The following is a 115,343-nucleotide window of genomic DNA, read 5'->3' as shown; positions in this document are numbered from 1 at the left end:
GTGATGACCGAGAACAGTCCAAAGCTGATCTATGTGTACGACTTCCTGAGCATGTGGACCTTCTTTGTTGAATTGGCCGACATTGTCGAAAAAGAAGATGGTCGCACTTACCCTAATGTGCTCTTCAGTTTTGGAGAACTGCCCGATTCCCCTCCGGAAAAGAATTTTGAATCAGAATCCGAAGTCGATTTTGATGATTCTTTCGAAGATTACGACGATATGGATTTTGACGAGCAGTGGAATTAATTCCTGCTGCCTTTGGAATCATCCCAGTAACATCAACTTTAACAATATTAGTATAACAACCTACATTTCCTGAAATGATTAACCTGTACCCCTCCCAGATCGAAAGCGTCTCTCTACACCGTGTAGGGAACATCAGCAAAGCCGAAGGATTATTCTTATCTGAAGATCCTTACCAGATGGACGACGAGACCAATGGTCTTTTAAAAGAATATTTCTTTAAACCATTCAGGGATAAAGAGGAGAACTATTACCACTTCTCCCACGAAGCTGACCTGGAATACAACCCTGTATTTATGCAGGCTACGGCCATCTTCGAAAACCCGGCCACTGTACACCAGGGTTCTGTGGAGATCGCAAAGCACCTTTTCCAGCAATCCAATCACCCCCACATTAAAAGCGGTGAAGTATACGTAGCCTACATCTCTGACGTCATGATCGACAACCAGAAAACACAGGCCATCGGGATCTTTAAGAGTGAATTGAAGCACGATTTCCTTCAATTCGAGGAAAAAGCTGCCAACCTGGACCTCAAAGTGTTACAAGGTGTGAACCTGAACAAACTGGATAAGGGATGCCTCATCTTTAATGTCAATAAAGAAGAGGGTTACAAAGTATTATCTGTAGACAGCAACCGTTACGACACGAAGTACTGGCTGGAGAACTTCCTGGGGATAACCGCGCTTGCCGACGAGAACTTCTACACCAAGAACTACCTTAAATTCTGCCAGAACTTCGCCAAGGATGTCGTTCTGCCTGCAGAGGATAAGCAGCAGGAAGTACTCTTTATGAACCGTGCCGTGAACCACTTTGCCAAGAATGATAATTTCGAGGAGACCAACTTCCTGAACGAGGTCATGGAAAATCCTGAACTGATCCCTGAATTCAAGCACTACAAGGTTGAAAAAGGACCAAAATACAGTGTCGAAGATGTTTCCACCTTTGATATAGCCAATAAAGCGGTTTCAGACGCCAGGAAGAAGATGAAGAACGTCATAGAACTGGATACCAACATCCAGATCAGGCTGGACTTCATCAACCCGGAATCCGCCGAGAAATTCGTGGAAAAGGGATGGGACGAGGAAAGGCAGATGTACTATTACCTGGTGTACTTCAACAAAGAACAGAAAAGCTAAACTGCTAAGGAAGTTTTATCCGACGCTCCAGGATCTGTTTCATACTTACATCCTGGTAATTCCGCTTAACAAAATCGAGGGCCAGGTGTAATATCTGGCCCATTGTTTTTGTCCTTTTAAACTTCACATCATGAGTCAGTTCATAGATCTCCCGCCCCAGGCGTTCCACGTTTTCCGGTAGGGAGATATCGTCATTCTTACAGATATTGACCAGTTTTTTAATACGTTTCCCGGAACTGATGATCCGCTTTGCCACGATAGAGCGTTCCTCCACCTTGTACTGATCAACGGAATCGACCAGCAACTTCCTGCGGACCAGCTCGACCATAACATTGTTCTCCTTAAAGAACTGGGGGCGATACACCTTTAGTTTTCCTTCAAAACATTGCTGATCAAAATCGATCGCCCTTATACGGTAGACCACGTGGTCAAAATCGTGCACCGGTACTATCACGTAATTATACGACCGCATATCTCCCAGGAGACGTATCATACAGCGTTCATTGAACTTTACAAATTCTTTTGCCAGCTGGGACTTCTCCGATTCTGAACAGGAGGGCAGAATATCCTTGATAAAGACATCCCCGGGGATCCCCGAGATATGTTCCTCTATCAGGGTATCCTTATAGACCAGGAAATTCAGGTTGTACGGGGAAAGCATATGCTCTAATTCTAACCCGTAGATACGGGAAGCATCGGTCTTTTTTACATAGAAATAGGTGAAGTTGTCGTTGAGGATATTCCGGACTCTGATCCGGAAAGGCTTCGAATTCCCGAACGTACAATAGTCGACCGCATCAATATTCAGGTATTGGAAGATACGGTCACTACCATCGGAATGTAACTGGGAATAAACCTTTTTGAGGCTCAGGTCTATCTCCTGCCTTTCCGAATCGGAATAATACACCCTGACCCAAAGCGTATCCTCCCCATCATTGTCATATACCACCACGGAACCCGCAAAGCGCAGCAGGTCTTCGTAGAAAATGGGAATCTCTATCTTCCGGTTGTAATTGTCGAGATAAGCATCGAGTTTTTCATTAACCGGGTAAGCCGGCTTCTTCTTAGACATCATTCTTTCCTCTGACATACCCTTAAAATCTAAAGCATTTAAGTAAATGTAACAAAATATCGTTTTCTTCGTCTTGTATAACAGATACAATCAAAAAATTCATCTTTGGAAACCATCCTGAGCGTAAACCACCTTACTAAAAAATTCGGATACCTCACGGCTGTGGAGGACCTCTCCTTCGAGATCAATAAGGGAAATGTCTATGGCATTCTTGGACCTAACGGCAGTGGAAAATCAACAACCCTGGGCATAGTCCTGAACGTGGTCAATAAAAGCCAGGGATCTTTTTCCTGGTTTGACGGGAAGCTCTCTACCCACGAAGCCTTGAAAAAGGTTGGAGCTATTATTGAACGCCCGAACTTCTACCCTTATATGACCGCGTTACAGAACCTTCGCCTGGTCTGCAAAATCAAAGAGGTTCCGGAAGATAAGATCCAGGAAAAACTGGAACTCGTCGGCCTCTGGGACCGGAGAAACAGTACTTTTAAAACCTATTCCCTGGGTATGAAACAACGGCTGGCCATAGCCTCGGCACTGCTGAACGACCCGGAGATCCTTATCCTGGATGAACCCACCAACGGCCTGGACCCTCAGGGTATCCACCAGATCAGGGAGATCATCAAAAAAGTAGCTTCCATGGGCACTACCATTTTGTTGGCTTCCCACCTGCTGGACGAAGTTGAAAAAGTATGTACCCATGTAGTAATACTGCGCAAAGGAAAAAAGATATATTCAGGCGAAGTGGACGGGATGCTTACAAGTTTCGGGTATTTTGAACTGAAGAGTAACGAACAGGAGAAATTATTTGCCTTCCTGGAGTCCCATGAAAGTTTTGGAACTATAAAAGAGGACAGAGGACTGCTTACCGTTTACCTGGAAGAGGAAATGGATGCTGCTGAATTGAATACCCTGCTCTATAAACAAGGTATTGTCTTGTCGCATCTTGTAAAAAGAAAGGAAAGCCTTGAAGAACAATTCCTCACCATTACCAAAAACTGACCCCACGGATGAAACGATTATTACAGATAGAGTTCATAAAACTTTGGAACAGCCGATCGAGCCGGATACTGATCCTCGCCTATTTTATACTGCTCACTTCTATAGCCCTGGTAGCAGCCATTAAATTCGATATTGGTCCTATACAGTTCCACCTGGCAGAGCAAGGGATCTTTAATTTCCCCTATATCTGGCATTTCAACAGCTTTATCATTGCATTCTTTAAACTGTTCCTGGCCATAGTGATCGTTTCTATGATGGCCAATGAATACAGCAATAAGACCATAAAGCAGAATCTAATAGACGGACTATCCAAAAAGGAATTCATCCTCTCCAAATTCCTGACCGTACTCACTTTTGCCGTGGTTTCCACCCTTTTCGTGTTCGTAGTTTCTTTGATCCTGGGACTGATCTATTCTGATTACAACGAGCTCCCTATTATATTATCTGACCTGGAATTCCTGCTTGCTTATTTCGTTAAACTGGTAGGTTTCTTCTCTTTCTGCCTGTTCCTGGGCATGCTGGTAAAACGCTCTGCTTTTGCCCTGGGATTCCTGATCCTGTGGCAGGTCTTTGAAATGATCAGCTGGGGCTTCCTGCGCTGGAAATTCTTTGATGAACCTACCACGGAAACCATTATGGGATTCTTTCCCCTGAACGCCATGTTCAACCTTATCGAGGAACCTTTCTCCCGCCTGAACGCGGTACAATCGGTTGCCAAACAAGTGGGTGAAACCCTTGTGCTGGACTACCAGGTAAAAGGGTACGAGATCCTGATCGTCCTGGCCTGGACCTTAATCTTTATTTACGGGTCTTATGCGCTTCTGAAAAAGCGGGATCTGTAAGCACGGTGTACCGGTTAATCCAACACCACGTATTTTACAGCTTTTGGTCGCCGGTGGAAGCCTTTATTCTGGGCTTTTCACTAACTTATCAGGCGCAACATTCCCGTGATGCTAAAAAAATTGCTACCCTATATAGTGCTGTTACTGGGATATGCCGTGATCGGGCAGGAATGCCCTACCCCGGTATTGATCGATCCCCTTGCGGGTGCCACGAACGTACCCGTAAACACAACGATCCGGTGGAACCGGGTAAACGGGGTTCCCGGTTATACCATCTCTATTGGCACAACCCCCTCGGGTACAGAAATCCTTAATAACCAGTCTGTCGGGAGTGCTACCTCCTACACCCCTCCCCTTGGACTTCCGGCAAATACCCAGGTCTATGTTACCATCACGCTGTTTTTCTTTGAAGAAGGCGTAGCCGACATCACATGTGCAAGTGAGACGTTCCGGACGGAGGAAGTTACCAGTCCCCCGCCCTGTACCTTGCTCTCGTTTCCCGAGGATGGAGCCACCGGAGTAAATGTCGGGGTGAACCTGCGTTGGTCCTATTCCCCGACTGCAACAGCATACAGGTTACAACTCGGGACAAGCCCGGGCGCTTCGGATGTTCTTGACGTGGATACCGGGAACACCTTATCTTACAACCCTCCTGCCGACCTCCCGGAAAATACCCTGCTTTTTGCCAGGGTCATCGCCCGTAATGAGAATGGATCTGCCACCGCCTGTACGGAAATTAATTTTACCACCGGCGCTATTGCCCAGTTACCCGGGTGCACTTCCCTGGTTAGCCCGCAGGATGGGGAAACCGGAATATCACTGACCCCCTTCCTGGAATGGCAGGCCGTAGCAGGTGCTGATGGGTACCGGGTTACCATAGGCAACTCCCCGTTCACGGCAGAGATCCTTGATGGAGTAAGATTCTTTACAAATTCCTCGGCGATCATTAACCTGGAGGCAAACCGTACTTTTTTCATTACGATCATCCCTTTTAACGAGGCCGGTGAAGCCATTGGCTGTGAGCAGCAGAGTTTCTCTACCATCCTTGGGTGCGGACCTTATTTAGACCCGGCATCCGGTGAACTTGTGACTCTGAACCCCGTACTAAGCCTTCCGGATACCATCTCCTTCTGTGAAAACGAAGCCCCCTGGGTCCTGGAAGCGCCGGACCAGGCCGATGGTTTTCGCTGGTACCAGGAAGGAAGTGATGGACAGTACCGGGTAATTTCCGATACTCGTGAGGTGACCTTATCAGGAACAGGAATGTACCGCTATGAAGCTTATAACCTCAGTAATGATCCTGTGGAACCGGCATCCTGCCCTTCTTTCAAAGAGTTTGAAGTAGTGTCATCCGAATTACCCACTATCACTAACCTTGACCTGCAGGAGGACGGAGAGAATATCCGGATCCGGATCGAAGTCAGTGGCTCAGGAAACTATGAATATTCGCTTGATTCCCCCGATGGGCCTTTCCAGGACAATCCCTTATTCACAGGGGTTACGCCCGGGTCATATACCGTTTATGTGAGGGACAGGAATGGTTGTGGAATCGTCTCTGCCCGGTTAAACGAACCGGAGTTGTCTGAAGGCTTTCCCAGGTTTTTCAGCCCGAACCAGGATGGGATCAACGATTACTGGCAATTTACTCCCGTTCCAGGGCTGGATGCGGTCCCCTTAGAACGGATCGAGATCTATGACCGCTACGGGAAATATCTCTTCCGGGTGCTGCCCGGTTCTCAGGGCTGGGATGGCAGCTACAACGGCCGGGCGCTACCCGGGGGGACATATTGGTATAAGGCCTTAGATATCGAAAAGAAAATATTTACAGGTTATTTTACCCTCAAGCGATAGTAGTTAAAATCTTCGTAAGGGAGAACAGCCCTAATCTCATGCTTTTGTAATTTTGTTTTATGAAATTCAACGTAGTATCCGATTTTAAACCTACCGGGGATCAGCCAAATGCTATTTCTGAACTTACCTCCGGGATCGAGTCCGGAGAAAAATACCAGACCCTCCTGGGAGTAACAGGATCCGGGAAAACATTCACTGTAGCGAACGTGATACAGGAGGTTCAGCGTCCTACCCTGGTCCTGGCACACAATAAAACCCTGGCAGCCCAGCTATACTCTGAATTCAAGCAGTTCTTCCCCGAGAACGCGGTGGAATATTTTGTCTCATACTACGACTATTACCAGCCGGAAGCCTATATCCCGACCTCAGGGTTATATATTGAAAAAGATCTATCGATCAACGAGGATATCGAAAAACTGAGGCTCAGCGCCACCTCCTCCCTGCTCTCGGGACGCAGGGACGTACTGGTCGTTGCCTCGGTGTCCTGCTTATACGGTATCGGTAACCCTGTTGAATTCCAGAAGAACGTGATCTCCATTAAGCGGGACCAGGTACTGTCCAGGACCAAGTTTATGCACCAGTTGGTTCAGAGCCTTTATTCCAGGACTACAGCCGAATTCAAGAACGGTAATTTCAGGGTTAAGGGAGATGTAGTGGATGTCTTCCCCAGTTACGCCGATCACGCCTTCAGGGTACATTTTTTCGGGGATGAGATCGAAGAGATCGAAGCCTTTGATCCCTTTAATAATACAAAGCTGGATTCGTATATATCCCTTAATATATACCCGGCGAACATGTTCGTCACCTCCCCGGATGTGCTTCATAATGCCATCCACCAGATACAGGACGACCTGGTAGCCCAGGTTAATTATTTCCAGGAGGTAGGAAAACCTATCGAGGCAAAACGCCTGGACGAGCGCACTAACTTTGACCTGGAAATGATACGGGAACTGGGATATTGCTCCGGGATCGAGAACTACTCGCGTTATCTGGATGGCAGGGAGCCTGGAACAAGGCCTTTCTGCCTGCTGGACTATTTCCCGGATGATTACCTGATGGTAGTTGACGAAAGCCATGTGACCATCCCACAAGTCCATGCCATGTACGGGGGAGACCGTTCCCGTAAGGAAAACCTGGTGGAATATGGTTTCAGGCTACCGGCTGCCATGGATAACCGCCCGCTAAAATTTGAGGAGTTCGAGGCCTTGCAGAACCAGGTGATCTACGTGAGTGCAACCCCGGCGGATTACGAGCTGCAAAAAAGCCAGGGTGTCTACGTGGAACAGGTGATACGCCCAACCGGTTTGCTAGATCCGGTGATAGAGGTACGCCCCAGTAAGAACCAGATAGACGACCTGGTAGAAGAGATACAGCAGCGCGTTGATAAAGATGAGCGAACCCTGGTTACCACCCTGACCAAACGGATGGCGGAGGAACTGGCAAAATACCTCACCAGGATCAATGTACGCTGCCGATACATTCACAGCGACGTGGACACCCTGGAACGGGTGGAGATCATGCAGGACCTGAGAAAAGGCATATTCGATGTCCTGATCGGGGTCAACCTGCTGAGGGAAGGACTGGACCTGCCGGAAGTTTCCCTGGTCGCTATCGTTGATGCGGATAAGGAGGGATTCTTACGCAGCAACCGCTCACTTACACAGACCGTAGGTAGGGCCGCCAGGCACCTTAACGGGAAGGCGATCATGTATGCGGACAAGATCACCGATAGTATGCAGAAGACCATCGATGAGACCAATTACCGCAGGGAGAAACAGATGGCATACAACAAGGAGCACAACGTAACCCCCATGGCCCTGAATAAAAGCCTGGATAATGTACTTGCCAAGAACTCGGTTTCTACCTTCCATTTTGAGAAGGAAGAGATGCGTGCGGCTGAACCCGACCTGGATTACCTCACCAAGGAGGAGCGGGAAAAACTGATCCGGAATAAAAGAAAGGCTATGGAAAAAGCGGCTAAGGAACTTGACTTTATGGAAGCTGCCAAGCTCAGGGACGAGATAAAAATGCTGCAGGAACAGGAGTGATATTCCTGCCCGCACCCTGTTTTTAACCGAGATTACACTCGCATTAAATTACTGAATATTAACATTTTACACCCAATAAAAACCGTACATTAGGGCTACCTCCGGAAATTTCCCCCGTGTTACTATCTAAAATCAACACGTTATGAGAAATTTTCTTCAATTATTCACTTTTCTTTTCTGTATCGCGGCCATTGCCCAGCAAGTGGTCACCCCTGCAGTATTGCCCGAGAAAACAGTTTCTGATACCTATCATGGAACAGTGGTCAAAGATCCCTACCGGTATGTTGAGAACCTCGAAGATCCGACGGTGCTCAGCTGGATGAGGGACCACTCTAATTATGCCCGCACCCAATTGGATGCAATTCCGGGAAGAAAGTCCTTACTGGATAAATTTTTTGAATTTGACAGCAGGGTTAGCTCTAATGTATCCACCACCCGTATCACTGAAAATGGTCGTTACTTCTATATCAAATTCCGGCCGGAGGATGATAACGGAAAGCTGTATTACCGTGACCGGTACCAGGGCAAGGAGAAACTCCTGTTCGACCCGGAGACTTACAGGCCGGATGCTGATGTAAATTATGTTATCAATAATATTTTTCCGGACAAAAAAGGAGATAAAGTTGCTGTTTTCGTATCCGCGGATGGTTCTGAAAACTCCGATCTCTTTATATTGAGTAAGGATGGTACTCGTTTTCCTGACCTGATCGACCGTTGCGACTACTGGGGATTTTCCTGGATGCCGGATAATGAATCGTTTACCTATCTCCGGTATAATTCATCGGACCTGAAGGATGTAAACCGTCAGATCAACATGAAAACCTTTCTGCATGTTATGGGTAGTGATGTGGATCAGGACAGAATAGCTCTTTCTGCGGATACCCACCCGGCTATGGAGATCGCACCCAAGGAAATTCCTATTTTCTATTATGATGAGCTTACCAGGAGGTATTTTGCGGCCCCCGTCACGGTAGAGAAAAACTACCGGTTATACATGTCAGAAAATAAAACACCCGGATTACCTGAAAATTGGGTGAAAGTGGTGAAGATGGAAGATGAAGTTGTAAATACCAGGACAGATGGTAAATACTTATATGTAAAAAGCTTTAAAAATGCCCCCAATTATAAAATATCAAGGCTTCCACTGGACAATACCAATAGTCCGGCTGAAACCGTAGTTCCCGAATCAAAGAATGAGGTTATCCGCGATTTTGAGGTGACCAGGGAGGGATTATATTATAGTACTACCGAAAATGGAGTAGAATCTAAGGTGTACTTTATTGCCAACGGTCAAACAAAAGCAAAGAGACTTGAGTTGCCATTTACGGCCGGGAGTATTGATCTGAGTAACGTCAGATCTGACCTGGCAGATATTTGGATGGAAATCACGGGCTGGACATCGCCCAGTAAACGATATCGTTACCTGGCAAATACGAATACCTTTGAATATGAGCCTCTCTCTTCGCAGGCTGAATACCCGGAACTGGATCAGATGGAAATAAAAGAAACCACGATCACCTCCCATGACGGGACCAGGGTTCCGTTATCCATCATCTATAAAAAAGGGTTAAATATGAATGGTAAAAATCCTACCCTATTATACGGATACGGATCGTATGGAGCTACCTTTACCCCTGTTTTCAGCCCCATTTTGCTGAATTTCGTGGTTCACGATGGTGTATTTGCCATTGCCCATGTCCGCGGAGGTGGAGAACTAGGTGACAAATGGCATAAGGCCGGTCAGAAGACGACTAAACCCAATACCTGGAAAGATGCGATTGCGGCAGCTGAGTACCTGATCGCGGAAAAGTACAGCAGTAAAGAAACTCTGGGAATCTGGGGTGGTAGTGCCGGGGGTATCCTGGTCGGTCGGGCGATGACAGAAAGACCGGATTTATTCAGTTTTGCAATTCCCGAAGTGGGTGCTATGAATACTGTCCGGATGGAAGCATCTCCGAATGGCCCTGTGAACGCCCCGGAATTTGGCACTGTTGAGGATCCGGATGAATTCAGAGCCCTGTTAGAAATGGATTCTTATCATCATTTAAAGGATGGTGTTTCCTATCCTGCGACCCTGGTGACCGCCGGATTTAATGATCCACGGGTGATCGCGTGGGAACCCGCCAAGTTTGCAGCCCGGTTACAAAAAGTACAAGCTGGAAATAACCCTGTTCTTTTTTATACAGATTTTGAAGCCGGTCATGGAATAGGAGATAGCAAGAGTAAGGTGTTTAATTCATTTGCAGACACCTTTGCTTTTGCCTTATGGCAAGGTAAACATCCGGATTTCCAACCTTCTAAAAAAGTAAAAATGAGATAAAAGAAAAGCGCCCTTTTTACGGGGCGCTCTTCCTAACTAACCAACTAAACAAACCAACCATTATGGAAGCCCGTTAGGAGGACTCCATAAAATCTTTCATCTTATTTACCGATCTGGATCAGGCGCTTTGGTTTTGGAAGTGCCTCTTCCTTTTTTGGTAAAGTGAATTTCAGGATACCATCCTGGTAATCCGCATTGATCTTATCTTCATCCACAGTCTCGGGAAGTGTGAAGGCACGTCTGAAAGAGCGGTATGAAAACTCCCTGCGTGTATAGTTGTCCTCCTTGGTTTCTTCCTCGTTCTTTGTTTCCATGGAGATAGTCAATACGTTGTTATCTACCTCGATGTTAAAATCTTCTTTTTTCTGTCCCGGGATAGCAAGTTCCAGTTCAAAATCCTTTTCGTTCTCCTTGATATTAACAGCAGGAAAACTGTTGTTTACGGTGTCCATGCCCCCAAACCAATCTGGTTTGAACATCTCATTCATCAGAGATGGAAATAAAAGGCTGTTTCTTTGCATTAAACTCATGATATTATTTTTTTTTGATCGTTGCACTTATTTTTTGTTCTCGCCCTATGTAAGGCAAAGGGTGTACCAACAGCAAAAAGGCGACGTTATGTCACCTAAAACCTGAAATCAACCGACATTTTGTCGGGTTTAAACGTAAAAATTAATTGAAATGGGCCTTGAATATGGAAATCAGCACATCCGGGGGTACGATCTTGTCCGGGTACTCGTGCATTACCTGCAGCACCTGGTCTATGGCCGAAGGCGGTAATCCCATACCGAGGCCGATATTGCGCAGCCTGTAGATCTCTGTGGCATGCTGCTCCTGGTCCACATTCATAAGTAATAATAAACGATGGAACTGCAGGATACGTTCTTCATGAGATTTAAGGGTGAGCGATGGTCCCTGTTCCCTGAACAAGGAGTCAAAGGTCTCCCGGTCTATTCCCAGCTGGTTACTCACTCCGAGAAGAAAATTATACTCGGCAACCCTGATCACATCATCTGCTTTGGCAAAGGCGATCATTTCAGTAATTATCCCTAATTTTTCTTGGTAGGTGCTCATGGGTGTAGGTTTATGGAATCCGGGAATATGTTATAATAACTGAAAATCAGCGGTTTTCGTATATAAAGCGCCCTATTTCTCCGGGCTGAACTCCTTACTAGCGGGAATTATCCTAACTTGCAAAAAAAAATCTAGCATGACCAATAATGACATACTGAAAAAGCTGAGGGTTGCCCTGAGTCTGAGAGATGACGAGATCGTTTCAATCCTGGAATTAGTGGATTTCCGTATCTCCAAAAGCGAGATAGGTGCTTTTTGCCGCAGGGAGGATCATCCGAAATACAAGGAGTGTGGAGACCAGGTATTGCGAAATTTCCTGAACGGACTCGTATTATTCCTGCGGGGACCTAGGGAAGACCCCAAAGATCCCAAAAAGGTCCGGGAACAGATCCGGCAGAAAGGAAAAGATACCGCACCAAAGCCTTCGGATGGCTAGCGGCCTAAAGACATAAAAAAAAGGTGGCAATTGAATTGCCACCTTTTTTAGTATATAGGTATTAGGCTTCTTAGGCCAGTACTTCTTTTACTTTATCAGCAGCTTCCTGGAACTGAACCGCTGAATGAACAGCCAGCCCGGAATTGTCTATGATCTCTTTCGCCATTTCGGCATTGGTTCCCTGCAGTCTTACTATGATCGGTACCTTGATGGCGTCTCCCATGTTCTTATATGCATCGACAACACCCTGGGCGACACGGTCACAACGAACAATACCACCGAAGATATTGATCAGGATCGCTTTTACGTTAGGATCTTTCAGGATGATACGGAATGCTTCCTCTACCCTCTTGGCATCTGCAGTTCCTCCCACATCCAGGAAGTTAGCGGGTTCACCCCCCGCCATTTTAATAAGGTCCATCGTCGCCATGGCAAGTCCGGCTCCATTTACCATACATCCCACGTTCCCGTCGAGGTCAACGTAATTCAGTCCTACGGCACGAGCTTCCACCTCAATAGGGTTCTCCTCGCGAAGGTCGCGCATTTCTGCGTACTGCTTCCTGCGGAACAATGCGTTATCGTCTATAGAAACTTTGGCATCCACTGCCATGATCTTGTCATCCGAAGTCTTCAGTACCGGGTTGATCTCGAAAAGGCTGGAATCACTTTGCTCATATGCCTTGTAGAGGGAAGTCACAAACTTGGTCATTTCTTTGAAAGCTGTACCCGACAACCCCAGGTTAAAGGCGATCTTACGCGCCTGGAATGGCATCAGTCCTGTAGCAGGATCGATCTCCTCTGTAAAGATCAGGTGAGGAGTATTCTCAGCTACGGTTTCAATATCCATCCCACCTTCCGTAGAATACATGATCATATTGCGACCAGTTGCCCTGTTCAGCAGAACAGACATGTAGAATTCGCTGGTTTCACTTTCTCCCGGGTAGTAAACATCTTCAGCAACCAGTACCTGGTGCACTTTTTTCCCTTCGGCAGAAGTCTGGGGAGTCACCAGGTTCATCCCGATGATATTTCCTGCTATCTCTTCCACTTCTTTCAGGTTCTTGGCCAGTTTTACCCCGCCTCCTTTACCACGTCCACCCGCATGTACCTGGGCTTTGATCACGTACCACTCGGTACCTGTTTCCTGGGTAAGTTGCTTGGCTGCATCAACAGCCTCCTTAGCGTTATGGGCAACGATACCTCGCTGTATGCGGACACCAAAACTTGCCAAAATCTCTTTTCCCTGATACTCGTGAAGATTCATATGATATATTCTATTTGGTTTGCGTACAAAAATAGGAAACCATGCTTATTTACCCTAATATAATAGCAGAAGGAAGGACTAAATTTTAAAATCATCAAAATCCAGCGCGTCAAAGTTCTTGAAATGGCCGTTCATATCGATGATCTTCTTGGTACGGTTGACCTCTTTCAATACCTTGATGGTAGTATGAAGGTGATCCAGGATATACTGGAGTCGTTCACTTTCCCTGGGCAGTTGCAGCAGTTCGTGTTCCTGTTCAAACGAAAGCCCCATTTTATGAGCCAGCATATAACTGTTGAACTTATCCGGGACGACATGCTGGAAGGGAACGTCCATCAGGGTATATAAGTCTTTGAGGCGGTGTAATACTTCTTCCCTGGTCTTAGGGTCGCCGTCATTGACATTATCCAGGAATTGAACGATACCTCCCGCATACAGTTTACCGTCCATGCGATTGTCAAAGGTCATGATCTTAAATACCTGCCGGGCCACACAAGCTACATCCATCTCACCGCCGTCATAGGTGGTCACCACTTCTACCAACTGTACTTCTGTGCCGTATGAGATGCGCTCATTGATGTACACCGGGATACCGAAAGTGAGGTTTTCCGTCCGGCAATCGTGTATCAGTTGCTTGTATCGTTCTTCAAAAATATGAAGAGGCACAGTCTCCCCGGGAAAGAAAACAGTTTGCAAGGGAAAAAGTGGTAATTTCATAATTCAAATTTTACTAAATCTACGACAGATTTAAATACCAGTCAATCCAACCAATTACGAATTGTTATAAATATAACTTTTTGTTGAATATTTTAGTATTTGGTTGTATTTTTTGGGTTCGATAGCAGAAGTATGCTAGATTTGTCCTAAAGTTAATACCTATGAATCATTCAGACCTGCTGCAGGTAGCCAAGGAATTCGGAGATCCCGTTTATGTCTATGACGCCAATAAGATCAGCAGCCAGTTCAACCGCCTGACCAACGCTTTTAGCGGAGTGCCCAAACTACGACTGAACTATGCTGTAAAGGCACTGTCTAATATATCTATCCTTCGACTGATGCAGAGCATGGGCAGCGGGCTGGATACGGTATCCCTCCAGGAAGTAAGGTTGGGCCTTATGGCGGGCTTTGCACCTGAAGACATCATCTTTACCCCGAACGGGGTTTCCCTGGAGGAAATTGAAGAGGCTTCTGCCCTGGGGGTACAGATCAATATCGACAACCTCTCCATATTGGAACAGTTTGGCAGCAGACACCCTAAGGTACCGGTTTGCATCAGGATCAACCCACACGTCATGGCGGGTGGCAACACCAAGATCTCCGTGGGGCATATCGATTCAAAGTTCGGGATCAGTATTCACCAGATACCACACTTATTGAGGATAGTGGAACTGACGAAAATGAATATTAACGGTATCCACATGCATACCGGCAGTGATATCCTGGATATAGAGGTATTCCTTTATGCTTCAGAAATCCTTTTTGAGACCGCGAAACATTTCCCGGACCTCGAGTTCATTGATTTCGGAAGTGGCTTCAAAGTTCCCTATAAGGCGGGGGACATCCAGACCAATATAGAAGAGTTAGGCGAAAAGCTCGGGAAGCGTTTTAACGATTTCTGTGATGAATACGGGCGCGACCTGACCCTTGCTTTTGAACCCGGGAAGTTCCTGGTATCCGAGGCCGGTTATTTCCTGGCCAAGGTAAACGTGGTCAAGCAGACCACCTCTACTGTTTTTGCCAGTGTGGATTCGGGCTTTAACCACCTCATCCGCCCCATGCTATACGGGGCTACCCACGAGATCATCAATATATCTAACCCGGAAGGAAAAGAACGCTTTTATTCGGTCGTAGGCTATATCTGTGAAACGGACACCTTTGCCAATAACAAGCGTATCAACGAGATCAGCGAAGGAGACATCCTCTGTTTCCGAAATGCCGGGGCGTACTGCTTCACAATGGCCAGTAATTACAACTCCAGGTTCAGGCCCCCTGAAGTACTTTGGTACAATGGCAAAGCCATCCTGATCAGGGAAAGGGAAACCTTCGAGGATCTTACCAGGAACCAACGGGATGTTAAGGATCTCTTCCAGCCTAAAAAGCAAAAAGCTGAGGCTAAATAGCCCTGTATTATTGATAACCCTGCTGAAATAAAGCAGCTGTTTTTTCGTTATTTTTGGTATAGTTCTTGAACTAATTGACTAAAATCGAAAACATGAAAAAGTTAGTACCGGGTTTAATGCTGATGTTCATGGCGCTGCTTTCTGCGGGACTGCAGGCACAGGACGTCTCCTGGATAAGCTGGGATGAAGCTGTTAAACGCTCCCAGACCGATAAAAACCCGAAAAAGATATTTGTAGATGTGTATACCGATTGGTGCGGTTGGTGTAAAAAAATGGATAGGGACACTTTCCAGAATCCTGAAGTAGCCGCATATATGGCGGAGAATTTCTATATGGTAAAACTGGATGCCGAAGGCAAGGAGCCGATCGAGTTCAAGGGAAAGACCTACAAGTACATCCCCCAGGGACGGCGCGGTTACCACGAACTGGCCGCTGCACTGCTGCAGGGAAGGATGAGTTACCCCACCGTGGTATTCCTGGATGAAGAGATGAATATGCTATCGCCGGTACCCGGGTACCAGAAAGCAAAACCGTTCCTGAAGATCGCCATGTATTTTGGCAGTGATATTTTTAAGGAAAAAGACTGGGAGACCTACAGTGGTCAGACCAAATAAAATAGAAACGGCCTTTTAAAAAGGCCGTTTTTTTTATCTGCTGTAGTTAGGAGATTCGTTTGTAATCGTCACATCGTGCGGGTGACTCTCGTTGATCCCGCTGGCTGTGATCTTCACAAAACGTCCTTTGTTCTTAAGGTCATTGATATCCTTGGCCCCGCAGTAACCCATCCCGGCACGCAGTCCGCCGACAAACTGGTGGATACTCTCGTACAGGTCTCCTTTATAGGCTACCCGCCCGACAATTCCTTCCGGCACCAGTTTCTTGATATCGTCTTCCACATCCTGGAAGTAACGATCCTTACTCCCCTCTTTCATCGCTTCCACAGAACCCATTCCGCGGTACGACTTAAATTTTCTTCCTTCGTAAATGATGGTTTCTCCCGGCGACTCCTTGGTTCCCGCAAGCAGGGATCCGAGCATCACGCAGTCAGCCCCCGCAGCAATGGCTTTCGGGATATCTCCGGTGTAACGGATACCTCCATCGGCAATAACGGGTACATCCGTGTCTGCAATCGCAGCAGCCACTTCAAGAACAGCTGAAAACTGAGGGAATCCTACCCCGGCAACTACCCGGGTCGTACAGATAGAGCCTGGACCTATACCTACCTTTACCGCGTCTGCTCCTGCTTCAACCAGGTATTTTGCAGCTTCCCCGGTGGCAATATTCCCAACGACCACGTCCAGGTCGGGAAAATGTTTTTTCACTTCTTTCAGGACATGTACCACACCCTTGGTATGACCATGTGCGGTATCGATAACAATAGCATCCACCCCGGCCTTAACCAGTGCTCCTGCCCTGTCCACAGCATCCCCGGTGACCCCGATAGCGGCAGCCACGCGTAAACGCCCGTACTGGTCTTTATTTGCAATAGGTTTCTGTGTAAGTTTTGTAATATCCCGGAAAGTGATCAGGCCTACCAGCTTATTGTCCTTATCTGTGACCGGCAGTTTTTCGATCTTGTTCTTCTGCAGGATCACTTCGGCCTCCTCCAGGGAGGTGCCTTCGCTCACGGTTACCAGGTTCTGGTGAGTCATCACTTCCGCGATGGGCCTGGAGTTATTTTTTTCAAAACGAAGATCCCTGTTGGTCACTATCCCAATCAGGGTATTCTTCTCGTCCACGATCGGGATTCCCCCGATGCGGTGCTCCTTCATGCTCTCCTTGGCATCCCTTACCACTGCATCTCTGTGCAAGGTTACCGGGTCCATGATCATCCCGCTTTCGGCACGTTTTACCTTCCTTACCTTGAGCGCCTGTTGCTCTATGGTCATATTCTTGTGCAGTACACCGATTCCGCCTTCCCTTGCCATGGCAATAGCCATCTTGGATTCGGTCACCGTGTCCATCGCAGCTGAAACAATAGGAACGTTCAGGCTGATATTGCGGGTGAATCTTGACTGAATACTTACTTCTCTGGGTAGTACGTCTGAAAATGCGGGGACCAGGAGTACGTCGTCATAAGTGAGACCTTCTCCTAAAATTTTGTGCAGGTGAGCTTCCATGGCAATTAAGGATTAATTGCGTGCAAATATACCACATTAAATACAACCTGCATACAGTTTATTGAATTGCTGGACAGTACAATCGTCCTAATAGGGTTAAAAAAAAGATAAAACTGGTCAAACTTAAGAAAGGCCCGCCGGATTTATCGCTTGCATTCGTTGCAAAAAGCTTGTAAATTTAAGAGACACCTTAAATGCAGCGTTATGAGTATCAGATTAGGAAATAGTTGCCAGAATTGTGAGAAATACAGCGAAGGGTTTTGCATGCACCATAAAACCAATGTAGGCACAGCCTACACCTGTGATAGTTTTGAAATGCAGGCTGCCCTGAAAGATGATCCGAATTGTGCGACCTGCGCCCGGTACCTCAACCCGGACTGTGCTAACCCGCAGAAAGCTGCCCCCGGCATGTTATGTAACCACTGGGCACCTCGTGCACAGGCATAAAAAGATTGAAAGCACCTCCTGTTCATAACAGGAGGTGTCCTGTGATAAGATTGCGCCGGGACCAAAAGTGGGCCGAAATATTACATTGCGAGCAGGAGGGTAATTATAGTTTGAATTGTACTCCGGTATAGAAAGTGCGGGGTTCTGCCGGGATGATCCCCGGTCCGGGGTAGCCCGTAGCCCTGCGTGTAAAATAAGTGTTCCCCAGAAGGTTATTAATGCCGGCTTCCAGTTTCCATTTCCGGTAGCTGTAAGACAATGAAAGATCCATAATATCATATGCGGGAATGGAACCTTCTATCCCGCGCTGGTTATCGTTGATGTCCCGGGGTGCGTTAGTGGCATCCGTAAATTGTTCAGACAGATACGAGTACTGCAGGCTTCCAAGGAAATTACCATAACCGAATTGTAAGCCCGTTTTCATATTGATCCTCGGGATAAATTCCACCCGCTTACCTTCTACCCCGGTTTCTTCTGAATTCAGGTATTCTGAATCGGTAAGGGCAAGATTCAGGTAAACGTTAGCCCGGACGCGTTCAGCCCCGGGAGCAAAAGTCTTTTTCAGGTTCCAGTCCAGGAAACTCTCCAGACCATACATAAAAGCAGTACCGATATTTCCCCGGAAACGCACTACCCTCCCGGTCTCCACAACCTCCCCGTTCGCATTGGTCCTGGTTTCATTCTTCAGGATCTCTCCCAGGCGATTATCGTAGAGCAGGCTGAAGACACTTAGGTCAAAGGAAAGCACACTCCTGTAATTACCCCTGAAACCCAGGTCGGCTGTAAATCCATCCTCATCCCGGATATCTTCAGCTACCTGGTAGGAGGGATTGACCACCCTGATATCACTAAAAGTAACGGAACGATAGTTCTGTGAAATATTGGCATACAGTTCGGCACTGTCTCCTAACTTATAAGCAGCACCCACCCCCAGCAACAGGAAATTACGTTCAAAGGTCCGGTTATCGGTCACTTCTTCATTCAGTAAAGGATTGCCTGCCAGGTCCAGAACAATGTTCCTGTAAGCCCCTTCACTCCTGGTCTTAATATATTCCCAGCGAAAACCGGGGGTAATTGAAAAAGCTGGACTCAGGTCGATGATGTTTTCACCGAAGACGGCCAGGTTGGCATTGGGCAGTTCAAAGGCAGATTGCCGCTCGTAATTCGGGTATTCTTCCGTGTAAAATTCGAAGTCCGGATCGGCGGCTGCGCTCCCGGGACCTTGTTGCTGCCGGTTGTCTGTCTGGTAGTACTTGGTCCCCAGTAATAAGACGGAATTCTTCCCTGATAAAGTATAACGAGTCAGGTAACGGAATTCCGCACCCCAGTTCCGAAAATCATCTACAAGTAATTCACGAGGCTCGGAGGGATCATCCGGCTGGGAAACGCGGTTGGTCCGGAAACCCAGGGCAGAGCGATTGGCCTCCAGGTTGAACAATTGCAAGCTGATATCGGAACGCTGGTTCAGACGATGATCCAGTCGCAGCGAAAAGAGTTTCCAGTCCACTGTAAACCAGTTCCGCTCACGGTTACTGAAGAAAGGGTCTTCTTCAAACTGGACATCTGTGAGCCCCCCGGCTTGTTTTGCCAGGTAATCGAGTACGGTTGCTTCAAAAGTCAGGCGGGTATCCTCGCTCAGCTGAAGGTTAAAGGAACCAAAATAATTGCGACTGTTGAATTCCGAGTTGGGCCGAAAGCCGTCACCTTCCTTGTAATTGAAATAGGTGTAATAACTAAAATCATCCACCGTTCCACTTAAACTGTTGAAACTGGTAAGGAGGTTATACGAACCAATGGTCTGCCGACTTGTCCACTCTATTGCTTTGTCAGTTACGGGGCGTTTGAATTTAAAATTCACCAGCCCCCCGAACTGGGGACCATACTGCAGGGATGCCGCACCGCGTACCACCTGGATCTCGCTGAGGGCCTCGGCAGGTGGCGTATAATAGCTTTCAGGATATCCCAGGGCATCAGCACTGATGTCATAACCATTCTGCCGGGTATTGAAGTTGGCAGTACGGTTCGGGTTCAATCCCCTGCCCCCGATATTGAGCTGCAGTCCGGCGTCACCATTTTCGTAAATATTGAGTCCTACCACCTGGCTGTATACCTGCCTGGGATTATTAGCCGCTACATTGGCCACCAGCTGATCCATGAGCACTACCTCGCTTTTCTTTCCGGCGTAAATAGCGGTGCCCTCAACTTTTTTAAGGCTTTTCAAGGCAAAAACCCGCTGCCGCTCCTGTATCAGTACCACTTCGGAAAGTGTCTCGCTCAGGGGTTCAAGGGTAATATTCCGGACCGTGGCGCCTTCAACGGTGACCTCGGTTTCGAATACTTTAAATTCAAAGGCAAAGACCACCATGTTATAGGTTCCCTCCCCAAGGTTGTTAAACACATAATTACCGTTTTGATCCGCCTCGGCCAGGGTATCTGTATTTTCGAGGTACACCTCGGCGCCGGGAACTGGAATCCCGTCTGCCCCGGTAATAATGCCCTGCAGGCTTCCCTGGGAATACCCAAAAAAGCTTAGCAACAGAATGCATATAACACTATAATCCTTTGATCGTATCATGAAACGGTAATATCCAGGTTTTAGGTTTAAATGAGTCCTCGTATTGGGTGAGGTCGGCCCCGGGATCGATGAAGGGCTTGCTCAGTCTCCCGTTCAGTGCAACCCTGCTGTCTACGTATACACCAACATTATTCCATCCCATCTCCTCGTAATGTTCTTCCAGGAAGTGAGCGAATTCCAGTATAAAATCCGGTTGAAAAGACATCTGCTTCTCCTGGAATGGTGTGAGGAATTCTGAGTTATCTACGTAAACCCATTTGCCGCTTTCCTCATCTACTACTTTGAACTGCGCATAACCGGATTTTTCCATCAGCATCACCCGCCAGGAAAACCGATAGCCCTCCTCTGTCCAGAACAGCTCACCGGGATAAAGAAGGTATCTCCAGGGAAAGAGCAACTGAAACCCGAAGAAGAGCAGCAGGAAAGTTGTTCTTAGTTTATGAGCAGGGCCGTACTTATTTACCAAGGTGCGCCCGTTATCAAAGCGTTTCTTGAGAATGCCTGTAAGCCGGGAAATAAACTCCAATATCCGGTGATGGACCGATGCCGGGAAAAAGATAAGGGCAGAAACGATCATGATATAAGGGAACATACCTATGGGGAAAAGCACGCGGGTCAGTACATGGAACACCACCAGGACAATAAATGCAGGTACCCGGGTCCGTTTATTCAGCAGAAGGAAAGGAACGGCCAGGTCAAACAGGGCGCCTGTCCACGAGAATGCGTACTGTACCCACTCCTGCCCCAACAACCCGCCGATCATCGGGATATCAAATTTGGAAGGAAGCCAGATCTTCAAGGGCATGGCCTCGAGCATCCAGTCTGAATTCAGTTTTGCCAGTCCGGCATAGAAATAGACAATTCCCAGCAGGAGCCGTAATGTCAGCACAGGCCAGGAAGGCACTCTCTGGTAAGCCTTGGCAGGGTTCTTCCAGGCGTCGATAGAAAAATACGTGTGTAAGGGCAGGAAGATCATCAGCAGGGATAAGACACTGATGAAATAATAATGATTCAGGTATGTGGTCTTATCCATAAGCTCTATATAGGTGAAGCTCAGGAAAAAGATAATCACGGCCCAGCGGTATTTATAACCCACTGCTATAGCCAGGGCAGAAAGGGCACAGACCAGGAAGAGCAGGTAGGTATAAACCCCCAGGGGCTTTACCCATTCAAAGCCGTAATATGAAAAGTGAAAACCAGGTTCAAGGTAGAGGGATTCGATCCAACCGTGGTACCAGAAACGGATAATAGAAAAAAGCATCATGAGTCCAAACAAAATGCGAAAGACTGCCAGTGGGGCAGCCTCACGCCGTAATTCGAGTTTTGTTCGGATGGATGCGTTCATCGATTAGTCGCCGTCTGCATCTACAAAATCCACACTAATGCTCATGGCAGACACCATATCTACTTTAAACAGGGGTACTACCCGTTGTACTTCATCATAGGCGAGCAGCATTGCTCTGGGAGGATCGTTGTTCTCTATCTCGGACCTGAAGTCACCCAGGGAGGTCACCTCAGTCATAGCCAGGTCTAACTGCTCGTTGATGATCTCATCAAGGGCAGCCCCATCTTTCAGGGAATTGAGATCCTGTAAGTAGGAAGAAAGGCTTTTACCGTAAGCCGACTTCCCGTAGTGCTTCCCGTTAAAGAAATCCTGTACTGCGACCATGGCAGCCAGGAAAAGTTCCTTACCTACGGATGCCCGGTAATATGCTTCCAAAGTCTGGGGGGCTTTTGAACCTGTAAAAACTCCTAAGGGAATCCCCATTTTACCTGCACGCAGATGTTTCTCGTAATAGAAGATAAAATCATTTACCATCCGGTCTGTTGAAGCCGTTGCAGAAGCGCCGTCATTAGCGACAAATGCATCCCGGAATCCTCCTTCCCAACCTTGAATGACATCGGATGTAAGCGTTTGCATATCCTCGAGAACGGCATCAATATAATCAAAATGCGCCTGCTGTTGGTCTCCCTGGTACCTGGCCACGATCTGGGAATCCGATGTAGCTAACCCGTTAATAAGATAATCCAAGGCAGGAAAACCTTTTACATCTCGGTTAGCCGGCAGGGTCAGGTCATAAGATCCCGATGCAAGATGTTGTTCCAGGGTGGTCACATCTGTAGGATAGGTATTCATTCCCAGGCGGTACCCCACCGATTCGGCAGGACCGATCTCGAACATGGCTACGGCCTGCCAGCCTATATAGGCATCCAACCAGGCATCTCGCAGCTTCTGTAGCTGGTCTTCCGATGGGTTAGCTTTAAAATCTACAAACACCGTGTTCATCGCATTGAGCCTGGTATTGAAATCCCGGTAAGAAGGCAGGATAATGTTATCCGCCCAGTTCTCCAGCATTTCGCTGCGTTCAAAACTTACAGGTGTAGGTTTCGGGTCTACCTGCGGATCCCCGGTGGCGTCGGAAGAACACGCCCAGATGGTCAACAGGATAGTCAAACTCAGAATAATTCTTTTCATCGGTCTACGTTTCATAAATTTTTCGATTTGCAAAGATAGGGAAGGGAACACCCAATCAGAAAACCGGGAGTCCCTTTTCCCATCTTCACCTAACTAACTCAAATAATTTCATTCTAGCTACCGGCTTCGGTTACCGTAAAGTCAAAACGGGCAGCTATAGTATCTGCTAAATTCTGCAGGGTCTGGGGCTGTACATTCCATAACCCATTGGCACCGTCGTCCATAAGATCGTCAAGGATCGCACGCACTTCGGTCCTGCTGAAATAGGGCTCCATAGTACCAGGCTTACGGGTAAACTGCAGGCTGTAGATAAAACCATAGGCCTCGGAAAGATCATGGAAAATAGTACCATATGCGGGTTGGGGTTGTTCAAGGAGTAATTTCGCCTGTATCAGATAGTACACAGATCTTATTCCTATAATTTCGGATATCTTTTCACGGATAACTGCTGCCTGCTCATCGCGCACCTCGTAATTACCGGCGACAATAGCGGCCCTTCCTAACTTGAAGGCTTCAAATATCTCGTTGGAAATCCCGGCAAAATCACTGTCTCCCTCTACCCTACCGAGATATTTGTTCAGGAAACTGTCTGCCCCGAGATCATTATTAGGATTGGCGGGATCCGCATTCAGACCGAATACATAACCGTAAGCTTCATCCCATTTGTGCTCCATAGTGGTGTAATTTTTACCCGCTACGGTAATCCCGGCTTCGTTCTCTGATATATTTTCTCCTTCGTCCAGTACGCTGGCCGACAGGTAATTATTAAGAGCCTGGTCTGCCATAACTGCTCCGATGAGTCCTTTTATGACCAACTGGTTGTATTCCAGTCCCTGGCCTGAAACATAACGGGTAGATGTACCGTCTGCTATCTGGCCTGCGCTCCCCGGAGCTGCTGCGCTGTTCCACCTGGGAAAGATCTCGTTGGCCTGTGCGTCTATCCACCCATCAAAATCTGCCCGGATATCAAATTGATCAGCCGTATTGGAAGCAAAGAAATCGGCTGAAGCTGCAGTTTTGGATTTTAAATTCTTATCAGAAAAATTGAGATCAGTATTTTCAAAATTTTCAGTTCCGGCTTCATGGGCATATATAGCCTGGAGTGAGGTAGCTGTTTCTGTGGGATCCATAAGGGCCCCGGAAAGTGCCTCTCCCATAAGGAGTCGGGTAGTCTGCCCGTTATAATCCACGGTAGAAGAACCGTCTCTTTCAAAGGTATAGTTGGCTGGCGCATTTACCTGCTCATCTATCGGGTTATTGTCATCATCATTGGTACAAGAGGTGAGTAGAATTCCACTTAAAAGTAGCGTTGATAAAAGATTTCTCTTCATCTATTTATATTTAGATTGATTTTAAATAATGTTCGAGCTGCAAATATATAGCAGGATGAAAAATCCTCAAACTTTATTTAGAATTAATTTAAATAAAAATATCAGTGGTACTTGGAAAAGAGGTCAGTTGCCTTATTATGAGCAGTTTCGAATGCCATCCACTTCACTCCTGTGTCGGCTTTTGCGGTTGTAAAATAGGAAAGCATCTTCTCGGTTGGCATATTTCCAGTTAACTCATCCTTGGCCATGGGACATCCTCCAAAGCCTTGAATCGCGCCGTCAAACCTACGGCAGCCGGCTCTATAAGCGGAATCGATCTTCTCGTGCCATTTCATGGGATTTGTATGCAGGTGAGCGCCGAACTCGATTTCCGGGTATGCAGGGATCAAATTAGAGAAGAGGTAATCTATATCTTCCGGGCTGGCGCTGCCCACGGTATCCGAAAGGGACAGGATCTTCACCCCCATTTCCGCAAGTTTCCGTGTCCATTCCCCGACTATATCCACATTCCAGGGATCCCCGTAAGGGTTCCCAAAGCCCATGGAAATATAAGTAACTACTTCCTTACCACTTTGACCTGCAATTTCCAGTATCTGTTGCAACACATCTATGGATTGAGCAATCGTCTTATGCGTATTCCTCATCTGGAAATTCTCCGAAATGGAAAAGGGGTATCCCAGGTAATCGATCTCCGGGTGTACGCTTGCATCTTCTGCCCCCCTCACATTCGCGACAATGGCAAGAAGCTTACTTTGGGTACGGGCCAGGTTCAGCCCGGCCAATACCTCTGCAGTATCTGCCATCTGCGGAATCGCCTTGGGTGAGACAAAGCTTCCGAAATCTATGGTATCGAACCCACAATTAAGAAGGGCCTGCAGGTAATGTATCTTCTCCGGGGTGGGGATAAAAGTCTTAATTCCCTGCATGGCATCCCTTGGGCACTCTATGATCTTAACCTTTTCGGGCATATGGCTTTCTTTGCTTTTCCAAAAGTAGTACTAATTCCCTGAAATTAACAGCCACATCCCTATGCCCGTGAAAACCAGTATCTGCAGCCATTTCAGGAAAAGGCCGGTTCCCCGGTGTGATTTCAGGTAGCCCGCAATGCTCCCGGCGAGCAGGGCGAGGGTTCCGAAGATCACAAAGGATACCGCCATAAATATGAAACCCAGGATATAGAACTGGTACACAAGCCCCATCGAATTGCTGAACAGGAAGCCCGGGAAAAAAGCCAGGAAAAATATGGTGACCTTAGGATTCAGGACATTCATAACAAAACCCTGCCGGAATAACCGGGATAATGATTTCCGCGGTACAGCGCCTGAATCCAGCCGGATATCGGATCCCGCCCTGAACACCATCCAGGCGAGGTAAAACAGGTAAAGTGCGCCAAATAATTTAATGACAAAATACAGCTGTTCGTTTTGCCGGATCACCATGGAAACACCAAATGCCAATAACGTGGTGTGTACTAGGCAACCTGAAATAAGTCCGGCGGTAGTCGCCAGGCCAGATTTCCGGCCATGGGCAATGCTCTGGGTAAGTACATATATATTATCGGGCCCCGGTGCGATAGCCAGTGCAGCTGTCGCGAAAACAAAAGCGGTCAGGATCTCGAAGTTCATGGATTAGGCTTTTGCCCGTTCTTTCTGAAGGATGGCTTTATTGATCCGCTTTACCAACGCCGGACCCTCGTATACAAAACCTGTCCATAATTGTACCAGGGACGCACCGGCTTCCAGCTTCTCAAGGGCATCCTGTTCGGAATGTATTCCCCCTACCCCGATAATAGGAAAAGCTCCATTGCTGCGGGTGTGCAGGAAGCGGATCACCTCGGCACTCCTGTCTCCCAATGGTTCCCCGCTGAGGCCACCCTTTTCCGAACGGAGTTCTTCCGCAGATCGCAGTTTACTACGATCCAGGGTGGTATTGGTCGCGATCACCCCTTGTATCCCGGTCTCCTCCACAATGGCTATGATATCCAGCAACTGTGAGTCGGTCAGGTCCGGGGCAATTTTAAGGAGGATGGGTTTTTCTTTGCTTTGCACGGCAACTGAGAGCTTCGTATTCTCTTCCCGTAATCCTTTCAACAAAGCGGTCAGTGGTGCTTTATCCTGTAACTCTCGTAACCCCGGTGTATTGGGAGAGCTGACATTGACCGCAAAGTAATCCACCTTGGTGAACAACTCACGGAAACAGATAAGGTAATCCTCCATGGCACGCTCATTGGGTGTCACTTTGTTTTTCCCGATATTCCCTCCTACAAGGATACGGGGATCCGGACTGAGTCGTTCTGCAGCCGCCTTCACTCCCCCGTTATTGAATCCCATACGGTTGATCAGGGCGTGATCAGCTTTTAACCGGAATAACCGTTTTTTAGGGTTACCCTGCTGCGGCTTCGGTGTGAGGGTTCCTATCTCCACAAATCCGAACCCAAAATCACCTAATTCTTTATATAAGAGCGCATCTTTGTCAAATCCCGCGGCCAGGCCTACCGGGTTCTTGAACTGCAGACCGAAAACTTCCCTGTGCAGTAACGGATCCTTCACCTCGTACATGGCCCTGAAGAGAGAACCAAATCCAAGACTGGAAAGTAATTTTATTAATCGAAAGGTAAAATGGTGAATGGATTCCGGGTCGAACAGGAAAAAAATAGGCCGGATGATGGTTTTATACATGGCGGACTGTCAGGTTTGAGCAAAAATACAAACTTAGACCTATTCCATAAGTATTCCCTAAATAAAATGAGTGCTGCAACCCGCTACTCTGATCGCAACATTGGTCTGCGTTTTACTTCTTCACAAAGTTCTATATACCGCATATACTGCCGGTCATTAAATAGGGCCAGTAATTTCCGGTCAATATTCCTGGACGCAGTGAGCAGTTCTTCTTTGAGCAGGGCGAATTTCTCTGACATCTGCAGCAGCTGGGAAGGGGTATCCTGCGGATGGGTATCAAACAACTCCCTGACGTTATCCCGGTGTTCTTTCTGGATCAGTAGGAATTCCCCAGACCATTCTTCCAGTTTCTGTTGTTGTTCCTGGTTGAGCTGGAATACCTGTATGATCACTTCATTATCCTTCCCTCCTACTCCCAGGGTACACTCCTGTTGCTGACCAAAGGAACTCTGTAAACTCAGCAGGATCACCACTGCGGGGACTAAATATTTAAAACATTGGAAATTCATCGTCTCTGAAAGATGGAAAAGGCTGTTTGCTGCAGCAAGATAAGGATGAATTTCTATTTAAGCGCTAAAATAAAAGGCTGCCCGGGAGAGGACAGCCTTTGTTTATTATACTAAGCAGCTTTTATTTGACGGTATAGCTTACCCTCGCAAACAGGAATCTTCCTCCGATCCCAAACTGCTGTGCACGACGGGACCAGTCGAACCTTCCTGAACTCCGGTTCCCAAAATCCGGGTCTGCCCTGTCCGGGTAGATATCAAAAACGTTATTCGCCCCAATGGTGAGGGTCAGTGCCGGCGATGCCTTGTAGCCCACAGATACATCGGTGACCACTTTGGTGCCGAACACCTGCTGGTTTTCCACGATGGTAGTGGCTTCTGTGACCTCCCCGAAATAAACGTTCCTGAGGAAGAAAACAAAAGCATCCGAGCTCAGGCTGTTACTCAGGTTTATTTTGGTCCTGGGAACAGCTTCTTCCAGGTAAACCCGGCTGTCTTCAGGAAAATAGGTATCTACCAGCCCGGCATTCCTGAGTACATCCGAAGCATTGATATCGCCTACTTTCTTTGTTTTGGAAAATGTACCTGCCAGATCGGATCGCAATCGCCATCCATCCCAGAGGGTCGCATTATGGGTAAGCACCACATCTAACCCTTTAGATTCTGTGTCAATGGCATTGGCAAAGAAAGAGGCCGCGGTTGCGTTGGCCTGTCTTAACAGGTTATCCAATTCGGTCCCGGTTCCCGGTCCCTGGAACTGGCCGGTATAGACAACGCGGTCATTGATCCTTACAAAGTAACCATCCACAGTGATAGATAGGTTGGCCTCAGGAATATTCCCGGTCAGACCAAGGCTGATACTCCTGGAAGTTTCCTCTTTCAATTCAGGAATTCCAAGCAAGTTCGCCGCCCGGCTGTCGTTCGCGAAAGTTCCGACTTCCTGGGGATTACCCAGGTTATCAAAGATGGTCGAGGTGGAATTAAAGTTGATCTGGTGCAGGGATGGTGCCCGGAAGCCGGTATTTACCGCCCCCCGTATATTAAAGTTATCCGTCACCTTGTAGCGCGAAGCCAGTTTAAAATTGATGGTAGAACCAAAGTCACTGTAATTTTCGAACCTGGTGGCAAAACTCATCAGGAAATCATCAGAGAAATCGGCCTCGATATCAAAATAACCTGCAATACTACTTCTTCCTCGTGCCAGCTCGTTATTAGGGCTGAAGCCGGGGAAGACCTGCGAACCGCCCGGCCTGGAATTCCCGAAGAAATCCTGTGCAGGGGTCTGGGAGGCGAGACGTACTACCTGCCCGTTAGCAGTGTACTGGGCGTAGGAAGCTTCTTCACCTGCGACGATCTCGTATTGCTCAAAACGGTATTCTCCTCCAAAGGCAATATTCACCCCGTTCAGCATGTCGTCAAAGAACTGGGTAATATCCAGGTTGGTGGTATTTTGTAAAAATGAGAAGCCACCCGCATCGAAAGTGGTGGGCGAAGCATTCTGAAGGGAAGCATTAAACGTATTCCCGATTGTATAGAGGAATGCATTCTTTCCATAAGTATTACTGAAATCCACGCCCCAGTCTCCGATACTTCCCCTGATCCCGACGGAAAGTGACTGGTCCTTGATATTAGAATTGATCTCCGGCAGGAAACCATTAGGGTATGCCGGTGTATAGGTCCTGCTCTGGTTAGGCAGGCGATAGAAGCCTGCAGAGTTACCGGTTCTTGAACTTATCCCTCCAAATGCGTAGATGGCGGTTCCCGCATCATCCAGGGGAAGCAGTAAATTAGTGAAGAGTCGGCCTCCCCTGAGGGAAGACTGTCCGACCCTCATATTGTAATCACTTCGTTCCTGCCCTCTTGCTGATAGTTCGGCCGAGGTATTATCTGCGGAAAGTATAGGCTGTAGTTCGGCCTTGGTCGATGCTCCGTTCAGGTTTATCCCGGCCTGGTTTGCGTATTGTATGACATCGTTTACATCATCGTCCAAAAGCAGGGAAGTATCATATCCATCGGCACGGGCGAAACGTTCAACGGTATTATAGAGGTTAAAGATATCGCCTTCCCATTCTGCCATACGACTGTAATCATCCCGGACATCAAAATCCCCCGAGAAGGTAACAAAGCCACCATTATCGCCTAAGGGCAAGCCGTAACTTGCGGCAATGTTCGTGGTTTCCCCGTCTACTCCACCCGTCTGGTCGTTTGCATTCTTGGTAAAATTAGCTCCCGTAGTTGCGGTCACCTGCAACTCGTTCACTTCTTTGTTGAGTACTATATTGATGACACCTGCGATGGCATCAGAACCGTACTGGGCTGCAGCACCGTCTCTCAGGACTTCTATCCGTTGAATGGCCACCGCGGGGATGGCGTTAAGGTCTGTACCCACACTACCTCTACCGAATGTACCGTTGACATTGATCAGTGAAGAGGTATGTCTCCTTTTTCCATTGATCAGTACCAGTACCTGGTCCGGGCCAAGCCCACGCAGGGAGGCCGGGTCTATATGGTCTGTTCCATCCGATATGGTTTGGGTATTAGAGGTAAACGATGGAGCTACGTAATTCAGGATCTGGTTCAGGTTCACCTGCGGAGCCACATCACTCAGTTGTTTTACATCGATCACATCTACCGGCACCGTACTTTCTGTAGCTGTACGGTTCGGGTTCCGTGAACCGACAATCACTACCTCGGATAGTGCTACACCGGAGGTTAGGGAAATGGTCATGGTTGTGCCGGTCACTCTTACACGTTTAGTTTCATAACCGATATAGGAAACAACGATAGTCTCTCCTACGGCTACTTCGTCCAGCGTAAAGTTACCATCAAAATCGGTGGTGGTTCCGATGGTTGTGCCTTGTTTGACCACCGAAGCCCCGGGCAGGGGTGCCCCTTCTTCATCGACAACTGTCCCCGTCACCTGGGCCTGTACAAAGGCTCCCAAAAGCAACAGGAATACAGTAAGGAAAGTAATTTTTGCCTTCATAATAGTTTGTTTTTTAGGTTGTTAGTTATAAGTAAGGTAGTAAATATCAGGATATAGCCCCCGAAATTGTATGAATTTTCTTTAAATTTTCCCGGTTTGACCGGCGCTTCCAATTATTTACCTTTACCCAAAAACTAAGCAAATGGAGCATATACTAGAGCGTTTCCTGACCTACGCCAGGATGGATACCGAGAGCGATCCCGAATCTGATACTACCCCCAGCACGGCAAAACAATGGGACCTGGCTAATTACCTGGCTGAAGAACTTGAGCGCATTGGTATGCAGGATGTTACCATCGATGAGAACGCTTATATCATGGCCACTTTACCGGCCACCACGGACAAGGAAGTACCGGTGATCGGTTTTATCTCCCATTTTGATACCAGCCCGGATTTTACAGGGGCAGGAGTCAACCCGAGGGTGATCCGAAATTATGATGGAAAGGACATCGTCCTGAACGAGGAAAAAAATATTGTTCTTTCCCCCTCGTATTTTGAGGAAATGCGACAGTATAAAGGACAGACCCTGGTGGTGACGGATGGCACTACTTTACTGGGCGCTGATGATAAGGCGGGTATTACCGAGATCGTCTCGGCTATGGAGTACCTGTTACAGCACCCGGAAATTGAACATGGCAAGGTCAGGGTAGGTTTTACCCCCGATGAGGAGATTGGCCGGGGAGCACATAAATTTGACGTTAAAGCATTTGGTGCGGAATGGGCTTACACCATGGACGGCAGTACCATCGGGGAACTGGAATACGAAAATTTCAATGCAGCTGGGGTAAAGATCAGTGTAAAAGGAAAAAGCGTGCACCCGGGTTATGCGAAAGGCAAAATGGTCAATGCAAGCCGGATCCTTAATGAACTGATCAGCTGCCTGCCTGAATACGAGACCCCGGAATTTACCTCGGGCAGGGAAGGATTTTATCACCTAACCAGCATTAACGGAGATATTGAACACGCATCTGCCCAGATGATCATCAGGGATCACGACAGCACCCTGTTTAAAAAACGAAAGAAATTACTGCGGAGGATCACGGCTGAACTCAATCATAAATACAACAATGCCATTGAGCTGGAGATCAAGGACCAGTACTACAATATGAGGGAAAAGATCGAGCCTGTATATCACATCGTGGAAACCGCGAAGGAAGCGATGGAATCCCTGGGAATTACTCCCATAATCAAACCGATCCGGGGAGGTACAGACGGATCCCAGTTGAGTTATATGGGATTACCCTGCCCTAATATTTTTGCAGGCGGTCATAACTTTCACGGCAAGTACGAATATGTTCCCCTGGAAAGCATGCAGAAAGCTGTTGAAGTTATCGTGAAAATTTGCGAACTTACTGCAAAGAAAGCCTGAGCGATGGATCATTCTGAAAAAGTAGAAGCTTATTACGAAAAAGAGCAGCCTTTTAAAGAGGCTATAGGAATACTGCGCGAACTGGCCATCAAATCGGGAGCCGGTGAAACCCTGAAATGGGGTTCTCCTGTCTATACCGTACAGGGAAAGAATATTTTCGGGATCATGGCATTTAAGGAGCATTTTGGTATCTGGTTCTTTAACGGCGTTTACCTCAAGGACTCCCTTGGGGTGCTGCAGACCGGGCAGGAAAAAACCAAGGCAATGCGACACTGGAAATTCCGCAGTGCTGAGGACATTGATCAAAATGCAGTACTGGCTTACATGAAGGAAGCCGTTAAAAACCAGGAGAAAGGATTGGAATGGAAGCCTGAGCGAACTGAACATACCATAATCCCGGCATTACTTAAGGATGCCCTGGAAAGTGATCCCGTATTAAAGGAAAGCTTCGGGAAGCTGAGCCCTTACAAACAGCGTGAATTCTGCGAACATATCGAGACTGCTAAGCAGGAGAAGACCAAGCAAAGAAGACTGGAAAAAAGCCTTCCTATGATACGAAAAGGAGTAGGATTGCATGATAAGTACAGGTCCTGAAATAAAAAACACCGCCGGTTGGCGGTGTTTTTCTTTAACCTGAAGGTATCAGGACTTCTTCTCTTTTTCTTTGGGAGGATTCAGTTTTTTACTCATCTCCATGGAGATAGCAGAGCGATCATACTTCAGCCGTCCTGCCATGGTCTCGATGATGCATGAAAAATCATTATCATTGAGCTCCACGATCTTGCCGTGCATACCACTCTTCGTAATTATCTTATCTCCTTTTTTCAATGCTTCCACAAATCTCTTTTCGTCTTTCTGACGTTTCATCTGCGGGCGGATCATAAAGAAATATGCCACCACGAAGATCAAGATCATAGGAAGAAACTGTCCTATATCACCCATTTTCTCTTTTTAATTGGTTTAATTATTCGTGTAATTATTTGATCGGACCCTGGGCCGCGTTTGCATTTTTAGGGTTGACGAAGGCTTTGATACGCAGTATCTCTGATCCCTGTGCAGTGTTAGCTGTAACCGTGATGGTCTTAGTAACCTGGTTCATCCCTGATCCGTTAAACTTCACCAGCATCGATCCTGACTCACCAGGAGCAATAGGAGTGTTTTTAGGATACTCAGGAACTGTACATCCACAGCTACTTTTAGCATCGGTAATGATCAGTGGGGCATTCCCTGTATTGGTAAAGGTGAAGGTAGTCTCCTGGGGAGTTCCCATTTCGATAGTACCAAAATCGTGTTCCTGCTTATCAAAGCTCATCACCGGAAGGTTCTTCCCGGCTTCATCTCTTTGGGCAGCAACTTCAGCCTTATCAGAATTCACTTTACTGGAGGCATCCTCTTTACAGGAAACCATGACCATTACAGAAGCTATGGCCAAGCTTAGAAATACTTTTTTCATCACAACTCGGTTTAAATTTAGGGCCAAAATTACACAATATTTTTACAACAACCCACGACCAATTTTCTTTAGTTTCCCCTCGGTTTTATATTCTTTCACCAGTTTGTCCAGTATTCCATTGATGAAAATACTGCTTTTAGGGGTCGAATATTCTTTGGCGATCTCCAGGTATTCGTTGATGGTAACGCGTTCCGGTATAGACGGGAAATTAAGAAGTTCAGAGATGGCCATCTTCAGAAGTACGGCATCGATATCGGCGATCCGGTCCTTGTCCCAATTCGGGGTCTTGCCTTCTATTTCCTTTACCAGGGAAGCATTGTTGAGCAGGGTCTTGACCAGTAATTTTTTAGCAAAATCCATATCTTCCTGGTCCTTCATCAGCTTGGGCAGGAAATAAGAGTCAAAATGATCTGGTTTTGCTTTCTTGATCAGTTTCAGGAGTGAAGTATTCACCAGGGGAAGGTCGTCTACCCACGTAAGCTGGTCGTCTTCAAAATATTCATAGATCTGGTCGTTAGGCGCAATCACTTCTTTAAAGAGCTCTGCCACCAGTTCCTTATCTGATTCAAAATCGCTGGAGGGTGCAGCCATGTAGTCTTTATAATAGGAGCTCTCCTCGATCTTTTTGAGAAGGATTCGCACGTATTCTTCGTGGTAGTACCAGTTCTTAAGCTTCCGCTTTTTCAGTTCCTCCTCCAGCATCTCGTTCCCGGCGATCCGGACCAGCAGCCTGTTCTTTACAAACTTTTCCCTGTCCGGAACATTTTCCGCCTCGTCCTGCAGGTATTTATTGGAAGAACGCTCTACCCTTTCCGCAGCCATGGTATGCAGCTCTTTCAGCAGGCTCAGCATCAGGAGATATAAGGTGTAGGTATTTTTAATACTCAGGGCCAAAAATTTCTCCTGTTTGTCCAGGGATTCTTCCTTGGACTGGGTGATAGCGTAAATGCATTGCATAACCTTAACCCTTATGTGCCTCCTTGTTAACATTTAAAAGAACTTTAGCCGGTGAATTACAATTTATTGAGGGGCAAAAATAAGAATATAGCTCGAATAATTGACCATGAAACCAAGTATCTTATTAGTTTTATAACATCGGGTTTGATCCCGAAGCCATATCTTTGCCATCGTGCTTTAACACAACCCATCCACTAGCTAAAAGCTTACATGAAGGAGCTCAAACATTTAAATAAATATTTCAGGAAATACTGGTTTAAACTATTAATGGGGGTGATCATCACCATCATTGCCCGGGTCTTCCAGTTAGTGATGCCTTCTTATGTTAATAAATCCATCCAGGTAGTCGAAGACTACGTGGCTAACGAGGTCGGGGAAGAGGCCGCCAGGTCCATGCTGCTGGAATATATCCTGATCATAGTGGGAGCTGCCTTACTGTCCGGGTTTTTCACCTTCCTTATGCGGCAGACTATCATCAATGTCTCCCGGTATATCGAATACGATCTTAAGAATGAAGTGTTTGATCACTACCAGTTACTGAGCCTGAATTTCTACAAACAAAACCGTACCGGCGACCTGATGAACCGTATCAGTGAGGATGTAGGGCAGGTCAGGCAATATGCGGGGCCGGCGATCATGTACGGCATCCAGACCCTGACCCTTTTTGTCTGCCTCATACCCCTAATGTTTATCAAGGCACCAACCATAGCTTTTTATGCCCTGGTACCCCTGCCCATACTTTCTGTGCTGATTTACTGGATCAGCCGCATTATCCATCTCAGAAGTACTAAGGTGCAGCAGTTCCTGTCTACCCTTTCTACCTTTGCCCAGGAATCATTCTCGGGGGTTGCAGTAATAAAGGCCTACAGTCTTGAATCACAAGTGAACGAGGAAGCGGCCACGCTTGCCGAAGACGGCAAAACTAAAAGTATGGACCTTGCTAAGGTCCAGGCCTGGTTCTTCCCGCTGATGATCCTGTTGATAGGTATCAGTAACATCTTCGTGATCTACGTAGGTGGGATGCAGTACATAAACGGGGAGATAGAATCGGTGGGTACCATTGCCGAGTTCATCCTGTATGTGAACATGCTCACCTGGCCTGTCGCAATCGTCGGGTGGCTAACCTCTATTGTTCAACGAGCAGAAGCATCACAGAAACGGATCAACGAATTTTTGCATGAGCAGCCCAGTATTCAGAATCATTCGCACGAACCGGACGAGATCCATGGGAAGATCACTTTTAAAAACGTGACCTTCACATATGAAGACACCAACATTACGGCCCTGAAAGACATCTCATTTACGGTAAACCCCGGGGAGACCGTAGCAATACTGGGGAAAACGGGATCGGGAAAATCGACTATCCTTGACCTTGTCGCCAGGCTGTACGATGTAAGTTCCGGGGAGATATTGCTGGATGACCGGCCAATTACCTCGCTGAACCTGGAAGCACTTCGCTCCTCCCTCGGTGCTGTCCCACAGGATGCTTTCCTTTTTTCAGACAGTATCCGGAATAATATCAAGTTCGGGAAAGAAGATGCTACCGAAGAAGAAATTATCAAAGTAGCAAAGATGGCCGTGGTCCACGATAATATCATGGGCTTCACCCATGGATACGATACGGTCCTGGGGGAAAGAGGTATCACGCTCAGTGGTGGACAGAAACAACGGGTTTCTATTGCTCGCGCCCTCTTGAAAGACCCGAAGATCTATCTTTTCGACGATTGCCTTTCCGCGGTGGATACTGAAACAGAAGAAGAGATCCTGAACAACCTGAAAAGAGCTTCTAAGGACAGAACAACGCTGATCGTCAGTCACCGGGTGTCTTCGGCTAAGAACGCGGACCAGATCATCGTGCTGGAAGACGGACGCATCCTGCAGCAGGGAAAACACCATGGTTTATTAGCGGTAGACGGCTATTACAAGGAGCTTTACAACAGCCAGCTATCGGAGAAAGAAAACTAGAATTTTGTTGCTGAATTAGCTTTTTTTTTACATTTTTGGGAATCCCCTTTATAGCAAATACTAACTAGATAACCGATGTAATGAGCGAAAAAGAATTAATGGAACAGGAAGAAATTTATTCTAAAGTTTTAAGAGCTGGAAGGCGCACTTATTTTTTCGATGTACGCAGCACAAAGGCAGGAGATTATTACCTGACAATTACCGAAAGTAAAAAGTTCACACATGATGACGGATCGTTTCACTACAAGAAACACAAGATCTACCTGTATAAAGAAGACTTTGCTTCCTTCCGTGAGATCATGGAGGAAATGATGGATTATATCATCGATGAAAAAGGAACAGAGGTTATCTCGGAAAGACACCAGAAAGATTTCAAGAAAGAGGAGCTGGATGATAAAGCAGAGGCTAAAACCACTGAGAAATTCACCGACATCGATTTTGACGACATTTAAATCACACCTATACCATTTACAACGGCCCTCATCCACAGGGTCGTTTTTGTTTAACACCTTTAGTAATCAGTATTCTCATGCTTAAAAAAACATTTTTATGGGTCGCCCTGGCGGTGATGCCCCTGGTCCAGGGTCAAGAGGACCTCAGCCTTTCCTATTACCTGCCGGAAGGCACAACTTATAATTCCGAAATTCCAACCCCTAAGGAGATCATAGGGCATGAAGTTGGAGAATGGCATGTCACCCACGATAAGCTGGTGCAGTACTACCAGGCACTGGCAAAGAGCAGCGACCGAATCCAGCTGGAAAGCCGGGGATCAACCTACGAAGGTCGTCCCATTCTCCTGCTCACCATCAGTTCCCCTGCCAACCTGGCTAAAATAGAAGAGATCCGCAGGGAACACCTGGCGGCTACAGAAGCAGGTGGAGCCGAAAAGGGCACTGACCGTCCTATCGTAGTTTACCAGGGTTTCTCCGTTCATGGAAATGAACCCAGTGGTGCCAATGCTGCCCTGGCATATGCCTACCACCTGGCGGCCGCAGAGGGGCAGGACATAGAAAATAAATTGGAAAATATGGTGATACTCCTTGACCCTTCCTTTAACCCGGACGGGTTGCAGCGATTCGCGTACTGGGCCAATGCCAACAGGAGCATGAACCTGAACCCCGATAATAATGAACGAGAATATCACGAAGTATGGCCGGGAGGAAGAACTAACCACTACTGGTTTGACCTGAACAGGGACTGGCTTCCGGTACAATTGCCGGAGAGTAAAGCGAGGCTTGCCACTTTTCACAAATGGCTGCCTAACATACTCACAGACCACCACGAGATGGGCACCAATTCTACCTTCTTCTTCCAGCCTGGGGAACCGGACAGGGTTCACCCCCTTACCCCGGAGATGAACCAGCAACTCACCGCTGAGATCGGGTCGTACCACGCTAAAGCACTGGATGGGATCGGGTCCCTTTATTATACCGAGGAAAATTACGACGATTACTACTATGGAAAAGGTTCAACCTTTCCGGATGTAAACGGAAGTATCGGAATCCTTTTTGAACAGGGTAGTTCCAGGGGTCATATACAGGAAAGTGAGAACGGTGTTCTTACATTTCCGTTCACGATCAGGAACCAGTTTACCACCGCGGTATCGACTATCGAAGCTGCTGAGAAAATGAGGGAAAAGATCCTGAAATACCAGCAGGATTTCTATAACAACGTGCGAAATGAAGCCGGCAAGGACCGGATGAAAGGTTTTGTATTTGGCAGTCCTGAAAACCAGGCAGCCACCTGGGAACTGGCCAAGATCCTGGAACAGCATAAGATCAAGATCCACCCCCTCGAGAAAGACCTCAAGGTTGGAGGAGAATCATTTACAGCGGGAAAAGCATATATAGCACCGTCTAACCAGAAAAATTACAGGCTGCTGAAGGCTATGTTTGAAAAAAGAACGACCTTCAAAGACAGTCTTTTTTACGACATTTCTGCCTGGACCTTCCCCCTCGCCTTTAACGTTGACTACGCCTCCCTGGGATCCCTGGACGCAGCGGGCCAGCCTGTAGAGCAACTACAGCCGCTCAGTGGAAGTGTGGATAAGAAGAGTAATTATGCCTACCTGTTTGAATGGCACGAGTATTTTACCCCTAAAGCCCTGAACCGTATCGTTAACAAGGGGCTCCGGGCCAAAGTAGCGAAAGGGCCTTTCACCCTGGAAGGCAGGAAATATGACTATGGCACTATCATGGTCCCGGTGGCTAACCAGGATATGGATCCACAGGCCATCCATGATTTCCTTACAGAGGTTGCCATGGACAGTTACCTGCAGATCCACGGTGTGAGCACCGGTTATACACAGGGAATTGACCTGGGAAGTAATGAATTTGACCCTGTGAAAAAGCAGAAAGTAGCTTTGATCGTTGGCTCTGGTATTCGTTCCTATGATGCAGGAGAGATCTGGCATTTATTCGATACCCGCTATGATATGCAGATCACCAAGATCGGTACAGAATACCTGCAGCGAGTGGATCTGAGTGATTACACGGATATTATTATTCCAAGTGTGTACAGCACCTCCGTCCTGGATTCTGCAGCGGCAAAGAAACTGGACCAATGGGTGAGATCCGGCGGTACGCTGATCGGTTACAGTAATACAGCCAACTGGTTCAAGAAACACAAGATGATGAAGCTGGAAATGAAAAAGGACACTCTTGTCGCCAAGAATGTTCCCTTTGACCGCAGAAATGATTTCAGGGGAGCACAGGAGACCAGTGGTACTATATTTGAAGCCCGCTTAGACCGTTCGCACCCGGTGAATTTCGGCTATGCCGATGAACTCTTGCCGGTATTCAGGAACACGAATATTTACCTAGAGCCCGACAAGGACAGTTACAACAACCCGATCCGCTACACCGATAACCCACTCCTGAGCGGGTATGTATCTGAAGAGAATATGGAGCTGTTAAAGAACAGTGTACCTTTTAAAGTAGAACGAAAAGGAAAGGGACGTATCATGGTATTTACCGATAACACCAATTTCAGGGCGTTCTGGTACGGCACCAACAAATTGCTGATGAATGCTGTGTTCTTTGGACCGAGCATGTAATATGCGATTGTTCAGCGAAATTTTACGTACAGCTGGTTAAAAAGGAAATGCAGCAACAAAGCTCCCGGAATAAAACCCGGGAATGGTCCCCGGGGCAAGAAGATGAGCAGCAATATGTAGATAAGCGGGTAGATCAGTAAAGCAAATAAAAACCTGGTAGTACTGAGAAATTCAGGTTCGGATACCCGGGGCTTTACAACAAATTTCCAGAGTAGCACGACCGGCAGATTGAGGAGGATAAAGATTCCGTCCCACAATCTGCCGGTTATTTTTTTTGTTATTCCCACATTCTGCTCTGTAATCTTACCCCACATGATTTCCCTCACCATCCTGTTTGTGGCTACCGGGTCCGTGTAATCTACTGGCATACTATCAAGAACACTACTCACTTCTGAATAAAATTGTTCCGGGATATGCGTGGTTAATTCCCTGAGACGGGAAGAGACCTTGTCCCTGACGGCAAATACGGATGAACGTTCATCATCCGGCTTGTAAAAAGAACGGGTCGGGATGGGTTGATCAAAATAAAAAGCTACCCGATCAGGAAACCCTTCACCCCGGACAAAATTTATCCCAACCGGGACTACATAGATCTCCTTCCCGGGAATGGCCTCCAGTGCGCCAAAAAGTATCCGTGTAAACCCCTTGCTCAATGGTCTTACCCGGCGTTGCAGGTTGTGGTTCGCCTCCGGGAACATCACTATGCTTTTATCGTTTGCCAGTAACCGGGTACATTGCGAGAAAACTGCTTCATTCCTGCCCAGGGTATCCCTGCCGTCTCGCAGGCGATAGATAGGAATCATATGCAGGAAGCGGAAGAAGGATTCAAGCAGCCCTCCCGTGAAGACATCAGCCCGGGTTAAGAAAAACGGACTTTCATAAGCAAAGGCGGCGATAAGAAGGGGGTCGAGCAGGGCATTCTGGTGATTAGGTAAGATAAGCATGGGCTTATCCGTTGGCAGCTCCTTTAATCCGTGCATCCCGACCTCTTGGTAATAACAGGAAAACCCGAAGCGGATCAGTTTCTTAAGTAAGGCATATGAGAATTCTCTCATCCCGGAATATTTTTGGTTAGAGGTCGGGAACTCCAGTAGCCTGAAATGGCCAGCCCGGATACCAGGTGCCAAATCCCCCAGACCGCGGTAAGTAAGGCCATTGTTCCCAACTGCTCAAAGAACGTAAAGATCAGTAAAAGTCCCAAGCCGGAGTTCTGAATACCTGTCTCAATGGCGAGAGTCCTCCGGTCCTGCCCATCCAGTTTCATCAGGGTTGCAATAGTATAGCCCGCCGAAAGGGCCAGGGCGTTATGCAGCAGTACGATCCAGAATACACTTTGTAACCGGGAGACCAGTAGTTGACTATTGTCATACAGGGCCAGCAGGATGAGCAGGAGAAAGAACAAAAGGCTGGTCCATTTCAGTTTTTTGGCCAGGACATTCGCCAGGCGCGGATAATAATGACGGGTAAGCATTCCCAGTACCAGGGGAATAGCCAGTAGCAGGAGTACTAATTTCACCATCTCTGCCGGAGCCACCGCCACCTGTTCCAGTATCTCCTCCGTAGGTCCGTATAAACTACCCCAGAATTGTAGGTTAAAAGGTGTCATCATAACCGCCAGGAGGGTTGCCAGGGCGGTAAGACTAACAAACAGTGCGTTATTTCCTCCTGCAAGGTAAGTCATGAAATTTGATACATTTCCTCCGGGACAGGCCGCCACCAAAAACATGCCCAGGGCGATCCCCGGTTCGGGTCTTATCAGAAGTACCAGGATAAATGTAAGGGCCGGAAGTAACAGGAATTGTGATAAGAGACCGGTGAAAATTGGACGGGGAGCGATCCAGAGTCGCTTAAAATCGGACAGGCTGATCTCCAGCGCGATGCCGTACATGACAAAGGCCAGGGCTATATTCAGTATCCACAGGTTCTCCGGGCTGAAATTGATCTGTAAGGTGTCCAGTTGCTGTTCCAAGAAGTACGGCTCAGATAATGATTATAACCGTGGCAAGATAAGCTTTTGGTTACAGTGAAACCAGCGCCCGGGAATTTCAGTAGTCGATCTTTAGTTTCTGGACCATACCCTCGGGCATCTGACCGGAATATGCCCCGTAGGCGTCCACCAACAGTCCTTTTTCCCCGGACTTTGTTTCGATCACGTAAAGCACTGTATTATCAGCGGGATTGGTCATACCTTCAAAACGATAGTGCTTAACAACCTCCAGTTCATTGGCCGGGTGAACAGTCTTACGTTTTTTGTTCTCCAGGCCATCGTCACAAAGGTTAAAATCCTCTGTATATCCTTCTTTCTGCAGTGCAGAGATGGCGATAGATAGTGATGTATATGTTTTGTCCATAATTTCTTTTTCAATTAAGTTTAAAATACTCATTGTTCATGCAAAATGCAAATCCTGCACTTATGACATAAGATTTGAACTCCCGATCTTAATGATTATATTCCCGTTATAAAAATACGGATGGGGAAGCTGCATTCCTGACCCCATTAATTAAAATTTGAACCTGGTTCATAAAACCCATAAACTCTCAGATCATGGCAAGAACTCCCAGCAATATGCTCGCACTTGGCACTGTAGCGCCAGAATTCAGCCTGATGGATACCGTAAGCGATAAGACCCGTAACCTGCATTCCGTTAAAGGCGATAAAGGGACAGTGATCATGTTTATCTGCAACCATTGCCCTTTCGTTAAACACGTTAATCCTGAAATTGCTAAACTGGGCAGGGAATACCAGTCCAAAGGGATAGGGTTTGCCGCTATCTCCAGCAACGACGTGGAGAATTACCCACAAGACGCCCCCGACCTGATGAAAGTTACCGCAAGGGAAGAAGGATACACCTTTCCTTACCTTTACGATGAAACCCAGGAGACAGCTAAAGCATATGACGCGGCCTGTACCCCGGATTTCTATCTCTTCGACGCGGAATTGAAACTGGTCTACCGCGGCCAACTGGACGATTCCAGGCCGGGTAACGACATCCCCCTCAGCGGGAAGGATCTCAGGAATGCCCTGGACAAGCTGCTTTCAGGCGAGGCAATAGACCAGGAGCAGAAGCCCAGTATCGGCTGCAACATCAAATGGAAATCCTGAGCCTATAATTCCGGGATCCAACCTTCCCTTTCTGCCAGCCGTTCAATATGGGCATAGTGGTGTTTGCCGTGCCAGGCGTAATGACCGGTATTCACTTCCAGTGTAATACGCCTGTCCCCTACCGGGTGGATAAATTCTCTCTTAAAATCATCCGCAGACATTGCCCTGAGTAAATTCACCAGTTTTGAATGTACTACCTGCAGGTGGTCAAGGGATAGTTCTATGGATGCTGATCTTACATCGGGCAGTTCTGCCCAGGCCTTTTCATCATAGGCTTTGATCACAGGACTGTCTTCTGTCAGGGCCCATTTATAGCGAGTATAGCTGTGATGGTGACTGTCTGCCAGGTGGTGGACCACCTGTCTTACCGTCCATCCCCCGGGCCGGTAGGGCGTGTCAAGCTGCGACTTGGTACAATTTCGTACCAGGTCAGCCAGGTCTACCGGTAAGGCTTCCAGCTCTGCGATCCAGTCTGCCAGGATCATACCCGTGATGTTCTCCGGTTTAACAAAATGGCCTATGGGGTAGCGTAGTGTTTCGAGCTCATGTCCGTCCATTATATGAAAATTATTTACCGAAGCTGCACAAGGGCATAACTTCGCTGTTTCTAACCCACCAAGATTAACCAGAAAAACAGATGCCTGCTATAAATTTAATAGATATTTAACCTGCGGGATATGATTAACTCTATAAAGTCTATTAATTTTATAGGATATTAACCAGATAAACATGTAACAGATGGCAACTATACGTTTAGGGGATAAAGCCCCGGATTTTACGGCACAGAGTTCTGAAGGGCAGCTTAATTTTTATGAATACCTGGGAGACAGCTGGGGAATACTGTTCTCACACCCGGCGGATTTCACCCCGGTATGCACCACGGAACTGGGCACCGCAGCAAAGTTCAAGGATGAGTTTGATAAACGCAATGTAAAGATGATCGCACTCAGTGTTGACGGAATCACTTCTCACCAGGAATGGATCAAAGACATTAACGACACTCAGAAGACTACGGTCAATTTTCCTATCATTGCGGATGAGGACAAGAAGGTTTCAGACCTTTATGATATGATCCATCCGAATGCAGACGACACCCAGACCGTAAGATCGGTCTATATTGTCGCCCCGGACAAAACGGTTAAACTGATACTTACCTACCCCGCATCTACCGGAAGAAATTTTCACGAGCTGCTGCGGGTGATCGATTCGCTGCAACTGACCGCCTATCACAAGGTGGCTACTCCTGCCAACTGGAAGCATGGTGAAAAAGTAGTAGTAAGCCCGTCTATCCCTACAGATGAAGCCAAAGAAATGTTCAGCGGTGGAGTGGAGGAAATCAGGCCATACCTGAGACTGACCCCGGATCCTACAGCATAAGAAGAAGAGCGCCAGTTGGCGCTCTTTTCAATTTACTTCTACTTCCGTAATTCCGGTACCATGGTATAGATATAGTCGCCGTGAACCCCGGTGAAATACTTGGTAGCCATCGCCTGCATTTCCTCCCTCAGTTCATCGGTGTTCCATTTGGCCATGAATAACTCGTTATTCTTTTCAAACATTTTATCCAGGTCATCCATGGAATCCACGTAAAAGGCCTCCACCATTTCTCTACGGTCTGCGCCCCAGGCGTGCATTACAGGGTAATACCCCTTTACAAGATCATTCTTCTTAAAGACATTATTCACGTAGTCTGTATGAGCTTTATTGAATTCGTCGTAAGAGCCATCCTGTGGAAATTTGAGTTGACTACGGCGCACCAGTAGTATCTTTTCTCCCGGGCTGGTCAGCGGCTTTACGTTATCCATTGGCGCGTAGATCTCATCAGAATGAAAGTCCGAATAATAGGAATTACGATCATCGAAAAAAGCTTTTCTTGCCTGTTCATCCGGCCAGCCCTCCTTTACCAGTTCCCCGTCACGTGCTCCGGATTTATCGATAGCTTCCCAGCTTGGGTAAACCGTAACAGATATTAATTCCCTGTTATCTGGGGTAAAACGGTGCAGATAGACCCCTGAGCCTATGATGTGTTCGTTCTTGGCGGTAACTTTATCAAAGTATTCCTTTTCCATGGCCTTCCACTTATCCATATCAAAATCCTCCTTATCCATGTTCCAGTGGAGAGTAGTGACAGTTATATAGGCCGGTTTTTGTGCGCTTTCTTCCTGGGCATACAGTTGCATGTCGGGCATAAGCATAAGCCCGAGGCAGGAAATTAAAAATAGGTAGACTTTTTTCATCATATCACATTTTTGGTTACTAGCAATTCAAATTCCGGGGGATTTTGATGCAGGTCCGATATATGATGCGTACAGAGGGAATCCGACAATAAAGGTAACTGCCGGGGGAGGTATTAGAAAGATAAGGAAATTTTTTAACCAGTGCATATTTAAATTACGCCTAATCAGCATAATAACTTCAACCAGTATACTGTACCACAAATAATGAACAGTTATTGAAATTAAACAGCCAAAGTTGTTCAGATCCCTGATAGAACGTCTTGATAAGATACCGGATCCACGGAGCCCCGGCCGGGTAGTGCTAATTTTTTTACAATAAGAATCCCTAAAATGCCTTTTTTCAATTATTTACCGTATCTTCGCCAGATTATATATCAATATTTTTAATTATCTATTATGAGTAAAGGAACAGTAAAATTCTTCAATGACACCAAAGGATATGGTTTCATCAAGGAGGATGGTTCAGAAGAAGAGCACTTTGTACACATTTCCGGCTTAATTGACGAAGTACGTGAAGGTGATGTTGTAGAATTTGAACTACAACAAGGCAAAAAAGGAATGAACGCCGTAAATGTGACAGTAATCGACTAGGCACTAACGTTATTTTTTTTTATAGAATCCCGGCCAGTTGGCCGGGATTTTTTTTTACAAGCCCAATTAATAAAAATACAGAACTGCCGGTAGGGTTTCAGGTTCCCTGGTTGTTCTTTAATAAGAAATAGTTCCCCCGCTGTAAAACACAAACTATGTCTGTATTCTTAGAACTGCTTTGCCTGCTGGTATTACTAAACATCCTGATGCTGGGCTACAGTCTTTTCCGCTCCAAATAAAAAAACCCCCGGTCCGACAGGTCCAGGGGTTCAATGGGTTCGCTACCCCGCAGGGGCGAAATTTTGGATTATCCCACTTTCATTAATTCTACGTCAAAAACGAGGGTAGCATCCGGCGGAATCACTCCACCTGCGCCTGCACTTCCATAGGCCAGTTCTGAAGGGATCACAAAACGAGCTTTATCACCCACTTTTAATAGGGATATACCTTCGTCCCAACCCCGGATCACCTGCCCGATTCCCAGCTTAAAATCGATGGGCTGCTTTCTCTTGTATGAAGAGTCAAATACTCGGCCATCGGTCAGGGCGCCTTCGTAGTGCACAGATACAGTCTTCCCTTTCTCAGCCTGGGGACCATCTCCTTTCTGGATGATTTTATATCGCAGGCCACTGTCTGTCTTTTCAAAACCTGCTGCGATCTTATCCAGTTCAGCTTCTGCTTTAGCTTTCTCTGCCTGGCGTCTTTCTTCTCCTGAGCTTTCAAATTTGCGGAAAGCTTCCAGGGCATCCCACTCTGATGCTTTCTGCCCCTCGCGGATGATCTCTACTTCTTCAATCTTATCCCCCTGTGCAATGGCATCAACAACATCCTGGCCTTCAACTACCTTACCAAATACTGTATGCTTGTTGTCTAACCATGGAGTAGCACCATGAGTAATGAAGAACTGGCTTCCGTTAGTGCCCGGCCCGGCATTTGCCATAGACAATACTCCGGGTCCGTCGTGAACGAGTTCCGGATGGAATTCATCGTCAAACTTATAACCCGGGTCACCGGTCCCTGTTCCCTGGGGGCAGCCCCCCTGTATCATAAAATCAGGTATTACCCTGTGAAATTTTAATCCATCGTAATAAGGTTCCCCTTCGCCCTTAGCTTTATTAGGCATTTTACCTTCTGCCAGGGCAACAAAATTTCCTGCTGTCCCAGGTGTTTTTTCATAAGTCAGCTCCACCAGGATATTACCCTTGGCGGTTTTGAACTTCGCATATATTCCGTCCTGCATGTTATTTGAATTTTAAGGCGCAAAGATAATCAATTACCACCGTTCAGACACTGGCTTATTTCCCATTATCCATAGCAGTAGATTCATCTCCGTAGTTATCATAGAGGTAAATGAGGCTGGCCATGGCTGCTGCTCCCAATTCCAGTTCTCTTTTATTGACATGCTCAAAAGTATCGTTCTCAGCATGATGATGGTCAAAGTAGCGCTGCGAATCAGGCATTAATCCAGCCAGGATAACACCTTCACCCCTTAAGGGACCTATATCCGCACCGCCACCTCCACTTACGAACTGGTGAAGCAGGTACGGTTCCAACAATGGTTTCCAGCTCTCTACGGTTTTCATAAAGCCCTGGGGAGCATCAAAATTAAAACCCCGTGGGCTGAAGCCGCCGGCATCGCTCTCGAGGGCAAAAACATGTTTTTCCTTCTTTTTCGCTGCCTGGGCGGCGTATTCCGTGCCTCCCCTAAGACCGTTCTCTTCATTCATAAACAATACTACCCTTAGGGTCTTTTTAGGTTTATAACCCGTTTCTTTGAACAAGCGGAGAACTTCCATACTTTGAACGCAACCTGCGCCGTCATCGTGAGACCCGTCGCCTAGGTCCCATGAATCCAGGTGACCACCAACGACCATGATCTTTTCTGGTTCTTCAGTTCCACGAACCTCCCCGATCACGTTATAGGACTGAACATCTTCTAATTGCTTGCAATTCTGTTTCAGGTAGAATTTGATGTCCGGCTGAAGTTTAAGGGTGGTGCTGAGGAACTCGGCCCCATTCGTACTGATCGCTGCAGCAGGGATCCTTTCGGATACGGGCAGATCTCCGTAGCTCATAGAACCAGTATGCGGAAGGTCGTCCAGCCTCAGGTTCATCGACCTTACTATTACCGCTGCTGCCCCGAATTTTGCAGCTTCCATGGCCCCGCTGTAGCGCTGGTCCACACAACCGCCATATGCCTTAAAAGTGTTGATCTGGGTGGCTTCCATGGGTCGGTTAAAGAATACGATCTTCCCTTCTATATTCTTTCTTCCAAGTTGTTCCAGTTCCTCTATCCCTTTAACTTCTACTACGCCTGCCTTTATCCCTCCAAGAGGCGTGGCAACAGATCCGCCAAGGGCACAGACCGGTACATTATTGGTAAGACCCGGCTTTGTCTCTATAAAGGCATACTCGGGAGTACCACGAACCCATTTGGGAACCATCACCGGTTGAAGCCATACGCGGTCCAGTCCTAATTTTTCCAGTTCTTGCTTAGTATATTTCACTGCTTGCTCTGCCTGTACTGAGCCTGACAATCTTCCCCCGATCTGGTTAGATAAGTGATTCAACCAGTCGTAAGCTTTGCCCTCGGTCAGGGCGGCATCATATAAAGATCTGATTTGTTGTTCGTCCTTGGTCTGTGCCTGGGCAAATGTCGCCAGAAGCAGCAATACAAGTAGTTTTTTCATTCTTTTTCGTTTTCCAGTTGCTGTTTGTATTCAGCAATATTAGCCCTTATTTTCTCATCGAGTTCGGGCTCTACGATATCTTTGTATTTATTTAACGCTTCCCACAGTATTGACGCCACGATGACCCTGGCTGCATTCTTATTATCAGCAGGAACAACGAACCAGGGAGCGTGGTCATGGGTAGTACGCCTGATGGCATCCTGGTAACAGTCCATATACAGATCCCATAATTTCCGCTCTTCCAGATCTCCGGGGGAAAATTTCCAATGCTTGTGCTTCAGGCGTAACCGCCTAAGGAGACGCTGCCGTTGTTCTTCCTTGGAAATATGCAGGAAGAATTTGAACACAAGGGTACCGTTCTCTGCGAGATGTCTTTCAAAATCGTTTATCTGGTCAAAACGTCTGTCCCAGAATGCCTCGTCAATATCGGCCACACTCTCTACCCCGGGTAAATTCTCACCCAGGATATATTCAGGGTGCACCCGGGTCACCAGGACATTCTCATAATGGGTTCGATTGAATACCCCGAATTTCCCTCGTGCCGGTAAGGCGATATAGTGCCTCCACAGGTAATCGTGATCGCGTTCTAGTTCGGTAGGGACCTTAAAACTATGTACGACCACCCCCCTTGCATTAAAATCCTTAAAAACTTCACGGACCAGGCTGTCTTTTCCTGCAGTATCCATACCCTGGAGGCAGATCAGTACGGCGTATTTTCCGTGGGCATACATCGTATTCTGGAAGTCGCCCAGTTTTTTACGCACCCGTTGAAGTTCTTCTTTTAAGTCTTTTTTGTCCAGTTCAAAGTCCTGGTAGGTGCGGTTTTCTTTTAAAACCACATCGGAACTGGCCCTGTAATCTTCTGGTTGGATTGATTTCATACAAGAAAAATAACATTTTTTCGGGATGCACCTGCCTCAAGGCATAAAAATCACTAAACAGGACATCGAATCAGTATGTTTTTGTTTGTTTATCCCTACAAACTTCCTTTTTGACGATTAATTGAGGCCGCAAGCTCGTCCCAAGCTATCTTTAATCTTCCCAAATCCTACATATTCAAACACTTACGCCATGAAAAGAGGCCTTCCCCTACTACTGATCTGCCTGTGGGCAGTGCTGTCATCTTTCGGAAATAAGAAAGATTGTGCCTATGCCGGCTCCAATATTTCATTTATACAATCCCAGACCGAAAAGGCTATCGCTGCGACAGAGCTCAAAATGGCGCGATATTTTGCCTATAAAGCTATCAACGGCATAGAGAATTCAAGGAAACAAATGGAATCCTGTGGCTGTAAAGAAGCCAGGGATATTCTCCTGGAAAGCCTGGAACTTCTGAAACGGGCTGTCAAGGCAGACAACATGAGAGGCGGTAAGATCCTTTTATTCCAGTCCCTGGAACTTACCCTGGAAACCAAGGAAGCCATCAACCAGCACGACCTGTTCCATATCAGCCCTTATGCTGACGAACTGATCAAATTGGATCCGACAGTTGCAATAAGTGATCCCTCAATAAAGGATACTGTAGCCATGCAGGAACGCATAGACCGATCCTTACAGGGTTATAAAGAATCCCTTGAGCTGGTGGTAGAGACGGTGAATTGTGAAGAAGCCTTTGCTTTTGCAGAAAAGATCTATAAGCATTCGGAGCAGCAATTGCTCAGGAAAGACCTGACCGAGGCGCAACAGTATTACCATTATCGCACCCAGCTGATAACCTCGCGGGCCATGACTCGCCTGCTGGATTGTGCTAATTAATTACAACCGGTTATTTACTGGCAAAGAGTTTCACATCCTCTTCGGACACAGTATCTCCACCGAGAATGATGAGTCGTTCCACAACGTTCCTGAGTTCACGGATATTCCCGGTCCAGTTATAGCCTTTAAGAAGTTCTACCGCTTTAGCGCTGAACTTTTTGGGACTGCTGCCGTGTTCCTCGGCAATCTTGGAAGCGAAGTGTTCAATAAGTAACGGTATATCCTCCCTCCGGTCGTTCAGTGCCGGTACTCTAACCAGGATAACGGCGAGCCTGTGGTAGAGATCCTCCCGGAAATTACCTTCCGCGATCTCTTTCTGGAGATCCTTATTGGTGGCCGCCACTACACGCACATCCACCTTGATATCCTTATCCGTACCTACCCGTGAAATCTTGTTTTCCTGCAGGGCCCGTAACACTTTAGCCTGGGCAGACAGGCTCATATCTCCCACTTCATCCAGGAAGATCGTACCCTTGTTCGCGGCTTCAAATTTCCCCGCACGGTCTTTTACAGCAGATGTAAAAGCCCCTTTCACATGCCCGAAAAGTTCACTCTCTATTAGTTCTGAGGGGATGGCTGCGCAATTCACTTCGATAAACGGAGCATCACTACGATCACTTTTCTGGTGAATCCAGTGTGCGACAAGCTCTTTTCCCGTACCATTCTCCCCGGTGATAAGCACCCTTGCATCTGTGGGTGCCACTTTATCTATTATCTCCTTGATGGCATCGATCTCCTTGCTCTTGCCTACCATCTCGTAATTCTTGCTGACCTTCTTCTTCAGTATCTTGTTCTCCACAACCAGTTCCTTACGATCCAGGGCATTGCGCACAGTCGTCAGAAGCCTGTTCAGATCCGGTGGCTTGGAAATGTAATCAAAGGCGCCCAGGCGCATGGTATTGACAGCGGTATCCAGGTCACCATGACCGGAGATCATGATAAAGGGCACCTCGGGCTTTAGTTTTCGTGCTTCCTGTAACACTTCCACTCCATCCATCCGCGGCATTTTGATATCACAGAGGACCAGGTCGTAATCATTCTTCTTTACGAGGTCCAGGCCTGCAGCTCCGTGCTCAGCCTCTTCAACCTGGTAAGCCTCATTTTCCTCTGAAAGTATCTTCACCAGAACCCTCCGGATGGCGGATTCATCTTCTATAACCAGTATTTTTGACATTGCAATTGTTTTTTAAAATAATGAGACCTTAAATCCAGTCCTAAAATAGATATTTCCCTGGTCATTCAGTACGTATACATTCTTCCTCCGGTCGTCGCGGAGTACACCATCCTGGGTCACCGTGTATCCTGCCATTGCAAAAAGGGAAATATGCTTATCTATGTTATACTGGTAACCCAAAGCTGCAACCAAAGCGGATAATGAGATGGAGGCTGCCCGGGAATTATCATCAAAAATAAGGTCATCCTGTATGTTCACAAAATAGCCATCCAAAAACAGTGCCGTTTCCAGGGTATGGCGTTTATCCAGGTGGTATTTCAATTGGGATTTTGGTACCCCTAGGGCAAATGACCAATCCGGGTGAAAGCGCCTGTAGTAACTGACAAGTGGCAGAGGGAATGGCAGGCCGGTCGTTGCATTATAACTGAGTCCCAGTACCAGCCTGTAAGGTTTCTCAGCATCTTTCTTCTCCTTCCAGAACGTGGCAGTAGCATTCATTTTCAGGTCCCTTCCCTGTATCCCTCCAACCAGGTTCGATGCCAGCCGGGGACTGAGGATGGCCACGAATCTCCAATCTTCGTTCCATTTAAAAATATACCCCAGGTTCAGGTCGATCACGTGCAGTTTTTCTATCTGCTTTTCATCAAAGGGCAATTCCCTGTCACTTCCTACCACGACCTGGTTATATTCAGCCCCGGTGACCAGGTACTGGTCTTCGGTTACTTTAAAAGGAACATTCACCAGGAAGCGGTACCGGGCTACCCTTATGTCGGAATCATCTTTTGGCAAGATGGTATATTCTGCCCTGAAGAGGTCTGTACTTTGTGACCAGGCCGAACAGCAAACAAAAATCAAAAACAGACTCAGTAGGCTCCTGCTCATATCAAGACCCCTCCCCTTCCTTATTATTTCTTACACTACTGTGGCGAAAGGGCTGTTGCTGAAATATATGTACATCGCGCTGCGGGAAAGGTATGGTAACGTTGTTTTCACGGAATTTAGCATCGATCTTATAGCGTATCTGGCTTTTGATCCGCGGTGCACCAAAACTATCCGAAGTAAAATAGTTGATTGAAAAGAGCAGGGCTGAATCCCCGAAATCATTAAAGAGTACAAAAGGTTTGGGATTTTGTAATACCCCTTTCTGATCGGCCACGGATTGAAGCAGGAGATCGGTGACCAGATCCACATCACTTCCATAAGCAACTCCAACCGACACAGATTCACGGGTTGTTTTATGGTTCTGGGTATAATTATAGATAATATCGCTCAGGAACTTATGGTTAGGGATGATCAGCACCTTGTCATCCCGGGTAAGAGCCCTTGTGGAACGTAGTTTGATTTCGAAGACCTTCCCTACTTTACCATCCACCTCTACAATATCGCCCACATGGAGTGATTTATCTGAAATGATAAATATTCCGGCAATAATATCCTGGAAGAGTTCTTGCAATGCAAGCCCCAACCCGACAAAAAGGGCGGCTGAAGCTGTTAGCAACAAGGTTACATTGATCCCAGCTGCACTCATCGTCGCAAGGATCACTGCCACATAGACGATATAATTTATGAATTTAAAGACGCTGATGAATTTCATCTTGTCTTCCCCCTCCATTTTCCTGGTAAGTATCCTGCGTAACCACTTCAGGAGGAAAGATGTCACGATGAAAGCCAGGGTCAGGAGCAAGAGCAGTCCTATAGTAATATGTATAGAACCTTCTCCTTCCCCAAGGTGTAACCCGAGGTTGAGGAATTCCTTGATCGTAGACCAGACATCCTCTTTGATGATCTCCTTTACTTTTGAAGTCTCTGAATCCTGTAGAACCATCAGTATCTTAGCCATTTAATTAATTCCTTGTACGAAGGTTTCTTGCCGTACATGAGTATGCCCACCCGGTATATCTTGGCAGCCAGCCACACTATGCCCATAAAGGTACCAAAAAGCAGTACCAGGGACGTCAGGACCTGCCAAAAAGGTACGCCACCCTCCCCAATACCTCCCGGTAAACGCATCATCATGACGATGGGAGAGGTCAGGGGAAATAAGGAAAACCCGACGGCTATAGGTCCATGGGGGTTATTAAAGACAGAAAAGAATCCCACATAGATAGCCAGCATCAGCGGTAGTATTATGGGGAAAATGAACTGTTGCGTATCTGTTTCGTTATCCACTGCGGCACCGATAGCGGCATATATCGAACTATAGATTAGATATCCCAGCAGGAAATAAAGCACGAAGAAGGAGATCAGCATAAGCCAGGGGATCTGGAAAAGTTCTTCGGCATAGCGTTGCAGGGTAGCATTATCGGCAGCCGGATTTGGTGCCAGGCTGCTCATCCCGCCACCGGCCATTGACGCGGAATTATTAAGTCCAGAGGGATCTATATCCAGGAAGACGACCAATGCAGACATCAGTAACGCAGCGGAAATGATCCAGATAGCAAACTGAGTTATCCCTGCCAGTGAATTTCCGATGATCTTCCCGAGCATGAGCTGAAAAGGTTTCACCGAAGAAATGATAACCTCGATGACCCGGCTCGTCTTTTCTTCGATGACGCTTCGCATGACGAAGCCCCCGTAGATAATGATGAACATCATGATCATGTAACCAAAGCCGCCCCCGATGATCGCTTTTATTTCATTTATTCCCTTTACGTTGACTTTCCCGGTGAAGGTCGCGGTACGGATCTCGTACTGGTCCCGGATATCGGCGTATTGGGCACTGGAGACGCCCATTGATTCCAGCTTTTCTTCCCGGATACGTTCCTGGAAAACATCCTCGATGATGTCGACAACCGAAGAACTGGGCGTATCCCGGGTATAGAAAGAGGAATTTTCAGCAGCGGTGAGAAGGGAAGAACTTTCTGGTATATGCAGAAGGCCGTAAAACCCCATATTACTTGTACTGTCCATAGCTTTCTCCAGGCTGAGCCCCTTAAAAGTGACGTAAGAAGTACTGGGGGTGATCGTAAAATCATTCTGAAAATAACTGCTTTCGTTCAGGATGGCAATCACACGTTTGTCACTGTCATTCACTTTGGTCAGGTATGCGATCAGCACCACCATTCCCACCATCAGTATGGGAGAAAGGAAGGTCATGATCACAAACGATTTGTTCCTGACCTTGGCCAGGTATTCCCTGCGGATGATAAGACCCAGTTTACTCATCTAGATTCTTTCTTTGAATAGTTTGGATAAAAATATCGTTGGCCGACGGAATGGTCTCCAGGAAATTATTGATACTGGCCCTGGCTGCGATATGGGCCAGGAAATCCCGGGTATCATCGGAAGGTAATTGCACCCGGAAGTTAAGCTGCCTATCCTGGGGGTCGTAAGTAGTATCGGAGATCTGGAAAGTAAGGGCCAGCTCTTTCAACAAGTCGTCCCCGTTTTCAGTTTCCAGTCCAACTTTAAAGATATTGTTCTTATACGCCCTTTTGATCTCCGACAACTTGCCATCCAGGATCTTTTCGGAATTGTGCAGTAAGGCGATATACTCGCACAGCTCTTCCACGGATTCCATCCTGTGTGTTGAAAATATGATAGAGGTACCCTGTTCCCTGAGTTTCAGGATCTCGTCTTTTATAATGTTGGCGTTTATGGGATCAAAACCACTGAATGGCTCATCAAATATCAGGAGTTTGGGCTGATGCAGGACCGTGACTATAAACTGTATCTTCTGGGCCATCCCCTTAGAGAGCTCCTGTATTTTTTTATTCCACCAGTCACCGATGTCGAGGCGGTCAAACCAGAATTTGAGTTTCTGTTTAGCCTCGGCTTTACCCATTCCTTTCAGCTGGGCCAGGTAGAGCGCCTGCTCCCCTACTTTCATGCTTTTATATAGCCCGCGTTCTTCCGGCAGGTAACCTATCATGGCAATATGCTTAGGCTGCAAAGGCTCGCCATCAAAATATACGCTGCCCGAGTCCGGGTAAGTGATCTGGTTGATAATACGGATGAGGGTGGTCTTACCGGCGCCATTGGGACCCAGTAAGCCGTAGATGCTGTTTTTTGGTATTTCTAAGGAAACCTTATTGAGGGCAGTATGGGATCCGAACTGTTTGGAAACCTGCTCTGCAGCCAGGATAATACTCATGAAAGCAATTTTCCCAAAGATATAGATTTGCTCCAAAAAAGGTTGTGGATTAACACATTGTTTTAAAACAGCTGTGGGAAGTCAATATTCAACTCAAATATCACGCAAACAGCATGTTACAGTCATTTCAGTTCTGTTTGGGACAGCCCTGAAAAACAAAACCCACCCTTAATTGGATTAAGGATGGGAAAAAAATTGCTATGAAAAAGAAAATTAATATTGGTCTCCCAATATTATTTCAAATATACATTTTTTATTTTAATAGGATCAAAATCTTAGGAGAACATGTCTTTCACCTTCTCAAAGAAGGATTTGTCCGATGCCTCCGGGTTTGGCTCAAAATTTTCATGCTGCTGCATCTTTTCAAAGAAGTCTCGCTGTTCCTTATTCAGATCCTTGGGCGTCCATACATTCACATGAACCAACAGGTCCCCGGCACCATAGCCGTTGATGCTGCTGATCCCTTTACCGCGCAGTCTTAAGATCTTACCGGATTGTATACCGGCTTCGAGCTTAATACGAACTTTCCCGCCAACAGTATCGATCTCTTTAGACGTACCGAGTACCGCATCAGGAAAACTGATATAGAGATCATAATGCAGGTTATCCCCTTCCCTCTTGAGGGTAGGATGTTCCTCGGTCTCTATGGCAACCAGTAGATCTCCGGGGAATCCGTTCCCGGGAGCTTCGTTCCCTTTACCACTGACCTTTAACTGCATGCCTTCTTCAACTCCTGCTGGTATTTTTATGGATACAGTTTCTTCTTTCATCTCCAGCCCCTGTGCATCGGCACCTGCAGGCCTGTGATCTATCACTTGCCCGCTGCCACCGCAACTGGAACAGCTTGTCGCCGTCTGCATTCTTCCCAGGATGGTATTGGTGATCTTCGTCACCTGTCCGGCCCCGTTACAGGTCGGGCATGTTTTATAAGTGACCCCGGCAGCCTGCATTTTTCGCTTCACTTTTACTTTCTTCTCAACGCCGTTAGCTACTTCTTCCAAAGTGAGCTTAACGCGGATACGCAGGTTGCTTCCTTTGACACGTCGCTGACCTCCCCCGCCAAATCCACCGAAACCTCCGAAGCCTCCACCGAAGGCGCTTCCGAAGATATCACCGAACTGGCTGAAGATATCGTCCATGTTCATTCCGCCACCGCCGAAACCACCGCCTTCAAATGCAGCATGGCCATATTGGTCATATCGGGCTCTCTTGTCAGGGTCGCTCAATACCTCGTAAGCTTCGGCAGCCTTCTTGAACATCTCTTCTGCCTTACTGTCTCCCGGGTTTTTATCCGGGTGGTATTGAATGGCCTTCTTTCGATAAGCCTTTTTAATTTCCGCTGCACTGGCACCTTTATCGATACCTAGTATTTCATAATAATCCTGCTTCATCAGATGCTTTCAAATTTTCGTAATTCCTTTATACGAGTTTGGCTTCTACCAAACCGGATCTACTGACCGACCACCACTTTGGGATGACGTATGATACGATCTCCCAACCGGTAACCTTTCTCTACAACGTCAAGTACTTTTCCCTTCATTTTCTTATCGGGTGCCGGTACCTGGGTGATAGCATCGTGAACCTCGGGGTCAAATCCATCTCCCTGTTTAACCTCGATCTCCTCAAGGCCTTTAGATTTCAATGTTTCACGGAGTTTATTATCTATCAGCTCAACTCCTTTGAACAATTCTTTATCCTCAGATTTAGAGATCTCTTTCAAGGCACGGTCCAGATCATCCATAACCGGCAATAAAGAGGATATCACCTCCTGCCCAGCGGTCTTGAACAGCTCCATCCGCTCGCGGGAAGTACGTTTCTTATAATTCTCAAATTCTGCGAAAAGCCTTAAGAACTTATCCTTTTCCCTGGCTAAGTCTTCTTTTAGTCGCTCTTCCGAAGAAATATTCTCTTCCTGCTTCTCATCTTCCTGCCGGGCTTCATTTTGCTGCCCCTGCTCTTCCTTATTCAGTTGCTCCTCAGAAAGAGTTTCTTCCATTTGCTGCGTCTTATCTTTCTTACTCATCTAGTAATTCCGTTTTTTTAACCTTTTAGGGATGGCAAAAGTACTGCCAATTCTTTTAAAATGTCAAAATGTCATAAAAAAACAGCCGTTCATTACGGCTGCTGTGAGAATACTTTAAAAAACTTTTTAGCGGCTTGCTCGTTGTTCCTCCAGTCGAGCGGTGGAGATCGTTCTCTCCCCTCCTTGCTTTAAGAGGTCTGCCAGGGCATTCTGGATATTGCAGAATTCAAAAGTGTATCCTTTTTCCTCGATCTTTTTACTGCTGGCCCTCTGGCTGGAGAAAAGGATATACGCCATCTCCCCCAGGATGGTCCTCATCACCACCTGAGGAATATTTGGCAGCCATAATGGCTTATCCAGAGTTTTAGCAATTTCACGGGTCATACGGCAATTAGTAACCGGGTTAGGAGCCACGGCATTGTATATGCCGCTGTGCGAATTCTTAACGAGAAAAAGAAAGATGGAAGCGAGATCACGAATATGGATCCAACTCTGCCATTGTTCTCCACTGCCCAAGGCAGCCCCTACGTAATTCTCTACAGGTTTCACCATTTGAGGTAATGCACCACCGTCCTTTGCCAAAACCAGTCCTATTCGCACCTTGGACAGTTTAATATCGTATTTTTTAAGCGCATCAGCTTCCCGCTCCCAGGCTACAACCACCTCTCCGAGGAAGCTCTTATCGTATTGTTTTTCTGATTCTGAATAGTAATTGGTCAGGGAATCGGGGTAATAGCCAACTGCCGATGCAGAAACGATAGACCTGATCTTACTTCGTTCTACCTGGGCAAGCCCGATATCAAGGGTTTTAAGACTATTCACCCGGCTGTTCATAATGGCCTTTTTATGTTCCTTGGTCCAGCGCTGGGCTATACTGGTACCAGCCAGGTTAATTATGGCATCCACCCCTTTAAAGCAGTTGGTATCTATCTCGCGTTTTGAAGGATCCCAATAGAAACCCTGGTACCCTTTTTCCGTCTCCAGTTTATCTCTGGACGTTGTCAGGTAATTCACCTCGATATTCTCCTGCCGGCATAGCTGCACAATGTGCGAACCAACCAGGCCCGTTGCTCCTGTGATCAATATCTTCATCCCCGCAAAGATACCGGATTAGAAGGCCTTACCCTAAAGGTTTAAAACGCCTTTAACAGTAGAAGCAAGCGTTTTATCGGGTTTATGAGAATATTAAGATTTTGTAGCCCGTAACATTTCCCTTTTCCCGGGCGGGCCGGGTAACCGTTCTACCTTCAACCCCACTTCCTGCATTGCTCTCCTCACACTACCTTTAGCAGAGTAGGTGACCAGTATCCCCCCGGGTTTCATCGCCCGGGCGACTCTTTCAAAACAATCGACTTCCCACAATTCGGGCTGCACCCTGGCACCAAAAGCATCATAATACACCAGGTCATATAGTTCCTCATCGGCCAGGTCTTCAAATCTCATCTTCTTCTTCAGCAGGCAAAAATCTGCAGTAATATCCACTTCTTCCTCCCAGGCTGCATTATGCATGGATTCATAAAAAGATTGGAGGTCTGGGTCCTGTAGTTGTTCCACGTAATTCAGCTGGGACCATTCCTGTTTCTCTACCGGGAAAGCTTCTAACCCGGTATAGTGTATACGGCGCTGTACTGCCATGGTTTCCTTAAGGGTGATGAGCGCATTGAGTCCTGTGCCAAATCCCATTTCCAGGATACGGAGCTCACTGCCAGGGTGATGGGACAAGCCCATCGCTATAAAAACATGGTATGCCTCCTGTATCGCTCCATGGGTCGAATGATATTGTTCATTCCAATCCGTGATCTGGATGGTTTTGGACCCATCCCCGGTGGTAATTATGCTTCTTTTCATCCTGTAATCAAGAAATAACGCTATTTTACTGAATTCACCAGGCAACAAAACCCGCTGTTTACCAAACTATTAGCACACAGTTTGTTAATATTATCACGAATTATCATTATTTTATAAGATAGTGCAAAGCTGGCGATTTTAAATGTAAAAACGCCGGTCAACTTCTTATAAATGTGTAATTTTATTGCTCCAATTTAACAAATACAAGATGGAAAGTACAGTGAAAGATATCATCATAGAAAAGGCCAAAAGCTCCAAGATTGAGCAGGTCGATTTCAATAACCTGCCTTTCGGCAGTGTTTTTACAGACCATATGATGGTCTGTGATTACAAGGACGGTGCATGGCAGACTCCTAAGATCATTCCTTACCAGCCACTTACCCTGGAACCCTCCGCAAGGGTCTTCCATTATGGGCAGGCAGTTTTTGAAGGCATGAAAGCTTATAAGGATGACGATGGCAAAGTCTGGTTATTCCGCCCTGATGAGAACTTTCACCGGATCAACAAATCGAGCGCCCGTATGGCCATGCCGGAGTTCCCGGAAGACTATTTCTTTGACGGTCTTAACACGCTGTTGAAGATGGAGAACGACTGGATCAAGCCTGGCTTAGGTAACTCCCTTTATATTCGTCCTTTTGCCATTGCCACACAGGCGGGGATCATCGCTTCTCCTTCCCAGGAATTCAAGTTCCTCATCATCTGTTCCCCTGCACAGGCGTACTATGGCGGTGAAGTTCGCGTCAAGATCGCAGAAAAGTTCAGCCGTGCTGCTGACGGAGGGTTTGGTTTTGCCAAGGCCGCCGGTAACTATGCAGGACAATTCTATCCTACCAATCTTGCTAAAGAAGAAGGGTTCCAGCAGATCGTATGGACGGATGCCAAAAGCCACGAATTCATAGAAGAGGCGGGCACCATGAACATTTTTGTACGGATGGGGGATAAACTCCTTACCTGCCCTACCGGGGATCGCATCCTGGACGGGGTTACCCGGAAGAGTGTCATCGCCCTCGCCGAGGAACAGGGAATTGAAGTAGACATCCGCCCGATCAGGGTATCCGAATTACTGGAGGGTCACAAGAACGGCGAGCTGAAAGAAATGTTCGGAAGTGGAACAGCTGCTGTGATCAATCCTATCCTCGGATTCGGTTACAAAGGAGAACGCTACGAGTTACCCGTGATGACTGATTCCTACGCCACCAGGATCAAACAGCAACTGATCAATATTCAATACAATATAGCTGAAGACAAATTCGGCTGGAGGTACGAAGTTAAATAAACCAGCTACCTATTATAGATTCAGAAAGTGCCCTCCGGGGCACTTTTTTTATGATTCCAGGATAGCTTTTATGTCTGGTTTAAAATATGAAGGGCCCTTGAGCACCTTCCCATCTTCCCTGTAGAGGGGCTTCCCGTTTTCACCCAGTTTACTCATATTACTACGTTGTATCTCTTCAAAGACCTCTTCTATCTTGTGCTGCATTCCATGCTCCAGGATGGTACCGCAAAGAATATAAAGCATATCCCCCAGGGCATCGGCAACTTCGACCAGGTCATCTTTTTCAGCCGCTTCAAGGTATTCCCTGTTCTCCTCATCCATTAGGTTAAACCGCAACAGGTTCTTGCTTTGCCCCAGGTTGGCCTTAGGTTCTTTGGATATCCCCAGTCCAAAAGATTCGTGGAATAAAGAGACGGCGTGAAGTTTGCTTTTCATAGGTTGGTATTTTAGAGTAATTTTGCCTAAAAATAAACATATGTTCAGTACAGGGCAATGGATTTTTGCTGCAGTTTTCGTTGTGGTCTTCACCATTTTCATCATTCTTTCCTATAAAAAGGACCGCAATCTTCATCGAAAGAATTACAAAGGCGTTATCTGGGTAGGCATAGTGTTTATCACATTTATAATATTACTGTTCATTATCAAGCAATTACTCAGGTAATAAGTTAACAAGCTGTTAAACCCGTAAAAATGTTCGGAAGTGACATCCGGGTAGGAATTTTTCATCGTATAACATAAGAAATAGCGTAGTTTTGCGTTATACTGTTAAATTTACCCGATAAATGGTTACCTTTTTTGCGATATTTTCCTGTTTAGTAGTTTTCAATGTCGCCTTACTGGTACACAGTAGCCTTTATGCCAGGACTAGATCCCCCAGGCCTGCTAAAAGCACAGATCGTCCGGAAATTAAGATCTACCCCCTGGATCTGTTAGCTTCCAGCTATAAGAAAGCGATTTAACTGTAGATCAATCTGGCATGAAACCAATTTTGCTTGTTTTCTTAGGAGGCGGAATTGGCAGTGTCTTGCGTTACCTTATCAGCAAATCCCTTAACCCTTACTTTACTAATTTTTACCTCGGTACTTTTCTGGTCAACGTGCTAGGATGTCTCGTCATTGGAGCGGTCCTCGGTTACGCACTGAAGTCAGATTACCTGAACCCACATCTAACCCTCTTACTCGTCGCCGGTTTCTGTGGCGGCTTTACCACTTTTTCTTCTTTTGGCTTTGAGCAATATGAATTACTGCGCAGTGGTGCTTTCCTTCATTTTTCGTTATACATTATTGCCAGCCTTGCGACAGGACTTGCCGCCGTGGCTGCCGGTTTCTGGATCGTAAGACAAATCTGAGACCGGTTTAAGAAATACCACCGGATTCTCTGACCTTCTTTCGTTGAACAATTCCGTATAAGCCCTATAAACAGGCGTTTAAGACCTTTTACATCCTAAAATTTCTTCCTTGTTAAGTGATGCATGCTCTTCTCCCTGACTACATTCGAGATATTGATAATTTAACTCATTCTATTTGCACTACCCTGTAATTTAATAGGGTTATAACTTTCAATATCATAAAAATGAACAACAGACCCCCTTAATTTTAGGGGGTCTGAATTTTTATACGATATATTTGACGCGTTAACAAAATTTAACACTCCTCAGTTCTTCTTTAAAAGAGACTATGGGAAGAAAGAAAATTACCGGCCAGGCCGGACAAATGAAAACCATTAAAATCAAGCAAATGAAAAAAGTGGAAGCCATTATCAGAAAGTCAAAATTCGACGAGGTTAAAAAGGCATTGCACGCGATCGAGGTCAACTTCTTCAGTTACTGGGATGTTACCGGGGTCGGCAATGAAAAACAAGGGCACGTCTACCGGGGTATTTCATACAGTACCTCCGATATACAACGCCGGTACCTGGTAGTCGTGGTATCAGACGATTTTCTTGATGTCACCGTCAAAACCTTGTTAGAGACCGCTTATACAGGCAATGTAGGAGACGGTAAGATCTTCGTTTCCGAAGTACTCGAAGCATACAGGATCAGAACCAAAGAGAACGGCCAGGCCGGAATCAACTAAATGAATTACAAATAGTAACAAACAATTTTATTATGGAAGCAGGATTATTTACAGCTAACAACGTTTGGATGATGGTATGCACAGCCTTGGTATTCTTTATGCATACCGGCTTCGCCTTTCTGGAGATCGGCCTGACCCGTCAGAAGAACACCATTAATATTCTATTCAAGAACATCTTTATTATAACGGTAGGACTTCTACTCTACTACCTGGTCGGATTTAACCTCATGTACCCGGGGGAATTTAACGGCTTTCTCGGGGGAATCGTACCTGGGATCGCTCCTCCGGAAGGTGGCATGACCCCAGACTACGCTGACGGGGGGTACACCTGGTGGACGGATTTCCTTTTCCAGGGAATGTTCGCAGCAACAGCGGCGACCATTGTTTCCGGAGCCGTTGCAGAACGGATCAAGATAGGCCCGTTCATGGTCTTCACCGTGATCTATGTCGGTCTGGTATACCCAATAGTCGGATCATGGCAATGGGGCGGCGGATTCTTATCCACCCTTGGTGGTGACGAGGCTGGTTTCTACGATTTTGCGGGATCTACCCTGGTACATTCTGTAGGGGGATGGGCAGCACTTATTGCCATCACTCTGCTCGGTGCGAGGATCGGGAAATTCGGGGATGACGGAAAACCAAGGGCGATCCCGGGGCACAGTATCCCTATGGCCACCGCCGGGGTACTGGTACTCTGGTTAGGATGGTTCGGGTTCAACGGGGGATCCGTATTGTCTGCAGACCCGGAACTTACTTCCCTCGTACTGGTCACCACCAGCCTGGCAGCGGCCGCGGGCGGAGTCGGCGCAATTGTCACCTCCTTTATTACCACGAAAAACCTGGACCTTACAATGTTCCTTAACGGGATACTGGGCGGACTTGTAGGGATCACCGCCGGTGCAGACCTGATGTCACCCAATGAAGCAGTGATCATTGGACTTATCGCGGGAATAATCATCGTACTGGGGGTATCCTTTATAGACCGGATCAAACTTGATGACCCTGTAGGTGCCGTAACTGTTCACCTGATCTGCGGTATCTGGGGCACCCTGGCAGTCGGAATCTTCGGAGCCAAGGCCGGGATAGACCAGTTCATCTACCAGCTCACCGGGGTTGGGGCAGTGGCAGTCTTCTGTTGCCTTACCTCCTTCATCATAGTTTTCGCCCTGAAGAAGAGTGTTGGCATCAGGGTCAGTAAAGACGAAGAAATGGAAGGGCTGGACCTTCACGAGCACGGGATGGATGCTTATGATTTCAGCAATGGACAGCAATAACAACTAATAAAAGAAAACGGAGCGTTTGGCAGAACGCTCCGTTAAACAATCGAATCCAATAAAATTTCAACAACAAAAAATCCTCGGAAAAGGAACTAAATCATTGAATTATGAAAACGATCTTAAATACAAAGTACGTAAAAAAATTACTGTTTTCTCTATTCCTCAGCGGGATGACCCTCGGGTTTGCCCAGGAGGCTGAAACAGCGGAAAGTACTCCTAAATTTAAACTGAGTGGCTCTATTGACGCCTATTACAGGGCTAACCTTAACAGCGCCAATTCGGGCGCCAATTATTCGGCTCCCGGCAGTTCTTTTGCCAACCTTCCGGGCTTTGCCCTGGGGATGGCCAATGTCATCGCGAGTTACGAGGGAGAAAAGGTCGGATTTGTAGGAGACCTGGTTTTCGGCCCAAGGGGTACCGATGCCATATTTGCTTCCCCGATGTACTCCCTGACAGGGAACATAGTTAACCAACTATATGTTTACTGGAATGTGAGCGACCATGTGACCCTGACCTTCGGTAACTTTAATACCTTCCTGGGTTACGAGGTCATCTCCCCGGTAGCCAATTTTAATTACAGCACCTCTTACCTGTTTTCCTATGGCCCGTTCAGCCACACCGGATTAAAGGCTGATTTTGACCTGGGAAGCGACTGGTCCCTGATGCTGGCGGTTATGAACCCCACAGACCTGACCGAATTTAATCCAAACGGCAAATATGCCTATGGTGCACAATTGGGCTACAGCGGGCAATTCCTGAATTTCCTTGCTGATGACGGGGCTTTCGAGATCGATTATACCGGCGGGTTTGACCTGAGCGAGAGCTTTTACCTGGGGATCAATGCAGCCTATTTTGACGGCGCAGACGATACCGGATTTGCAGGTGTCGCATTATATCCACAATACCAGACCTCGGAAAATTTCACTATTGGACTCCGGGGCGAATATTTCGCAGAAACTGAGAACTTCGGCGCTATTGGTACGGGGGTTGCAGACAGCAGTGTCCTGGCACTGACCCTTACGGGAAGCGCTACTATCGGCGACCTCATCATTAAACCGGAACTAAGACTGGACAGCGCTTCTGACGACGCTTTCCTGGATTCGGACGGCCAGCCCATGGATAACCTGGCATCCTTCGTGGTTGCAGCAGTCTATGGATTTTAAGATTTTGCTTTAGTTTGGTTTTGGTTTGTAAAGGTCTGGGTACTCAATAGCCCGGGCCTTTACTTTTCTGGCCTAAAATCCCTGATCCCGGCCCGGATCGCCTTGTCCAGGTGGTTTACCTTCGGGACAATGGGGCAGGAATATTTCTTGTTGTAGACACAGTACGGATTATACGCCTTGTTAAAATCGATGAGCAAACTGTCTCCTTCCGGGATATCGAGGTCAAGGTATCGTCCACCGCTATAGGTCTCTTCCCCATTGGTCAGATCCGTAAAAGGGAGAAATAAGTAGGACGTATCCGCTTCATCTCCGGGCCCGGCTTCCTGGTAAACCTCTAATTGGTAAGGTTCCCCGTCCAATTCAAAATAGGCAATCCCGTAGACGACTTCTAACGCCAGGCGGTCCGTAGTAGTGGGCATGGAAAAAGGCATGGCGTCGGGTGTTCGCTCCAGGCGGGCGAATACCCTGAAATTCGTATCCGGTTCATAAAAATCAAGTGCTTCAAAGTCTGCGCGGTAACGATCCGGTAGCGGTGATGTCTCCGGATCCCGGAACTGTTGGTTCATCTCCTGTTGAAACAGTAAAATTTCCTCCTCCGGGCTGTCAGCCGTTTCCCGGGTAACCGCGGGAGCCTCATGATATTTTTTTCCCTCTTTACAGGCGGAGGCACCCAGGAGGATACACAGGAATACAAAAACTGCTTTCTTCATGCTCGTAATTTTGGCTAAATTACAATAACCACCGCGGAGCAGCAAGGTGAAGAATAATGCAAATTGAATACCTTTAATAATTTAAAGAGCAACAATGAAAATACGTCTACTGCCTATCTTCCCTTTAATACTGATCCTGTTATTAGGCCCGGCAGCCTGCCGGGAAGCTGTTGCGGAACCGGCTGAAGGAACATTCCCGAAAATCGACCCGGATAACTACAACGTTGCCTTCCTGGTGATGGATGGGACTTATAATACCGAACTCACCGCTCCCTTCGATATATTTCAACATACCAAGTACCGGGAAGGGATCAGGCCCATGAATACTTTCCTGCTCGCCAATACCCGTAACCCCATAACTACTTTTGAAGGAATTCGACTCTTACCGGATTTTGATTACACCAAGGATGAGCTGCCCAGGATAGACATCCTGGTGATTCCCAGTGCGGAACATCACCTGGACTCTGACCTGAAAGACACTGTAATGCTGAATTTTGTTAGGCAGGTCGATAAAGAAGCGCAGTATATAACCTCGCACTGTGATGGTGCCTTTGTTCTCGCCGCGGCCGGGCTGCTGGACGATAAAGTGTCTACCACTTTCCCTTCGGATATAGACACCTACAGGGAAAAATTTCCCCAATTAGATGTAAGAGACAGTGTTTTATTTGTACATGACGGGAAATATATCACTTCCGCGGGTGGGGCCCGGAGTTTTGATGCCGCCCTGTACCTCTGCGAGAGGCTCTACGGTCCCGAGATCGCCCGCTCGCTTGCCGGGGGCCTGGTGATCGACTGGAACCTGAAAAAGGTACCCCACCTTATTCTTCAATGATCTCGTAACGGGCGTCCTTAAAGTATTCAGCAATGATACGGTTGAATTCCGGCGTGATCCTGAGCAAGGCTGTATGCTCTAAATTGTAAAGCACCTCTTTCTCACGGTAACCGGTCTTCAGCAGCTCTTCCAGGTAAAACAAGGCGGTCCCGTAATCATCCAGTTTCGCACTCTGGGAAATCACAGCAAGGTAATACTGCGGATCACCGGGTTCAGTGATCGTCTTCAGCATCTGCAATAAGAGTAAAGCCTCTTCATCTACATTTTCCTCCCTGCTTACGATCATGATATAATCTTCGATATACGCATTGATGTAACCCCGTAGTCTTGCCGCCATGTCCCTGGATTGATCGGAATCTTTCTGTTCCAGCTTATCCAGGGTCTCCATCTGGAATTTCCACCAGCCTAGGTTATTATAGTTGTAGGTGGCAATATCTTCTTCGAGGTAAAATTCATAATCTTCCCGCCTTAAGGTCTCCTGGAAGAAGGTGTTCTTCTCTTCCCTGCGCTGGGCACGGTACCGGGAATCCTTCTTCAGGCGCCTGGTCTCATCTTTAAGCGAATCCATTTCTATCAGTTTACCATACGCCTGTGTCAGGTCCTCCATTTGGCTGTAGGCATTCAGTAATTGGTTCTGTTGCAATTGCTGTCTTATCTCGATAAGCTGGTAGTCATAGCTCTGGCGCAGGAAAGATTCATCCCGCGGAATTATACCGTCTTCCATTGCCTGGACGGTCAACAGTTGGAAAGCTTTTTCCAGGTAAGGCTTTGGGGGCCATTCATTACCCCCGTCAAAGACATACAAGTGGTTAGGGAATTTCTTCCGGTCCAGTTCATCCATGGTCTTCCGGAGTGCCGGGTAATTAAAATCCCGTTTGCCAACGATTCCTATGAAATAAAATGGTTTTTTGTCATTGAGTACCTCCAAGGTGGGCAAAGCCGCTCCACATACTATTGTTCCGGCAAGTTTAGGCAGGAATACCGGAACCAGGGAAGCCAGCTGACCCCCTGTGCCAAATCCCCCGGTATACATCCTTTTGGGGTTTACGGGTAAAATGCCGGTCAATTGATCAATCATGCGGTTGGTGAGCAGTATATTCCGGGCGATAGCAATGCTGTCGTGCACGTTGTTAGATGCTGCGAGGATAAACCCCTCCTTTTCCGCTGCTTCCTGGAACATCCCGATGGCCTGCCTTCCCCTTCCTTCTTTTTCGAAGATGAACAGTACGGGCCATTGTTTCTCCATGGTGAAATCCCTTGGCAGGAAAACAGCCATAGACTCTGTACCTTCTGAGCCAACAGGAATAGAATCCGTAATGACCCCTTTCTTAATACTGGCGGTTTGACCCATACCGGGCTGAATGGACAAAAAAGCTAAAAGGAAGGTGAATAGTATGGTTTGCTTCATAAAATGCATTCATCAAAAATCCGGCCAAAATCCCGGACAGATATGCTGACCCGGGAAATTGCCGGGCTTTGCTATCCAATTTCTATAGAAAAGTACATAATAATTCAATAGCACTACAGTTCTGCGGGAAATTAAGGCAGCTGAACTTTCCAAAAATTTGCGCCGGTTTCGTTAACGAGCTTTTTTCAGGATGGGAGCTTGGGAAACGACATCCGATAAGATGATATGTGTCCGGGTTTCGCCGTACTGGATCAGTTTGTCGATAAATTTTTCAAGGTGAAACTGGTCTTTCAATACCACCTCCATGATAATATTTTCATTGCCGGTTATGCGGTAGCAATTGATGACCTCTTCCATAGATTTCACCATGTCCAGGAAAGGTTTCAGTTTTCCCATAAAGGCCCTCAGGGTAATGATCGCTTTTAATTGGTAACCCGCATGAATATGGGAGATCTTAGCCCGGTACCCTTCAACAATCCCAAGGTCTTCCATCTTCTTGATGCGTTCGGCTACGGCCGGGGGTGTCAGCCCTACTTTACGCCCGATACTGGCGAAAGATTCGCGCGAGTTCTCCTGCAAACATTGCAGTATTCCCCAGTTCAGGTCATCAATTCGTATATTCAAAACTTTTAGGTATAAAAAATCTTTAATTATATGTCTAAAATACAAATTCTCTTTTGATTGAAAAGATAATATTGCGATTTTGATGGTAATTTTAATATGCTAATTGCTCTGAAAAAAATGTCTTACAACAATTTACGATCCGTACCGGTTTACCGGAAAGCGCTGGAACTCTGCATTATGAGCAGGGAGCTGGCTTCTTATGTCTCGAATAAAGATCTTCTCCACCTATACCAGTCTAACAGTTTAAGGGATATTATGGCCGATGCGATCCTGACCGATGCCATCCTGATCCCACAGCAGATCGCCAGGGCAGAATCTTCCAATTCTCTTGCAGTGCGCAGGAAAAGCGCCCGCTTTATCAACATAATGACCCGCAATATACTTTCCTATTGCAACGGCCTGGAAAAGGACGGGGTGAAAGAAAAAGAATACCTGAACCTGTTACGGAAGGAGATCCGGAGTTTCCGGCGTTCCTTTAAAAAATGGAGAAAGTCTATTGGCCCTGCAGGCTCCAGCGGATCCTGGGGTTTCAATGACTACCTGTATTAAAAAATAGTATTATACCTGGAAAACAAAACCCAGCCGGTCTGTAATGAACAGTGGCTGGGTTTCTTATTTTTAAGCCCTGGATAATGAGCCGGAACTACATGTTCCTCCTGTACTGCCCCCCTACATTGAACAAGGCTTTGGTGATCTGGCCCAGGGAACAGAATTTGGTCGCTTCCATCAGCTGTTCAAAGATGTTCTCGTTGCGGACAGCTGTATCCTGTAACAGTCGTAACTGTTCTTCCGCAGAATCTTCGTACATCTTGTGAAGCTGTTCCTTGGTACTGATCTGCACCTTCTTTTCTTCTTCGGTCGCCCGGATCACCTCGGCGGGAAGGACTGTCGGAGACCCTTTGGAACTCAGGAAAGTATTTACGCCGATGATAGGGTATTCCCCTGAATGTTTCAGGGTTTCATAATGCAGGCTTTCCTCCTGGATCTTGGTTCTCTGGTACATGGTTTCCATGGCCCCGAGGACCCCTCCCCTCTCCGTTATACGGTCAAATTCTGCCAGCACTGCCTCTTCTACCAGGTCTGTCAGGGTCTCTATGATGAAAGATCCCTGTAATGGGTTTTCATTTTTGGCCAGTCCCAGCTCCTTGTTGATGATCAATTGGATAGCCATCGCCCTCCGCACAGATTCTTCTGTTGGGGTCGTGATAGCCTCATCATAGGCATTGGTGTGCAGGGAATTGCAGTTATCATAAATGGCATACAGGGCCTGTAGGGTGGTCCTGATATCATTAAAATCGATCTCCTGGGCATGGAGGCTTCTTCCCGAGGTCTGGATATGGTATTTTAACATCTGGGCACGGGGATCCGCCCCGTAGATATCGCGCATGGCCTTTGCCCAGATCCGCCTTGCCACACGGCCGATGACGGCGTATTCCGGGTCAATACCGTTGGAAAAGAAGAATGACAGGTTAGGCCCGAATTTATTGATGTCCATTCCCCTGCTTAGGTAATACTCTACGTAGGTGAGCCCGTTAGACAGGGTAAAGGCCAGCTGGGTGATCGGGTTGGCACCTGCTTCTGCGATATGGTATCCGGAAATGGAAACCGAATAGAAATTACGGACCTTATTCTGGATAAAGTATTCCTGCACATCCCCCATCAGGCGGATAGCAAACTCTGTTGAAAAGATACAAGTGTTCTGGGCCTGGTCTTCCTTGAGGATGTCAGCCTGTACGGTTCCCCTGACCTGTTGCAGGGTCTTCTCTTTCAGATCATTGTACACCTCGGCCGGCAGCACCTGGTCCCCGGTTACCCCGAGTAACATGAGTCCCAGACCGTTATGTTCTTCAGGGATCTTACCGTGGTATTTTGGTCTCAGGGATTCCCTTCCTTTATAGATCTCGGTGATCTTAGCCTCGACTTTTTCCTCCAGTCCTTTTTCCCTGATATATTTCTCACAATTCTGGTCGATGGCTGCATTCAGGAAGAATCCGAGCACCATCGGGGCGGGCCCGTTAATGGTCATACTCACCGAGGTCATCGGGTCGCTCAGGTCAAAGCCCGAATATAATTTCTTCGCATCGTCCAGGCAACAGATAGACACCCCAGCATTCCCGATCTTCCCGTAGATATCAGGCCTGTGGGCCGGGTCATTCCCATAGAGGGTAACCGAGTCAAAGGCTGTTGACAGTCGCTTGGCCGGCATATCCATACTCACATAGTGGAAACGCCGGTTGGTACGTTCCGGTCCCCCTTCCCCGGCAAACATCCGGGTAGGGTCTTCACCAGTGCGCTTAAAGGGATACAGCCCGGCAGTGTAAGGAAATTGCCCCGGGACATTTTCCTGCAGTGTCCATTTAAGGATATCACCCCATGCCTTATAGCCCGGGAGTGCCACTTTCGGGATCTGCAGCTGTGAAAGCGAAGTGGTATGGGTTTCTATCCTGATCTCTTTCCCCCTTACTTTGAATTTATATTCCGGGGCTTTGTATTTCTGTTGCAGGTCTTCCCAGCCACGGATACTTTCCCAGTGATGGGGATCCAGCTCTTTAAACGTCTTCTTAAATTCCTTTTCGAGCAGGTCTGCCAGTTCTTCCTTGTTCTTTGCAACATCCCCCTCATTCTGAATACCATGTTCACCCAAGGTGTAAGCATTATTGGTTGCTCCCTGCAAAGTGGTGTAGATGGCATATAATTTCTGGGCGACATCAGACTGGGAAACCGCTTTTTCATCGTAAGCCCTGATCCCTTCGGACACTTCGGAAAGGTATCGGGTACGTGCAGGCGGGATCACGAACATCTTTTCCGCCATTTCGTGTTCAGCCCTGAATTTAGAATCGAGTTCTGCCCCGGTTTTATCTTTTACCGCCGCGATGATGGCCTGATAGAGGCGGTTCATCCCCGGGTCGTTGAACTGGGAAGCAACAGTTCCGTAAATAGGAAGGTCTTCCTGGTCCACATCCCAGAGGTTGTGGTTGCGCATATACTGTTTCTTGACATCGCGTAGGGCATCCTGTGCTCCCCGCTTATCAAATTTGTTGATAGCAACCAGGTCTGCAAAATCGAGCATATCAATTTTCTCAAGCTGGGTGGCCGCACCAAATTCGGGCGTCATCACGTAGAGGGAAAGATCACTGTGTTCCACGATCTCCGTATCGGACTGCCCTATCCCGGATGTTTCCAGGATGATCAGGTCAAAATCGGCCGCCTTCAGCACATCAATGGCTTCCTGTATATGTTTGGACAGGGCCAGGTTAGACTGCCGGGTGGCCAACGAACGCATATACACCCGCTCGTCACTGATGGCATTCATACGGATCCGGTCTCCCAGTAATGCCCCGCCTGTCTTTCTTTTGGAGGGGTCAACCGATATGATGCCCAGGGTCTTCCCTGGAAAATCTGCAAGGAAACGGCGTACCAGTTCATCGACAAGGCTGGATTTTCCTGCACCCCCTGTACCTGTAATTCCTAGCACCGGGATGGTCTTATCCCCTGTCTTCACTTTCGCAAATTCTTTTTCAAAATCAGCCGGGCGGTTTTCAGCGAGACTGATCAACCGGGCCAGGGTCCCCGGTTCTTTTTCTTTAAGTAGCTCCGGGAGAGACGCTTCTCCATTAAGCTCCAGGGGTGGAGTAGCATAGTCACTCTGCTGCACCAGGTCGTTGATCATTCCCTGCAGGCCCATGGTTCGGCCGTCATCGGGAGAATAGATACGGGTGATCCCGTACTCCATCAATTCTTCGATCTCCTTGGGCAGGATAACTCCGCCACCACCACCGAAGATCTTGATGTGTCCTGCACCCTTTTCCTTGAGCAGGTCGTGCATATATTTGAAATACTCGTTATGTCCACCCTGGTAAGAGGTCATCGCGATAGCATGGGCGTCTTCCTGTATGGCGCAATCGACCACTTCGGCCACCGATCGGTCATGGCCCAGGTGGATCACTTCCACACCGGTAGATTGGATGATCCTGCGCATGATATTGATAGCGGCATCGTGCCCGTCAAACAGTGACGCAGCAGTAACGATTCTTACTTTATTCTTGGGGGTATAAACCTTGGGTTGTTCCATCTCTAATGAATAGGCATTTTAAGACCTGCAATTTACGGAAAACGCAAAAATTATAATGATATCTTTAGAATATTATAAAAATGAAGTTTTACCCGGGCTACGCAGCCTAAAGTTCTAATTTTATTGAGATTAAAGACCAGACTTTGAAAGCCACACTACTCATCAACTGCCCGGACCAGTCCGGCATCATCAGTTCTGTCACCAGCCTTGTACATAAAGAGGGAGGAAATATCACATACCTGGACCAGCACGTAGATATGCAGGCCGGCGTTTTCTTTATGCGACTGGAAACGGATTTTAACGGCAGGGATAATTTTAACCGGGATGAGTTTGAATCCAGGGTTGCCTCGGAGCTTGCTCATCCATATAATATGGCCTGGAATATACACTGGACGGGAAGCAAACCCAGGATGGCACTCTTTGTCTCCAAATACAACCACTGTCTCTATGACCTGCTGAGCAGGTACCACGCAGGGGAGCTGGCGGTAGAACTACCTTTTATACTGAGTAACCACCCGGACCTGCAGACCATAGCCGATCAGTTCTCTGTACCTTTCTTCCACGTTCCCGTCCAAAAGGGTAAAAAAGAAAAGGCTGAAGAAGAGCAATTAAGATTATTAAAAGAACATAAGGTGGATTTTATCGTACTGGCCCGGTACATGCAGATCGTCTCCCCCAGGCTTATCGATGAGTACCCGCACAGGATCATCAACATCCACCATTCTTTCCTTCCTGCCTTTGCAGGCGCTAAGCCCTATCACGCCGCATTTGAAAGAGGCGTTAAGATCATAGGGGCTACCAGTCACTACGTCACCGAAGAACTGGATGCCGGGCCTATCATTGCCCAGGACGTGATCCCCGTCACCCATGCGCACACCGTAAGTGATTTCATCACAAAAGGAAGAGACCTGGAAAAACTGGTCCTCTCCAGGGCGGTTCAGCTACATGTCGCCCGTAAAACCATGGTTTACAATAACAAAACCGTTATCTTCTCATAGGTGGAAGCCCCGGCTGGCAGTGCTACGATTTTTTTTGCTATTTTAAACCTTGCTAACACATTTCCTATGCTCCGTAAATTGGTAATGATCTGTTTTTTGGTAATCCTTTCTTCTTGCGCTGAACTGCAAGGCGTGGTGAACCAGTTACCCGGGGGTGGATTGAGCGATGAACAGATAGCGGCCGGATTACAGCAGGCCTTGCAACAGGGCATAGACCAACAGGTCAGCAAACTGGCACTGGAAGATGGGTTTTATAAGAACGAACTGGTAAAGATCCTTTTGCCAGAAGAATTGCAGAAGGTTGACAGAACTTTAAGGGATATCGGCCTGGGACACCTGGCGGATGAAGGATTAGTATTATTAAACCGGGCAGCTGAAGATGCGGTAAGCGAGGCAACCCCCGTCTTTATAGAAGCCGTAAAAGGAATCACCTTCCAGGATGCAAGGAATATCCTGCTGGGCGATGATAGGGCTGCCACCCAGTACCTGACGACTGCAACCAATGATGCCCTGTACACTAAATTTGAGCCAGTGATCAATTCTTCCCTGAAGAAAGTAAGGGCGGATGAAGTCTGGGAGCGGTTGATCACAAGATATAATTCATTGCCATTGACGCAGGATGTGAACCCCGACCTGACCGACTATGTAACGAAGGAGGCATTGAACGGGGTATACACCATGATCGCTGTTGAGGAAAAAGAAATCAGGAATAAAATATCAGCAAGGACCACCGAATTATTAAGAAAAGTCTTTGCCTTGCAGGACAAGAGTTAAACCTATGATCAGAATCGCTGTTTTGGGGCCCATCCCCAGGGATACCATTTATACACATAACCAGGAAATCATCAATAAATACGGTTGTGTATCACATCCCGTCATCGCTTTATCCAAGCTTTTGGGAGAAGACGGTGAGGTGATCCCGGTCTCCCACGTTCACAAAAAGGATCACCGGGCGATCTCGGAACTGTTTGCGCCCTATAAGAACATAAGGCAGGATCATATCTCGTCGGTTGATGATAAGGGAACGGTAATAGAACTTCGCTTCCTTGACCAGAATAACCGCGTAGAGAAGCAGACCGCCTGTATGAAACCGATCAGACCCGAAGACATCAAAGGGCTGGAGCAGGTGGATGTATTCGTTTTTGTGCCCATTACCGATTTCGAGATCTCCCTCAGCACCTTAAGGGCCATACAGGAAAATTACAAGGGCCTGATCGTCTTTGACGCTCATGGCCCGACCACAACCATGGGGATGACGGGCGACCGGTACCGGAAATTCTGGGTAGATATGGATGAGTGGCTGCCTTATATCGATATCCTAAAAATGAACCTCGAGGAATCCCAGGCCTGCTGGTTTAAGAATGAATACGATGCAAAGGAGATGAGCAGCTATGACGAAGAAAAAACGGATCACCTGGACGATATGGCCGAGCACGTTCTTGAGGGAGGTGTAAAATACTTTTATGTGACCCTGGATGCCAGGGGTTGCGTGGTGTACTTCAGGGAAAATGGAAAGACCAGGAAAGAATTCATCAAATCGATCTACATGGAAAACGTGGTTGACACTACCGGTTGCGGGGATTCTTTTGCGGGCGGACTCGCCTACGGCTTTTCCAAGTACAATGACCCCTTTAAAGCGGCACAGTATGCGAATGCACTCGGGGCTCTCCGTACCCAGGGAAAGTCCTTTGATGTCTTTAAGGACAAAGAAGGAACAGACCGGCTCATCAGTGAGCATTATTCCTGATCTATACTGCTTCCTGCCTTCATCCGGATATAGTCCGAAATAAAGACAGAAGTCCAGTTATGTATTTTATTTCCAACAGGTTACAATAATTCAAAAATATTTGCGTTCTAGCAATATCAGCATAAACAACCTGCTTATATAGTGTTGAACTAGCTGGTACCGGCTTTGGGAAAAACCGGGAACCATAATTATTTGAGTTAGTATTTTTGAGTTAGTTAGTTTGAAAAAACCGGTAGGAGTACCGGTTTTTTTAATGGGATAATTTCACCGAAATATCCTATTCATCAGTTCCTGACTTCTTTTGCCTGTACAGGCCATCAAAGATCACCGCGGTTACCTCTTCATTTTGTAATAGTTCCCAGAGCTGGCGTACACTGCCATCGGGGTTAGCTGTCCAGCTGATCCGGTTCACGTACAGCTTCCCGTCCTGCCGTCGGAATGGCGCAGAGGAGAGTATCATCCCGTTCTGAACCGGGTTCCCGCTGAGATCAAGGTGGTTCCCGGAATTATCAACCCATAACTGTTTCCATTGTCCTTTTGCCTTGTCGTAGTAATTCAGACTGGTACCCGTAAAAGTGCCATTAGCACTCTGCCACTCTTCGCGCAACGCACAGCCATCTTCTACCCTGGTAATGGTATTGGTCCCTGCCAAAGTACCATCCTTATTAGTCACCTCCCAGCTTCCTATCCAGAAATCAAAAGCCTGGTAGACTGCAGAACAGCATGGACAATCCTTTTCCTGTGCCTTTAGAGGCAAAATGAAGATGAGAACTAAAAACCATGGTATGAACCGGGTCATTAGGATAGCAGTTTAGATCCTTAAAAATTGCGGGATTTGTATAAAGATAGGGTTTCTCTGAATTATCGAAATGTAAATTTTTTGTCAATTCATTGAAAGCTAAGTGGTCCATACGTTAAAAAATAGACAAATCACCGATAAATTAGTTGAATCCTATAATTGTGTAACATCCAAATGGTACTTACAGACGTATCTTTGTATAAGAAGAAAAAAATTAAGAATCTATGGAAAATAAATATTGCAGGGTTGGAACGATCACACCGAACGTCAATGGCCGCCAGGCGGTCTCCCTTTTAGAGTATCAATACCAGAATTTAATGGATAAGGCCAACCAGTTGAAAGAACTCAATGACCAGTTGGGTGATTTCTTTGAGGCTAAGGCTATGCAGATCAAAAAGATTTTGGAAACCCTGGTACCGTAATATTACAATATATGGAACCTATCTTATAGGAGCTCCTTGGCCATCTGGTCGCGGAGCTCTTTTGCTTTTGCAGCGGCTGCTTCCGCGAAATCGGTTCCCTCAGAAGCATAAATGATCGCCCTGGTCGAATTCACCAGTAAGCCCACTTCCTCGGTCATTCCATACTTACACACCTCCTGCAGACTTCCTCCCTGGGCTCCTACCCCGGGCACCAGAAGAAAACTCCCGGGAACTATTTTCCTGATATCCTGTAAGTATTCGGCCTTCGTTGCCCCTACCACGTACATCAGTCTTTCTGAATGCTCATAGGCACTTGCAGTTTCGAGGACCCTTTCATACAAGGCTTTCCCCTCATAAGCTGTTGTCTGGAAATCAAAAGCCCCCTGGTTTGAAGTCAGTGCCAGCAGTATGGCATGTTTTCCAGGGAACTGCAGGAACGGTTCAACCGAATCGCGCCCCATATAAGGTGCCACGGTCACAGAATCGAAGTTCAGCTGCTCAAAAAAAGCCTTTGCATAACGCGTAGCTGTATTCCCGATATCCCCTCTCTTGGCATCCGCGATAGTAAAGATATCCGGGTGATGTTCATTAAGGTATTCTATGGTCTTCTCAAGGGCCTTCCAACCGGCAAGGCCATAAGCTTCGTAGAACGCGATATTAGGCTTATAGGCCACACAATATTCATGGGTGGCATCTATGATTGCCTTATTAAAACTGAATAGCGGATCCTCTTCCTGTTTCAGGTGCCCGGGGATCTTGTCCAGGTCTGTGTCCAGTCCTATACAAAGGAACGATCGTTTTTTACGGATCTGTTCGGTCAGTTCTCGGTTGGTCATAGATTTAAAAGATCTCGGAAGCTTCTTTAAGTTTTTCGGTGTTTTCTACGAAACGGAGTTCATCGATCAGTTTCTGTATATCCCCGTTGATGATATTCTGAAGATCATACAAGGTTAAGCCTATCCTGTGGTCGGTTACCCTTCCCTGGGGATAGTTGTAGGTCCGGATCTTTGCAGACCTGTCCCCGCTGCTTACCTGCGAATTACGTTTCGCAGCATCCTCTTCCTGTTTCTTGGCCAGTTCCATATCATACAGCCGGGAACGCAGTACTTTAAAAGCTTTATCCTTGTTCTTGTGCTGGGATTTTTCATCCTGGCACTGGGCCACAAGACCTGTAGGAACGTGGGTCAGACGAACAGCAGAATACGTAGTGTTCACCGATTGTCCCCCGGGTCCGGACGAACAGAAATAATCTATACGCACATCTTTGGGATCTATCTGCACATCAAACTCCTCGGCTTCCGGTAAGACCATCACCGTGGCGGCGCTGGTGTGCACCCGTCCCTGGGTTTCGGTCTGGGGTACCCGTTGCACCCGGTGGACGCCTGCTTCGAATTTCAGGGTACCGTAAACCTCTTCCCCGGTTATCTCGAAATGTATTTCTTTATAGCCACCGCTGGTGCCCTCGCTCAGGTCGATGATATTGGTCTTCCATCCACGCGATTCGCAGTATTTTGCGTACATGCGGTAGAGGTCGCCGGCAAAGATACTGGCTTCATCTCCCCCGGTCCCGGCACGGATCTCCATCACGACATCCTTAGCATCTTCCGGGTCTTTCGGGATCAACAGTAATTTTATTTCCTCTTCAAGGCCGGGCAGGGCTTCCTTGGCCTCCTCCATCTGCATCTTCGCCATTTCCACCATCTCGGGGTCAGAGCCGTCTTTGATGATCTCTTCGGCTTCCTTGATATTATTGGTAAGTTCTATGTAACTGTCCCGTTTCTCAACAAGGATCTTAAGGTCCTTATATTCTTTGGTCAGCGAGACATAACGTTTCTGGTCCGATATCACATCGGGCTGGATTATAAGGTCTGAAACCTCATCAAAACGCTGTTTTACTATATTGAGTTTTTCTAGCATCTACTGTTCTGCATTATGCTGCGAATTTACGATTTTAACACGGATTATGGATGTTTCGCAGAAATGAAATTTATTGCTGGCGAGACAGCATCCCGGTACTGTAAAAGGCCCGGCCTTCTTCATCCAGGAAGATGGCCTCGGTTCCCGGCAGCTCATTGACAAGCTCCAGTCCTTTAATCGGTCCAAGTACAAATAGGGCGGTGGAAAGGGCATCCGCAAAAGCAGCATCCTTATGGAAAACGGTGACCTTGGCAAGACCACGGACCGGTTGCCCGTTACGCGGATCGATGATGTCTTTCAGCTTCTCCCCGTTTACCCAGAGGTAACGCTCCTGGGTGCCGGTAATTGCCACGGACGATTCCACCAGGGGGATCCAGTTTTTCAGGCTTCCATTGGCAAGGGGATCCTCTATCCCGATCAGCCATTTTTCTCCTGTAGCCCGGGTACCCCAGGTAGTGATATCCCCTGCGGCATTGATCATCCCTGCCGGGACACCTTTTTCTTTAAGCAGGGCTTTTGCCCTGTCCGCTGCATAGCCTTTGCCAATGGCACCAAACCCGATCTTCATCTCCGGTAGGGGTAAGAAAACCGAGTAAGTATCCGGGTCAAGAACGATCTTCCTGAAACCCGTATTGGAAACAGCTTCCCCTATCTCGTAGGCAGCCGGGAGGTAATTCTGTGACTGGTTAAAATCCCAGACCTTATTCATCGAGGCATGGGTAATATCAAAGGCACCCTGGGTGAGTTCGGCCAGGGACTGGCAGTACAGGATCAGCTCAAATAACTCCTTATCCACGACAACCGGCTGAATGCCGGCATTGCTGTTTATAAGGGTTGTCTGTGAATCCTCTTTCCAGGAAGAAATCAGGGCTTCTATCCTGCTGATCTCGTCCACAGCCTCCTCTATATTGATCAGGGCAATAGATTCATCTTCGGCCAGGACGGTGATCTCGAAATTGCTGCCCATCAGGCTGACGTTCCGTGTCAGTGACAACAGTTCTTCCTGCTGGCCATAGGCCTGCAATCCGGGTAGGATGAATAAGAAGAATAATAAAATCCGGGGCACGGGGACGATTTTAGACCGGATAATTTTCCGGCATGAAGGACAAATATAAAATAAAGTGGATTACTTATTCAAAAACCCGTAAGATATTGCCTTCCAGGGAGGTTCTGAAAATTTTAAGCGGGTTGTTGGTGATGGAATTGAGGGGATTTCCCTGCTGGTCAAATTCGGACCCATGGGTAAAACAGTGAAATATACCGCCATTCTCCGGAAGGAAACGTACCTGGTCTGTTTGCTGATGGCTGCAGATCTGGCTGGCCGCAATAAAATTGCCCTGCAGGTTTTTGACCACTACCACTTCGTTCTTCAGGATAAAGTCGCCATTGTTCTGCAGGCCTGCACCTTCCTGGGAGTTGAGATCAATAGTGAAGTCGATCCCGCTTGGCACTCCGGTTCCGTCCTCGTCCTTGGAGCATCCCTGCACACATGGGAAAATAAGGGCAAAGGCTGCTCCTGCACCCAGTGATCTCAGAAATTCTTTACGTTCCATAGCAATTGTTTATAAAGTAAAAGCCCCTTCTTATTGCAGAACGGGGCTATTTCCAAAATCGTACACCGTTGAACGAAAAGCTACTCGTAGGTAAAATTGCCGTATTCGCTGCGGATACTGAGTTTTTTGACCGGGGAGCTTTCAACCCGACCGATGACCTGGGCAGCCACCCCAAACTTTTGGGAGATAACCATCAGTTCATCAGCAACTTGGGGGTTTACGTATAATTCCATCCGGTGGCCACAGTTGAATACCTGGTACATCTCTTTCCAATCCGTTCCGGATTGTTCCTGTATCAGCTTAAACAGCGGTGGTACCGGGAACATATTGTCTTTTACGATATGCAGGTTATCTATAAAATGCAGGATCTTGGTCTGGGCACCACCGCTGCAATGGATCATCCCGTGGATATCGCGCTGGTCAAAGCGGTCCAGTATATTTTTGATGATGGGTGCATAGGTACGGGTGGGCGATAGCACCAGTTTCCCGGCGTCCAGCGGAGAACCCTCCACTTTATCGGTCAGTCCGACCTTCCCGGAGTAGACCAGGTCTTCCGGGACAGCGGGGTCGTAGCTTTCCGGGTATTTTTCGGCCAGGGATTTTGTAAATACATCGTGGCGGGCAGAAGTAAGCCCGTTACTGCCCATCCCCCCGTTATATTCAGATTCGTAGCTCGCCTGCCCGTAGGATTCCAGCCCGATAATAACATCTCCGGCTTTAATATTCGCATTATCGATCACCCGGCTGCGCGGCATGCGGGCGGTGACGGTTGAGTCCACAATAATGGTACGCACCAGGTCACCCACATCGGCGGTCTCGCCCCCGGTGAGGTGTATCTTTACCCCGTGTTCCTCCAGTTCAGCGACCAGTTCCTCGGTCCCCTGGATGATCGCGGAGATCACTTCGCCCGGTACCAGGTGTTTGTTCCGCCCTATAGTGGAAGACATCATGATGTTATCGGTAGCCCCAACACAGAGCAGGTCGTCCAGGTTCATCACCAGGGCATCCTGTGCTATCCCTTTCCAGACAGAGAGGTCGCCGGTCTCTTTCCAGTACATATAGGCCAGGGAGGATTTGGTCCCGGCCCCATCGGCATGCATCACCAGGCAGTGCCCGGGATCACCGGTAAGGTGGTCGGCCACGATCTTGCAGAAAGCTTTAGGGAATAATCCTTTATCAATGTTTTTGATGGCATTGTGCACATCTTCCTTGGAGGCAGATACCCCGCGTTGGTTATAGCGTTGACTGGCAGACGAGTCCATGTAGCATAGTTTTTGGCAAAAATAGCCCAAATGAAAGAAGCTGTGCAACAAAGGAGGAATTAATTCCAACTTCCCGGTGCACAGCTCCTTTATTACTTAAATTAATTTAATGCCAGTCCGGCATATAAGCTTCTGAAAATAATAATCCTTCATCGTTCTGACCATCAAGATTTACTCTTAAAACAGATGGTATAGCATTATTGGTATTATTAGACCGGCTAAATATGATGGAGCCCTCTGATGGCGAAAAGCGACCGTCGTAATCGTTCTGGCCGGTTGCCACTCCTGTCTCCACTTGTGTAACTATAGCTGTGGAGGTATAATAAATAAAGATTCTACTTGAGAATAAGCGGTAAACGGAATTCTCAGCACCCGAGGTATCAAGGTTGTAGAGGATCTTATCCCCGTTGGCCGAGATATCTATACTGCCAGCTCCTCCCGTCACATTTTCCAGCACTACAGTTTCTTCTGAACCCGTAGACAAACGGTAGGTGAAGATCCGCACATTGTAACCACTCAGGTCGTTCGTCTTCAGAAGCAGCAAGTCCTGGTCCAGTTCAGCTACATCCACCTCGGAGATCAGGGAGCCATCCGGGGTCTGGTAAACCATGACACTACCTCCCCCATCAGGATTTACGCGGTACAACTTATCAAAGTTTGGATAATAAATAGCACCCCCGTTAGCCGCCCAGCTGAAATCGACCGCGCTTTGCCGAAATCCTGCGACTGGTATTGTACTGGTCAGTTGTCTGACATTACTTCCGTCGGGATCCATTGTAAAAAGGTGAGTTTCTGCTCCAACGGTGCGCAGAAATGCCACTTTGTCCGTATCATTATTCTTCCTTGGCCGATAGCTGTTACTTTGAAGGCTGCTTATCCGGATCACATTCTGGTCGCCTTCCGTACCATCTCCCCCTGAAAAAATTACATTTTTCCCATCTATGTTACGTACAAATAGGTAACTATTGGCACTTGTACCTTGTACTCTGAAGCTACTGATCTCACTCTGTACGGGTGTTGTGACGTCATCCGTAGCCGTCACCTGCCAAAAATAAACCTTACCAATTGCAAGGTCTTTCACAGTTATTGTTGTATCCTGTACTCTTTCAAATATGGTTATTTCATTAGTTTCACCATTTCTTAATTGGAGAGTATACAAGATATCATCATCATCATTCTTTGAGGAAGACCATATAAATGTCACATCTGGTTTTACCCCCTCTGCTTCATCGATCGGAGCTAATAGTACAGGTGATTTTGGTGAAAGATTCCTGGCTTTAAGAGAATCCAGTTCAAATACCACCTGCGATATCTTTCCTTCCAGAATATTTGCAGGTTCAAAAGCAGTTTCGTATTCGTCCAATTCTGCTTGCACCGAATAATCACCTATTTGAATATCCGATATTGTAAATTCACCTTGATTGTCGGTAAACACTGTAGTAGACACGGGATTGGTTGTGATCTTAACATTACCCAGGGGCATGTTATCTCCATTTATAACCACTTTCCCTTTTAGCGTACCAAAAGCATTCTCACCTAGTGTTTCTTCATCACAGGATGTGAAGAATGCAAACACCGAAAGAATGACCCCTGCTATTTTTAAAGATCTATTCATAATCCTTTATATTTTCTAAGATTTTCAATTTTTCCGGCTTCCAAAGCTGTAGTGGAGGCCTAAGCCAAAATTATAATAGTAATCATCCCGTTTACCATTTATTACTTCATCTATTGCATCAGATAAAGTGATATTGTTCTCTGCAAAAAGCGCTAGATCCATACGCGGACCAACTTTTACTTTGACCCCTAAACCATATTGAAATTTTATAGCCGTGGTATTCTCTGCAAGTGAAGGTTCGGTAGTGTGCAGGTCAAAGATGCCCCCTACACCCCCATATACATATGGCGAAATATGATCATACGGTAAGAATGTATAATCAAGGTTCAGTTCTCCGCTCATATACTCCTTAGAAAATCTGTTCCCTCCTTCAAAATATAAATAGCTACCACTCAGTACCAAGCTCCAATGAGGTTTAAATCGATATTGATAGCCTACAATACCACCACCTGCGAATTTCTTATTACCAAAATCGCCATTGAATAAGGTAGCGATCCCGGAAACCTGAAAAGTATTGGTTAAAAGCTCTGAACGCTGCTTACGACCATACAACAATGTAGATTCCTCGTCCTGCCGCACTTTTTGGTAAGCAGCTACTAATTTACTATCGTCTTCCTCGCCTCCGGCAGTTTTCCAAAGCCCATCTTCAACACCCTCAACAATTAAAGAGTGAACAGCGGTTTCAATCGCGTCTTTCATAGCTAATTGTACCGGCTCATTTTTTGTAAACCCTGTTTCTACCTCAAGGAGGCGTTGAAAACTTACATAACGAAAAAGACTCGCATCGACAGCCTGAGAGAGTACAGTTTTGGAAACATACACTGTTTTCAGGATTTTCCCATTAGAGGTAGAAACTGCCCTGAGGTATATGGTTAAACGATCTTGCCGGTACTGCGCTGCACCACCTACTCCAAAATACCGAGCTCCTGCCCCCCCTGTGAGAATATTGGAATCATAGGAAACCACCCCGCCTTCTAAGAGGACTCCTGCAAACAATAGTGGAGGCAGAATGGTAGAAGCCTGAGGATCATTGCGGCTGAACTCCTCGCGAGTAGATCGTATTATATTTCTTTCGTTCAATAAATGAGACAGGTTTTCCCGTTCGATGGGTGTGAACCATTTTGAATCCTCAAGGGCTTTAATCAGCATGGTAGTGGCTCCCTGCGAGACTGCAGTGCTGAATGTACTTCCATTCTCTACAGATTTATATTGACCGGTCTGATCCTTAAAATTATAAACCCCTACAATGACCGGTTTCTCAGGTAATGGCAAGGAATCCAGAACTTTAGTTTTAGGAGTAATTTCCCCTATTCGCGCCGGGGTAGTGGTCACCGGCTGGTTAAAATAGGCACCACATGACAAAAAGGAAACGGTAACGCTTCCTAGCAGGAGCATTGCAATAAATTTTTTCATAAAGTTCTAGTTGGGGACGATGATCTGGGTTTGCTCACCGGTATTGGTGTCCAGTATATTGATTACGAGACCTTCTCCGGTTTCAAATATTTCTAGCAACAAACTGCCTACATTAAAAACTCCTTCCTGCAGGCCTTCTCCGAACTCAGCGTTAAAAACATCACGAGTTAATTGGCCCAATAATTGGCGATTCAGACTTCGCTGAAAGTCCTCTAATTCACTCCTTTCTTGCCTCCCGGAGGATGCATCTTCAAAGGAATTCTGGGCATTAGCGGAACTCAACAGCCATTGATAATTGAAGGTATTTCCTCCAAAATTAGGATTTACCGGGGTGTATACCAATTGCTGGCAAAAGATTGAAGAACTAAATAAAAAGAGCAATAAAATTATGAATTTCTTCATAGGTCAGTATCGTTTTTGTTGGTTTTCATATCTTTCTAGCTGCGCAAAATACCTTCTCACTCGGGCCACCGAATTTTCGGCAAGTTGCTGTAAGTAATCACTCCTCGGGTTTACGACGAATTTTGCTATTAGTTGTTCTTCTACAAGAATTTTTATCTGAGTGTTTCCACCGATTGCCAATTCTTCGTCTACCCTTACTATTTTAGGGCCATTTATATTATTAGCAGTATAAAGGGAATAAAACATTTTATAGAAATCCCGGCCTGGTTTGGTCTTGGTATTTTCCAACACCATACCCCGGAGCATAGCAGCTTCCGGATTCTCTTTTTTAACAACAGTTTCGAGATCACGAACCACCATGGGAACCATATTGTCTTCCCCCTCCCGGCCATTAATAACTACCCGATCTTTGGCAATCACTCTCTCATCTTCCAAGATTAATAACAGGATAATGATGCGCTGGTCTTCTTCCACATTGATGGATTGCTGCGCCAGGATCTTTTGTTCCTCGGGTTCTAATATAAAATACCCTTCGGAATTCATTTTTGCTTCGGATTGTGCTTCGGAAGCTTTTTTAAAAACGGTAAGTTGGTATTTAAGGCTTTTACTGAATTCTGCTTTATTGAGTACTGTGGCAGTAACATCAATTAACTCGCCCCGGGATTCTATCACAGCTTTGGCCTCTACTTCTTCATTCAAAGCTTCTTGGGCCAGGAGTGAAGAGCAACATAAGACTATGAACAGAAATTGGGGATATAATAGCCTCATAAATATTGTTTAATTGAAATTTCTAATGATCAGACCTGTTACCCCACCGTTCATCTGGATACTCATCTGGTCCGAGAGTGAATTTCTTCCATGTATAATCAAATTATTTTTTTCGCCGTTCTGAACTACGGATCGCCTGATTGTTGCATTATCGTTCTTCCGTGCATATTCCAGTAAAAAATTATTATCACCATTTTGAAGAACATTGTAATTGATAGTGCCCGCCGTAAGATCAAGGTTGATACGATTATACATACCATTCTGAATAAGTTCAACCTGGCTGTTTTGAGCATTTATCATAGTATAACTTTCATTACCAGCCCCTACCTGGATAATTTCCACGCTATTGACTTCCTGTTGCTGTGGCAGTTCCAATACGCTTCTTAACCTTTCCGAACTGTAAATTGCCTGAGTAGCCGCATGGTTGGCGCCATTGATCTGCCCGTAAGAATAAATTGGATAGAGCGTAACACAGCAAAATATAATTTTAAAAATGTATTTCATCGTGGTCATATTATGGGCCCTGAGGCAAGACTAGGCCTATAAGCTTAGTTTATTGCAAATTAGGCTATTTATAATGCAATTCTCTGACATATTCTAGGTATTCGTTATGGACATACAAAACACCGTTCACAAACAAATAAAGTACTGTGTAAAATTTTGTTATAAAACATCTATTGGCAGGCCGTAAGACCCGCCAATAGTGCTTTCATCTTTTTTTAATTACCTTGAGTTACAATAATATTTTGATCTAACCCAGATTGAGTCACCCAGCTATCATGTGAGTCCCCTGTCTGGTTAACCGTTGCATCATGCAATCCATCTCCGCTTTGGAAAATATAGCTTTCCTGATAAGAACCAAATTGATTGACCGTCGCATTATCAGTAGCCAAGGAGTTCTGATCCACGCAACTGTGCTGGTCCAATCCATCCTGATTTACCGTAGCTGTTGCGTCAATCCCTGATTGAGTAACTTCAGAAGTACTAATATCCGAAACACGTTGAGTTACAGTTGCTGTGTTCAAGTCGCCATCCTGAGTTATTGTACTGATATTACTATCATCAAATTGATCAACATAAGCAGTATTTCCATCCCCGGATTGATCTATGTCGCTGTTGTTAGTAGTACCTTCTTGATAGACGTCAGCTAAATTGCCATCTCCCGATTGCCCTATGGTACTAGTATTATTGATACCGGGCTGATAATCTTGGTTAACTATGGCTGTATTATTATCGCCGGACTGGGTAATCCAGCTGTCGTTACTCCACCAACCCTGATAAACATCTGCACTATTACCATCTCCGGATTGAGTTACATAACTATTATTTTGCCAATCATACTGATAAACTTCAGTAAGATTCCCATTGCCCGATTGAAGTACATCACTGTGATTATCCCAACTGACTTCCGGTGCGTAAGGGGTTACATTGGCAACATTCTGATCTACAATTGCTATGTTTCCATCACCGCTTTGGGTAATATAACTGGTCATATCTGTAAATCCCTGGCCTACCGTGGCCGAGTTGCCATTCCCGGTTACATCGACCATGGAAAAGTTATCAGCTGTGTTTTGGGTTACAGACACGTCATTATTATCACCGTTGGTAATATCAATGTCACTTTCAAGGTTGGTACCCGACTGATCTACCATGATTGGAAGGTTATCCGTACCGGTTACATCCAGGTTGCTCAGGTTATTCAGTCCCGCCTGGCTTACAGTTGCGGAATTCCCGCTACCGTTCATAGTCGCATTACTCGTATTTTGAGCACTTGTAAAGCCCACTGCGAATAACGCCATTAATGATATATATATATTTTTCATTTTCGTTTGTTTTATGAAAACCAGGATCTAATTTTAAATTAGATCCCATTTTTTCCAAGGATTAGTTAGATTGTGTAACAATAATGGACTGGCCATACCCACCTTGTGATACCGAACTGAATTGATTATTTCCAGTCTGAGTGACCGTAGCAGAATGTCCTCCATCATCAAATTGGTTTACTAAACTAATATGAGAATTCCCATTTTGATTCACGTCGGCAAAATTCCCATTACCGTTTTGATGCAGGTCGCTATAATTATTATCTCCTCCCTGCCATACGTAAGCAGATGAATTAGTTCCCACTGACCACAAATGGCTATAATGATCATTTCCAGTCTGCGTTACACTACCATAATTACTGGAACCAAATGAGTCAACCCAGCTTTCATTCTGGACACCATCTTGGTATACATCAATGTGGTTATTATCACCCCCCTGGGTTAAATATGAATCATGATCATCATTCATTTGTGTTACATGACTAATATTTGTATCACCACTTTGGTTAACTACGCTGTTCTGATTCGTTCCAAATTGTTGCACATGTGTAATACCATTAATTCCATGTACATCTACATCCGAAACATGACCACTACCATCTTGGTAAACGATAGTTAAATTACCATCACCATCAACATAGATATCACTGATATTAAGAGAACCCATTTGATCAATATCTACCGTATTTCCGGATGCAAGATCAATCAATAAAGTACTTAAATTGTTTGACCCAGTTTGGTCAACGGTAGCCGAATTAGGACCACCGGTCATGGTCGCGTTACTAGTGTTGGACTGCCCCATGGCAACAACTCCGATTAGTAGCGCCGCAGCGCTTAACATCACTTTTTTCATAATAGATATAGTTTAAAGGTTAATATACTTAACTAAAAAGCGGGGGAGCTTTGGATGGGTTGGGTCCCGGATCCCGGGCATTATCGAACGACGACATATAACTAGCAGACCTATCGGTCATATAGGACACTATAGCCAAAGTAGCAGGGTCCGGAGGGTTGGGTGAACTCCGGGCATAAGTAGGACTGTTCTATAAAAAGAAGATTGCGTGGGGCGCAAAAATTGATTAATAATTAATGCCAATAATTGTACGGCGCTTTTTTATTAACGATGCTGAAGTTGAGAAAAAAATTGTAACAGCGTAGATTTTTTATCAATATTTTGATAAATGGTCAGGTTTGACCGATAAAATACACTAATGTTAAATTTTTTAATATCGCTGTGGTATTTTTAATAATTTACGGTGCCAATGCATAATCGTCAATAACTTTATTGATTTTTAGAATTTCTCGTAAAATAAAAAGCCCCTACAGGAGGGGCTTGAGTGTTATTTTCTATGTAGCATTAACCCTACACTAACGCGTAAACAATAACTCACGGTACTTCGCCAGTGACCATGATTTATCCTCTATGATGCGCTCCAGGCGATCCGAGTGGTACCTGATATCGTCAAAATACCCACGAACCGTATTGCAGTAAGCATCTGCCTTCTTATGGATATCTTCCATGGTATTGGCACGCCTCCTGGCATCGGTCATGGCATCGGTGTGCTTCTTCAGCTCCGCAATATGCTCACCGATCTTTTCGATGATCTCCAGCTGCCCCTCGGAGACCTTCTTATGGGCCGCCCCGTAGATCTCTTTCAATCCGGTCACGTTGCGGATCAGTTTGTTCTGATATTCCACGGCAGAAGGGATGATGTTGTTATACACCAACTCGGTGAACACCCTGCCTTCTATCTGGATCTGGAAGATATAGGTCTCCAGTTCTACCTCGTGCCTGGCACGAACCTCGGTCTCGCTCATCACCCCGATCTCGTCAAAGAGGTCCAGGGTTTCCTTGCGGGTCAGTACCTCCAGGGCAGCAGGAGTGGTCTTGTTATTGCTCAGCTTGCGGCGCTCGGCTTCCTTTTCCCACTCGTCACTGTAACCGTCTCCATCAAAACGGATCCGTTTGGACGATTTGATGTATTCACGGAGTACATTAAAGATGGCTTCATCCTTCTTCAGTTTTTTCTTCTTGATCAGAGAATCCACTTCCTTCTTGAACAGGCGTAATTGCTTGGCCATGATCATATTAAGGATGGTCATCGGCTTGGCACAGCTGCTCTTGGAACCAACCCCCCGCATCTCGAACTTATTCCCTGTAAAGGCAAAAGGTGAGGTACGGTTCCGATCCGTATTATCCAACAATACATCCGGGATCTTCCCTACCACGTTCAGTTTCAGTTCTGTCTTTTCCTCAGGGGATAGCTTGCCTTGCGATACACCTTCCAGTTCATCTAACACTGCACTTAGTTGTGTCCCTATAAATATAGAAAGGATTGCCGGGGGTGCTTCATTGGCGCCGAGGCGATGGTCATTACTTGCAGAAGCAATGGATGACCTCAGCAATTCCTCGTAGGAGTCGACCGCCTTAATGGTATTGACAAAGAAGGTCAAAAACTGCAGGTTCTTCATAGGGGTGGTACCCGGGCTGAGCAGGTTGGTCCCGGTATCCGTAGCCAGGGACCAGTTGTTATGCTTCCCGGAACCATTGATTCCGGCGAAAGGTTTTTCATGGAACAACACTTTGAAATTGTGCCGGTCTGCAACTTTATCCATCACATCCATTAATAAAAGGTTGTGATCCACAGCCAGGTTGGCCTCCTCGAACACCGGGGCCAGCTCAAACTGGTTCGGCGCTACTTCGTTATGCCTTGTCTTTACCGGGATTCCCAGTTTCATACATTCCAGCTCCAGGGATTTCATGAATTCCAGCGCCCGCTTCGGGATCACTCCAAAGTAATGATCATCCAGCTGCTGTCCTTTGGCCGCCAGGTGTCCTACCAGCGTACGGCCGGTAAGTAACAGGTCGGGTCGTGAATTGGCCAGGGCTTTGTCAACCAGGAAATATTCCTGCTCCCAACCCAGGGTAGCGGTTACCTTGCTGACGTTCTTATCAAAATATTTAGCGACTGCAGTAGCAGCTTCATCCACAGCACTCAGCGCTCTTAATAAAGGTGCCTTATTATCGAGGGCTTCCCCGGTATAAGCGACAAATATGGTGGGTATACAAAGGGTATCCCCGTACAGGAAGGCAGGAGAAGTAGGATCCCAGGCGGTATACCCCCTGGCCTCGAAAGTGTTCCTGATCCCCCCGGAAGGGAAACTGGAAGCATCCGGTTCCTGTTGTACCAGCTGGCCCCCACCGAATTTTTCAAGTGCTCTCCCGTCGTAATCCATATCAAAGAAAGCGTCGTGCTTCTCTGCGGTGGCGCCGGTCAAAGGCTGGAACCAGTGGGTATAATGTGTAGCTCCCATACTGATCGCCCAGGATTTCATTCCTTCGGCTACCTGGTCGGCCATTTTACGGTCTATCTTATTCCCGGAGTTCATTGCTCCTTTTACACTTTCAAACGCCTCCTTGGTAAGGAACTGGCGCATACGGCTTTCGTTAAAGACGTGTGACCCGAAAAATTCGGATCGGCGTCCTTCGTGCCGATCTGCGATCTTTTCCCGGTTATAACTTTCCTGTATGGCTTCGTATCTGATTTTAGACATTTAGTTTAGTTTAAAGATTTTGATTCCAGCTAAATTAAGCATTTCCAATTTTAAAGGGGCAAAATTTAATTATTCATAATACACCCCCTCAAAAAGGGGGGTGTTGATAATTATGTCGATGTTTTTGATATTTACCCCTATAATTTGCAAAGGTGTACAAATAAAAAATATATTTTTGACCCATCATGAAATTTAATTGATGGTATTATGAGCAAAGCAAAACTAGAGTACATTTGGCTGGACGGGTACACGCCCACCCAAGAGTTACGAAGCAAGACAAAAGTGATTGACGGATTTGACGGCAAACTGGAAAGCTGCCCGATGTGGTCCTTTGACGGAAGTTCTACCCTGCAAGCAGAAGGAGGTTCTTCAGACTGCCTGCTGAAACCGGTTGCGATCTACCCGGATCCTGAAAAGAACAACGGGTGGCTGGTAATGACCGAGGTACTGAACGCAGACGGAACTCCGCATGCTTCTAACCACCGTGCAAAGATCGATGATGATGATAATGATTTCTGGTTCGGCTTTGAACAGGAATACTTTTTAATGGATACCGAAACCGATCTACCCCTTGGATTTCCAAGAGGTGGGTTTCCAGGACCTCAGGGGCAGTACTACTGTTCTGTAGGAGGCCGTTATACCTGGGGGCGCGACTTTGTAGAGGAGCACCTGGATATTTGCCTGGAAGCGGGATTGAACATTGAAGGGATCAACCAGGAGGTTGCCCCGGGACAATGGGAATTCCAGAATTTCGCCAAAGGAGGAAAGAAAGCCGGTGATGAACTGTGGGTAGCCCGCTACCTGCTGAACAGGCTTACAGAAAAATACGGTTACTATATAGAACTGCACCCGAAACCTGTAAAAGGTGACTGGAACGGAAGTGGAATGCATGCCAACTTCTCTAACTCGACCCTGCGTACCGCGGGCAGTAAAGATGTTTACGAAGCGATCTGCGAGGCATTCCGACCTACTGCAAAAGACCATATCAAGGTTTATGGTGCACATAATGATCAGCGACTGACCGGTGCGCACGAGACGCAGTCGATCAACGAGTTCTCTTACGGGGTCTCTGACCGTGGTGCATCTATCCGAATTCCGATTGCCACCGTGGAAAGCGGTTGGAAAGGATGGCTGGAAGACAGGAGGCCTGCTTCTAACGCCAATCCGTACGAAGTTGCAGGACGAATCATTAAGACTGTAAAATCGGCCAAAGTAGAGGCTGTTGCCAATTAATTGCAACAAACTATCATAGCTTAAAGAAACCCCGGACCTTCCGGGGTTTTTTTATTGGAATGAGATATAGAGGAAGATGATATAGCCGAGGATGAGGAAGATCCCGTCTCGCCAACCCAGGCGCAGTCCACGGGGTAAGAATACCAGCGGAAGGACCAAGAAGGAGAACCCAAGCATCCAGAATATATCGGATTTCAGCAGTTGTTCATCCAGTACCGTGACCGGGGTGATGACGGAGGTAATGCCCATGACTGCAAGCAAGTTGAAGATGTTGGAACCGAGCAGGTTTCCCAGCGAAATGGATTTCTCTTTTTTAAGCACCGCTACCACGGATGCTGCCAGCTCCGGGATACTCGTTCCCACTGAAACGATAGAGATCCCTATAAGTCGCTCACTGACCCCGAGGGAGGAAGCGACTCCCACGGCTCCATTGATAAGTAATTCAGACCCGGCCCAGAGCGCAGTTCCCCCTATTCCCAGTAACCACACTGTTTTATATAAAGGTAATGGAACATCATCCTCGAGCAGGTTACCCGCAACGGCTACCTTCTGGAACCTCAGCAGGTAAATAAGGAACACGAACAAAGCAACCAGCATTATTATACCCTCTCCCCTGGTCAGTTCCTTGTCAAAATAGATAAAGCCAAAGAACATCAGCGAGGCCAGCATCACCATGGGCCAATCCACGGTATAAAAACTTTTCCTGACCTCGATATTTCCAAGGGTGATTGTAATAGCCAGTACGAGGCCGAGGTTAGCAATATTGGATCCTACCACATTTCCCAGTGCAAGGTCAGGGAAACCATTGAGTGCCGCTTTTACACTGACGATCAGTTCCGGTGCCGAGGTGGCAAAAGAGACTACGGTCATCCCGATCACGATCCTTGGTATGTCCAATTTAAGCGAGAGCGCTACTGCCGCCTTTAACAACCAGTTCCCCCCAAGGATAAGGATCAGCAGTCCGGCAAGAATAAAAAAGAAGTTCAGCATAGCGCAAGGTTACCCATTATTATTTATGGGAAGAATGATTTACCTCAGATCCCGGTTATGGAAAAATATTAGGACGAAGGATTCAAAACTAACTAATATACAGAATGCATTATTATCCTCTTAATAATATGAAAGAGCATACGAAAAGAAGATCGAATTATCTTACGCTTATAGAAAGAAAAAGACATGTCTAGCTACAATACCCGTCCTTTTCCCTGGATTTCTTTGAGGGAAGTAGGCTATTCCTTATCTTTCTCATTCCAAACGAATTATAACAATCGACCATGATCACCCTGGCCAAATTGGTATTGACCTTATTAATGGTATTAATTATTACCTTCACTTAGGAAAACCAAAATAAGTGTCCCGTTCTCTTCTGCCTGGCGGCGGAAAGATTACGGCAGCTGGATTTTAAAACCTGGTGAAGGCCGATGAAAAAGAAAATCTTCAGAATATTAGCGCGGATCAATAAGGCTGTTCTACCCTCTTACAGCCGGAAGCAGTTTGATCTGTCAAAGGCAACCAAGTTACAGATGATGATCATTGGCTGGAGGTATTATGTGACCAGGAATTCGCTGGACTAATACTCCATCAGGGAGGTCACTTTAAACCCGTTTAGTTTTTCTTCACCTTTTAGCGCTTTGATCTCCAGCAGGAATACACATTGCACTACTTCCCCGCCCAGTTTCTCCACCATATCACAAACAGCCCTTGCCGTACCCCCGGTTGCCAGCACATCGTCATGGATCAGCACCCGGTCTCCTTTACTGATGCTGTCTGTATGCATCTCCAGGGTATCATCCCCGTATTCCAGGGAGTAACTGGCGGTAATGGTATCATGCGGAAGTTTCCCGTTCTTCCTGACGGGAATAAAACCAGCCTGGAGCCTAGCAGCCAGCATAGGAGCAAAGAAGAATCCCCGGCTTTCCATTCCAACCACATAATCTATTTTCTGACTGTCCAGCAGCTGCAGCATCGCCTCGTTAGCTTTTTGTAATGCTTCAGGATTTTTCAGCAAGGGGGTAATATCCTTGAAGACAACGCCTTGTTTAGGAAAATCATTGACATCGCGTACAAATTTCTTAAAATCCATTTTTTTGAGCTGCTGTTATTTTGCCCTAAAAGTAAAAAGAAATATATTTGCAGCCCGAAATGATTGAAAGATCGGATCGGGAAACATCAAAACGGCCTCGTGGCGCAACTGAATAGCGCATCTGATTACGGCTCAGAAGGTTCCAGGTTTGAATCCTGGCGAGGTCACGAATAAATAGTTCAATAAGAAAAAACGCCAAGCTTGCTTGAGCGTTTTTTTGTTTGAACTGTTTTCAAAGCGGAGCTTTGCAGGATGTGCGTCAGCAAATCCTGGCGAGGTCACTACAAGCAGAAAGTCCATCACGCAAGTGATGGATTTTTTGTTTTACGGAACATTGAAAGCTTTGCTTTCAGAATGTGGAGTAAAACGAAAAGACATGGCGTCAGCCATGGACTTTCTATTTGCAAAGGGGGGCGTAAAGGATCACCGAAGGTAATCCGGGGGTTATGGCTCAAAGCCTGCCTACGGCCCGTCCGACCGGCACGGGCGGGCAGGTAAATTCGAGGTTTGAAGTTCGAACTCGAAGTTCGCGGATAACCGTTTACAGTTCACTGGCCAACCTTGTCACCGTATCCGCGCATCACCCGCCCGAACGTGCCGTCCGGTACCTGCCCGTACTGCGTACATGCAGGCGGGCGGGCGGGCCGCATCACGGCATCACCGTTTCACCGCATAACCGCATCACCACATAACGGTAAACTCTATTTTACATCCAGTAACACCCGGTTGGAAATATATTCCCAGATGGTAGGATGGTAATACAGACCGTCTTCATTAGTTGCCAGCTCTGAACCAAAGGTTCCGTCGCCATTCAGCATATCCTCTATTGCTCTTTTATATAAGGGCAATCCTTTAACTAATTGCAGGTAGGGATAAGTGTAGTAATTATCACGGTCCGTAATGTCTATGGTGTCCTGGTACAGGATGCCACCGGTATCGATACCTTCATCGATCTTATGAACCGTAACCCCACAATGGGCCAGGTCCTTGCGAACCAAGGCCCAATAGGCTCCATGCCATCCCCGGTAACCAGGTGTGATCCCCGCATGGATATTGATAAAATCTGCTTCCGTGGCCTTCAGGGTTTTCCCGGAAATGATCCTGGTATTAACTACTCCCACCACTTTCGGATTTTGCTTTCGTAATTCCTCCAGGCATTCTTCTGAATTCACAGAGGCCACCCTGAGGATCTTATCTTCAGGAATCGGGGAACTGTCCAGCTTTCCCAGCTCTTTAATTTCTTTAAAACGTTCTCTGGATGACCAGCGCAGAAACGGAACTACAAATATCCGGTTCAGCACTTGCCCGATCACTTTAACCCACCCGATGTTCCGGATTCTTCTCTTAAGAAACACTTTGGGACTGATGGGTTTTTCGATAATCACCTTGTCAATTACAATTCCATGCGAAGTCAGGTAATTGTAAACCATCACGGGGTAATCCCCTTCTCCAACCATCATGATCACTTTCTTTTCCATATAGCCAGATTCGGTCGACAAACAATTAGGCACTCGTAGGTTTTGCCCCGAAAATAGTATGACCGACTTTAGCTTATGTGCGCTATTCCAAAAGCTTTTTGCTGTTCCTTAGCAGGAAAACCCTTTCTGATCATCCCTCACAAGGAATATGGGGCGACAAAACAAAAGGTAAATTCATTAAATAATCGTTAAATAATAGCAATGCTTATAAAAATGATAGCATTACTATTATATTTGCACGGTTTACTATGAAAAGTCTCCCATTACATATAGAAATAGATCCGGCTTTCTATTGCAAGAACCCCGACTCCACCGAGCTGGGGCGCAAGATCATCACGTATAGTATTGACATGATCGATAAGCTGGGTTTCGAAGCCTTCACCTTCCGGAAGCTCGCCAAAAGCATCGGCTCTACGGAAAGCTCTATCTATCGCTATTTTGAGAATAAGCATGCATTACTCGCTTACCTCTTCTGCTGGTACTGGAGCTGGAAAGAGTATCAATTGGTTTTTGCCACGAATAACCTCGAAGATCCAGGCACAAAACTTAAGGAAGCTATCCGTATCTTAACTGAGGAGGTAACAGAAGACAGCTCTGTTTCCTATATTAACGAGGTGACTTTACATCGTATCATTATAGCCGAATCAGCCAAGGTCTACCTCACCAAGGCAGTGGATACTGAAAATGAAAAAGGGTATTTCCGAGTCTACAAACGAGTCGTTAGCAGAGTGGGATCATTTGCACTGGAACTTAATCCGGATTACGAATTTCCCCATATGCTCGTATCGACAATCATTGAAGGCTCCCATGCCCAACGTTTTTTTTCAGATCATTTACCAAGCCTCACAGATACTGAAACCGGGAAACAGAATATTGTACGGTTTTATACTGAAATGACCTTTAAAACTATTGCTCGTTGAGATCAAATCAATCTAAAACCGATTAACAGAAAGGCTGATGAAAAGCAAACTTATTACTCCCTGGATCCGTTTTGTAAGCTTATTGAAGCTAGACAGAAAGGATCTTCGCCAATTATTCCTGTATGCCATTCTTGCGGGAGTTGTCGCCTTGTCCCTGCCCCTGGGTATACAGGCGATCATTAACCTGATCCAGGGCGCCCAGGTCTCCACCTCCTGGATTGTACTGGTAGTCCTGGTGACCATGGCTGTGGCATTCCAGGGGATCCTGCAACTGATGCAGCTCCGGATCCTGGAAAATATACAGCAGAAGATCTTTATCCGTTCCTCTTTCGAATTTGCATACCGATTTCCAAAGATCAAACCGGCAGAACTCAGGAAGTATTACCCCCCGGAGTTGGCGAACCGCTTCTTTGATACCCTGACGGTGCAGAAAGGACTTTCTAAAATACTGATCGATTTCCCAGCAGCCCTGCTGCAGATCCTGTTCGGTCTGTTGCTGCTCTCATTCTACCACCCCTTCTTTATTCTCTACGGCCTGCTGCTGATCGGCCTGGTCTACCTGCTATTCCAGTTCACCGCCCGCAAAGGGTTGGAGACAAGCCTTGAAGAGTCAAGAAGTAAATACCGGGTTGCCCACTGGATACAGGAAGTGGCGAGATCACTGATGAGTTTTAAACTCTCCGGAACCTCTTCCCTTGCGATGAACCGCAACGATAAGTTAACCGTAGATTACCTGGATTCACGGGAAGGACATTTTCGTATCCTGCTGCTTCAGTTTGCACAGTTTATCGGTTTCAAAGTACTGGTAACAGCCGGGTTACTGTTGATCGGCGGTTTACTGGTTTTAAATCAACAGATGAATATCGGGCAGTTTGTCGCCTCAGAGATCATCATCCTGCTCGTGATCAATTCGGTAGAAAAAGTGATCACCGGCCTGGATACCTTTTACGATGTTCTTACCTCCCTGGAAAAGATCGGGGAAGTTGTCGATAAAGACCTGGAGCCCCAGGAAGGAGAAGACCCTTTTGAGCGAGAGGAGATTTTACACCTGGAATTGGATGAATTGAGGTACAGCAGCCCGGAAGGACAAGACATCCTGAGAGGGATCTCCTTTGAGATCAATGCCGGGGATCGTATACTTCTCCAGGGGGTATCGGGTTCGGGGAAAACTACTTTACTGAAGATATTATCGGGTGTCCTGGAGTACACCAGCGGGGCTTTCTATGTCAATGACCGCTCCTACAAAGGTGTATGGCCCAACAAATACAGGGCTAAATTGGGGCAGGTCCTTCCTGACCAGAGTCCCTTTGAAGGAACCATCCTGGAAAATATCACCTTTGGACGGGAAGATATTTCTAATGAAGATGTTCACCACGTGCTAAAACAGCTGGAATTACTCGATTTTGTACGGGAGCAACCCAAAGGCCTAAAAACAAAACTATACCCGGAAGGGCAATATATTCCTTATTCGGTAGCTATCCGGATCGTTCTTGCCCGGGCCATTGTTCACAAACCCCGGTTCCTGGTTCTTAAGGACCCATTGGAACTGGTAGAAGCAGGGATCGCTTCAAGGATAATCCAGTACCTCTCGGCCCCGGAAAGGCCCTGGGCATTGATAGTTGTAAGTCGGAACCCGGAATGGGAAAAGACATGTACACGCCTGATAGAGTTGAATGAAGGTAAAATTGTGACAAAATCCGGAGACCATGCTTAACATTTCATATAACAAGCTCAACCAGAAAGTAAACCTTGATCAATTTAAGTCATATAACAAGGTTTTTCACGACAGGCACTATGCGGTACTGAACAAATTTATCGCTGCTTTTGCCCTGATCGCATTTATCGTGCTTTTCCTCCCATGGACCCAGAATGTTGCAGGCAGGGGATACCTTACCACCCTGACTCCGGACCTGAGACCACAAACTATCCAGTCCCCTATCCCGGGCCGTATTGAAAAATGGTTTGTCCGTGAAGGTGATTATGTAAGTAAAGGGGACACTATCCTGTTCATCTCGGAGATCTATACGGAATACCAAGATCCTAAACTCGTGGAGCGAACTGCCCAGCAACGGGAAGCCAAACAACGCTCTGTAGGTTCTTACCAGGAGAAGATCATGGCGTTGGATCAACAGGTAAACGCCTTGCTGAAAGAACGGGAATTGAAACTCTCCCAGGCCAGGAACTACCTGCTGCAGTCCAAGCTAAAGGTTAAGAGTGACAGTATTGACCTGGAGGCTGCCAGAACCAACCTGACCATCGCGGAAAGGCAGTTCAACCGCACCCAAACCCTGCAACAGGAGGGCTATAAGGCGGTGACCGATGTGGAAGAAAAGCGACTCAAACTACAGGAAACCCAGGCAAAACTGATCTCACAGGAAAACAAATTACTGTCCAGTAAAAATGAAGTGCTGAATGCAGAAATGGAGATCGCCAGGATCGATGCGGAATATACCGATAAGATCTCAAAAGCCAGGAGTGAGAAGTTCACTGCGGCTTCAAGTCAATTTGAGGCCGAGGCCGAAGTTAGTAAACTGGAGAACCAGGAAAGTAATTACAGGATCCGCAGCTCACAGTATTACATTACCGCCCCTAATAACGGCTATATTAATAAAGCGATTAAATCAGGGTTGGGGGAAACCATACAATCCGGGGAAAAACTGGTGCAGATCATGCCAACCGGCTACGAGCTGGCGGTAGAGACCTATATCGAGCCTATAGACATTCCCCTCATACAGATCGGTGAACCGGTGCGCGTGCAGTTTGACGGCTGGCCTTCGATCTTTTTCAGCGGTTGGCCCAATGCATCCTATGGTACTTTTGGAGGGAAGGTAGTAGCTATTGAAACCTTTATCAGCGAGAATGGGAAATTCCGCGTACTTATTGCCCCTGATCCTGAAGACAGGCCATGGCCCGAAAAGGTCAGGGTCGGTTCAGGAGCTTATACTATAGCACTTCTCGAGGATGTCCCGATCTGGTACGAGATCTGGAGGCAGTTAAACGGATTTCCTCCTAATTACTACATCATGGACGGAAGCAAAGGATCAGAAACTCCGGTAAAGGGTAAATCATGAAACAGTTCTATTTATTACAAATAATCCTGATCCTGCTTTGCTTTAATGCCGGTATGGTATACAGCCAATCCCCGGGCACTATCTCAACGAACGTCCTCTCCTTTGAGGAATTTATCGGGCAGGTTAAAAGGCACCACCCGCTGATCAGGCAGGCAGATCTGCAGCTGGGTTTCGGGGAGGCAGAATTATTAAAAGCTCGTGGTAGTTTTGATCCCAAGGTAGAAGTAGATTACGATCGGAAAGATTTCAAAGGCACGGAATACTATGATGAGCTGAACGCCACATTTAAGATCCCGACCTGGTACGGACTGGAATTTAAAGCAAATTTCGAGGAAAATACCGGGGAATTCCTCGATCCTTCACTGACGGTTCCGGATGGCGGACTCTACAGTGCCGGGGTGAGCCTATCCCTGGCTAAAGGCCTGTTGATGAATGACAGGATGGCTACCCTGAAGAAAGCAAAATTATTCCGTGAGCAAACCAAAGCAGAGCGGGAACTACTTATCAACCAGATCCTGTATGAAGCCAGCCAGGCTTACCTGGGATGGCTGGAAGCCTATAACGAGCAGGAAATCTACCGTAGTTTTCTGGAAAATGCAGAGGTGCGGTTTCGCGGGATCAAACGTAGTGTGGAAACCGGGGAAAAGGCCCCGATCGACTCGATCGAAGCTAAAATAACCCTCCAAGACAGGTTTCTGAACCTCGAAGCAGCAGGCCTTAAGACCACTAAAGCTTCGCTGGAACTCAGTAATTACCTTTGGCTGGAAGATGTTCCCCTGGAGTTGAAAGAAACAGTGGTTCCAATGAGTCCTAACCCCGGGAATATGGCTGCAATTCTGAGAACAGATTCATTGTGGATTGCAGGCACGCCTATAGAAGAACATCCTAAATTACGCTCACTGGACCTGAAACTTGAAAGTCTCCGGGTAGACCGGGCGCTGAAGAGGAATCAACTGCTGCCCCAGCTGGATGTAGAGTATAATTTTATCACTGAGGATGCATCAACCATTAACAGCCTGGACCCGGATAATTATAAGGCCGGACTTACCTTCAATCTTCCTTTGTTTCTACGTAAAGAACGGGGGGCTTTAAAATTGGCGAATTTAAAACTGAGGGAAACCAATTTTGAAAGAGCATCTGCCACAGTCAGCCTGCAGAATAAAATAGAGGCTGCCAACCGGGAGATCATATCCCTGGGCACCCAAAACGAGTTAGTGGCAGCCATGGTAAACAATTACCGCGAACTGCTTCGTGCCGAAGAACGAAAGTTTTACCTCGGTGAAAGTTCACTATTCCTGGTGAACAGTCGGGAGCAGAAACTGATAGATGCCCAGTTAAAAGCCAATATGCTTACTGTAAAAGCACTGGAAGCCCAGGCAGGTTTGCTGAACGCGATTGGGAGGTCACCGATATCACCAATGGGAGACTAATCGGATTACAAATAAGCTGAGTACGTGCCTGTAAGTTTGAAATTACAGGCTCAGGGCTTATAGACGCGGATGTAATCGACCACGAATTGCTGGGGAAAAATGCTGTCGTCGATCTCCGGTCCGCCAAAATTACCTCCCACCGCTACATTCAGCAATAAATAAAAAGGCTGGTCAAAAGGCCATACTTCCTGAGAGCGCTCCCCGGGACTGAAGGTGTAAACCGATTTTCCATCCACGAAGAACTCGATCTTTTCCGGGCTCCAGTCTGCCACGTATACATGAAAACCCTCCTCTATTCCATCGATCTTCGTTTTACGGGTATGAATGGTATTCCCGTGGCTGTCCTGGGTATGTAAGGAAGTAAAGATAATCCCGGGTTCTTTACCGACATATTCCAGAATATCTATTTCTCCGCTAAGAGGCCATCCTACCTCGTCTATGTTAGCGCCGAGCATCCAGAAGGCAGGCCAAACTCCTTTCCCTGTCGGGATCTTTGCCCTGGCTTCTACCCTGCCATACTTAAATTCGAACTTGTCCTTTGTGGTGATCCGTGTGGAGGTATAAATACTGTCTTCTTTACGAACGGTTATATAAAGTTTCCCGTCACGAAGCTCATGGTTATTCGTGGTATATATCTGGGGCTCGTTATTTCCCCAACCACAGAGCTCAGGACAACCATCCCCAAGCTGGTAACTCCATTTGGAAGCGTCCAGTGTCTCACCGTTAAAATCTTCCTCCCAGACCAGTCCGGATTTTTCTCCGCTGTTACAGGCCGCTATGAAAAATAAGAGAAGGATATACCTCATAAATTATTCGTAAGTAAATCCGATTTCCATCGTTGCATTTGAACTCCCACCAATAAACACCTTGAATTCTCCCGGTTCTGCTTCCCAACGATCATTGGCCGTATAGTAACTGATAAGTTCCCGGTCTATTTTGAAATTCACAGTCTTTGATTCACCCGGCTGGAGGCTGACCAGCTCAAATCCTTTAAGTTCTCTCACAGGCCTGGTCACACTTCCGAAAAGATCGCGGATATACATCTGCGCCACTTCCGTACCCGCATACGACCCGGTATTTTTCAGGGTGAATGAAACTGTAATGGATCCGTCCCCGGAGAACGAGCTTTCACTTAATCTCAGGTTGCTGTATTCAAAATCCGTATAACTCAGACCATAGCCGAATTCATACAGGGGGTCATTGCTTTCGTCAATATAATGAGACCAGAATACCAGGTCAGGGGCCGGGATAGTTGGTCTCCCGGTATTTTTAAAATTGTAATAAATAGGAACCTGGCCTACACTACGCGGAAACGTCATGGGCAGTTTACCACTCGGATTGTAATCCCCGTACAGCACCTGGGCGATGGCATTCCCGCTTTGAGTACCTAAATGCCATACCTCGAGGATAGTGGGCACATTTTCCGCTGCCCAGTTGATGGTAAGGGGTCTGCCATTCATTAACAACAGAACAATATTCTTATTGACCTTGTACACTGCTTCGAGTAATTCCTGCTGCAGACCCGGTAGATCCAGGCTGGCACGGCTCCGTCCTTCCCCGGATTGGAACCCGTGTTCCCCTAAGACCATTAATACTACGTCCTTACCTTTAGCAGCCTCGACGGCTTCTTCTATCCCGGACCGGTCAGTTGTATTTATCTTGGTTTCCATGATAAAGCTGGCTTCCTCTGTAATGAGATCTACACCTTTTGCGTATGTGATCTCGTTACCCTTATAGGAATTTAATCCTTCCAGTACGGAAACCGCGGTGTTGGCATCTGCTGCTAACCGCCAGCTGCCCAGTGGGCTGTCCTTATCATCCGCTAAAGCTCCGATCACTGCTATCTTCATCCCATTCTTTTTCAGGGGCAGCAGATCGGTTTCATTCTTTAAGAGCACGATCGATTTCTTAGCCATATCCAGTACCAGATCCTGGTTTCCCTGGCTCCCGATCACGGTTTTCTCTCTCTCGGGATCACAGTAGCGATAAGGGTCGTCCATCAATCCCAGTTCATATTTTACCCGGAGGATCCGCCTGACCGAATCGTCAATCAGGGCTTCGTCCACTTTACCCTCTTTTACCAGGTCTTCAAGATGTTTTACGTAGAGATAAGACTCCATGTCCATATCCGAACCTGCATTGGCCGCAAGCATTGCAGCCTGTTTTCCGTCCCTGGCATACCCATGACTGATCATTTCACTCAACGAACCCCAATCGGATACAACGAACCCTTGGTAATTCCAGGCCTGTTTCAGCACATCCCGCTGTAGGAACCTGTTACCTGTCGCAGGAATCCCGTTCAACTCGTTAAACGAATTCATAAATGTCTTAACATCGGCCTCTATAGCGGCTTTAAATGGTGGGAAGATTATATTGTGCAACGTAGAAGTACCAACATCCACGGTGTTGTAATCCCGGCCGGCTTCTGAAAAACCATAGCCTGCAAAATGCTTTGCACAGGCAGCTACGGTATTCACTTCAGAAAGATCATCCCCCTGGAACCCCTTGACCCGGGCATATCCTATCTTCGCGCCCAGGAAAGGATCTTCCCCGGCACCTTCCATCACCCTTCCCCAGCGGGCATCCCTCGAGATATCCACCATAGGGGCAAAAGTCCAGTTAATACCACTTGCAGCAGCCTCTTGCGCTGCCACCCCTGCTGATTTCCGGATCGCTTCCAGATCCCAACTCGCAGCTTCTGCAAGGGGAATAGGACTGATGGTCTTATATCCATGAATAACATCGAACGCTATGATCAACGGGATACCAAGCCGACTCTCCTCTACAGCGATCTTCTGAACCTTCCGAACCTCCTCCGTACCTTGCACATTGAGCATTGAGCCCACAAGTCCTGAGCGCAGATGCTCGTATTTCTTCGCCGCATCTCCTTCATCAGGAGTTGGGCCGGTTACATCCCAGAAACCATTATACTGGTTCATTTGTCCGACCTTTTCCACCAGGGTCATCAGGCCCAGGAGAGAATCTACTTTTCTCTCTATTTCATCTTTATTTACCTGGTTTGGGCTTTGCTGGCCATACGTAAGAAAGCTCCCTGCCAGAAGACACAGGACGCAATAACTGACTAATTTTTTCATTTTGAGGTGTTTAAGCTTCGAATCTCTAAAATAATCATTCAATACTAATAACTCCTTGGATCAGACCTTCAGAAACAAGAAAGTGCATAAAATAAAAAAGGCCGGTACGGGGGCCGACCTTTTTTCGAATAAATAACCAAATCAAATATACTATTGATAAACCCTGATATAATCCACTTCCATGGTTGAGGAAGTAAAAGCAGGATCGATGGCACCACCAAAATTACCTCCCATAGCCACGTTCATAATAAAGAAGAAATCTTTATTAAAAGGCAGGGATCCGTTATTCTCTAGCGTACCATATACAGTTCCGTCTACACTGAACTTAATTTCAGAAGCGTCCCACTCTACCCCGTATACATGAAACTCATCTGAAGCTGTTGGGACAGTGGTTGTCACCGTGCGGGCATTTCCCGCAAAATTAGCGGGATCATGTGTAGAACCATGGATGGTATTCTGCTGGTTCCCCACATGTTCCATAATATCTATCTCCCCGGCCGCAGGCCAGGTATTCGTCTCGAAATCTGCACCCAGCATCCAAAGGGCTGGCCAGGTGCCTCCGCCGGATGGTAATTTGGCACTGATCTCTATCCTCCCATACTGGAACTCCTGTTTCTGGTAAGAGAGCAGGCGTGCAGACGTATAATCACTTCCCATATAGCTTTCAGTCTGCGCAGTGATCTTTAGCACCCCGTTCTCTACAATTACATTTTCCGGGCGATCTGTGTAATACTGGGATTCGCCGTTGCCCCATCCATTGTCTCCAGTTCCTATATCATAGCTCCAGTTATCAGGGTTCGGTGCACCATCCACATCGAATTCATCAGCGAAGACCAGTGTATCAAAAGGAGGTTCTGGCCCGCCGTTCCCAGCATTGGGATCAAAGTCTTCCGGAACAAAGGTGTGGTACCAGTATAATGGATCGTCCCCGTTAAAAGGCATACTGGTTCCCCGTACGCTCAGTCGGTTCTCTGACAATTCAATGATCTCGTATTGCCCGGGAATTACCGCGAAATAACTCAAAAAGCTGTCCCCGATATCCAGGGTACGCGTTCCGTCCCCATTGTCTATGATCACAAAACTATTGGCAAAGGAAGCCTGGTCAGTGATGTCCCTACATTCATCTACAAACTGCTGTGGACTGGCATCCGGAAAAAAACGATTCACTTCGGTCCAGTTAATAAAGGTCAGGTTATCTGTTCCGGCCTCCAGGCTGTACGAATAATTGTCGTTCTCATCATAACTGAAGACCAATACATCGTCATACAGACATGGATTCAACTGGTCGGGTCCGGCGCTAAAGAACTCCGGGAAGTTATTGGTCAGCGGTCCTACCCCGAAATGCCCTGCCTCGCTCTTATTCCATACCCATCTTTTTGTTCCATCCCCGGCGATCATCTGTAAAGTGGCTTCGTCGATGAACAACCGCACATCCAGGTCTACCCTGATCGTTGTACTGGAAGATATTCCCCCTGTACCGTAGGCTACCACTGTAATTGGTTGAGTATACTGTCCCGACCTGGTATAACGGAAGGTGGCACTGTCTCCCGGGTTCAGGATTACCGGGTCTCCTCCCGGCGTAAAGAACACCTGGAAGGTGATCACGTTCTCTGCGCTGGGCGTTATAGTGACCACGCCGGACTGGTCCTGGGCCACCGCAGCATCGACAGAGAGATTGGCCGGGGCCACCATAGGCTGTAGCCCGGGTATATCTTCCTGGCAGGAGAACAGTATAAAACATATTCCCATTAACCAGCTGTATTTCTTGATCATCGCTATCATAGCTTTACTTTTTATTGTTGTGTGATATCATCCATGTAAAAAGTACCGGCTGTTGTGCCCGGGCCGTCTACAAAGATGACCATAGTCGCGTACTGGCCGGTGGGAACAAACGGTTCCCCTACTCCCTGGGTTCCATCGATAAAACTTTTCACAGCATCGTTAGCGAAATCAAAGGTCAGTACTTCCCAACCGGTTCCACCGTGGGTAGCGGTAACTTCATTCTCGCGCTCACCATTTACCCCGCCTTCAAATTTGAGCAGCACAGGGACAGGGGTATTAGCCCAAAATAGAACACTGATGGTTTTGTTACTACCACTGAAATCAACCGGAGAATCCAGGTTAAATGCACCACCTTCCCAGTTCACACCGGCATTGGTAATAGCACCCACCTTAGAGGCTACAGCATTTGCACCTGACAGGTCAGGATTATCTACAACCTCGTAACTGGCTCCATTGAAAGTTCCGAAATCATAGCTAACCAAGGCATTGTCAAAACTGATCGGTAAGGCCAGTGGTTCAGACGGAATGATCTGGGTGATATCATCCATGTAGAAGGTTCCGGCTGTTGTTCCGGGTCCGTCAACAAAGATCACCATAGTAGCGTATTGTCCTGTGGGAACAAAAGGTTCACCCACCCCCTGGGTTCCATCGATAAAACTTTTCACAGCATCCGAGGCGAAATTGAATCGCAGTACTTCCCAACCGGTACCTCCGTGGGTGGCGGTGACTTCGTTCTGGCGTTCTCCATTTACACCGCCTTCAAATTTCAGGAGTACGGGTACGGGAACATTTGACCAGAAGTTGATAGTGATCATCTTGTCCTCCCCACTGAAATCTACTGGATTACCAAGATTAAAGGCTCCCCCTTCCCAGTTTACACCGGCATTCATTATAGCTCCTACTTTAGAGGCTACGGTATTGGTTCCGGAAAGATCCGGGTTATCGACCACCTCATATGAGGCGCCGTTAAATGTGCCAAAGGCATAATCTACAGCTGGATTATCAAAAGAGATCGGTAGTTCCAGTGCTTCTGCATCCGCACCCTCCTGGAGGATGTCATCCATATAGAAGGTACCAGCAGTAGTCCCGGGACCATCTATAAAAATAACCATTGTTGCATACTGGCCGGTTGGCACAAATGGCTCTCCAACTCCTTGCGAACCATCGATAAAACTTTTAACAGCATCGGTTGCAAAATTAAATGTCAGGATTTCCCAGCCTGTACCGCCGTGACTAGCAGTAACCTCGTTCTGGCGTTCATCGTTTACCCCTCCTTCGAACTTCAGGAGAACAGGAAGCGGCACATCAGACCAGAATTTCATACTGATGGTCTTATTATCACCACTGAAATCAACGGGAGTTCCCAGGTTAAATGCTCCGCCTTCCCAGTTTACCCCGGCATTGGTTACGGCGCCTACCTTGGAAGCCTCGGCGTTTGCCCCGGATAGATCAGGGTTATCCACGACTTCGAAAGAAGCTCCATTAAAAGTTCCAAAGGCGTAATTAACTGCAGGATCATCAAAAGTGATCGGCAGGGAAACCGGATCATCGGCACCGGTGATCTCTACTTCCTCTGTAACTTCTATTGTTGTTGCACTGGCACCACGAGCTACGACACGTACCGGGTAGATACCTGCTGCTGCATATACGTGTGTGGCAGTTTCACCGGCCATGATGGTAGTCGGTTCCTCATTTTCCACATCACCATAGTAGATATCAAAGACTGTTGCGTTATCTGCGGCTGGAGCCACACTGATCTCGAACGGATTAGTTTCCGAGACAGAAATATTGGGCTGCAGGTTAGAAGGGGCAGTAAAAGTGATAGTCACTATCCTGCTCAATTCACTGGTCAGACCACTTGGCCCTACCGCTACGATCCTGAGGGTGAATTCTCCCTCCCCGTAAACGTGGGTGACAGTTTCTCCGGGAGCTACATCCTCCGGGGTCTCGTTCTCAACATCCCCCCAGTAAATTCTGAAGGCCGATGCCCCCGCCGCAGTAGGGGTCACGGTGACTGTACCGGAGTCGTCCTGGGCCACGTTAAAACTGGCTTCGACGTTGGTAGGTGCAGATACATCCTGTAAAGCATAGGATACCTCTTCTTGTGTACATGCATTAAAGAGGTTTACAACCAGGAATAATGCGATTAATTGCTTTATACTTTTCATCTGTTCAAAATTTATTTTCTGTTAATACCCGGGGTTTTGTTCCCAACGATTTCCTGCTAATTCTATCTCTATGGACGGGATGGGGAAGAGCTCGTGCTTCCCGGCGGTAAACCCGTCTATTTCCTGCGCTGCTCTGCCGGTACGGACCAGGTCAAAGAAGCGATGTCCTTCCCCTACCAATTCTACCCTGCGCTCGTTGTAAATAGCGGTGGTAAGATCACCTGCAGAAGGAGTTATACTCGGTAAACCGGCCCTGTTCCGTACCCTGTTCAGGTACTCCTGGGCCTTGGCCTCGTTGATGCCGCCCCTGTTATAAGCTTCCGCTGCCATTAAGAGCACGTCAGCGAAGCGGATGGCCCTGTAATTATTAGGGTTTGTCAGGTTGGCATCTCCTGTATTCAGATCGCCTTGCCTGGCAATGTATTTCCTGTTGTAATAACCGGTGTGTTCATAGCCCTCAACATAAGATACCTCGGGGTTCGCAGCAGCCCAGGCCTCGATATCCAGGATAGCAACATCCCTGCGCTGGTCTCCGTCCTCAAAGGCGTCGTACACTTCCTGTACCGGAACATTAAAGCTGAAGCCTGACTCAAATACAGGACCCGAATAATTACGTATCCCGTTAAAGCCAACAGCTACGTTTCCTTCACTGCACTGGAGGCAGCCAAATCCTGCACCCTCTATATCTGTATACTGTACTTCGAACACAGATTCTATATTATTTTCATTGTCGTTCTCGAACATGGTGGAATAGTCCTCGATCAGGTCATAAGGACCGTTATTGATCAGGTCTTCCAGTACGGTAGCTGCTTCGGTGAATTTATCCTGGTAGAGATATACTTTCCCAAGTAAAGCCTGTGCGGCACCCTTGGTGACCCGGCCGGTTTCCTCCTGTACATAAGGCAGGTTAGCGGCAGCAAACTGGAGGTCTGCCTCGATCTGTGCGTATACTTCAGATTTCGGGGTTCTCTCTATTACATCCTGGTCCCCGAAAAGGATACGCTCGTCCACAGCCAACGGAACATCCCCGAACCATTTTACCAGTTCAAAATAATAGTATGCTCTCAGGAAAGTTGCCTGGGCCAACACTTCTTCTTTCCCGGGGAAATCGGTCTTATCCTTAAATTCGAGTATATAATTAGCCCGGTTCACCCCCGCGTACATCCAACTCCAGATATCTCTCAGCTGGGCATTCACCGGGGTATGCGTCATATCATCAATTTCCTGTATCCCGGGGACATCTGTTGCAGATTCACCCCCGGCCAGGGTGTTATCCGATGCAATTTCGCCGAGCATTACATTGATATAGGTAGACTGTAACAGATCATATGCTGCTATCAGGGCACTCTGGTAATCCTCTTCGGAATTAAAGAAGCTTTCAGAGTCCTCGTCAAAAGAATCTACATCGACAAAATCATCACTGCAGGAGAATGGCAACATGGCCATGATGCAGAAGAACATCGTATTTCTAAAGAAAGTATTTCGGATCTTCATAGCATTAAAATTTAAGATTTACACCCATCAGATAGGTTCTTGGAACAGGATAAAAGCCTTGATCAATACCGGCCCCGATCGGAGCACCGGAAGAGGCACTTGGATCATACCCTTTATATTCGGTCAAGGTAAAAACATTGCTTGCAGAGAGGTAAAAACGCAATTTGCGGATTCCCATATCCTCAACGATCTTCCGGGGCATGGTGTAACCAACCTGTACATTCTGAAGACGTACGAAGGATCCATCCTCCACGAAGAAATCTGAGAACAAGGTGTTAGAGGTGGCTCCCGTGGTCATCCTCGGATAACTATTAGTGCTTCCCTCTCCTGTCCAACGGTTGAGAGTATAAACAGACCTGTTTACCCGAGGCTGGTTTCTCTCGTAATTACGGACAATTTCGTTACCAACCGAGGCAAAGGCATAAGCTGTGAAATCAATGGCCTTGTAATTAAGTGAAAGATTAAGACCCATGGTGGCATCAGGAATAGGATTCCCGATATCGGTCCTGTCCCTAGAATCGATCACACCATCCCCATTGATATCTACGAACCTCAGATCACCGGGTGCCGCATTCGCCTGGGTGGCATGAGCATCAACCTCGGCCTGGTTCTGGAAGATTCCGTCAGTCTGCAATCCGTAAAAATACCCCAGGGGTTTACCGTCTTCCATCCTGGCGGGCGGATCCTGGCCTACCCCGAAGGATCCCCCGGGAATAAACCCGACACCATTGTTTACAGAGATCACCTCGTTCTCCAGGAAGGTCATGTTATAATTGATGTTATAGTAGAAATCCTTCGAAGCATCACTGTTATACCCGATTGCAAATTCAAATCCTTTATTCTCTACAGTACCTGCATTGACCGTAGGAGATCCTGATCCCGGTGCAGCCGCTCCCAGTATCCCCGAGACAGGAGGGGAAACCAGCAGGTCCTCTGTACGTTTTTTAAAATAATCTGCAGTTATATCCACCCGGTTATTAAAGAGCTTCATATCTACCCCTATATCCAGGGTTTTTTGCTCTTCCCACTGTATCTCAGGGTTAGAGATAGCTCCCACGGCCTGGCCGAACAATAGCTCTCCCCCTAGTACATAAGCCCCTTCTCCGGAAAGCACTGAACGGAAAGCATTGCCCCCTATACGGTCGTTACCTACAATACCGTAACTTCCTCTTAATTTCAGGAATGTAAGCACATCACTATCCTGAAGGAATTGCTCCTCAGAAATAATATATCCTACTGAACCCGAAGGGAAGTACCCAAACCTGTTCCGCGGACCGAAATTGGTGGAACCGTCACGGCGGATAATTCCAGATAGCAGATATTTGCCCTTGTAGTTATACTGTAAGCGGGTAAAATATGAGAGTAAACGCGAATCAAATTTTCCAGCGGTATTGATGAAATTATCTACCACATCCGAGGCATTGGTCAGGAAGGCTTGCTGGAAATCATTATTAGGAATATCAAAACCGGTACTTCCTGAAAACAGACCCGTGGTCTTGAAGACCGACATCCCCAGGGTTGCTTTGATATTGTGATCGTCAGACAGGGTTTTCTCGTAATTGATGAAGTTATCCCAGGTAAAATCCCGGAACAGGTTTTTTCCTTCAACCACGAAATTCCGATCAATATTGAATACTTTACCCGAACCGTAGAATACCTCGGGGGCAAAGAACCTGCTATACACTTCGGCATAGTTGAACTGGAAGTTACTTTCTACGGTAAAATCGTTGAAAAACGTATAGCTTCCGCCGATCTTACCACTGATCCTGTCTACGTCGTTTTCATTATAAGTGTTACTGATCTGTGCCAGCGGATTGATCACTTCGTTCCCAAGCCCTTCTGCCAGGGTAAAATTACCATCTCTGTCCCTGATACCGAAAGTAGGGGCGTTGTTCAGGGAATTGAACAAAACAGAGCCGAGTGCGTTTTCAGGAAGTGTCTTCCGGTTGGTCCCGGTATAAAGAAGATTGGTTGTCAGTTTAAAATCCTTAAAGAGTTCCGTATTGAAGTTAATACGGGTGGTCCACCTCCTGAAATTCGATTTGGGTCCGCCGACGATCCCATTCTGGGTCAGGAAGGAGCTTCCGAACGAATACGTAGATTTCTCACTCCCGCCGTTAATGGTCAGGTTGTGATTGATGATAGGTGCTTTCTGGAAAACCTCATCCTGCCAGTCGGTACCTTCCCCCAAACGAGATACATTAGGAAAAGGAGCAGCATCACCCCCGGCCGTAAACGCCTCGTTGAGGATCAGGGCATATTCCGTCGCATTCAGTACCGGGATCTTCCTGGAAGTTTCCTGGAAACCTGCGTAGGCATCGTAATTAAATTGAAGATCACTATTGCGCTTCCCGGTCTTGGTCGTGATCAGGACTACCCCGTTGGCAGCTCGCACCCCGTAAATACCAGCTGTAGCATCCTTTAGTATATTAATACTTTCTATGTCCCCTGGATTGATCACACTGAGATCTTCGATCACGTTCCCGTCCACCAGGATAAGAGGCCTGTTGTCCCCATTTGTGGAGATACCGCGGATACGGATATTAGACCCGGCACCGGGTGATCCGGATTCAGAAGTCACCTGCACCCCGGCTACCTGGCCCTGCAGGGCCTGTTCTACCCGGGTTGGGTTCAGTTCTTCAATAGTTTCTGAACCTACTACCGAAACCGCACCTGTGATCTCCTTCTTGGTCTGGGTTCCGTAACCGACAACGACTACCTCATCTAATGCACTTACGTCATCCTGCAAGATCACCGTAATTGGGTCTGTTCCTTGTACTGTAACTTCCCTGGTCAGAAACCCTATGGAAGAGAAAACCAGTACATCCCCCGTGCTGATATTCTGCACGGTGAAGTTACCGTCAAAGTCTGTAGTAGTTCCCCTGCTGGTGTTCTTGATGATAACATTGACACCCGGTAAGGGTTCATTTAAGGTAGCATCCCGTACTACGCCACTGAGTGCGAATTCCTGGCCCCAGGAGATCGAAGTGGCAAAAACCAACAGCAATAGGTAAATGTGCTTCATGTGTTGTAGTATTTGAAATCTCAATCTACAAAAAAGAAGAACCTACATGTTATATCGCACCACTACAAAAAACATACATTATCAATAAAACTGAACCATAAATGACAAATAAGCAATAAAACCCCCAAAATATTACTATCTCATCATTTTTACCAAGCTAATTTAAATGAGCTATTTGCCTCATTTAAGCAGAATGTTGTGGTGATGTTGTGGTGAAGAAACAGCATGTAGAGTTTTTTCAGACGGATAGAATGTAGTCTGACAGACTGTTTTCGCGAGCTAAGTCAATTTTCTTGCGAAGACGGTAACGTTTTACCTCTACGCTTCTTACCGAAATGTTGAGGAGGGGAGCTATTTCTTTGGAGGATAAATTCAGTCGTAAATAAGCACAAAGACGGAGATCCTTAGAGGTCAGCTGGGGGTGCAGGTCTTTCATGCGTTTCAGGAAGTCCTTATCCGCATTATTGAATGCCTCTTCAAAGATTTTCCAATCGTCTTCATTATTAATATTCCTGTCTATAGTACGAATAACAGACTTGATCCGGGGATCTTTCCCGACAGTTTCTAACTGGGACTTAAGCTGACCAAGAAATTCGTTCTTCTTGATAAGGTTCATAGTAGAAGCGGCCAGCTCCCTGTTCTTGCTCTCAATTTCCTGTTTTAACTGTTCATTCTTCAGCTGGACGATCTTTCTCTTCGCTTTTATTTTTTTGCTCTTCTCCCTTTTCGCATTTTCCTCCAATATCCTGGCCTGTTGTTTCTTATAATATGTGCGGTAAACCTTGTGCACCAGGAAACCGAGTAATACCAATAAGAGTACGTACACTACTATTGCAAAATTAGAGAGATAAAATGGCCTCTGGACCCTGAATTCAAATACCGCAGCCTCCTCTGTAACGCCGGCGCCCACCCTGGCTTTTACCTCGAAGGTATATTTCCCGTAAGGCAGATTATTAAATGTAACCTCAGGATCCGCCGACCAGTTACTCCATTCATCATAAAGCCCCAATAACCGGTACTGGTACTGTACTTCGGTATATTTCTCAAATTCGGGCACTGTAAATTCTATCCTGAGATTGTTATCGGTAAAAGGAAAGGCTAACCCGGATTTAAGGGGTTGTTTCTTTAATGAATTATCATAGAACTCATTTTCAATGGTTGTGATAAAGACTTCGTATGTTACAGATTTTATCTTTTTGAGGTCCAGGGTTACATAACCATTAGAGGACCCTATCAGGTAACGATCTGCTCCTATAGGTGAAATACATTCAAAACCAAGAACACCGAGAGCTCTCCTGAAATCCGCTGGTACGGGAATCCTGGTCAGCTGCGGACGATTATCGAATTTTCCCGGACCTACATAGCTGATGGTATTCCGGGAGAAACTCCACAGCCTGTTATTCTGTGGATCACTAATGAGAATACCTATCGGGGGCTCATCGTCGGCATACATTAAATCGGTCAGCAAGGTATCCGGCTCCAGGGCATCCGAAATTGCATTATAACGGAAAACCCCGTTATTGGAGGCGTACAAAACCTGGTTGTTAAAGCGCACCAGGCTGGCACCAACCCCTCTGGGAGGTTCCCTTGCTATCTCCTCCAATACGGTCAACTCATCATCAATATTCAGCTTATAAAGCCCCTTGTATTCGTGATTCACCAGGATCTTTGAGCTGTCGAGAAATTCAAAGAACCGGCTCGAAATCTCGAATCCTTTAAGTTTATTTCGGAGCACCCACTCTGTCCCCTGTTTTTCGAGTATGCTTAGGCCGTTGTAATTACCCTGAAGTAATTTCCCGGGATGGCCAGAGATCTTTTTAATATCCCATGTACCCGGCAAACCAGAGATCAGCTTGGCTTTATTTCCATCTACAATAAAGCTACCCGAATTATGCCCACAGAACAACTGCTCATCAAAGACTCGAAGACACCAGACCTGCCCCGTAGTCCCTTCTACTAATTCAAAGGGCATCTCGGATTCCACAGGTTTCCTGAACAATCCTTGGTTCGTACCAAGGTATAAGTGTTCCTCAAAGACCTGTGCGGCATAAACCACCCCGAGTCTCCCTATCTTATCACTGAATTCGCTGAACGGGGAATGAAGGTTCAGGATGCTTATCCCGTTATCCAATCCCAGCCACAGGTTTTGATCCCGGTCTTCGTAGATGGAAAGCACCGTATTATTATTAAGGCCTTTTTCTTTGTCGATATGCGCCATCACATTGCCCTCCGGATCTAAATGGTATATCCCGGAGGATATTGTTCCGAGGATCACACTTCCATCCCTGAGCTGGGCGCTGCTGTAGATTTCAATTCCCTTTAATTGGGGACCATTCGCACTTCTCCATTCTTTTATGTCGTTACCCTCAAATTCATAAAATTGTCCATGGGTCGTGATAAGGACAGGAGTATCATCGAACGAGACCAATCCCGCTATGCCTGATTCCCCGATCGCGGATGAATCCGTAACCGGTACTGCCTGGCCCTTGTCCAGTTTAAAAAGACCTTTGCCGGACCTGTGGAAGAAGACACTGTCCCCGAATAAAAATAACTGGGCTCGTTTAGAACCGGAATCTATTATCTCGATCGTATTATCCCGGGTGTCCATAATATAGATCCGCTCCAGGGACTGGAAAAGCAGGTAATTTTCTATCGCCACAATCTTCCAGAACTGCTCGTCCTCTATCAAGGGCTCCGGGCTGTAATCTACCAGGGATTGATACTGAAGTGTACCGGCCTCATCCGCTTCCCAATACCCGAATTCCATATAAAAACCGGTATAGATCCTGGTTCCGACTGCCTCAACCGAGCGCATTATGGAACCATTCGGAGTGGGATACAGCTGCCAGTCAGAGCCGTTGAATTCCAGCAACCCGCTATTATTAGCGACATACACGAACCCGTTATCAGCCTGGGTGATTCCCCAGTTCTGGTTCTCGGCCCCGTAAATTCCGGGGGTAAAATTCTGTATAGGGGGTAATAATTGTGCCTGGACGGCGCTGCAGGATAGAAAAAG

At 46.8% G+C, this 115,343-nt stretch carries 101 protein-coding genes and 1 tRNA gene (2 of these 102 cut by a window edge); 38 read left to right on the top strand and 64 right to left on the bottom strand.

Annotation, left to right across the window (positions count from 1 at the left end; translation table 11 throughout):
- Window positions 1-246, top strand: partial view of an IS1096 element passenger TnpR family protein gene (locus CLV82_RS13215; protein WP_133644822.1) — the final stretch only. It extends 249 nt beyond the left edge of the window; the window shows 246 of its 495 coding nt (coding positions 250-495); the start codon falls outside the window, past its left edge; it ends in the stop codon at window positions 244-246.
- A gap of 74 nt (window positions 247-320) precedes the next feature.
- On the top strand, window positions 321-1,379 hold the full coding sequence (locus CLV82_RS13210) for a nucleoid-associated protein (protein WP_133644821.1): 1,059 nt from the start codon (window positions 321-323) through the stop codon (window positions 1,377-1,379).
- Between the two features lie 4 nt (window positions 1,380-1,383).
- Here the strand turns inward: CLV82_RS13210 and CLV82_RS13205 are convergent, their stop codons facing one another.
- Window positions 1,384-2,469 carry a hypothetical protein gene (locus CLV82_RS13205; protein ID WP_133644820.1) on the bottom strand — a complete coding sequence of 362 codons (1,086 nt, stop codon included), beginning with the start codon at window positions 2,467-2,469 and terminating at the stop codon, window positions 1,384-1,386.
- Between the two features lie 87 nt (window positions 2,470-2,556).
- On the opposite strand from CLV82_RS13205, the gene CLV82_RS13200 reads away from it, so the two are divergent.
- From CLV82_RS13200 to CLV82_RS13180, 5 genes are all read left to right on the top strand, one after another.
- The gene (locus CLV82_RS13200) at window positions 2,557-3,450 is read left to right on the top strand and encodes an ABC transporter ATP-binding protein (protein ID WP_133644819.1); all 894 of its coding nucleotides are present in this window, start codon (window positions 2,557-2,559) and stop codon (window positions 3,448-3,450) included.
- A gap of 8 nt (window positions 3,451-3,458) precedes the next feature.
- Window positions 3,459-4,292 carry an ABC transporter permease gene (locus CLV82_RS13195; RefSeq protein ID WP_133644818.1) on the top strand — a complete coding sequence of 278 codons (834 nt, stop codon included), beginning with the start codon at window positions 3,459-3,461 and terminating at the stop codon, window positions 4,290-4,292.
- A 108-nt stretch (window positions 4,293-4,400) separates the two neighbouring features.
- Window positions 4,401-6,143, top strand: coding sequence for a T9SS type B sorting domain-containing protein (locus tag CLV82_RS13190; protein ID WP_133644817.1), 1,743 nt, complete (start codon window positions 4,401-4,403; stop codon window positions 6,141-6,143).
- A gap of 59 nt (window positions 6,144-6,202) precedes the next feature.
- The gene (gene uvrB, locus CLV82_RS13185) at window positions 6,203-8,191 is read left to right on the top strand and encodes an excinuclease ABC subunit UvrB (RefSeq protein WP_133644816.1); all 1,989 of its coding nucleotides are present in this window, start codon (window positions 6,203-6,205) and stop codon (window positions 8,189-8,191) included.
- Between the two features lie 142 nt (window positions 8,192-8,333).
- Window positions 8,334-10,511, top strand: a complete 2,178-nt coding sequence (locus CLV82_RS13180) for a prolyl oligopeptidase family serine peptidase (RefSeq protein ID WP_133644815.1) — start codon at window positions 8,334-8,336, stop codon at window positions 10,509-10,511.
- Between the two features lie 101 nt (window positions 10,512-10,612).
- On the opposite strand, the gene CLV82_RS13175 is transcribed toward CLV82_RS13180, so the two are convergent.
- Window positions 10,613-11,041, bottom strand: coding sequence for an Hsp20/alpha crystallin family protein (locus CLV82_RS13175; RefSeq protein WP_133644814.1), 429 nt, complete (start codon window positions 11,039-11,041; stop codon window positions 10,613-10,615).
- Between the two features lie 142 nt (window positions 11,042-11,183).
- A complete protein-coding gene (locus tag CLV82_RS13170; protein ID WP_133644813.1) occupies window positions 11,184-11,585 on the bottom strand; it encodes a TerB family tellurite resistance protein in 402 nt (133 codons plus the stop codon).
- A gap of 136 nt (window positions 11,586-11,721) precedes the next feature.
- Between CLV82_RS13170 and CLV82_RS13165 the strand changes: the two genes are divergently transcribed.
- Window positions 11,722-12,021 (top strand): DUF1456 family protein, encoded by a 300-nt coding sequence (locus CLV82_RS13165; RefSeq protein WP_133644812.1) that lies wholly within the window; start codon window positions 11,722-11,724, stop codon window positions 12,019-12,021.
- A gap of 70 nt (window positions 12,022-12,091) precedes the next feature.
- On the opposite strand, the gene sucC is transcribed toward CLV82_RS13165, so the two are convergent.
- Both sucC and CLV82_RS13155 read right to left on the bottom strand, forming a co-directional pair.
- Complete coding sequence (gene sucC, locus CLV82_RS13160) at window positions 12,092-13,285, bottom strand: ADP-forming succinate--CoA ligase subunit beta (RefSeq protein ID WP_133644811.1); 1,194 nt, start codon at window positions 13,283-13,285, stop codon at window positions 12,092-12,094.
- Window positions 13,286-13,363: 78 nt separating this feature from the next.
- Window positions 13,364-14,002, bottom strand: a complete 639-nt coding sequence (locus CLV82_RS13155; protein ID WP_133644810.1) for an LON peptidase substrate-binding domain-containing protein — start codon at window positions 14,000-14,002, stop codon at window positions 13,364-13,366.
- Between the two features lie 161 nt (window positions 14,003-14,163).
- Between CLV82_RS13155 and lysA the strand changes: the two genes are divergently transcribed.
- Window positions 14,164-15,405, top strand: coding sequence for a diaminopimelate decarboxylase (gene lysA / locus CLV82_RS13150; protein ID WP_133644809.1), 1,242 nt, complete (start codon window positions 14,164-14,166; stop codon window positions 15,403-15,405).
- 116 nt (window positions 15,406-15,521) lie between these two features.
- Window positions 15,522-16,019, top strand: a complete 498-nt coding sequence (locus CLV82_RS13145) for a thioredoxin family protein (protein WP_373075693.1) — start codon at window positions 15,522-15,524, stop codon at window positions 16,017-16,019.
- Window positions 16,020-16,052: 33 nt separating this feature from the next.
- Here the strand turns inward: CLV82_RS13145 and guaB are convergent, their stop codons facing one another.
- On the bottom strand, window positions 16,053-17,525 hold the full coding sequence (gene guaB, locus CLV82_RS13140) for an IMP dehydrogenase (RefSeq protein ID WP_133644807.1): 1,473 nt from the start codon (window positions 17,523-17,525) through the stop codon (window positions 16,053-16,055).
- A gap of 204 nt (window positions 17,526-17,729) precedes the next feature.
- Between guaB and CLV82_RS13135 the strand changes: the two genes are divergently transcribed.
- A complete protein-coding gene (locus tag CLV82_RS13135) occupies window positions 17,730-17,972 on the top strand; it encodes a hypothetical protein (protein WP_133644806.1) in 243 nt (80 codons plus the stop codon).
- 103 nt (window positions 17,973-18,075) lie between these two features.
- On the opposite strand, the gene CLV82_RS13130 is transcribed toward CLV82_RS13135, so the two are convergent.
- The 9 genes from CLV82_RS13130 to CLV82_RS13090 all read right to left on the bottom strand — a co-directional run bounded on the left by CLV82_RS13130 (window position 18,076) and on the right by CLV82_RS13090 (window position 30,524).
- Window positions 18,076-20,547 carry a TonB-dependent receptor gene (locus CLV82_RS13130; RefSeq protein WP_133644805.1) on the bottom strand — a complete coding sequence of 824 codons (2,472 nt, stop codon included), beginning with the start codon at window positions 20,545-20,547 and terminating at the stop codon, window positions 18,076-18,078.
- The gene (locus tag CLV82_RS13125) at window positions 20,525-21,892 is read right to left on the bottom strand and encodes an HTTM domain-containing protein (protein WP_133644804.1); all 1,368 of its coding nucleotides are present in this window, start codon (window positions 21,890-21,892) and stop codon (window positions 20,525-20,527) included. Before CLV82_RS13125 ends, CLV82_RS13130 begins: the two co-directional genes overlap by 23 nt.
- A 3-nt stretch (window positions 21,893-21,895) precedes the next feature.
- Window positions 21,896-23,023, bottom strand: a complete 1,128-nt coding sequence (locus CLV82_RS13120) for an imelysin family protein (protein WP_133644803.1) — start codon at window positions 23,021-23,023, stop codon at window positions 21,896-21,898.
- A 113-nt stretch (window positions 23,024-23,136) separates the two neighbouring features.
- A complete protein-coding gene (locus CLV82_RS13115; RefSeq protein ID WP_133644802.1) occupies window positions 23,137-24,354 on the bottom strand; it encodes a DUF4856 domain-containing protein in 1,218 nt (405 codons plus the stop codon).
- A 101-nt stretch (window positions 24,355-24,455) separates the two neighbouring features.
- Window positions 24,456-25,322 carry a hydroxymethylglutaryl-CoA lyase gene (locus tag CLV82_RS13110; protein ID WP_133644801.1) on the bottom strand — a complete coding sequence of 289 codons (867 nt, stop codon included), beginning with the start codon at window positions 25,320-25,322 and terminating at the stop codon, window positions 24,456-24,458.
- Between the two features lie 30 nt (window positions 25,323-25,352).
- Window positions 25,353-25,979: a LysE family translocator gene (locus tag CLV82_RS13105; protein WP_133644800.1), complete on the bottom strand. Its 627-nt coding sequence runs from the start codon at window positions 25,977-25,979 to the stop codon at window positions 25,353-25,355.
- Between the two features lie 3 nt (window positions 25,980-25,982).
- On the bottom strand, window positions 25,983-27,032 hold the full coding sequence (locus CLV82_RS13100; RefSeq protein WP_133644799.1) for a quinone-dependent dihydroorotate dehydrogenase: 1,050 nt from the start codon (window positions 27,030-27,032) through the stop codon (window positions 25,983-25,985).
- Between the two features lie 83 nt (window positions 27,033-27,115).
- The gene (locus CLV82_RS13095; RefSeq protein ID WP_133644798.1) at window positions 27,116-27,541 is read right to left on the bottom strand and encodes a hypothetical protein; all 426 of its coding nucleotides are present in this window, start codon (window positions 27,539-27,541) and stop codon (window positions 27,116-27,118) included.
- A 121-nt stretch (window positions 27,542-27,662) separates the two neighbouring features.
- On the bottom strand, window positions 27,663-30,524 hold the full coding sequence (locus CLV82_RS13090; RefSeq protein ID WP_133644797.1) for a TonB-dependent receptor: 2,862 nt from the start codon (window positions 30,522-30,524) through the stop codon (window positions 27,663-27,665).
- Window positions 30,525-30,666: 142 nt separating this feature from the next.
- On the opposite strand from CLV82_RS13090, the gene pepT reads away from it, so the two are divergent.
- Together pepT and CLV82_RS13080 are read left to right on the top strand one after the other, a co-directional pair.
- A complete protein-coding gene (pepT, locus tag CLV82_RS13085) occupies window positions 30,667-31,893 on the top strand; it encodes a peptidase T (protein WP_133644796.1) in 1,227 nt (408 codons plus the stop codon).
- A 3-nt stretch (window positions 31,894-31,896) separates the two neighbouring features.
- Complete coding sequence (locus tag CLV82_RS13080; RefSeq protein WP_133644795.1) at window positions 31,897-32,487, top strand: YdeI/OmpD-associated family protein; 591 nt, start codon at window positions 31,897-31,899, stop codon at window positions 32,485-32,487.
- A 48-nt stretch (window positions 32,488-32,535) separates the two neighbouring features.
- On the opposite strand, the gene yajC is transcribed toward CLV82_RS13080, so the two are convergent.
- From yajC to nusB, 3 genes are read right to left on the bottom strand one after another with little or no spacing between them, the layout of a single operon-like run.
- Window positions 32,536-32,835, bottom strand: coding sequence for a preprotein translocase subunit YajC (yajC, locus tag CLV82_RS13075; protein ID WP_133644794.1), 300 nt, complete (start codon window positions 32,833-32,835; stop codon window positions 32,536-32,538).
- A 34-nt stretch (window positions 32,836-32,869) separates the two neighbouring features.
- Window positions 32,870-33,346, bottom strand: a complete 477-nt coding sequence (locus CLV82_RS13070) for a DUF1573 domain-containing protein (protein WP_133644793.1) — start codon at window positions 33,344-33,346, stop codon at window positions 32,870-32,872.
- Window positions 33,347-33,388: 42 nt separating this feature from the next.
- Window positions 33,389-34,336 (bottom strand): transcription antitermination factor NusB, encoded by a 948-nt coding sequence (gene nusB / locus CLV82_RS13065; RefSeq protein WP_133644792.1) that lies wholly within the window; start codon window positions 34,334-34,336, stop codon window positions 33,389-33,391.
- Between the two features lie 177 nt (window positions 34,337-34,513).
- Here nusB and CLV82_RS13060 point away from each other — a divergent pair, with 177 nt between their 5' ends.
- The 3 genes from CLV82_RS13060 to CLV82_RS13050 all read left to right on the top strand — a co-directional run bounded on the left by CLV82_RS13060 (window position 34,514) and on the right by CLV82_RS13050 (window position 39,323).
- Complete coding sequence (locus CLV82_RS13060; RefSeq protein ID WP_133644791.1) at window positions 34,514-36,268, top strand: ABC transporter ATP-binding protein; 1,755 nt, start codon at window positions 34,514-34,516, stop codon at window positions 36,266-36,268.
- 80 nt (window positions 36,269-36,348) lie between these two features.
- Window positions 36,349-36,720, top strand: a complete 372-nt coding sequence (locus CLV82_RS13055) for a PUR family DNA/RNA-binding protein (RefSeq protein WP_133644790.1) — start codon at window positions 36,349-36,351, stop codon at window positions 36,718-36,720.
- A gap of 77 nt (window positions 36,721-36,797) precedes the next feature.
- Entirely contained in the window at window positions 36,798-39,323 is a 2,526-nt protein-coding gene (locus CLV82_RS13050) for a M14 family metallopeptidase (RefSeq protein WP_243744219.1), read from the top strand.
- Window positions 39,324-39,334: 11 nt separating this feature from the next.
- Here CLV82_RS13050 and CLV82_RS13045 read toward each other — a convergent pair whose 3' ends face one another.
- From CLV82_RS13045 to CLV82_RS13035, 3 genes are all read right to left on the bottom strand, one after another.
- A complete protein-coding gene (locus CLV82_RS13045) occupies window positions 39,335-40,378 on the bottom strand; it encodes a 1-acyl-sn-glycerol-3-phosphate acyltransferase (RefSeq protein WP_133644789.1) in 1,044 nt (347 codons plus the stop codon).
- Complete coding sequence (locus CLV82_RS13040; protein WP_133644788.1) at window positions 40,375-41,292, bottom strand: bile acid:sodium symporter family protein; 918 nt, start codon at window positions 41,290-41,292, stop codon at window positions 40,375-40,377. Before CLV82_RS13040 ends, CLV82_RS13045 begins: the two co-directional genes overlap by 4 nt.
- 76 nt (window positions 41,293-41,368) lie before the next feature.
- Window positions 41,369-41,674 (bottom strand): phosphoribosylpyrophosphate synthetase, encoded by a 306-nt coding sequence (locus CLV82_RS13035; RefSeq protein WP_133644787.1) that lies wholly within the window; start codon window positions 41,672-41,674, stop codon window positions 41,369-41,371.
- A 194-nt stretch (window positions 41,675-41,868) separates the two neighbouring features.
- On the opposite strand from CLV82_RS13035, the gene CLV82_RS13030 reads away from it, so the two are divergent.
- A complete protein-coding gene (locus CLV82_RS13030) occupies window positions 41,869-42,426 on the top strand; it encodes a thioredoxin family protein (protein ID WP_133644786.1) in 558 nt (185 codons plus the stop codon).
- Between the two features lie 2 nt (window positions 42,427-42,428).
- Here CLV82_RS13030 and CLV82_RS13025 read toward each other — a convergent pair whose 3' ends face one another.
- Window positions 42,429-42,983 carry a YfiT family bacillithiol transferase gene (locus tag CLV82_RS13025; RefSeq protein WP_133644785.1) on the bottom strand — a complete coding sequence of 185 codons (555 nt, stop codon included), beginning with the start codon at window positions 42,981-42,983 and terminating at the stop codon, window positions 42,429-42,431.
- Window positions 42,984-43,164: 181 nt separating this feature from the next.
- Here CLV82_RS13025 and CLV82_RS13020 point away from each other — a divergent pair, with 181 nt between their 5' ends.
- Complete coding sequence (locus CLV82_RS13020) at window positions 43,165-43,803, top strand: peroxiredoxin (protein WP_133644784.1); 639 nt, start codon at window positions 43,165-43,167, stop codon at window positions 43,801-43,803.
- 38 nt (window positions 43,804-43,841) lie between these two features.
- Here the strand turns inward: CLV82_RS13020 and CLV82_RS13015 are convergent, their stop codons facing one another.
- Entirely contained in the window at window positions 43,842-44,666 is an 825-nt protein-coding gene (locus CLV82_RS13015) for a hypothetical protein (RefSeq protein ID WP_133644783.1), read from the bottom strand.
- A gap of 393 nt (window positions 44,667-45,059) precedes the next feature.
- Here CLV82_RS13015 and CLV82_RS13010 point away from each other — a divergent pair, with 393 nt between their 5' ends.
- Window positions 45,060-45,254, top strand: coding sequence for a cold-shock protein (locus CLV82_RS13010; protein WP_133644782.1), 195 nt, complete (start codon window positions 45,060-45,062; stop codon window positions 45,252-45,254).
- A 307-nt stretch (window positions 45,255-45,561) separates the two neighbouring features.
- Here CLV82_RS13010 and CLV82_RS13005 read toward each other — a convergent pair whose 3' ends face one another.
- Genes CLV82_RS13005 through CLV82_RS12995 form a run of 3 tightly spaced genes read right to left on the bottom strand, consistent with a single transcriptional unit; the run spans window position 45,562 to window position 48,825 of the window.
- The gene (locus CLV82_RS13005) at window positions 45,562-46,494 is read right to left on the bottom strand and encodes a peptidylprolyl isomerase (RefSeq protein WP_133644781.1); all 933 of its coding nucleotides are present in this window, start codon (window positions 46,492-46,494) and stop codon (window positions 45,562-45,564) included.
- 55 nt (window positions 46,495-46,549) lie between these two features.
- Window positions 46,550-47,944, bottom strand: a complete 1,395-nt coding sequence (locus CLV82_RS13000; protein WP_133644780.1) for a M20/M25/M40 family metallo-hydrolase — start codon at window positions 47,942-47,944, stop codon at window positions 46,550-46,552.
- Window positions 47,941-48,825, bottom strand: coding sequence for a PPK2 family polyphosphate kinase (locus CLV82_RS12995; protein WP_133644779.1), 885 nt, complete (start codon window positions 48,823-48,825; stop codon window positions 47,941-47,943). The genes CLV82_RS13000 and CLV82_RS12995 overlap by 4 nt, the downstream gene beginning before the upstream one ends.
- Window positions 48,826-49,015: 190 nt before the next feature.
- Between CLV82_RS12995 and CLV82_RS12990 the strand changes: the two genes are divergently transcribed.
- A complete protein-coding gene (locus CLV82_RS12990) occupies window positions 49,016-49,699 on the top strand; it encodes a hypothetical protein (protein ID WP_133644778.1) in 684 nt (227 codons plus the stop codon).
- A 10-nt stretch (window positions 49,700-49,709) separates the two neighbouring features.
- Here the strand turns inward: CLV82_RS12990 and CLV82_RS12985 are convergent, their stop codons facing one another.
- The 9 genes from CLV82_RS12985 to mnmD form a co-directional block, all read right to left on the bottom strand.
- On the bottom strand, window positions 49,710-50,873 hold the full coding sequence (locus CLV82_RS12985) for a sigma-54-dependent transcriptional regulator (protein WP_133644777.1): 1,164 nt from the start codon (window positions 50,871-50,873) through the stop codon (window positions 49,710-49,712).
- A 12-nt stretch (window positions 50,874-50,885) separates the two neighbouring features.
- Window positions 50,886-51,662, bottom strand: a complete 777-nt coding sequence (locus CLV82_RS12980) for a DUF6268 family outer membrane beta-barrel protein (RefSeq protein ID WP_243744218.1) — start codon at window positions 51,660-51,662, stop codon at window positions 50,886-50,888.
- A gap of 94 nt (window positions 51,663-51,756) precedes the next feature.
- A complete protein-coding gene (locus CLV82_RS12975) occupies window positions 51,757-52,713 on the bottom strand; it encodes a mechanosensitive ion channel family protein (protein WP_243744217.1) in 957 nt (318 codons plus the stop codon).
- Window positions 52,698-54,038, bottom strand: a complete 1,341-nt coding sequence (locus CLV82_RS12970; RefSeq protein WP_133644775.1) for an ABC transporter permease — start codon at window positions 54,036-54,038, stop codon at window positions 52,698-52,700. Before CLV82_RS12970 ends, CLV82_RS12975 begins: the two co-directional genes overlap by 16 nt.
- Complete coding sequence (locus tag CLV82_RS12965; RefSeq protein WP_133644774.1) at window positions 54,031-54,966, bottom strand: ABC transporter ATP-binding protein; 936 nt, start codon at window positions 54,964-54,966, stop codon at window positions 54,031-54,033. Before CLV82_RS12965 ends, CLV82_RS12970 begins: the two co-directional genes overlap by 8 nt.
- A gap of 275 nt (window positions 54,967-55,241) precedes the next feature.
- On the bottom strand, window positions 55,242-56,357 hold the full coding sequence (dnaJ, locus tag CLV82_RS12960; protein WP_133644773.1) for a molecular chaperone DnaJ: 1,116 nt from the start codon (window positions 56,355-56,357) through the stop codon (window positions 55,242-55,244).
- 59 nt (window positions 56,358-56,416) lie between these two features.
- A complete protein-coding gene (locus CLV82_RS12955) occupies window positions 56,417-56,989 on the bottom strand; it encodes a nucleotide exchange factor GrpE (RefSeq protein WP_133644772.1) in 573 nt (190 codons plus the stop codon).
- Between the two features lie 126 nt (window positions 56,990-57,115).
- A complete protein-coding gene (locus CLV82_RS12950) occupies window positions 57,116-58,081 on the bottom strand; it encodes a TIGR01777 family oxidoreductase (protein ID WP_133644771.1) in 966 nt (321 codons plus the stop codon).
- A gap of 93 nt (window positions 58,082-58,174) precedes the next feature.
- On the bottom strand, window positions 58,175-58,837 hold the full coding sequence (gene mnmD / locus CLV82_RS12945) for a tRNA (5-methylaminomethyl-2-thiouridine)(34)-methyltransferase MnmD (RefSeq protein WP_133644770.1): 663 nt from the start codon (window positions 58,835-58,837) through the stop codon (window positions 58,175-58,177).
- Between the two features lie 208 nt (window positions 58,838-59,045).
- Here mnmD and CLV82_RS12940 point away from each other — a divergent pair, with 208 nt between their 5' ends.
- On the top strand, window positions 59,046-60,113 hold the full coding sequence (locus tag CLV82_RS12940) for a branched-chain amino acid aminotransferase (RefSeq protein ID WP_133644769.1): 1,068 nt from the start codon (window positions 59,046-59,048) through the stop codon (window positions 60,111-60,113).
- Between the two features lie 48 nt (window positions 60,114-60,161).
- Here the strand turns inward: CLV82_RS12940 and CLV82_RS12935 are convergent, their stop codons facing one another.
- Window positions 60,162-60,548 carry a pyrophosphohydrolase domain-containing protein gene (locus tag CLV82_RS12935; protein WP_133644768.1) on the bottom strand — a complete coding sequence of 129 codons (387 nt, stop codon included), beginning with the start codon at window positions 60,546-60,548 and terminating at the stop codon, window positions 60,162-60,164.
- 541 nt (window positions 60,549-61,089) lie between these two features.
- On the opposite strand from CLV82_RS12935, the gene crcB reads away from it, so the two are divergent.
- From crcB to CLV82_RS12910, 4 genes are all read left to right on the top strand, one after another.
- On the top strand, window positions 61,090-61,461 hold the full coding sequence (gene crcB / locus CLV82_RS12925) for a fluoride efflux transporter CrcB (protein WP_133644766.1): 372 nt from the start codon (window positions 61,090-61,092) through the stop codon (window positions 61,459-61,461).
- 388 nt (window positions 61,462-61,849) lie between these two features.
- The gene (locus CLV82_RS12920) at window positions 61,850-62,188 is read left to right on the top strand and encodes a P-II family nitrogen regulator (protein ID WP_133645070.1); all 339 of its coding nucleotides are present in this window, start codon (window positions 61,850-61,852) and stop codon (window positions 62,186-62,188) included.
- A gap of 32 nt (window positions 62,189-62,220) precedes the next feature.
- Window positions 62,221-63,462 (top strand): ammonium transporter, encoded by a 1,242-nt coding sequence (locus tag CLV82_RS12915; RefSeq protein WP_133644765.1) that lies wholly within the window; start codon window positions 62,221-62,223, stop codon window positions 63,460-63,462.
- 110 nt (window positions 63,463-63,572) lie between these two features.
- Window positions 63,573-64,628, top strand: coding sequence for a porin (locus CLV82_RS12910; RefSeq protein WP_133644764.1), 1,056 nt, complete (start codon window positions 63,573-63,575; stop codon window positions 64,626-64,628).
- Between the two features lie 59 nt (window positions 64,629-64,687).
- Here CLV82_RS12910 and CLV82_RS12905 read toward each other — a convergent pair whose 3' ends face one another.
- Window positions 64,688-65,338, bottom strand: coding sequence for a DUF1684 domain-containing protein (locus CLV82_RS12905; protein ID WP_133644763.1), 651 nt, complete (start codon window positions 65,336-65,338; stop codon window positions 64,688-64,690).
- A gap of 94 nt (window positions 65,339-65,432) precedes the next feature.
- Between CLV82_RS12905 and CLV82_RS12900 the strand changes: the two genes are divergently transcribed.
- Window positions 65,433-66,170 (top strand): DJ-1/PfpI family protein, encoded by a 738-nt coding sequence (locus CLV82_RS12900; RefSeq protein ID WP_133644762.1) that lies wholly within the window; start codon window positions 65,433-65,435, stop codon window positions 66,168-66,170.
- Here the strand turns inward: CLV82_RS12900 and CLV82_RS12895 are convergent.
- Together CLV82_RS12895 and CLV82_RS12890 are read right to left on the bottom strand one after the other, a co-directional pair.
- Window positions 66,157-67,578: an alpha/beta hydrolase gene (locus CLV82_RS12895; protein WP_133644761.1), complete on the bottom strand. Its 1,422-nt coding sequence runs from the start codon at window positions 67,576-67,578 to the stop codon at window positions 66,157-66,159. The genes CLV82_RS12900 and CLV82_RS12895 overlap by 14 nt on opposite strands.
- 171 nt (window positions 67,579-67,749) lie before the next feature.
- On the bottom strand, window positions 67,750-68,202 hold the full coding sequence (locus CLV82_RS12890) for an Lrp/AsnC family transcriptional regulator (RefSeq protein WP_133644760.1): 453 nt from the start codon (window positions 68,200-68,202) through the stop codon (window positions 67,750-67,752).
- Window positions 68,203-68,319: 117 nt separating this feature from the next.
- Between CLV82_RS12890 and CLV82_RS12885 the strand changes: the two genes are divergently transcribed.
- Entirely contained in the window at window positions 68,320-68,751 is a 432-nt protein-coding gene (locus tag CLV82_RS12885) for a hypothetical protein (RefSeq protein ID WP_133644759.1), read from the top strand.
- 94 nt (window positions 68,752-68,845) lie between these two features.
- Here the strand turns inward: CLV82_RS12885 and CLV82_RS12880 are convergent, their stop codons facing one another.
- On the bottom strand, window positions 68,846-72,274 hold the full coding sequence (locus tag CLV82_RS12880; RefSeq protein WP_133644758.1) for a methylmalonyl-CoA mutase family protein: 3,429 nt from the start codon (window positions 72,272-72,274) through the stop codon (window positions 68,846-68,848).
- 143 nt (window positions 72,275-72,417) lie between these two features.
- Between CLV82_RS12880 and purU the strand changes: the two genes are divergently transcribed.
- From purU to CLV82_RS12865, 3 genes are all read left to right on the top strand, one after another.
- Window positions 72,418-73,272: a formyltetrahydrofolate deformylase gene (gene purU, locus CLV82_RS12875; protein WP_133644757.1), complete on the top strand. Its 855-nt coding sequence runs from the start codon at window positions 72,418-72,420 to the stop codon at window positions 73,270-73,272.
- A gap of 66 nt (window positions 73,273-73,338) precedes the next feature.
- Window positions 73,339-74,046 (top strand): DUF4197 domain-containing protein, encoded by a 708-nt coding sequence (locus tag CLV82_RS12870; RefSeq protein ID WP_133644756.1) that lies wholly within the window; start codon window positions 73,339-73,341, stop codon window positions 74,044-74,046.
- Window positions 74,047-74,050: 4 nt separating this feature from the next.
- Window positions 74,051-75,019 (top strand): carbohydrate kinase family protein, encoded by a 969-nt coding sequence (locus tag CLV82_RS12865; protein WP_133644755.1) that lies wholly within the window; start codon window positions 74,051-74,053, stop codon window positions 75,017-75,019.
- A gap of 277 nt (window positions 75,020-75,296) precedes the next feature.
- Here the strand turns inward: CLV82_RS12865 and CLV82_RS12860 are convergent, their stop codons facing one another.
- Entirely contained in the window at window positions 75,297-75,818 is a 522-nt protein-coding gene (locus CLV82_RS12860; RefSeq protein ID WP_133644754.1) for a hypothetical protein, read from the bottom strand.
- 224 nt (window positions 75,819-76,042) lie between these two features.
- Between CLV82_RS12860 and CLV82_RS12855 the strand changes: the two genes are divergently transcribed.
- A complete protein-coding gene (locus tag CLV82_RS12855) occupies window positions 76,043-76,240 on the top strand; it encodes a hypothetical protein (protein WP_133644753.1) in 198 nt (65 codons plus the stop codon).
- Between the two features lie 23 nt (window positions 76,241-76,263).
- Here the strand turns inward: CLV82_RS12855 and pyrF are convergent, their stop codons facing one another.
- The 13 genes from pyrF to CLV82_RS12790 all read right to left on the bottom strand — a co-directional run bounded on the left by pyrF (window position 76,264) and on the right by CLV82_RS12790 (window position 90,548).
- Window positions 76,264-77,076: an orotidine-5'-phosphate decarboxylase gene (gene pyrF / locus CLV82_RS12850; RefSeq protein ID WP_133644752.1), complete on the bottom strand. Its 813-nt coding sequence runs from the start codon at window positions 77,074-77,076 to the stop codon at window positions 76,264-76,266.
- A 4-nt stretch (window positions 77,077-77,080) separates the two neighbouring features.
- Window positions 77,081-78,157 (bottom strand): peptide chain release factor 1, encoded by a 1,077-nt coding sequence (prfA, locus tag CLV82_RS12845; RefSeq protein ID WP_133644751.1) that lies wholly within the window; start codon window positions 78,155-78,157, stop codon window positions 77,081-77,083.
- Between the two features lie 70 nt (window positions 78,158-78,227).
- Window positions 78,228-79,223 carry an FAD:protein FMN transferase gene (locus CLV82_RS12840; protein ID WP_243744216.1) on the bottom strand — a complete coding sequence of 332 codons (996 nt, stop codon included), beginning with the start codon at window positions 79,221-79,223 and terminating at the stop codon, window positions 78,228-78,230.
- Between the two features lie 64 nt (window positions 79,224-79,287).
- Window positions 79,288-79,710 carry a QcrA and Rieske domain-containing protein gene (locus CLV82_RS12835; protein WP_133644750.1) on the bottom strand — a complete coding sequence of 141 codons (423 nt, stop codon included), beginning with the start codon at window positions 79,708-79,710 and terminating at the stop codon, window positions 79,288-79,290.
- An 80-nt stretch (window positions 79,711-79,790) separates the two neighbouring features.
- Window positions 79,791-80,972, bottom strand: coding sequence for an AIR synthase related protein (locus CLV82_RS12830; protein WP_133644749.1), 1,182 nt, complete (start codon window positions 80,970-80,972; stop codon window positions 79,791-79,793).
- Between the two features lie 106 nt (window positions 80,973-81,078).
- On the bottom strand, window positions 81,079-82,587 hold the full coding sequence (locus CLV82_RS12825; protein WP_133644748.1) for a carboxypeptidase regulatory-like domain-containing protein: 1,509 nt from the start codon (window positions 82,585-82,587) through the stop codon (window positions 81,079-81,081).
- A 24-nt stretch (window positions 82,588-82,611) separates the two neighbouring features.
- A complete protein-coding gene (locus CLV82_RS12820) occupies window positions 82,612-84,000 on the bottom strand; it encodes a CsgG/HfaB family protein (protein WP_133644747.1) in 1,389 nt (462 codons plus the stop codon).
- Window positions 84,001-84,006: 6 nt separating this feature from the next.
- Entirely contained in the window at window positions 84,007-84,402 is a 396-nt protein-coding gene (locus CLV82_RS12815) for a curli production assembly/transport component CsgF (RefSeq protein WP_133644746.1), read from the bottom strand.
- A gap of 3 nt (window positions 84,403-84,405) precedes the next feature.
- On the bottom strand, window positions 84,406-85,170 hold the full coding sequence (locus CLV82_RS12810) for a CsgE family curli-type amyloid fiber assembly protein (protein WP_133644745.1): 765 nt from the start codon (window positions 85,168-85,170) through the stop codon (window positions 84,406-84,408).
- Between the two features lie 9 nt (window positions 85,171-85,179).
- Window positions 85,180-85,674, bottom strand: a complete 495-nt coding sequence (locus CLV82_RS12805; RefSeq protein WP_133644744.1) for a hypothetical protein — start codon at window positions 85,672-85,674, stop codon at window positions 85,180-85,182.
- 215 nt (window positions 85,675-85,889) lie between these two features.
- The gene (locus CLV82_RS12800) at window positions 85,890-86,993 is read right to left on the bottom strand and encodes a hypothetical protein (RefSeq protein WP_133644743.1); all 1,104 of its coding nucleotides are present in this window, start codon (window positions 86,991-86,993) and stop codon (window positions 85,890-85,892) included.
- A gap of 61 nt (window positions 86,994-87,054) precedes the next feature.
- Complete coding sequence (locus tag CLV82_RS12795) at window positions 87,055-87,846, bottom strand: hypothetical protein (RefSeq protein ID WP_133644742.1); 792 nt, start codon at window positions 87,844-87,846, stop codon at window positions 87,055-87,057.
- A 515-nt stretch (window positions 87,847-88,361) separates the two neighbouring features.
- Window positions 88,362-90,548, bottom strand: a complete 2,187-nt coding sequence (locus CLV82_RS12790) for a glutamine synthetase III family protein (protein WP_133644741.1) — start codon at window positions 90,546-90,548, stop codon at window positions 88,362-88,364.
- Between the two features lie 207 nt (window positions 90,549-90,755).
- On the opposite strand from CLV82_RS12790, the gene CLV82_RS12785 reads away from it, so the two are divergent.
- A complete protein-coding gene (locus CLV82_RS12785) occupies window positions 90,756-91,781 on the top strand; it encodes a glutamine synthetase beta-grasp domain-containing protein (RefSeq protein ID WP_133644740.1) in 1,026 nt (341 codons plus the stop codon).
- 51 nt (window positions 91,782-91,832) lie between these two features.
- Here the strand turns inward: CLV82_RS12785 and CLV82_RS12780 are convergent, their stop codons facing one another.
- Window positions 91,833-92,771, bottom strand: a complete 939-nt coding sequence (locus CLV82_RS12780; RefSeq protein WP_133644739.1) for a calcium/sodium antiporter — start codon at window positions 92,769-92,771, stop codon at window positions 91,833-91,835.
- 431 nt (window positions 92,772-93,202) lie between these two features.
- On the opposite strand from CLV82_RS12780, the gene CLV82_RS12775 reads away from it, so the two are divergent.
- Complete coding sequence (locus CLV82_RS12775; protein WP_133644738.1) at window positions 93,203-93,355, top strand: SsrA-binding protein; 153 nt, start codon at window positions 93,203-93,205, stop codon at window positions 93,353-93,355.
- Here the strand turns inward: CLV82_RS12775 and CLV82_RS12770 are convergent.
- On the bottom strand, window positions 93,352-93,864 hold the full coding sequence (locus CLV82_RS12770; protein WP_133644737.1) for an adenine phosphoribosyltransferase: 513 nt from the start codon (window positions 93,862-93,864) through the stop codon (window positions 93,352-93,354). The genes CLV82_RS12775 and CLV82_RS12770 overlap by 4 nt on opposite strands.
- Before the next feature lie 93 nt (window positions 93,865-93,957).
- Here CLV82_RS12770 and CLV82_RS12765 point away from each other — a divergent pair.
- A tRNA-Arg gene (locus CLV82_RS12765) sits at window positions 93,958-94,031 on the top strand.
- A gap of 534 nt (window positions 94,032-94,565) precedes the next feature.
- On the opposite strand, the gene CLV82_RS12760 is transcribed toward CLV82_RS12765, so the two are convergent.
- Window positions 94,566-95,342 (bottom strand): formyl transferase, encoded by a 777-nt coding sequence (locus CLV82_RS12760; protein WP_133644736.1) that lies wholly within the window; start codon window positions 95,340-95,342, stop codon window positions 94,566-94,568.
- 248 nt (window positions 95,343-95,590) lie between these two features.
- Between CLV82_RS12760 and CLV82_RS12755 the strand changes: the two genes are divergently transcribed.
- Genes CLV82_RS12755 through CLV82_RS12740 form a run of 4 tightly spaced genes read left to right on the top strand, consistent with a single transcriptional unit; the run spans window position 95,591 to window position 100,763 of the window.
- Window positions 95,591-96,262, top strand: coding sequence for a TetR/AcrR family transcriptional regulator (locus CLV82_RS12755; protein ID WP_133644735.1), 672 nt, complete (start codon window positions 95,591-95,593; stop codon window positions 96,260-96,262).
- 37 nt (window positions 96,263-96,299) lie between these two features.
- The gene (locus CLV82_RS12750; protein ID WP_133644734.1) at window positions 96,300-97,976 is read left to right on the top strand and encodes a peptidase domain-containing ABC transporter; all 1,677 of its coding nucleotides are present in this window, start codon (window positions 96,300-96,302) and stop codon (window positions 97,974-97,976) included.
- Window positions 97,969-99,333, top strand: a complete 1,365-nt coding sequence (locus CLV82_RS12745) for an HlyD family secretion protein (protein ID WP_133644733.1) — start codon at window positions 97,969-97,971, stop codon at window positions 99,331-99,333. The genes CLV82_RS12750 and CLV82_RS12745 overlap by 8 nt, the downstream gene beginning before the upstream one ends.
- A complete protein-coding gene (locus tag CLV82_RS12740; RefSeq protein WP_133644732.1) occupies window positions 99,330-100,763 on the top strand; it encodes a TolC family protein in 1,434 nt (477 codons plus the stop codon). The genes CLV82_RS12745 and CLV82_RS12740 overlap by 4 nt, the downstream gene beginning before the upstream one ends.
- Before the next feature lie 50 nt (window positions 100,764-100,813).
- Here the strand turns inward: CLV82_RS12740 and CLV82_RS12735 are convergent, their stop codons facing one another.
- From CLV82_RS12735 to CLV82_RS12705, 7 genes are all read right to left on the bottom strand, one after another.
- Complete coding sequence (locus CLV82_RS12735) at window positions 100,814-101,569, bottom strand: glycoside hydrolase family 16 protein (protein WP_133644731.1); 756 nt, start codon at window positions 101,567-101,569, stop codon at window positions 100,814-100,816.
- Window positions 101,570-101,572: 3 nt separating this feature from the next.
- Entirely contained in the window at window positions 101,573-103,858 is a 2,286-nt protein-coding gene (gene bglX, locus CLV82_RS12730) for a beta-glucosidase BglX (protein WP_133644730.1), read from the bottom strand.
- 150 nt (window positions 103,859-104,008) lie between these two features.
- The gene (locus tag CLV82_RS12725; protein WP_133644729.1) at window positions 104,009-105,640 is read right to left on the bottom strand and encodes a glycoside hydrolase family 16 protein; all 1,632 of its coding nucleotides are present in this window, start codon (window positions 105,638-105,640) and stop codon (window positions 104,009-104,011) included.
- 11 nt (window positions 105,641-105,651) lie between these two features.
- A complete protein-coding gene (locus CLV82_RS12720; protein WP_133644728.1) occupies window positions 105,652-107,808 on the bottom strand; it encodes a fibronectin type III domain-containing protein in 2,157 nt (718 codons plus the stop codon).
- A 21-nt stretch (window positions 107,809-107,829) separates the two neighbouring features.
- A complete protein-coding gene (locus tag CLV82_RS12715; protein WP_133644727.1) occupies window positions 107,830-109,302 on the bottom strand; it encodes a RagB/SusD family nutrient uptake outer membrane protein in 1,473 nt (490 codons plus the stop codon).
- 4 nt (window positions 109,303-109,306) lie between these two features.
- A complete protein-coding gene (locus CLV82_RS12710) occupies window positions 109,307-112,327 on the bottom strand; it encodes a SusC/RagA family TonB-linked outer membrane protein (RefSeq protein ID WP_133644726.1) in 3,021 nt (1,006 codons plus the stop codon).
- Window positions 112,328-112,565: 238 nt separating this feature from the next.
- Window positions 112,566-115,343 carry the 3' portion of a triple tyrosine motif-containing protein gene (locus CLV82_RS12705; protein WP_133644725.1) on the bottom strand. Its footprint extends 33 nt past the window's final position, so the window shows 2,778 of its 2,811 coding nt (coding positions 34-2,811); its start codon lies off the right edge, out of view; its stop codon occupies window positions 112,566-112,568.

Origin of the sequence: Zeaxanthinibacter enoshimensis, from assembly GCF_004362865.1 — a bacterium.
GTDB classification, from domain to species: Bacteria; Bacteroidota; Bacteroidia; order Flavobacteriales; family Flavobacteriaceae; genus Zeaxanthinibacter; species Zeaxanthinibacter enoshimensis.
The sequence above is the reverse complement of the archived record's forward strand: the minus strand, read 5'-3'. Positions and strand labels throughout refer to the sequence as shown.

What these genes read in the sequence shown, in the direction of transcription:
- CLV82_RS12780 (WP_133644739.1), bottom strand. Translation starts at nt 92,771, where the DNA reads ATGCTGAACTTCTTTTTTATTCTTGCCGGACTGCTGATCCTTATCCTT.
- CLV82_RS13145 (WP_373075693.1), top strand. Translation starts at nt 15,522, where the DNA reads ATGCTGATGTTCATGGCGCTGCTTTCTGCGGGACTGCAGGCACAGGAC.
- CLV82_RS12915 (WP_133644765.1), top strand. Translation starts at nt 62,221, where the DNA reads ATGGAAGCAGGATTATTTACAGCTAACAACGTTTGGATGATGGTATGC.
- uvrB (WP_133644816.1), top strand. Translation starts at nt 6,203, where the DNA reads ATGAAATTCAACGTAGTATCCGATTTTAAACCTACCGGGGATCAGCCA.
- CLV82_RS12790 (WP_133644741.1), bottom strand. Translation starts at nt 90,548, where the DNA reads ATGTCTAAAATCAGATACGAAGCCATACAGGAAAGTTATAACCGGGAA.
- CLV82_RS13190 (WP_133644817.1), top strand. Translation starts at nt 4,401, where the DNA reads ATGCTAAAAAAATTGCTACCCTATATAGTGCTGTTACTGGGATATGCC.
- CLV82_RS12805 (WP_133644744.1), bottom strand. Translation starts at nt 85,674, where the DNA reads ATGAAATACATTTTTAAAATTATATTTTGCTGTGTTACGCTCTATCCA.
- CLV82_RS13080 (WP_133644795.1), top strand. Translation starts at nt 31,897, where the DNA reads ATGGATCATTCTGAAAAAGTAGAAGCTTATTACGAAAAAGAGCAGCCT.
- CLV82_RS12870 (WP_133644756.1), top strand. Translation starts at nt 73,339, where the DNA reads ATGCTCCGTAAATTGGTAATGATCTGTTTTTTGGTAATCCTTTCTTCT.
- CLV82_RS12970 (WP_133644775.1), bottom strand. Translation starts at nt 54,038, where the DNA reads ATGAGTAAACTGGGTCTTATCATCCGCAGGGAATACCTGGCCAAGGTC.
- CLV82_RS12770 (WP_133644737.1), bottom strand. Translation starts at nt 93,864, where the DNA reads ATGGATTTTAAGAAATTTGTACGCGATGTCAATGATTTTCCTAAACAA.
- CLV82_RS13170 (WP_133644813.1), bottom strand. Translation starts at nt 11,585, where the DNA reads ATGAGCACCTACCAAGAAAAATTAGGGATAATTACTGAAATGATCGCC.
- sucC (WP_133644811.1), bottom strand. Translation starts at nt 13,285, where the DNA reads ATGAATCTTCACGAGTATCAGGGAAAAGAGATTTTGGCAAGTTTTGGT.
- CLV82_RS12855 (WP_133644753.1), top strand. Translation starts at nt 76,043, where the DNA reads ATGGAAAATAAATATTGCAGGGTTGGAACGATCACACCGAACGTCAAT.
- CLV82_RS13210 (WP_133644821.1), top strand. Translation starts at nt 321, where the DNA reads ATGATTAACCTGTACCCCTCCCAGATCGAAAGCGTCTCTCTACACCGT.
- CLV82_RS13165 (WP_133644812.1), top strand. Translation starts at nt 11,722, where the DNA reads ATGACCAATAATGACATACTGAAAAAGCTGAGGGTTGCCCTGAGTCTG.
- CLV82_RS12935 (WP_133644768.1), bottom strand. Translation starts at nt 60,548, where the DNA reads ATGAAAAGCAAACTTCACGCCGTCTCTTTATTCCACGAATCTTTTGGA.
- prfA (WP_133644751.1), bottom strand. Translation starts at nt 78,157, where the DNA reads ATGCTAGAAAAACTCAATATAGTAAAACAGCGTTTTGATGAGGTTTCA.
- CLV82_RS13050 (WP_243744219.1), top strand. Translation starts at nt 36,798, where the DNA reads ATGCTTAAAAAAACATTTTTATGGGTCGCCCTGGCGGTGATGCCCCTG.
- CLV82_RS12965 (WP_133644774.1), bottom strand. Translation starts at nt 54,966, where the DNA reads ATGAGTATTATCCTGGCTGCAGAGCAGGTTTCCAAACAGTTCGGATCC.
- CLV82_RS13020 (WP_133644784.1), top strand. Translation starts at nt 43,165, where the DNA reads ATGGCAACTATACGTTTAGGGGATAAAGCCCCGGATTTTACGGCACAG.
- CLV82_RS12940 (WP_133644769.1), top strand. Translation starts at nt 59,046, where the DNA reads ATGGAAAGTACAGTGAAAGATATCATCATAGAAAAGGCCAAAAGCTCC.
- CLV82_RS12975 (WP_243744217.1), bottom strand. Translation starts at nt 52,713, where the DNA reads ATGGCTAAGATACTGATGGTTCTACAGGATTCAGAGACTTCAAAAGTA.
- CLV82_RS12955 (WP_133644772.1), bottom strand. Translation starts at nt 56,989, where the DNA reads ATGAGTAAGAAAGATAAGACGCAGCAAATGGAAGAAACTCTTTCTGAG.
- CLV82_RS12880 (WP_133644758.1), bottom strand. Translation starts at nt 72,274, where the DNA reads ATGGAACAACCCAAGGTTTATACCCCCAAGAATAAAGTAAGAATCGTT.
- CLV82_RS13130 (WP_133644805.1), bottom strand. Translation starts at nt 20,547, where the DNA reads ATGATACGATCAAAGGATTATAGTGTTATATGCATTCTGTTGCTAAGC.
- CLV82_RS12740 (WP_133644732.1), top strand. Translation starts at nt 99,330, where the DNA reads ATGAAACAGTTCTATTTATTACAAATAATCCTGATCCTGCTTTGCTTT.
- CLV82_RS13205 (WP_133644820.1), bottom strand. Translation starts at nt 2,469, where the DNA reads ATGTCAGAGGAAAGAATGATGTCTAAGAAGAAGCCGGCTTACCCGGTT.
- CLV82_RS13045 (WP_133644789.1), bottom strand. Translation starts at nt 40,378, where the DNA reads ATGAGAGAATTCTCATATGCCTTACTTAAGAAACTGATCCGCTTCGGG.
- CLV82_RS12755 (WP_133644735.1), top strand. Translation starts at nt 95,591, where the DNA reads ATGAAAAGTCTCCCATTACATATAGAAATAGATCCGGCTTTCTATTGC.
- CLV82_RS12920 (WP_133645070.1), top strand. Translation starts at nt 61,850, where the DNA reads ATGAAAAAAGTGGAAGCCATTATCAGAAAGTCAAAATTCGACGAGGTT.
- CLV82_RS12985 (WP_133644777.1), bottom strand. Translation starts at nt 50,873, where the DNA reads ATGTCAAAAATACTGGTTATAGAAGATGAATCCGCCATCCGGAGGGTT.
- CLV82_RS13180 (WP_133644815.1), top strand. Translation starts at nt 8,334, where the DNA reads ATGAGAAATTTTCTTCAATTATTCACTTTTCTTTTCTGTATCGCGGCC.
- CLV82_RS13030 (WP_133644786.1), top strand. Translation starts at nt 41,869, where the DNA reads ATGGCAAGAACTCCCAGCAATATGCTCGCACTTGGCACTGTAGCGCCA.
- pyrF (WP_133644752.1), bottom strand. Translation starts at nt 77,076, where the DNA reads ATGACCAACCGAGAACTGACCGAACAGATCCGTAAAAAACGATCGTTC.
- CLV82_RS12895 (WP_133644761.1), bottom strand. Translation starts at nt 67,578, where the DNA reads ATGAAGCAAACCATACTATTCACCTTCCTTTTAGCTTTTTTGTCCATT.
- CLV82_RS12820 (WP_133644747.1), bottom strand. Translation starts at nt 84,000, where the DNA reads ATGAAAAAATTTATTGCAATGCTCCTGCTAGGAAGCGTTACCGTTTCC.
- CLV82_RS13115 (WP_133644802.1), bottom strand. Translation starts at nt 24,354, where the DNA reads ATGAAGAGAAATCTTTTATCAACGCTACTTTTAAGTGGAATTCTACTC.
- CLV82_RS13125 (WP_133644804.1), bottom strand. Translation starts at nt 21,892, where the DNA reads ATGAACGCATCCATCCGAACAAAACTCGAATTACGGCGTGAGGCTGCC.
- CLV82_RS12725 (WP_133644729.1), bottom strand. Translation starts at nt 105,640, where the DNA reads ATGATAGCGATGATCAAGAAATACAGCTGGTTAATGGGAATATGTTTT.
- CLV82_RS12995 (WP_133644779.1), bottom strand. Translation starts at nt 48,825, where the DNA reads ATGAAATCAATCCAACCAGAAGATTACAGGGCCAGTTCCGATGTGGTT.
- pepT (WP_133644796.1), top strand. Translation starts at nt 30,667, where the DNA reads ATGGAGCATATACTAGAGCGTTTCCTGACCTACGCCAGGATGGATACC.
- CLV82_RS13155 (WP_133644810.1), bottom strand. Translation starts at nt 14,002, where the DNA reads ATGAAATTACCACTTTTTCCCTTGCAAACTGTTTTCTTTCCCGGGGAG.
- CLV82_RS12775 (WP_133644738.1), top strand. Translation starts at nt 93,203, where the DNA reads ATGAAAAAGAAAATCTTCAGAATATTAGCGCGGATCAATAAGGCTGTT.
- crcB (WP_133644766.1), top strand. Translation starts at nt 61,090, where the DNA reads ATGAAACCAATTTTGCTTGTTTTCTTAGGAGGCGGAATTGGCAGTGTC.
- CLV82_RS12830 (WP_133644749.1), bottom strand. Translation starts at nt 80,972, where the DNA reads ATGGACTCGTCTGCCAGTCAACGCTATAACCAACGCGGGGTATCTGCC.
- CLV82_RS12750 (WP_133644734.1), top strand. Translation starts at nt 96,300, where the DNA reads ATGAAAAGCAAACTTATTACTCCCTGGATCCGTTTTGTAAGCTTATTG.
- mnmD (WP_133644770.1), bottom strand. Translation starts at nt 58,837, where the DNA reads ATGAAAAGAAGCATAATTACCACCGGGGATGGGTCCAAAACCATCCAG.
- CLV82_RS12825 (WP_133644748.1), bottom strand. Translation starts at nt 82,587, where the DNA reads ATGAATAGATCTTTAAAAATAGCAGGGGTCATTCTTTCGGTGTTTGCA.
- nusB (WP_133644792.1), bottom strand. Translation starts at nt 34,336, where the DNA reads ATGTTAACAAGGAGGCACATAAGGGTTAAGGTTATGCAATGCATTTAC.
- CLV82_RS13120 (WP_133644803.1), bottom strand. Translation starts at nt 23,023, where the DNA reads ATGAAAAGAATTATTCTGAGTTTGACTATCCTGTTGACCATCTGGGCG.
- CLV82_RS13055 (WP_133644790.1), top strand. Translation starts at nt 36,349, where the DNA reads ATGAGCGAAAAAGAATTAATGGAACAGGAAGAAATTTATTCTAAAGTT.
- guaB (WP_133644807.1), bottom strand. Translation starts at nt 17,525, where the DNA reads ATGGAAGCTCACCTGCACAAAATTTTAGGAGAAGGTCTCACTTATGAC.
- CLV82_RS12735 (WP_133644731.1), bottom strand. Translation starts at nt 101,569, where the DNA reads ATGAGGTATATCCTTCTCTTATTTTTCATAGCGGCCTGTAACAGCGGA.
- CLV82_RS12950 (WP_133644771.1), bottom strand. Translation starts at nt 58,081, where the DNA reads ATGAAGATATTGATCACAGGAGCAACGGGCCTGGTTGGTTCGCACATT.
- CLV82_RS13175 (WP_133644814.1), bottom strand. Translation starts at nt 11,041, where the DNA reads ATGAGTTTAATGCAAAGAAACAGCCTTTTATTTCCATCTCTGATGAAT.
- CLV82_RS12785 (WP_133644740.1), top strand. Translation starts at nt 90,756, where the DNA reads ATGAGCAAAGCAAAACTAGAGTACATTTGGCTGGACGGGTACACGCCC.
- CLV82_RS12990 (WP_133644778.1), top strand. Translation starts at nt 49,016, where the DNA reads ATGAAAAGAGGCCTTCCCCTACTACTGATCTGCCTGTGGGCAGTGCTG.
- CLV82_RS12710 (WP_133644726.1), bottom strand. Translation starts at nt 112,327, where the DNA reads ATGAAGCACATTTACCTATTGCTGTTGGTTTTTGCCACTTCGATCTCC.
- CLV82_RS12795 (WP_133644742.1), bottom strand. Translation starts at nt 87,846, where the DNA reads ATGAAAAAAGTGATGTTAAGCGCTGCGGCGCTACTAATCGGAGTTGTT.
- CLV82_RS13095 (WP_133644798.1), bottom strand. Translation starts at nt 27,541, where the DNA reads ATGAATTTCCAATGTTTTAAATATTTAGTCCCCGCAGTGGTGATCCTG.
- CLV82_RS13090 (WP_133644797.1), bottom strand. Translation starts at nt 30,524, where the DNA reads ATGAAGGCAAAAATTACTTTCCTTACTGTATTCCTGTTGCTTTTGGGA.
- CLV82_RS12760 (WP_133644736.1), bottom strand. Translation starts at nt 95,342, where the DNA reads ATGGAAAAGAAAGTGATCATGATGGTTGGAGAAGGGGATTACCCCGTG.
- CLV82_RS13035 (WP_133644787.1), bottom strand. Translation starts at nt 41,674, where the DNA reads ATGGACAAAACATATACATCACTATCTATCGCCATCTCTGCACTGCAG.
- yajC (WP_133644794.1), bottom strand. Translation starts at nt 32,835, where the DNA reads ATGGGTGATATAGGACAGTTTCTTCCTATGATCTTGATCTTCGTGGTG.
- CLV82_RS13105 (WP_133644800.1), bottom strand. Translation starts at nt 25,979, where the DNA reads ATGAACTTCGAGATCCTGACCGCTTTTGTTTTCGCGACAGCTGCACTG.
- CLV82_RS12800 (WP_133644743.1), bottom strand. Translation starts at nt 86,993, where the DNA reads ATGAAAAATATATATATATCATTAATGGCGTTATTCGCAGTGGGCTTT.
- CLV82_RS12905 (WP_133644763.1), bottom strand. Translation starts at nt 65,338, where the DNA reads ATGAAGAAAGCAGTTTTTGTATTCCTGTGTATCCTCCTGGGTGCCTCC.
- CLV82_RS13110 (WP_133644801.1), bottom strand. Translation starts at nt 25,322, where the DNA reads ATGCCCGAAAAGGTTAAGATCATAGAGTGCCCAAGGGATGCCATGCAG.
- CLV82_RS13005 (WP_133644781.1), bottom strand. Translation starts at nt 46,494, where the DNA reads ATGCAGGACGGAATATATGCGAAGTTCAAAACCGCCAAGGGTAATATC.
- CLV82_RS13070 (WP_133644793.1), bottom strand. Translation starts at nt 33,346, where the DNA reads ATGAAAAAAGTATTTCTAAGCTTGGCCATAGCTTCTGTAATGGTCATG.
- CLV82_RS13195 (WP_133644818.1), top strand. Translation starts at nt 3,459, where the DNA reads ATGAAACGATTATTACAGATAGAGTTCATAAAACTTTGGAACAGCCGA.
- CLV82_RS13060 (WP_133644791.1), top strand. Translation starts at nt 34,514, where the DNA reads ATGAAGGAGCTCAAACATTTAAATAAATATTTCAGGAAATACTGGTTT.
- CLV82_RS12815 (WP_133644746.1), bottom strand. Translation starts at nt 84,402, where the DNA reads ATGAAGAAATTCATAATTTTATTGCTCTTTTTATTTAGTTCTTCAATC.
- CLV82_RS12835 (WP_133644750.1), bottom strand. Translation starts at nt 79,710, where the DNA reads ATGGAACGTAAAGAATTTCTGAGATCACTGGGTGCAGGAGCAGCCTTT.
- bglX (WP_133644730.1), bottom strand. Translation starts at nt 103,858, where the DNA reads ATGAAAAAATTAGTCAGTTATTGCGTCCTGTGTCTTCTGGCAGGGAGC.
- CLV82_RS12900 (WP_133644762.1), top strand. Translation starts at nt 65,433, where the DNA reads ATGAAAATACGTCTACTGCCTATCTTCCCTTTAATACTGATCCTGTTA.
- CLV82_RS13015 (WP_133644783.1), bottom strand. Translation starts at nt 44,666, where the DNA reads ATGATGAAAAAAGTCTACCTATTTTTAATTTCCTGCCTCGGGCTTATG.
- CLV82_RS12885 (WP_133644759.1), top strand. Translation starts at nt 68,320, where the DNA reads ATGTCTTACAACAATTTACGATCCGTACCGGTTTACCGGAAAGCGCTG.
- CLV82_RS13135 (WP_133644806.1), top strand. Translation starts at nt 17,730, where the DNA reads ATGAGTATCAGATTAGGAAATAGTTGCCAGAATTGTGAGAAATACAGC.
- CLV82_RS12715 (WP_133644727.1), bottom strand. Translation starts at nt 109,302, where the DNA reads ATGAAGATCCGAAATACTTTCTTTAGAAATACGATGTTCTTCTGCATC.
- CLV82_RS13100 (WP_133644799.1), bottom strand. Translation starts at nt 27,032, where the DNA reads ATGTATAAAACCATCATCCGGCCTATTTTTTTCCTGTTCGACCCGGAA.
- CLV82_RS13000 (WP_133644780.1), bottom strand. Translation starts at nt 47,944, where the DNA reads ATGAAAAAACTACTTGTATTGCTGCTTCTGGCGACATTTGCCCAGGCA.
- CLV82_RS12910 (WP_133644764.1), top strand. Translation starts at nt 63,573, where the DNA reads ATGAAAACGATCTTAAATACAAAGTACGTAAAAAAATTACTGTTTTCT.
- dnaJ (WP_133644773.1), bottom strand. Translation starts at nt 56,357, where the DNA reads ATGAAGCAGGATTATTATGAAATACTAGGTATCGATAAAGGTGCCAGT.
- lysA (WP_133644809.1), top strand. Translation starts at nt 14,164, where the DNA reads ATGAATCATTCAGACCTGCTGCAGGTAGCCAAGGAATTCGGAGATCCC.
- CLV82_RS12860 (WP_133644754.1), bottom strand. Translation starts at nt 75,818, where the DNA reads ATGACCCGGTTCATACCATGGTTTTTAGTTCTCATCTTCATTTTGCCT.
- CLV82_RS13025 (WP_133644785.1), bottom strand. Translation starts at nt 42,983, where the DNA reads ATGGACGGACATGAGCTCGAAACACTACGCTACCCCATAGGCCATTTT.
- CLV82_RS13010 (WP_133644782.1), top strand. Translation starts at nt 45,060, where the DNA reads ATGAGTAAAGGAACAGTAAAATTCTTCAATGACACCAAAGGATATGGT.
- CLV82_RS12745 (WP_133644733.1), top strand. Translation starts at nt 97,969, where the DNA reads ATGCTTAACATTTCATATAACAAGCTCAACCAGAAAGTAAACCTTGAT.
- CLV82_RS12720 (WP_133644728.1), bottom strand. Translation starts at nt 107,808, where the DNA reads ATGAAAAGTATAAAGCAATTAATCGCATTATTCCTGGTTGTAAACCTC.
- CLV82_RS12810 (WP_133644745.1), bottom strand. Translation starts at nt 85,170, where the DNA reads ATGAGGCTATTATATCCCCAATTTCTGTTCATAGTCTTATGTTGCTCT.
- CLV82_RS12865 (WP_133644755.1), top strand. Translation starts at nt 74,051, where the DNA reads ATGATCAGAATCGCTGTTTTGGGGCCCATCCCCAGGGATACCATTTAT.